Consider the following 113,210-nt stretch of genomic DNA (forward strand, 5'->3'; position numbering starts at 1 on the left):
CCGCAACCACACAGACGTACACCTTCCACGCCGACATCACAATCTTCGAAAAAGGGCTTGCCTCCCGGTCACGGCGCTAAACGCAACGGTGTTGACATGTGCGATCGAGCACGATCTTCGGCGCCGCAGGCTGGCGACGTGCGCCGCGGGGGCGGGCGACGTGCGTGTGCGAGGAAGGGGGCGCGCGGGTGCGGAGGATCAGTGCGCGGGATGGTCGTCCTCACCGGCGGTGGTGGGCAGGTCGCCGAGGACCCGGTTGATGACGTGGATCCGGGCGCGGGCCGCCCGGTAGTCGGCGCACACGGTGTCGGCCTCGTCGGCCAGCCGGACACCCGTGCCCCCGCCGGTGACCGTCAGCGTGCGGCCGGCCAGCGAGGTGACCTGACCGGCGACGGCCAGGTCGGCCAGGGACAGCGACCCCGCGACGAGGTGCTCCCGGAGCAGGCCGCGCAGCGTGTCCTTGTCGGACAGGAGCAGCCGGTCCAGGTTCGCCCCGGAGAACTTCGCCGCGAAGGCGTCGTCCGTCGGGGCCAGGATGGTGATCTCGGACCCGGCGTGCAGGTCGGCCAGCCCGGCCGCCCGGACCGCCGCCTCGAACGTGGTGAGCACCGGAATCCACTGCAGGGCCACGGCCGGAGGCTGGCTGGCCAGCGCCGCCGGGTTGCCGGGTTCGCTGCCCGACGGCAGCGCGTCGCACAACGGCCCGGTCACCGGGGACGCCGACGCGCCGGCCACGGCGCTTGGGCCGGCAGCCCCGCCGCCGTCGCCGCCGGAGCAGGCGGCGAGCGCCAGGGACAGGACAACCCCGGTGAGTACGGCCAGCCGGCGACCGGACCGCCGGAACCGGTACGAGCGGTCCGGCCGCCGGGCCGGTCCGGGCCGGCTGGCGGGGTGCCGGCCGGGCGAGGAGGTGACGAACGGGTCCACGGCGTACTCCTGAACGGTCGGAGTCGAACGGGCGGGTCGTGCCGGCGGGCCCGACGGGGCCCGCCGGCACGACGATCAGCGGGTCACCGGCTCGCGCACTGGCCGAGCGTCGGACCCGTCACCGAGTTGCCCAACTGCAGGTCGTCCGGCGCCGCGGCGTTCCCGCCGCAGCTCAGCGGACCGATCACGGTGTTCGCGGCGACCAGCGGCGCGTCACCCCGGTTGCCGGACACCTCGACCGCGCCGGTGATCTCCGCGTCGACGACCACGACCGGGCCGTAGGTCTGCCCGATCCGGACCGGACCGACCACCGTACTGTCGGTCAGCAGGACACCGGCCGCGCCGCTGGCGTCCACCGGGCCGGTGATCCGGGAGCCGGTGGCGATGAGCGTCGCGCCGGGCCGTACCCGGACCGGGCCGGTCACCGTGGCGTCCCGCAGGCAGGTGACCCCGGTGACCACGAGCGGGCCGGTGTGCCGGCCGGTCACCGTCGGGTACATCCGCTCGCCGCCCACCAACTCCTCGACGCCCTGCGCGTCGAGCAGGAGGGGGATCAGCCCACGCTCGGGCTGGTTCAGCGGTACGACGTACCCGTCGGCCACCTTGACCACCTTCCAGCCGTGCGAGGCGAGCCGCTGCGCGACCGTGGTCCCCTGGCCGGCGGGGCCGTCGGTGCGCTCGCCGTGGTACTGCTCCTCGGTGAGCTTGTACGCGCACGGCGGGTTGTCGAGGATCAGCTCCTCGCGCGGCGCGTCGAGCGGCGGCGGCGCCTCGCCCGGGTGCGGCGACGGGTACGCCGGGATCGGCCGGGAGCCCCGGAAGACGATCCGCCCGGTGTTCGACACCTGGAACGTGATCGACTCGGCGCGGGCCGTCCTGATCGACGGCAGGTTCGCCCGGTGGTAGTCGAGGAACTGGTTGAACGTCCACAGCGCCGAGTACGACTTGCGGCGCCGGTTGTTCGCCGTGTTGCCCTCGTCCGGCCGGGTCGCGCCGCCGGAGCTGCGCAGCTCCAGCAGTGAGTTGACGACGTTCTTGAGGCCCGCCGTGTTGCGCAGGATGGTCTCCTCGCTCAGACCCACGTTGCCGCCGCCGTTGCACCCGTACGGGCAGGCCCACCAGCCGGCCTCGGCGCCCTCGGCGTACATGTGGCCCTCGATCATCTGCTTCGACTCGTCGAAGATCGACTGGGCGACGTTCTGGTGCCGCGGCGGCAGCATCGGCAGGTCACCGGCGCTGGAGTTGCCGTACTCGTGCCCGTCGTAGCTGGCCACCGGGCGGTAGTCGCGCAGCATCCGCACGAAGGCGGCGTTCTCCGGCTGGCGGATCAGCGAGTAGTCCCGGTTGAGGTCCTGCCCGGTGGAGTTGCCGCGGGTGTTGGCCGCCCGGCCGTCGCCGTTGATGGTCGGGACGATCAGGACGGTGGTGTGCGACAGCAGGTCGATCGTGCGGGCGTCGGTGCCGAACGCCAGCTGCCGCGCCAGGATGAAACAGGCCTCGCGGTCGCCCGGCTCGTTGCCGTGCACGTTGCAGTTGATCAGCAGCGGCGAGGTCTTCGCGACCGCCTCCGGCGTGGCCGGCGGGGCGGGGTGGCCGATGACGAACATGTTGATCGGCCGGCCCAGCACCGTGCGGCCGATCTCGGTCACCCGGACCCGGTCGCTCAGCTCGTCGACCGCCGCCGTGTACGCGTACTCGTCGACGTCGCTCGTGTACTGCGCGCCGAGGGTGGTCTCCCACTGGGTACGCAGGTTCTGGCCCGGCACGGAGGGGTCGCCCCACGGATCGTTCGTCTTACCGGCGACCGGCTCCGAGTACGGCTGGGGGTCCGTTCCGAGTCGGGCGCGTACCCGCCACTGGAACCGGGCGCCCGGGTTGAAGCCGGCGTCGGCGAAGGTCGGCGACGAGTTGTTGACCTGGCGGTTCGGCCGCCAGACGCCGGTGATGACGGCCGGGCCGGTGGCCGTGCCGTCGTCGGCGACCGGGGTGCGCTCGATCTGGTAGTCGGTGGCACCCTCGACCGGCGTCCAGGCGAGGGTGGCGAAGCCGTCGCGCTGCTCGACCGTGAGGCCGCGCACCTGGTTCGGCTCGTCCTGGACCGCCTGCGCGGGCAACGGGCCGGTGACCACCGCGAGGCTCGCGGCGAGCAGGACGGATAGCAGGGCGGTCGTCCGTCTGTCCTTCATGGAAGCTCCCGGAAAGATGGGATGACTCGGTCCGGTCAGGACACGCCATCGCCGCCGTCCACGGAAGGCGGAGCAAGATTTATTGAGGAGGATCTGAGAAACGGGCGGTGTCAGGCCGGCCGCAGCCGGTAGCCGACTCCGCGTACGGTCTCCACCAGGCCGGCGTCGTCGAGCTTGCCCCGCAGGGCCGCCACGTGCACGTCCAGGGTGTGCCCGGAGCGCCAGGTGGTCTGCCAGACGTCCATCAGCAGCCGCTCCCGGGGCACGACCGTGCCCGGCTGCCGGGCCAGCGCCAGCAGCAGCTCGAACTCCTTGCGGGTCAGCACCACCTCCCGGCCGGCGAGCCAGACCCGCCGGGCGTTCAGGTCGACGCGCAGGTCACCGACCTCGAGCCTGGACTCCGCCCGGGCCGAGCGGGCCGCCCGGCGCATCACCGCCTCGATCCGGGCCTGCAGCTCCGCCATGGAGAACGGCTTGACGACGTAGTCGTCGGCGCCGGCCCGCAGCCCAGCCACCCGGTCCCGCTCCTCGGACCGGGCGGTCACCGCGATCACCGCCACGTCCTCGTCGCGCCGGCGGATCTGCCGGCACAGGTGCAGCCCGTCGCCGTCGGGCAGGTTGAGGTCGAGCAGGACGAGGTCGACCGGACCGGCCGCGATGGCCTCGGCCGCGTTCGTGGCCGTGATGACCTGGTAGCTGCGGCGGCGCAGGGCCGTGGCGAGGGCGGACGCGACGCGCAGGTCGTCCTCCACCAGCAGCACCCGCACCGCGTCTCCTCCGACCTCGCCGCGCCGACCGGCCGCCCACGCGCAGGCTCGCCCACCCACCCACGGGTCAAGGCGAGTCTGTCTCACCGATCCGGCCTTGACCAGCCGAGACGGAAGACCGTGACCGCTCGGACGCGCGCGCCTCGACCGTCCCGACGATTGCGGTCCGCCGGTGCTGCGGCTTGCGTTAAGAAGGGACCCTTCCTCTACCGGAGGCGTTAATAGGGGGCCCTTCCTTTTACCGGGGCGTCGGCTGTCGCGGTTGCGTAGGTGGCGGCGGTGCGGCTGGCGATCTGCGCCCAGCCGTACTGGTCGCGCACCATCGCCCGCGCGTTGCGGGCCAGGCGGCGGGCCCGCTCCCGGTCGGACAGCAGGACGTGTACGGCGTCGACCAGCCCATCCGGGTCCTGTGGACGGAAGGTCATGCCGGTGACGCCGGGCTCGACGATCTCGGCGAGCCCACCGGTCGCCGACACCGCCAGGGGCGCGCCGGCGGCGGCGCCTTCAAGAGCGACCATGCCGAACGGCTCGTAGATGCTCGGCACGGCGAAGCAGTCCGACGCCGCCATCACCGCGGGCAGGTCGGCGCCGCCGAGGAAGCCGGGCAGGCTCACCGCGCCGGCCAGACCCAGCCGGTCCACCTCCGCCTCCAGTTCGCCCCGGTACGGCCCGTCGCCGACGATGACCGCGCGCAGCCCGTGGTGCCGCTCCCGCAGCCGGGGCAGGCCGGCGAGGAGGTGCTGGACGCCCTTCTCGTAGACGAGCCGGCCGGCGAACGTGACCAGGGGACCGTCCCCGGCGAACCGGGCCCGGGCCCGGGCCACCGCGGCGGCCGGCGCCCGCCAGCGGCGCGCCTCCACACCGTTTGGCACCACGTCGACCCGCCCCTCCGGTACGCCGAACAGCCCGGTCACCTCGTCCCGCATGTAGCCGGAGCAGGTGATGACCCGGCTCGACTCGGCGGTGAGCCAGTGTTCGACGCCGTGGATGGTGCGGTTCATTTCGTTGGGGAGCCAGCCTTGGTGGCGGCCGGTCTCGGTGGCGTGGATGGTGGTGATCAGTGGGATGTCGAGGTGTTCGCGCAGGGTGATGGCGGTGTGGGCGACGAGCCAGTCGTGGGCGTGGATGACGTCGTAGGTGTTGGTTTCGGTGGCGCGTAGGGCGGCGCGGGTGAGGGTGTGGTTGAAGGCCATGGTCCAGGCGAGGAGGCTGTCGGTGGCCAGGGGGAAGCGGACGGGGTCTTCGGCGGCGCGGATGATGTGGACGCCGTCGGCGTACTCCTGAAGGGGTGCGCCGTCGGCGTGGCGGGTGACGACGGTGACGTGGTGGCCGGCGGCGGCGAGGGCGACGGACAGGGCGTGCACGTGGCGGCCGAGGCCGCCGACGAGCACCGGCGGGTACTCCCAGGACAGCATCAGGATGCGGCGGGTCCGCGGTGCGACCCCCGGTCCCGGCTGGGCCGGGACGTGGGGCCGTGAGGTGAGGGTGGGCCGGTGGGCCCGGTCCGTGGCGGTGGCGAGCTGGTCGCCGACCCGCAGGCTTGTCACATCGATCTCCGTCCGAGGGCAGGGTGGACCGCGCCGACGTCGATGGCGGCAGGACACGGGTGGGGTGCGGGGCGGTTGCGGAGCGGTTGCGGGGGCCCCGCACCAGCAAAGGGCATGTCGGCCCATCCCGCATCTCGAGGGGAACCACCGTGACGGATGACACCTGAACGTTCACCAACGGTCAGTAGGGTGGATACCGGTCATCAGCCGAACGGGTGGATTGGCGGCGGAAGCTGCGGGGCAATAGGCGCGTGCGCGCCGCCGGCCCCGCCGGACGGCCCGCTCAGGGTGTGGTGAGTGCGGCCGAAGGAGCGACATGCAGGTCTGGCCGGGTGAGCGGTACCCCCTGGGGGCGACCTACGACGGGATGGGCACCAACTTCGCGATCTTCTCCGAGGTGGCGGAGCGGGTCGAGCTGTGCCTGTTCGACGAGTGGGACGTCGGCACCGAGCGCCGCGTCGAGCTGCGCGAGGTCGACGCGTACGTGTGGCACGCGTACATCCCGGGCGTCGAGCCGGGCCAGCGGTACGGCTACCGCGTCCACGGCCCGTACGACCCGGCGAACGGGCTGCGCTGCAACCCGCACAAGCTGCTGATCGACCCGTACGCGAAGGCGATCGACGGGGACGTGCAGTGGGATCCGGCGGTCTACGACTACACCCACGGCGACCCGGAGACGATGAGCACCGCCGACTCGGCGCCGTTCATGCCGAAGTCGGTGGTGGTGAACCCGTACTTCGACTGGGGCAACGACGCCCCGCCGCGCACCCCGTACCACCACTCGGTGATCTACGAGGCGCACGTGCGCGGCCTGACCATGCGCCACCCGGACATCCCGGAGGAACTGCGCGGCACGTACGCGGGCATCGCCTCCCCGCCGATGATCGAGCACCTGCGCAAGCTCGGGGTGACCGCGATCGAGCTGATGCCGGTGCACCAGTTCGTGCACGACCACCGGCTGGCCGACCTGGGGCTACGCAACTACTGGGGCTACAACACCATCGGCTTCTTCGCCCCGCACCACGGCTACTCCGCGCTGGGCCGGCTCGGCCAGCAGGTGCAGGAGTTCCGGGGCATGGTGAAGGCGCTGCACGCCGCCGGCATCGAGGTCATCCTCGACGTGGTCTACAACCACACCGCCGAGGGCAACCACCTGGGCCCGACGCTGAGCTTCAAGGGCGTCGACAACCCCAGCTACTACCGGCTCTCCGAGGAGGACCGGCGCTACTACGTCGACTACACCGGCACCGGTAACAGCCTCAACGTGCGCAGCCCGCACTCGCTGCAACTGATCATGGATTCGTTGCGCTACTGGGTGACCGAGATGCACGTCGACGGCTTCCGGTTCGACCTGGCCGCCACCCTGGCCCGCGAGTTCTACGAGGTGGACCGGCTCTCTACCTTCTTCGAGGTGGTGCAGCAGGACCCGGTGGTCAGCCAGGTCAAGCTGATCGCCGAGCCGTGGGACGTCGGCCCCGGCGGCTACCAGGTGGGCAACTTCCCGCCGGTGTGGACGGAGTGGAACGGCAAGTACCGGGACACGGTCCGCGACTTCTGGCGCGGCGAGCCGGCCACCCTCGCCGAGTTCGCCTCCCGCATCTCCGGCTCGGCCGACCTCTACCAGGACGACGGGCGCCGCCCGTTCCACAGCATCAACTTCGTCACCTGCCACGACGGGTTCACGCTCAACGACCTGGTGTCGTACAACGACAAGCACAACGAGGCCAACGGCGAGGAGAACCGGGACGGCGAGAGCCACAACCGGTCGTGGAACTGCGGCGTCGAGGGCGACACCGACGACCACGGCATCCTCGGCCTGCGCGCCCGGCAGCGGCGCAACTTCCTCGCCACGCTGATGCTGTCGCAGGGCGTGCCGATGATCGGCCACGGCGACGAGCTGGGCCGCACCCAGCGCGGCAACAACAACGCGTACTGCCAGGACAGCGAGCTGGCCTGGATCGACTGGGACGGCGCGGACCTCGACCTGCTCGACTTCACCCGGCGGCTGGTCGAGTTCCGCCGCAAGCACCAGGTGTTCCGCCGCCGCCGGTTCTTCACCGGCCTGGCGGTGCGCTCCCGGCTGGTCGACGAGCCGCTGCCGGACCTCGCCTGGTACACCCCCGACGGGCGGGAGATGACCGGCGAGGACTGGGGCAACGACTTCGGCCGGTCGGTGGCGCTGTTCGTCAACGGCGAGGGCATCCGCGAGCGCGGCCAGTACGGCCAGCGCCACATAGACAGCTCGTTCCTGCTCTGCTTCAACGCCCACGACGCGCCGCTGGACTTCACCCTGCCGCCGGCCGAATTCGGCCAGCGGTGGGAGCTGGTGATCAGCACCGCGGACCCGGACCCGGAGAAGACGACAGTGGTCGAGGCCGGCGGAGCGCTCACCGTCCCCGACCGCTCGCTGGTGGTCCTGGAGAGGACGGTCTGAGCATGCCCGACACCCCTCGACCCGATCCGGTCCGGGCCCTCACCAAGGTGACGACGCCCCAGCCGACCCACCGGGTCGGGGCGACCTACCGGCTCCAGGTCCGGCCCGGCTTCGACCTGGACGCCGCCGCCGGGCTCGCCGGCTACCTGGCCGATCTCGGCGTCACCCACCTCTACAGCGCCCCGCTGCTCACCGCCAGCCCCGGCTCTCAGCACGGCTACGACGTGGTCGACCACCGCCACGTCAACCCGGAACTGGGTGGCGAACCCGCCCGGCAGCGCCTCATGCACGCGCTGCGCGCCGCCGGGCTGGGCCTGGTCGTGGACATCGTGCCCAACCACGCCGGGGTGGCCCGGCCGGCGGCCAACCCCGCCTGGTGGGACGTGCTGCGCCGGGGCCGCGAGTCCGCGTACGCCGGATGGTTCGACATCGACTGGCAGCGGGGCCGGCTGCTGCTGCCGGTGCTCGCCGACGACCCGGCCGCCCTCGACGACCTGAAGGTCTTCGACGGGGAGCTGCGGTATCACGAGCACCGCTTCCCGATCGCCGACGGCACCGGCGACGGCACCCCGCGCGAGGTGCACGACCGGCAGCACTACGAGCTGGTCAACTGGCGGCGCGGCGACGCCGAGCTGACGTACCGCCGCTTCTTCGCCGTCTCGGACCTGGCCGGCCTGCGGGTGGAGGACCCGGAGGTCTTCGCCGCCACCCACGACCTGGTGCTGCGGTGGGCGCGGGCCGGGGAGATCGACGGCATTCGCGTCGATCACCCGGACGGCCTGCGCGACCCCGCCGAGTACCTCGCAAGGTTGCGGGAGGCCGCCGGGCCCGTCTGGCTCATCGTGGAGAAGATCCTGGAGTACGGCGAGGAGCTGCCGGACTGGCCGGTCGACGGCACCACCGGCTACGAGGCCCTGAGCGCGGTCTCCGGTCTCTTCATCGACCCCGACGCCGAGGCCGACTTCACCGCCCTGGACACCCGGCTCGCCGGCCGGCACACCTCCTGGCAGGACCTGACCCACGACACCAAGCTGGAGGCGGCCACCCGGCTGCTGTCGGCCGAGCTGACCCGGCTCACCACGCTCGCCCCGGAAACGGCTCCGCACGCCGTCCGGGCGGCACTGGCCGAACTCGCCGCCGCCTACGCCGTATACCGCGGCTACCCGCCCGAGGGCGCCCGCCACCTGGCCGCCGCCCGCGCCGAGGCCGGCCGCCGCCGCCCCGACCTGGCCGGCGTGCTCGACGCGCTCACCCGCCGGCTGCGCGACCCGGACGACGAGCTGGCGAAGCGGTTCCCGCAGTTCACCGGCGCGGTCATGGCCAAGGGCGTCGAGGACACCGCCTTCTACCGGTGGAGCCGGTTCGTCGCGCTCAACGAGGTCGGCGGCAGCCCCGCCCACTTTGGCACCCCGCCCGCCGAGTTTCACCGCTTCGCCGCCGCCCGCCACGTGCGCTGGCCGGCGGCGATGACCACGATCTCCACCCACGACACGAAGCGCTCCGAGGACGTCCGCGCCCGCCTCGCGGTGCTCAGCGAGCTGCCGGAGCGCTGGGCGGTGCAGGTCGGCTCGTGGATGGCCCGGGTACCGCTGCCGGACCCGGAGTTCGCGCACCTGCTGTGGCAGACCGCCGTCGGCGCCTGGCCCGTCGAGCGCGAGCGCCTCCACGCGTACGCGGAGAAGGCGGCCCGGGAGGCGTCGACCGCGACCAGCTGGGCGGACCCGGACCCGGCCTTCGAGGCGGCGATGCACGACCTGGTCGACGCTCTCTACGACGACGCTGCCCTGCGCGCGGAGCTGGACGCCTTCGCTTCCTCGATCACCCATGCGGGCTGGTCGAACTCGCTCGGGCAGAAGCTGGTGCAGCTCGCCATGCCCGGTGTGCCGGACACCTACCAGGGCACCGAGCTGTGGGACAACTCCCTCGTCGACCCCGACAACCGGCGGCCGGTCGACTTCGCCGTACGCCGGGAGATGCTCGCCCGGCTCGACGCCGGCTGGCGGCCCCCGGTCGACGAGTCCGGCGCGGCGAAGCTGCTGGTGGTGTCGCGGACGCTGCGGCTGCGCCGGGACCGGCCGGAGCTGTTCACCGGCTACCGGCCGCTGCCGGCGCGCGGGCCCGCCGCCCGGCACGTCATCGCCTTCGACCGGGGCAGCGCGATCGCCGTCGCCACCCGGCTGCCGCTGCGGCTGGCCGCCTCCGGCGGCTGGCGGGATACCACGTTGCCGATTTCCGTTCACGCTGTTACGGACATGTTCACCGGACGGGTCTACAGTGGGTCTGAGCTGCTACTTCATGATCTGTTGAGCACCTATCCCGTCGCCCTCCTCGCTCCCACCGATTCCGTGGAGGCTGCCGCATGACCGTTTTCAGCGTGTGGGCGCCCGAGGCCGCCCGGGTGCGGCTGCGCCTGTTCGGCGGCGCCGACCACGAGATGCGGTCCGCCGCCGGCGGGTGGTGGCGGGTCGAGGTGCCCGGCGCCGGCCCCGGCACCGACTACGCCTTCCTGCTCGACGACGACGATTACGCCCTGCCCGACCCGCGCTCGGCGTGGCAGCCCGCCGGTGTGCACGGGCCCAGCCGGATCTACTCCCACTCCTCGTTCCCCTGGACCGACTCCGGCTGGACCGGCCGGCAGCTACCCGGCAGCGTCCTGTACGAGCTGCACGTCGGCACGTTCACCCCCGAGGGCACCTTCGACGCCGCCATCGGCAAGCTCGACCACCTGGTCGACCTGGGCGTCGACCTGATCGAGCTGCTGCCGGTCAACGCCTTCAACGGCGAACACAACTGGGGATACGACGGGGTCTGCTGGTTCGCGCCGCACGAGCCCTACGGCGGGCCGGACGGGCTGAAACGCTTCGTCGACGCCGCCCACGCGAAAGGGCTGGGGGTGATCCTCGACGTCGTCTACAACCATTTCGGGCCCTCCGGGGCCTACGCGCCGATGTTCGCGCCGTACCTCAGCGAGCAGTCGAACCCGTGGGGCCGCACCGTCAACCTGGACGGGCCGCACTCCGACGGCGTACGCCGCTACATCGTCGACTCGGTGCTGATGTGGCTGCGGGACTACCACGTCGACGGCCTGCGCCTGGACGCTGTGCACGCGATGCCCGACTCCCGGGCTGTGCACCTGCTGGAGGAGATCACCGTCGAGGTCGAGTCGCTGTCGACGCACCTGGGCCGGCCGCTGTCGCTGATCGCCGAGTCCGACCTCAACGACCCGCGGCTCATCACGCCCCGCGAGGCCGGCGGGTACGGCCTGCACGCCCAGTGGAACGACGACGCCCACCACGCCCTGCACACGCTGCTGACGGGGGAGCGGCAGGGCTACTACGGCGACTTCGGCTCGCTGGAGGCGCTGACCGACGTGCTGACCGGCGGGTTCTTCCACGCCGGCACCTGGTCGTCGTTCCGGCAGCGGCATCACGGGCGGCCGGTGGACCGGCAGCGGCTGCCTGGGCACCGGTTGGTGGCCTACCTGCAGAACCATGACCAGATCGGGAACCGGGCGGTGGGTGATCGTCTTACCGCTTCCCTGTCGCCTGGGCTGTTGCGGGTGGGGGCGGTGCTGCTGCTGACCGCGCCGTTCACGCCGATGCTGTTCATGGGGGAGGAGTGGGGGGCTTCCACGCCCTGGCAGTTCTTCACGTCGCATCCGGAGCCGGAGTTGGCTGCCGCTGTCGCCACCGGGCGGCGGCGGGAGTTCGCGTCGCACGGGTGGGCCACGGACGACGTGCCGGATCCGCAGGATCCGGAGACGTTCCTTCGGTCGCGGTTGGACTGGGCGGAGCTGGACAAGCCGGAGCACCGGGAGATGTTGGAGTTCTACCGGCGGCTGATCGCGCTGCGGAAGTCGCGGGGGGATCTGTCGGATCCGCGGCTGTCTTCCGTTGACGTGCGGCATGGGGATCAGTTCGTGGTGATGCGGCGGGGGGAGTGCCTGGTGGCGGCGAACCTGGCTGGTCGGGGGCAGGGGATCTCGTTGCCGGGGGTGGTGCGGCGGGTGCTGCTGGCGACCGGGGACGGGGTCACGGTGATGCGCGACCGGATCGAGCTACCAGCGGAGACAGCGGCGATTGTGGCGCTCTAAACCGTCCCTCCTAAGATTGCGAGCGCGGTCGTCGCGTGGTTCCCGAGTTGTCAGGGCAGTTGTGGCACCGCAGACAACGCCGCTTCACTTGACCATGCGGCCTCATCCTTCGCCGGCCCTACCGGCCACTGAATGGACGGTGAGTGACGGTGAGCTGGAACCGATAGCACTGACCGCTTTTACTGAGCCACAGCGGCTTGGGCGAAGTGACCCGTAAGACGTTGGTGCGGGATCACCGGAAGGCCCGGGTCGTATTCGCTGTAATGAGTAGGGCAAACCCACAGATACTCACCGGACGCTGCGTGCACACGGCGCAGGTCCCCGAAGGAGCGGGTAGGGTCCTCCTCAAGAAGGACGACACGGAGAACGCGCAGGCCTTGGCCTTGTGCCAAGGTCAAACCCTTGGTATCTTCCAGCTCCTTTTCTTCTTCAAAATCTAAGCCCACGCGCTCAGGTAGCTTGTCGACTAGCGTATTCATCAAAGCGAACTCTTGAGATGCTAGCTCTAGGTGTTCCTTCGTAAGGGCAACGCCAACCGCTCCGGTTGCGACTGGCACCACCAACCGCAACGTCTTGAATATCAGTCTCGCGTAAGGCCCCACCTCGATCAGCCACTTCTTGGGCTTGCGCACGTTGTACGCGGCCCGAGCCCAGGGATGCCAGGCGCCCGGATGCTCACACCATAGGACAATTCGGTAACCGTCCGAGGCGAGCCGAAGGCGTTCGGGTATAGTCCGGGCCTGCGGTGAAATGGTAAACAAGCGAGGGCAATCTGTTACCTCGGTGGCGACCGCCTTAATAAGCCGGCGCACAGATCCCGCCGTCTCCGAGGCGAGAATGGAAATATGTGAAACATCCTTCGATACACGGCTCATTTCCTGGTGCAGGCGCTCAAGCTCGGGCTGCAGTTGTGTCGGTGGCGTGGCGAACCCTGTTAATAGTTGCGAGACGCTATGATCGCTTTGACATGCTAAGCAATTTTGTACAGACCCTCCGCGTTCGCGAAATGATAGCAAGCCTTTTAACGGGAACTGGGCAGGGCAGGGCGTGTTGTCTTGCAGTGCTCCTGGACACGGAATGTAAAGCTGATAGCCTAGACCGGGCCAGCGCCGCCGTATAAGGTTCTCTATGCTATCTCGCAGGACATTGAAGAACATGTCAGGTGATGGAGCGCGGACCTGTAGGAGCAGTTTGGTTTCACCAGTAAGTTCCAAGATCGCCTCAGAGTCGTAACTCTGGATAGGGTGCCGAAGGAATACACCAGATCGCCAATACTTTCCAGTGGATGCGTCATGGTGTCGGACCGTAAGCCAGGCGATTAGCCCAGGCGCTGGCTCGCTCAGTTCGCACACCAAAGTAATCGCGCGACAATCGGACGCTACGGCGGTAGTCACTTCCCACGGCAGGACTGGACGCTCGTGAGGCACGAGCTGCGCGACCAGGCTACGGTTCTCGTCCGATTCCAGTCGGTACGAAACATCGAACTTCTCCATGAGCCGGAGGAAGTACGGGTAGTACACCTGGGAATATACGATCCCGTCGTCGCGGTCGACCCCCCAGATTTCACTGAGCCGATTATGGTCGAGAATCCCCTTAGCTTCTCGCGTAACCTTGTCTTCGAGGACGTACCCGATCGCCTTGGTTAGCCACTCCGGATTGAGGACGACGACGTCTCGCAGTCCCTCATCATCGCCATAGTAGATGATCTGGCCTAAGTCGTGCATGAACTCTGCAAGGGTGACCATTTCGGACTCACGAACGCCGTGGTCCGCGCATATCTGCACAAAGTCGCTGTACGGTATTTGTGGCCGTTCTGCGGCGCGTTCCAGGATGGCGTTACGCGCTTTTACCCAACGCGTGCTCAACCGCTGTCCCATCTGTGGCAGTCTCGCCGCCTCTGCAGAGATGGCACGTCTCAGGTCGTCAAGGCCGTCCTGTGTCCGGTTGCTGATTGCGTAGTGGCCGGCGAGCACCTCCGGAAATAGCCTGTTCAATGACGGGTAATCCAGCTCAGGACGTCGTTCATCGGCATGAGTGGCAACGATGATTATCCGGGCACCGGTACCAACCCTCAACCGAATCCGCCGCAGCCAACCCTCCACCTCGTTTTGTTCTTGTCCCTCACGTGGGTTCCAAACGAGTAGATAGAGTGCGCGCTGGCTGAAGAAGAATTGATGGGTAATGCGATAGACCTCCTGCCCACCGAAGTCCCACAACCGAACGGTCATTAGGAGATCTTCCGTCGGATGGGCCATCGCATGCGAATGGATCTCAATGCCATGAGTCGTGCTTCGGCCCTCCACGAAGGGCTCTTCCTGAAGAGCTGCTACCAGGGACGTCTTGCCGACGTTTCCCTCACCGACCAGAAGGACCTTGGCCTCATAATTTGGTATTGCATCTTCCAAGCTTGACAAGTACGTGCGGAGCGCGTCCAAGCCCCGGCCGATTATCTCCGGTAACGGATCGTTCAACGGGTTGTCGTTGAGGCGGATCGTGAAGGCGGGATTGAGCAGATTTACGAGGGTGGGACCGAGTTCCGCGAGTCTGTTTTTGCGAAGATCTAAAAGACTGAGATTTTTGAGGTCGCCTATTTCCCGCGGGAGCGCGGTCAATCTGTTGTAATTTAGGTGAAGCTCGGTAAGGGCATGAAGGGCGCCGATTGCTGGGGGGATACGTTCTAGGTGGTTTCCGGTAAGGAAGAGGAGTCGAAGCTTCGTCAGAAGCCGAATCTCGTATGGAAGTTCGGTTAGCCAGTTCCAGCGAGCACTTAGTAGTTCGAGGTTGGTAAGCTGCCCAATTTCGGGCGGCAATGTAGTTAGCTTGTTGCCTGTGATGTCGAGGCGCTTGAGGTTGCGCAGCTGAGTGAGCTCCATGGGGAGGCTTGTAAGGTCATTGTCGCTTAGATCGATTACCTCTAGGTGCTTGAGTTGAACGACGTCCGGGGGAAGGCTCGTGAGTCCGCGCTTGCGCAGGCTAAGGACACGCGACCGGCTCGCATACTCTAGAGTGGCTCCATCGATGATCCGATCCGCCATGTCTCCCGCTTTCGGAAGTAGGAATGTCTGGGGTTGCTGTGCTTCGGAGACGGTAGTGCCAAATTTTTGTTGCTGTAGGCCTCGACTGGTGTGATCGGCAAGGAACACCTGAACCGTATCGGGCAAGAGTTGCGTCGGACTATGCCAGTCTGCGGCTTCGCCGTTGCGCTCCATTGAGCGTAGTACCTGCAGGCCCGGCTGTGAGGACGGCACGCACTCGCAGCGGCAACGATCTGACCAAGCGGCAGTTTGCCTTCATTGGGCGATCTCGGACGGAACAACTTAAATGCCGCCGGATATGTGAGACATTGTTTGCCTTGTCGACTTATCGGGTATGTCGCTCGAAGTGGACAGATCTCCACTGCGGAGGGTCGAGCGGTGCCAGGCGAGCCCGGAGACTCAACCGAGGGCTTGGATTGGCCTGGGACACGTACAGGAAGCTTCCCGCTTGGAGGGCTGCCGCGTGTGTGGCCGGCGATGTACCGTCCGTGGTGTGGCCCGTCGGGTGACGTCGGCGGGCTGTTGCTGAGTCCACGATAGGGGAACGGCATGACTACCCCTACGGTTGGCGATCGCCTCTCAGGGATTCGCCGTGAGTCTAGGCTGACACAGGAGCAACTTGCCGAAAGAAGTGGTGTCAGTGTTGAGGTAATCCGAAAGCTCGAGCAGGGCAGCCGAGGGGCCGCCCGACTTGACACGCTGCACGCGCTCGCTCGTGCCTTGCTGGTGCCGACGTCCGCGCTACTAGGTGACGCGTCGCAGGCGGCTGCTCGCAGGGAGCCCGATCATCGGTCGCTGTCCCTAGCCGAGATTCGCCGTGCGCTCGCCCCGATTCGAGGGCTTAGCGGCGCTCGGTTGGTTGAGCCTACGGCCGAGCCGCCGGGCCTCAATACCGTGCGTGCCAACCTGAATGCCGCCGATCAGGTCTACAACTCTGGCGACTACGCGATTTCACTTCGGGTGGTTCCCCCACTTCTGATGAATGCTCAGGCGGCGGTTGACCTCGCCACCGACGACTGCAAGGGCGAGGCGTACGACGTCCTCGCACGTGCTCAGCACTTGGCGGGTGGCCTCCTCTTGCAGTTGAGGGCCGAAGACCTCGCTCAAACTGCGCTTTCGGAGGCCCTGGATGCGGCGCAGCGGTCGGGGGATCGGGTGGTCGCAGCGACGATCATTCGCACGTCGTGCTGGTTGCTGTTGCGGCAGGGCCGGATCGCTGAGGCGGCCGGACTGGCGGTGGCGACGGCTGACGAGTTTGAACCACGATTCTCGCGGGCGACCCCAGCCGAACTTGCCGCGTGGGGATGGCTGCTTCTTGGTGCCGCCGCCGCGCACGCCCGCGACAACCGGCCGGATGAAGCGGCCGATCTCATCGCTGCTGCCGCAGCGGCAGCCGTGCGGATCGGCGAGCGTGTGCCGGCGTCTGACCACCTGATGCTGGTAGGCGGCTTCGACGCAGCGAAGGTCCAGATGCAACGAGCAGAGTCGGCGGCCGTGGCAGGAGAAGCCGGGCGCGTGCTGGAACTGTCGGAGCACGTGCCGCCGGTCCCGACCATCAGCCGGTCGGCGTGGCGGCGACACCGCCTCGATGTGGCTTGGGCCTATGCGGACCTCCGGAAGTTCGGCAAGGCAACGTCGGTTCTTATGCAGCTGCGGGACACAGCGCCCAGTTGGCTGCGGCACCAGCGGTATGCAAAGGACATCGTGGATCGAATCGCGGCCGGCCGCCGTCGAGCAATGACCGATGAGCTGGCGGAGCTGGCGGATCTCATGGGCTGCTCTCGCTGAGTAGTACGACGCGTCCGAGTTGATCTGACCTGTCGCTCAGGTAGCACCTCGCGCACCTGTGCCATTACCGATCGTAACGGCAATCTCCGTCGTGGTGATCGGCACCTTCCGTCGGTGCCGTCACCAACAGGACCATGCGGCGGTGGCTGCCTTCGAAGTGCGTCACCGCCCCTGTCGATGGAGGTGGCATGCAGGGTCGGGACGACGAGTCGGTGAGCCGAGGCGAGCAGGTCGACGCGGCTGAGCGAGAAGCCGCCAAGCGACGTCTGCTGGAGCAGGCCGAGGCGGAGCGCGTACCCGTGGAGGACATCACCCGGGCGGTGCCGGACCGGCGGTGGCGCAGTGACCACCGATGACCTGCCGATCGGTCGCCGGGTGGCGCGCTGGCGGGTACGGCGGCGGATGACCCAGCAGATGCTCGCCGACCGGCTGGGTCGGTCGAAGAGCTGGGTGGACAAGGTGGAGCGGGGTGTCCGCGCGTTGGACCGGTACCCGGTCATCCAGGAGATCGCCGAGGTGCTGCGCGTCGACCCGATGGCGCTGCTCGGCCAGCACCGCCCGCCGGCACCGGCCACCCCGCAGGCGCTGGACGGTGTGGACGGGATCCGGGCCGCCCTCGCCCGCTACGACACCACGCCGCCGAAGCCGACCGGCGAGGTACGGCGGCACGTCGAGCACGCCTGGCTGACCTACCAGCACGGGCAGTACGCGCAGCTCGTGCGGGTGCTGCCGGGGCTGCTGGACGCCACCCGCGGCGGCGAGCCGGGGTCGTTGGTGGCGGCGTACCGGATCACCTCGTCGCTGCTGGTGAAGCTCGGCGAGGCCGACCTCGCCTGGCTGGCCGCCGACCGGGCGATGGGCGCGGCGGGCGGCGATCCGTTGCTGGCCGCGTCGGCGGCCGTGTCGGTCGGGGCGGCGCTGCGCGCGCTGGGCCGGCACCGGTTGGCCCTCGCCGCGACGCTCGCCGCCGCGAGCCGCCTCGCGCCGGGGCAGGCGCCGGCCGTGCACGGGACGCTGCTGCTCCAGGCCGCCCTGGCCGTTGCCGGCAGCGGCGACGCCTGCCGGGCCGGGGAGCTGACCGACCGGGCCGCCGGGATCGCCGCGCGGGTGCGGGCCGGGGACGACCCGCACCGGACCGGATTCGGTACGGCCGCCGTCGAGCTGGCCCGGGTGGTGGTGGCGGTCGAGTCGGGGGACGCCGGTGCGGCGGTGCACCGGCACGGGAAGCTGACGTTGGGGGAGGGGTGGCGGCGGCTGCCGGCCGAGCACCGGGCCGCGTACCTGGTGGACGTCGCGCGGGCGTACCTGGCGGTCGGTGACCTGCGTGGAGCGGCCCGCGCGCTGGTCGAGGCCGACACGATCGCGCCGGCCGAGGTCCGCTGCCGCCCCTTGACGCGTACGGTGATCGCCGCGCTCCCCCATGCCCACCCGGCCCCGGCCGGCGCAGCCCGCCTGGCCACCCTGGTCGGCCTCACCCGCTGACCCGCCCCCTCCTCGGCGATCATGGAGTTGTGGTGCCAGGAAAGTGACGAGACGAGCGGTTTTGTCAGGCACCACGGCTCCATGATCGACACGGGATGGGGCGGGCGGAGTGGGCAGGAGCAGTGCCGTCGGCAGCGGGATCCTGTGCCTATGGAATTGGGTGGCCAGCCGCTCAATAAAGCGTGCCGAACTGCGGCCATACGCGGACCCGCTCGGTGACTGTGTCGCGCCCGCCGAGAGCGTCGCGCACCTCGGCCCCGAACGCGGCCCGGCCCGCTGCTGAGGGCAGCCGGTCAGGCGACATGGCGGAGAAGACGCCACCCACCATGTCGTCGACACTGAGCGGTGGCAGGGGGGCGCCGCGATCGGGTGCCCGTCGGGAGGCTAGCGCAGCGTGACGTAGAGGTCGCCGCGCCCGCGGTCGGTCTGCCTGAGGTGCGGCACGCCCTGGCCGGCTACCCGGATCCTTGTGCCGGGGTGCACTCGGGGCGGCACCCGGATCCGGAACGTCGCGCCGTCGAGCCCGACGACCGGCAGGATGCCGCCCGCCGCGAGGTCGATGGACGAGCTGTCCAGGGTGCAGTGCAGGTCATCGCCGCGACGGGTGAACCGTTCGTGTGGCAGTTCGTTGATCTCGATGTACAGGTCGCCGCAGGTCCCTCCGTAGCGTCCAGCCTCGCCCTGTTGTGCCAGCCGGATCCGCATCCCGCCCTCGACACCGGCCGGGAACTTGATGGTCAGCGTCCGGCGGGTCCTCAGCCGCCCGTCGCCTGCGCAGTCGCGGCAGTCGAACAGCGCCGGCAATTCCCCGCCGCAGGTGTTGCACGTGACGGCAGTGTCGATCGTGATCGGCGCTGTTCGGCCGAACGCCGTCTCCTCCAGGGTCAGGTCGAACCGGAGGACCGCGTCCGGCCCGCGGCTCTGCCGCAGCGCGGTGGTGGCGCTCTGCTGAGCAGCGTCCCGCCGGTCCGGCGGAATCTGCTCACGGGTGGCGCGTTGCACCAGCGCGTGCACGCGTACCTCGCTGGCGTCGTCGGTGAGCGCCACCAGGCTGAGCCGCTGCAGGCAGTGCAGCGCGTCGCGGGCGTCGGCTGCGCTGACCTGCGGTCGCGTCTGCCGCCGGGACCGCCGCAACGTTGCCAGGAACGCGGTGCGGCGCGGCGACGATCCCCGGCCCTCGTCCAGGTACCGCAGCGCGGCCAGGGTCGTGAAGACGCTGGTCGGCACACCGTTGGGGTCCAGGTGGCTGGCCAGCTCCAGCAGCGGCCGGGCCAGCCCGGCCGGGGTCATCGCGTTGGCCAGCTCGATCGACAGCGACCAGGTCGCGGCGACTGTCGCGCGGTGGCCGTCGGGCAGTGCTTGCGGCTCCGGCACGAGGTCGGCCAACTGCCGTCGCCGGTCGGCGAACCGCTTGCGGTACTCGCCGCAGGTCAGCCCCCGGTCCAAAAGGTACGCGGAAGCCTGAGCGAGGGCCAGCGGCAGATAGCCCAGGTCGGCGGCGAGCCCTGCGACGTCTTCGGCGAGGTCGGCCCGGCCGGCCAGCTTGCCACGCAGGTACTTCTCGGCCTCGGCCGGCGTGAAGACGCCCACCTCGACCGGGATCCGGCCGGAGCCCAGCAGTGCCGCGTCCCGACGGCGGGTGGTGACGACCGTCCGACCGTTCGGCGTCGACGGTGGCCACAGCCCGGTGAGATCGCCTGGCTCGGTGAGGTCGTCCAGGACCACCAGCCAGCGTCGCTGGGTGGTGGCGAGCCAGGCGAGGAACCTCTCGGCGGCCCGTTGCGGGTCCTTGTCGTCGGTCCCGCTGAGGTGGTTGCCCACGGAGGCGTACGACGACAGGACGTTCGCCCGGGACGTGGCGGTCGTCCAGACGAGCAGGTCCACCGCACCGTCGGCAAGCTCCCGCCGGGCGAGATGGGCGGCCAGTTGGGTCTTGCCGACGCCGCCGAGACCCGACAGCACCTGGCACACGACAGCGGTGCTGCCTGGCGCGGTCGCGGCGTCCAGTGCGGCCACCGCGTCCCGCAGCTGGAAGTGGTCGGCTGCCGGTGGGATCGACCCCGACTGGTACGGCCAGTCGACCTGGTTACGGCCGCCGACCGTGACCGGACCGTAGAAGGCTCCGACCGGACCGTACGCGTCGCGTAGACGTAGGTCAGGCGGTTCGGTGGTGCCGGCAGCCGTCGCCTCTACCCGGCTGCCGGCGGTGCTGGGGGGAGCTGCGTCCGTTGGTCGAAAGTGACCGGTGCGTGGAAGGAGCCGACCGCCCCGTTGACCGTGTCCACGGTGATGTTCAGCTGTGCGGCGCGGGCGGGGTCGGCGAGCGTCAACAGCTCCCGAGCTGCCGCCAGGACCTGGGGGTCGGCGACGGCGCCGGTGTCGTACAGGTCCCGGCCGATGCGGGCCTGCCACACCCCAGGCTCTGTCTCGTCAGTCGTCAACTGCTCCAGGGCGGTGTTCCGCCCGGTGAACCGGCGCCTCAGCGACGCCTTCAGCAACTGGTAGCTGTCTTTGACCGCTTCGGTGGCGGTGCCGGACACCCCGGCGGTCGCGCCGGCCGCCAGCGCCGCCACGATCACATTGATCTCATCCACCGGCACCTCCATCGATCAGGTGGCTGAACGGGGTCGTGGCCAGGCTACGAAGAGCAATGCCGCCACTGTACGGTTCGCCCGCTACTCCGCACCGGCACCAGGCCGCGTACATGGGAACGTCGCGCAGGCGTAGCTGCAGATCGACGACCTCTCTACAGTGCGGGGCATGGCAGAGATCGGGACGGATTGGCGGATGGTCGATGGCGTTGCGACGGCCTGGTTCGACGCGCCCTCAATGACCGAGGCGGCTGCGCTGGCCGGGCGCGTCGTGGGGCTGCCGGCCGACATCGCGGTCGACCTGCGCGCAACAGGCGTGCGGGTACGCCTCGACTCGGACGAGCACGCCGAGGCGGTCTCGGCGGCCGCGCGGGATCTCGGGCTGGCCGCGAACCCTGCGGCGCTGCAGCACCTGAGCGTCGTGGTCGAATCCGCGAACCCGCCAGCGGTGGAGCGGTTCTGGCAGCGCGTGCTCGACTACGCGCCCGGGGCAGACGGCGGTTTGACGGACCCGTTGCGGCGCGACCCCGCGATCCGGATCCGGCAGTCGACCGAGCCACGGCCGTTGCGCAACCGCATCCACCTCGACGTGGTACGGCCGGCCGCGGCGGTCGAGCGGGCGAGCCCCGGTGAGGCGTCGGGACCGTACGGAGTCCGGCACGCCGACCCCGACGGCAACGAGGTCGACCTGGTGCCCGGCGCGGCGCTCGGCGAGAGCACCGGAACAGCCGACTGGCAGGCGGTGTTCAGCGCGATGGCGTGCTACCGCGTCACCTCGCCGGCGCAGCAGCGTGACCTGGCCGCCGCAGCAGCGGCGCTGGCCGTCGACGCGGGCTTCCCGCTGCTGGTCGACCTGCGCCCCGGGCTCGTGATCATCGACAGCGGAAAGGACCAGTGGGAGGACGACGCCCACGGCCTCGAACTCGACTTCACCGACCTCGCCGCAAACCTCCAGACCGCTGCCCGCGAACTTGGGGCCACCGCGGATCCGGGGCTGCCGCGCTTCGCGCAGCTCGTCCTCGACGCCGCCGACGTCGCCGCGGTCCGCGCGTTCTGGGTTGCCGCGCTCGGATACACCCAAGACCGGCGAGCCGGGGTCAGCGATATTCACGATCCGCGGCGGCTGAACCCGGTGCTGGTGTTCCAAAAGCTGGACGCTTCGGAGACGGAGCGGCGCCGGCAGCACAACCGTCTCCACGTCGAACTCGCTGTGCCGCCGGACCTCGCGCAGGCGCGCCTCGCCACGATCGTCGCAGCCGGTGGCCGGCTCCTCGACGAGTCGGAGGGCCGCTGGCGGGTCGCCGACCCCGAAGGCAACGAGATGGTGATCGTCAGTGGGGCATGAGACTGCGGGGTGATCCGCTGGCGCTACGGGCCGTTCGCTGCGTCCTGTCCGACCTTGAGGGCGAGCTTGCCGACATAGTGATCGTTGAGGGCGCGGTGCGCGTCCACGACCCGCTCCAACGGGAAGGTCCGGGCGACGTGGACTTCGAAGGTGCTCGCCTCGATGATCGCGTTCAGCCGGTCGGTGGCGGTGCGGCTCCGATCCCCGTCGTAGTGGGACAGTGTCGCCTTCGGTGGCGTCACCGGCACGGGCAGGACGCCGTTCGGCCAGGCGATCCGCCCCGAGCCCTTGATCGCGCCGAGAGAGCGTTCGGCGGTCTCGCCGCCCACGGTGACCAGAGCCCCGTCGAGCCCGTCCGGCGCGAATGCGGACGCCGCAGCGAGCACATCGTCTCGGCGACCGTCGACGGCGTGGTCAGCGCCCAGCCGGCGGGCGAGGGCGACGCCGTCGTCCCCGGAGGCCACGGCCAGCACCCGGATGCCGCTGTGCCGCGCCAGCTGCACGGCCATGTGCCCGATACCTCCGCTGGCTCCGAAGACCATGAGCGTCTGGCCGGGCCGCAGGTCCAGCAGGTCGAGGCCGCTCAGTGCGGTCAGGGCGTCCCACGCCAGCGGGCCGGCCTGTTCCGTCGGCATCCGGTCGGGCACGCGCGCCACGAACTCCGCCTCGACGACGCCGTACTCGGCGTAGAAGCCGCCACGCGGCACCGGCATCGACGCGGCGTAGACCCGGTCACCCACGTCGAACCGGGTGACGTTGCGGCCGACCGCGGCCACCCTGCCCGCCGCGTCCCAGCCGAGCACGTAGGGGAAGGTCGACGCGACGCCGAAGGCGCCGTCGTAGTGCCCCTCCCGCTCGACCGCGTCCCAGGACCCGACCCCGGCGAACTCCACCCGGATGAGGACGTCGTTGTCCCCGACCGCGGGGAGCGGTATCCGGCGTGGCGAGAGTTCGTCGACGCCGCCGAACCGGTCGAGGACGATCGCGTTCATCTGCGGCGCCACGAGCGCGCCGCTCGCTGTGCGCTCGGCTCTGCTGTCCATCCGCACCCCTCCATTACTTGAGTCAATCAAGGATCATCCGATCACAGATAGTTGAGCGAATCAAGTAACTGTTCTAGGGTGGGGACCGTGGCGGTGCCGAACAGACCAGTGACCACCTCGTCCGAGGCCGAGGCTGCCTTGTTCGACCTGGTCGATGTCTACGATCGCGCCTACGAGACGGCCGCGGCCGAGCTGTCGCTCAGCCCGGCGCAGGCATGTGTGCTGGGGCGACTCGATGAGCGACGCGGCATGGGCGCCCTGGCCGAGGAACTGGGCTGTGATGCCTCCAACATCACCCAGATCGTCGCGCGACTCGAAGCGCTCGGCCTCGTGACCCGCGAACCGGATCCCCGGGACCGCCGCGCACGACTGGTCGCGCGAACCCCTCTCGGCAGCGAGATCAACGAGCGGTTCGCAACGGCCTTCACCTTCGCCCGTACAGCGGTCGGACGACTCTCACCCGACGAACAGGACCAGTTGACGGCGTTGCTGCGCAAGGCACTGGGCTGATCCGCTGCTTGCGGCCTGCCCCGCCGGGTCGCTGCGATGTGTCACCTCACCGCGGCACGACGGCGATCACGTCGATCTCCACCAGCATGCCGGGCAGCGCCAGCGCGGGCACCGGGATCAAAGTCCACGCCGGCTTCCGGTCACCCCACACGCGACCGAACTCCTCCTTCACCACCCCGAACTTCTCCTCGTCGTGGTCGACGATGAGAAGGTTGAACTTCGCCACGTCCGACATCGCGGCGCCAGCGGCCGCGAGCACGGTCTGCGTGTTCGTCAGCGCTTGCCTGAGCTGCGTCCCGAAGTCCTCCGACAGGACGCCGTCCTCGGTCTCGCCGCCCTGCCCCGCCGGGAGGATCATCCGCCAGCCGGCCGGAAACACCGCCAGATGTGAGTACGCGTTCGGCCGAGGATCATAGAGACCCTTCGGGTTGATGAACGTAAGTTCGTCAACTTCCCCTGCGCGAACGTCGCCGGCCATGTCGCTCTCGCCCCTCTGCACCCGCTGTATGGACGCCACCTTCACGACCGACACTAGTTGTCGAGAATGCCGGATTCGTGACTTCCCGTCATTGCAGTCCCTGGTGGACGTCGCACGGCGGTTGCCGGGTGGCGCAGTGGGCTGGGACGATGGCTGTCGATGTGGCGCCCGGGAGTGGGCAGCGATGACCCGAGCCGAGGGCAACGGCGCGGGAACGGATCGTTCCTGATCGACCTGTAGCTGGAAGCGACGGCAGGCGGCTCGTCCGCTGCCCGCCCGGCCGCTCGGGCTGACCCGCGCGTCCAGCTGCGCGAGGTGCCGCCACCTGCATCGCAGCGGCGGTAGAGAGGAAGCCCGATGAGGCTTGCCCATCCCGATGACGTTCCATCGTCCCGCCGGCGGCGCGGAGCCGTCGCGGTCACCGTGCTCGCCGCCGCGACGTCGCTGGTCACCGTGGCGGGAATCCTGACCGCGCCGCCCCTGCTGGCCGCGACGCCCGACCTCACCGTCGACACCGCCACGCCGTACCAGACAATCGACGGGTTCGGCGCCGCGACCCCGATCTGGGGCAGCGACCACTGGACCACCGCCGAGACACAGACCCTCGTCGGCCTGGGCCCGGGGCAGCTCGGCCTGTCGATCGTACGGACCGGGCTGTCGCCGGAGTCCAGCGAGTGGAGTTACGCCGTCAACAGCCTGCGGACGGCGAAGTCCTACGGCTCCGACGTGAAGATCCTCGCCTCGCCCTGGACGGCGCCCGCCCACTTCAAGACCAACAACAGCCGGACCAACGGCGGCAAGCTCAAACCCGACTACTACGACGACTACGCCGCCCACCTCGACAGCTATGTGCAGTACATGAAGGGTCAGGGAATCACGGTCGACGTGACCTCGGTGCAGAACGAGCCGGACTGGCACCCCGACTACGACTCCATGGACTGGACGGGCACCGAGCTGCGCGACTTCGTCCGCGACCACGGGGACAAGGTCCGGGACACCCGGCTGATGGTGGCCGAATCGCTGCGGTTCAACCGCGCGTACACCGACTCCACGCTGCAGGACGCCGCCGCGCGCAACAACATCGGGTACGTCGGCGGCCACCTGTACGACACCGAGAACAGCGGCAACCTGTCGCCGTACCCGCTGGCCGCCCAGCACGGCAAGAACCAGTGGATGACCGAGTGGAACCTGCACGCGGCCGACGGCAGCGGTTCGGCAATCTGGGGCGACCCGAGCAACACGGCCGTCTGGAACGAGACCCTCGACGACATCATGCGCACCGTCCACAAGTCGATGGAGGCGAACTGGAGCGCCTACGTCTGGTGGTACGGCCGCCGCTTCTATTCCTTCATCGGTGACGGCGAGGCGCAGTACGGGACCACCAAGGGCGCCGTCCTCAAGCGCGGCCATGCGTTCTCGCAGTACGCCAAGCACGTCCGTCCCGGTGACCGGCGGGTCGCCGTCTCGAAGAGTACGCGGGCGTCCGGCCTGGAGGTCACCGCCTACCGGGGCCGGGGCAAGGTCGTGCTGGTGCTCCTCAACAGGTCGAACAACCCGGTCGACGACGCCGTCGTCCAGGTGCCGCACGGCATCTCCGCGGCCTCGTACACCGTCACCTCGCGGACGTTGAGTGCCCAGTCGCAGGCGGTGGCCGTCAGCGGGGGACAGGCGACCGTCGACGTGCCCGCCCGGAGCATCGCCACGATCACCCTGGATGAAGGATCCGCCTCGCCGACGGCCAGCCCGACCGCCAGCCCGACCCCGACGGCAAGCCCGACCCCGACGGCCAGCCCGACCCCGACCGGCAGTGCGCCCACGGGGACGTGCCGGGTGACCAATGCGGTCAACGCGTGGAACAACGGCCTGGTCGACAACATCACCATCACCAACACCGGCACGAGCGCCGTCAACGGCTGGACGCTGAGGTTCAACCTCGCCGCTGGGCAGACCATCACCTCCGGCTGGAGTGCCACGTACTCACCGACCAGCGGCCAGGTGACCGCCACGAACGTCAGCTACAACGCCGCCATCCCAGCGGGCGGCTCGATAACCATCGGCTTCCAGGCCAGCCACAGCGGCAACGCCGCGCCGCCGAGCGGCTTCACGCTCAACGGCGTCGCCTGTAGCTGAGCGGACCGTTCCGGCCGGGTCCGGCGCTCGTCGGCCCGGCCGGAACCCGGCTCCACGAGCGGCCGGCGGGCGCGGCAGGTGACCCTGGTCAGTCCTGACCCGCTGACGAGCCCACCCCTTTGCGGGGGTAGGCCAGCGGCGCCGGCTGGGGTAGGCCAGCGGCGCCGGCTGGGGTAGGCCAGCGGCGCCGGCCGGGGAGGAGATTCGCTGTCGAGCGATATGACTGTCAGGAATATTTATGCCTGTCAGTCATATCGCTCGCGAGGAGATATGGCGTCCGGGGCGACAGGCGACAGGCGACAGGCGACAGGCGAGAGGCGAGAGGCGACCGGCGGCCACGGCGGGGCAATGGCGGCTACGGCGGCCACGGCTGTGCGTCCGGGCTACGGCTTCCACTCGCGCCGGAGCAGGCCGTAGAGGACGAAGTCGGCGAAGCCGTCGCCGTCGTACTCGCGTTCCCGCTGGGTGCCCTCGTGCGTGAAGCCGCACGCCTCCGCGGTCCGCCGCATCGCCGTGTTGCTGGCCAGCGTCTCCAGCTCCAGGCGGCGCAGGTTGCGGTTGCGGAAGCCGTACCGGCAGAGCAGGTGGATGACCTCGGTGCCGTACCCCTGGCCGCGCGCCTCGGGGACCAGCGCGATGCCGAGGTGGCCGTACCCGTTGAAGGTGTTGATCCCCCACAGCACACCGCGGCCCAGGAACGTGCCGTCGGCCACGGTCTCGGCCAGCAGCATGACCATCGTCTCGCCGTCGGCCGGCTCGACGACCTGCTTCTCCAGCCAGGCCCGCAGCTGGCCGACGTGGCGCGGCACGAACGGCTCGCCGTCGGTGATCAGATGCAGCTCGGGATCGCTCTTCAGGCGGAACAGGTTCGGCGCGTCGTCGGGTGTGGGCGGGCGCAGTCGGACCCGTTCGGTGGCGAACACGGGCCCGACGCTAACAGCCGGCCACCGCGCTCATCGACCCGATAATCCAGGTGCGCGATATGACTGGGCCGAAGAGTTGTTCCGGTCGGTCGGCTTCCAGTCGCGCCGGAGCAGGCCGTAGAGCACCAGGTCGACGAAGCCGTCGCCGTCGTACTCGCGTTCCCGCTGGGTGACCTCGTGCGTGAAGCCGCACGCCTCCGCGGTCCGCCGCATCGCCAGGTTGCTGGCCAGCATCTCCAGTTCCAGCCGGCGCAGGTTGCGGTTGCGGAAGCCGTACCGGCAGAGCAGCTGGATCACCTCGGTGCCGTACCCCTGGCCGCGCGCCTCCGGAACCAGCCTGATGCCGAGGTGGCCGTACCCGTTGAAGGAATTGACCCCCCACAGCGTGCCCCGGCCCAGGAACGTGCCGTCGGCCACCGTCTCGGCCAGCAGCGTCACCGTGGTCTCGCCGTCGCTTGGCTCGGTGACCTGCTTCTCCAACTGGGCGCGAACCTGGCCGGCATGACCCGGCAGGAACGCCTCCTCGTCGGTGAGCAGGTGCAGCTCGGGATCGCTCTGCAGGCGGAACAGGCTCGGGGCGTCGTCGGGTGTGGGCGGGCGCAGCCTGACCCGTTCGGTGGCGAACACCGCACGACGCTAACAGCATGTCCAAGATCTGGGCGGAGTTCCGCCGCGACCCGCGTCGGAGGTGAGGCGACCGCCGTCGGCGGCACGGGTCAGGCCGCCGGCAGCGCGGGTCAGATGGTGACGACGACCTTGCCGGCCGGGTGCCCGTCCCGGAAGTGGCGGATCGCGTCCGCCGCCTCGGCGAGGGGGTAGGTGCGGTCGACCGCCGGGGTGAGCGCGCCGGACTCGATGAGATCCCGTAGCTCGTCCAGGTCCTCGGCCCGCTCCACGGCGCTCACCGAGCGCAGCCGCTGGCCGACGAACAGGGACAGCAGCGGCGCGCGCACCATCTGCCGGTCGTAGCCGCTGAGCACCGGCCCCTTCGTGTACGAGCCGCCGACCAGCGCCAGCGTCCCGCGCGGGGTGAGGGCGCGGCGCAGGAGGGCGAACGGCCGGTCACCGCCGGTGTCGATGACCACGTCGTACACCGGGCCGTCGCGGTCGACCTCCTCGCTTGTGTAGTCGAGGACGTCGTCGGCGCCGAGGGAGCGTACGAAATCGGCCCTGGCCGGGGCGCACACGGCGGTGACCGTCGCCCCGTACGCCTTGGCGATCTGCACGGTGTGGGACCCGACACCGCCGGACGCGCCGATGACCAGCACCCGGTGCCCCGGCCGCACCTCGCCGGTGTCGCGGACCGCCCGTAGCGCGGTCATCCCGGAGACCGGCACGGCGGCGGCCTGCGTGAACGACACGTTGGCCGGCTTGCGGGCCAGCCGCCGCTGCGGCGCGCTCGCGAACTCGGCGTACGAGCCGCGCAGGGAGGTGCCGAACACCTCGTCGCCCGGCTGGAACCGGGTCACCCGGGTGCCGACGGCGACCACGGTCCCGGCGACGTCCCGGCCGCGCACCGGCACCCGGGGCCGGCGCAGCCCGCTGGCCAGCCGGGCCAGGTAGGGGCGGCCGGTCATGAAGATCCAGACTCCGGGGTCGACCCCGGCCGCGTGGACCTGGACGAGAACGTCGCGGTCGCCGATGGACGGCCGGTCGATGTCGCGGAGCCGGAGCACGTCCGGCGGGCCGTAGGTGTCCTGGACGATGGCCTTCACGGTGTCGCCTCCTCGGGGTACTGGAACACGTCGTCGAGCCGTACGCCGAACACGCGGGCGATCCGGAACGCCATCTCCAGCGAGGGCGAGTAGCGGCCCTGCTCGATGGCGATGACGGTCTGCCGGGTCACGCCGATCCGCTCGGCCAGCTCGGCCTGGGTCATCTCGTCGTGCGCGAAGCGCAGCGCGCGGATGTTGTTCGTGACGCGGGTCGGTTTCACCACTGCGGGACGCCCTTGCGGTAGACGATCACCTTCGCCAGGGAGCCGACCACCGCCGACAGGACGAAGCACAGGTAGATGACGTTGGCAATCCAGAACCAGTCCCACTCGGCCAACGCCATCAGCAGCGCCGACACCGCGCCGATGACGACGAACGCCTGCCCGACGTGGTCGCCGAGCCGCCCGATCTCCCGGTCGCGCGCGTCCTTGACGCGGGACGCCCGCGGGTTCACCACGCCCATCGCGATCTCGGCCACGATGGCCGCGACGATGGCGCCACCGACCGTCCACAGCAGAACCCCGGCGTACGGGGTGGCGGCGAGCGGCCCGCCGTCGACCCGGCTGAGGATGACGGCGGCGTACACGGCGTACCCGACCGCAATGACCACCAGCATGATCCAGGCGCGTTTCTCCTCGTGCGTCATGAACCGCCTCCCGTGTAAAGAATCCTTGACACGGTCAGCGTAAGGCGTCTTTGACACCGTGTCTAGAAACTTTTACATCGAGCGGCGCAGGTCCACTGCCGAGACGACGCCGTTGATCGGGGGAGACGCTGCGGATCGAATGGCCGGGGCGTAGGCGCGCGTCGGTGGCGTACCGGTCGGCCAGCTCCTTCTCCGCCGCCCGGTCGCCGCCGTCGGCGGCGAGCAGCAGCGCCGCGATCTCGTCGGCCAGCGCGAGATCCGCGTACGCGAGGTCGTCGGTCATCGCGCCGAAGGTGTCCCACAGCAGCAGCTCGTCCTTCTGCCGGTGGGCGAGTTCCTGCAGGACGTAGTTGTAGACGAACCAGGCGCCACGGATCGGCAGCCCTTCGTCGACGCCGTAGACGTCGGGGTCGACCGTTCCGGCCCGGTACGCCGTCCAGACCCGGGCCGCCGAGTCGAAGAGCCCGGCCGTCGGGTCGATGTCGTAGCCGTCGAACTGCCACTCGCCGGCGGGGTCGAGTTCCGGGTCGGCCCAGACCCAGCGTTCGCCGTTCCAGTACTCCGCCAGCACGTGGTCGTGGTGCCAGCCCGGCGTGAAGTAGGAGGCGAAGCCGACCCGGCTGCGAGCGGGGACGCCGTGTTGGCGCAGCACCGCGACCGTGAACAGCGTGTGGTCCCGACAGCAGCCCGCGACGCGGTCGGCGGCCGGACGGGTCGCGGTGAGCGGCAGCGGGAAGCGGGCCTGGTCGGTGTCGAGGATGCGGTCCAGCCAACGGTTGTTCACCTCGTCCCGCCGGTCGGCGGGCAGCTCCACGCCACCCGCCCGGTAGTGGACGATCACGTTGCGGGCGGTCGCCGCCACGGCGGCCAGGTCGGCGGGTACGGCGTCGAGAAGCGCCGCGTGCCGGCGGGGATCGCTGTAGCGGGAATGCGTGCGGTAGTCGTCGAGGTCCATGAGTTCAGCCTCGACCCTGACACCTTGGCAGGGTCAAGGCGTGGCGGGTTCAGGCGACGAGCAGGCGAAGGCCCAGCTCGGCCGCGTCGAGGTCGACGAGGTCGCGGTTGCGCTGCGCCCACCGGCCGGAGGCGAGGTCGGCGCGGAGGTCGCGCACCGCCCGCCGCTCGGCGTCCGGCCCGACCCGGGTCCAGACCGACACCCCGCGACGTACGTTCTCGTCCAGGTAGGCCTCGGGCCGGCGCCAGTACGCCTCGAAGAAGCCGTCGACGCAGTCCCAGGGTACGGGCACCGGCTCCACGCGGGCGCCGATCGCGTCGGCCAGAACGGTGAGCGACGGCCGCCCGGCGAGGAGACCGGCGACCTCCGGCAGGTAGTCGCGGGTGAGCCAGAACCGGTCGAGCCAGGCGGCGTCGCTTGTGTCGTGCGTGAACACCACCACGCGGCGGGCGACGCGCCGCAGCTCGCGCAGGCCGGCGACCGGATCCGGCCAGTGGTGGACGGTGGCGAAGGCCATCGCGGCGTCGAAGGACCGGTCCGCGAAGGGCAGGCTCTGCGCGGCGGCGGCCACGCACGGCGCCGCCTCTGCGGGGCGCTGCGCACGCATGAGCGCCGACGGCTCCACCGCGAGGACGGCCCGGTCGGTGGGCTCGTACGAGCCGGTCCCGGCCCCGACGTTCAACACCGTCCGCGCGTCGCCGAGCGCGGCCCAGACCTGCGCGGCGATCCGCGGCTCGGTGCGCCGCGTCACGGTGTAGGTGGCGCCGATGGTGTCGTACAGCTGCGTGCCGGACATGTCGCTGCCTCCCTGGCTCGTCGACCGGGTCGGCCGCGCCCGGTGACCGATTATCGCCTTGTCGGCCCGGTGGCCCGTGTCTACTGTGGGCCGATGCTCTCGCGACTGCTGTCGGTGACCTTCGATGCGCGCGATCCGGCTCGCGCGGCGCGGTTCTGGGCCGGCCTGCTCGACCGGGAGATCGTCGAGGACTCCGGTGGCCTGCTCCTGCCCGGCGACGACACCCAGGTCGGCCTCCGTTTCGCCCCGACCCGCGAAGAGCTGGTGCGGCCGAACCGCATCCACCTGCACCTGACCAGTGCCGCCCCGGACGACCAGCAGCGTACGGTGGCGACGGCGCTGCGGCTCGGCGGCAGCCACCTCGACGTCGGGCAGCGCCCCGAGGAGGGGCACGTCGTCCTGGCCGACCTCGAGGGCTACGCGTTCTGCGTGATCGAGCCGGGCAACAACTTCCTCGCCGGGTGCGGCTTCCTCGGTGAGCTGGCCTGCGACGGCACCCGCGAGGTCGGTCTGTTCTGGAGCGCGGCGCTGGGTTGGCCGCTGGTGTGGGACCAGGACGAGGAGACCGCGGTCCAGTCGCCGTACGGCGGCACGAAGGTCGCGTGGGGCGGCCCGCCGGTGGCCCCAAAGACCGGGCGGAACCGACAGCGCTTCGACCTCGCCCCGGCCGGCGGCGACCAGCGGGCGGAGGTCGACCGGCTGGTCGCTCTCGGGGCCACCCGGCTCGGGGCCGGTGCGGACGGCACCGTCGAGCTGGCCGACCCGGACGGCAACGAGTTCTGCCTGCGGGCTAGCTGAGCAGGCCGGCTCGGGGTCAGCGGCGCGTCGCGAGGACCACGCCGGCCAGGCAGAGCGCGCCGCCGAGCAGTGCCAGCGGCGCCGGCACCTCGCCCAGCAGGGTCCAGGACAGCAGGACGGTCACCGGCGGCACCAGGTAGGTCGCGGCCGTGGTGCGCCCCGCCGTCCAGCGGGACAGGACGTAGCCCCAGGCGAGGAAGCCGACCGCGGTGGGGAACACGCCCAGGTACAGCATGCCGAGGGTGGCCTCCGCCGGCGCCGCGGCGAGCTCGTCGAGCAGCGTGGGGGCGAACGGCAGCAGCGCCGCGGTCCCGGCCAGCGCGCCGAGCCAGGTCATCGTCACGGCGTCCACCCGCGCCAGCAGGCGTTTCTGGAGCAGTACGCCGAACGCGTACAGCATCGCGGAGAGCACCGCCAGCGCGACGCCGAGCTTGTCGGCGTGCCCGGTGAAGCCGCTTGCCGCGATCAGGGCGACGCCCGCGAAGGCGATCGCCACCCCGACGCCGAGCCGGCGGGTGAGGCGTTCGCCCAGGACCAGCACCGCGGCCACCGCGACAAGGATCGGCGCGACCGCCACCAGCAGTGCCGCCGTGCCGGCGTCGACCAGCCGCTCGGCGGCGTTGAGCGCCACGTTGTACCCGCCGAACCAGGCCACGCCCCACAGTGCGATCAACCCGAGGGTCCCGCCACGCGGCATCGCGGTCCGGCGCGGCGCCCGGTCGCGCCGGAGCCCGGCGGTCAGGGCCACGAACGCGCCCAGCGCGGCGGACGCCGCCGCCATCCGGCCCAGCGCCATGGCACCGGGGGAGTAGTCGTGCCCGGCGAAGCGGATGCCGACGAACGCCGACGCCCACAGCAACACCGTCGTCCCGGCGGCGGCGAGGGTCGGCCAGGACCGGGCGTACGCCGCGGGGGCGCCGTCGCCGGCCGTGCCGGCGGGCCGGCTCCGGGCGGCGGTGGGCTGCGTGAGCGTCATGGGCCGATTCTGGTGCGCCCGACTGTTCAGCACCAGTGATTATTTCTTCACAACACTTCAGTACGGCTTTACAGTTGTCGGGTGCTCGACGTCCACCGCCTCCGTGTCTTCCGTTCCGTCGTGGCCTCCGGGTCCGTCCAAGCGGCCGCCGCCAACCTGGGCTACACCCCCTCCGCGGTGAGCCAGCACCTCAGCGCGCTGCAACGCGAGACCGGCCTCACCCTCCTCGCCCGGGCGGGCCGGGGCCTGCGGCCCACCGCCGCCGGGCACGCCCTCGCCGCCGAGGCGGACCGGGTGCTCGCCCGGCTCGGTGCGGCCGAGTCGCTGATCGCGGACCTGCGCACCGGCCGCACCGGCGCACTGTCCATCGCGTACTTCGCGTCGGTGGGCGCGGCGTGGATGCCGCACGTGGTGCGGTGCGTCCTCGCCGACCACCCCGGTGTCCGGCTCGACCTGGAGCTGCGTGAACACATCCCGGACAGCGCGGAGGAACGCGCCGACCTCCAGGTGGTCGTGGCGCGGCAGGGCTTCGATCCCGGCCCGGGGTTCACCGCCCACCACCTCCTCGACGACCCGTACGTGGCGGTGCTGCCCGCCGGTCACCGTCTCGCCGGCCGGGCCGAGACGGACCTGGCCGACCTCGCCGAGGAGCGCTGGGTCGACAACGACTTCGCCCGGGGCTGGTGCCGCGCCAACCTGATCGAGGCCTGCACCGCCGCCGGATTCAGCCCCGCCTTCCGGGTCGAGGCGCACGACTACCCGACCGCGCTCGCCTTCGTCGCGGCCGGCATCGGCCTTACGGTGCTCCCCGCGCTCGGCGCGGCCCACCTTCCTGACGGGGTGACCCGCGTCCGCGTGGTCCGCCCGACGCCGGTGCGGTCGATCCACGTCGTGGTGCACGACGCGGTCGAGCACACACCGGCGGTGCGGACGGCCCTCGCCGCACTGCGTGCGACCGCCGCCCGGTAGACGCATTCCTTTACCGGCGCACTGCCGGAATTGCAATTCCCGCGCGACGGAAAGTGCCCATTCCGAGTTGTCCTCGCGGTTTTGGGATTGCACCGAAAATGTGAACGGCTTTGTGTCGAACGTTATCGGTCGCCAAGCAGTCATTGTCAATTTCCTGGCATTCGATCATGTTGCGATCACTGCAATTCCGTCGATACGTTTCGGTCGCCCAATCGGGGCACGGAGAAAAAGGGGGCAACTCTTGAAACCAACCCTGCGCTGGTCGGCGACGGCCAGCCTCGCGCTCGCGCTGGTCGTGACCGGCCCGTCGGTCGCCGAGGCGAAACCGACGACCGACCGCACCGGCAACACCACCACCGTCGCCCGCACGACCGACGGCCGGGCGATCACCAACGAGAAGATCGCCAAGGAGGTCGCCGAGTTCTGGACGCCGCAGCGCATGGCGAGCGCCGTCGACCTGGACCTGCCCAGCGCGGGCGGCGCCACCGACGCGCGGCGCCCGGCGCCGGAGCCCAAGGGGCCGGCGGGCGCGGTCGCGCCGGTGGCACCGCGGGTCGCCAGCACCGACGACAAGAGCATCCAGCTCAACGAGTCGAAGACCGTGGGCAAGGTCTACTTCACCACCCCCAGCGGCGGCACCGCCTCCTGCTCGGCCAGCACGGTGGCCAGCGGTAAGCGGCGACTGGTCATGACCGCCGGCCACTGCGTGCACCAGGGTCGCGGCGGCCAGTGGTACCGCAACTGGCAGTTCGTGCCCCGGTACCGCAGCGGGGCGCGCCCGTTCGGCACGTTCGTGGCCTACCAGCTGACGGCCCGCACCGCGTGGGTCAACAACAGCAGCTTCGACGAGGACATGGCCATCGCCATCATGCACAACGGCGGAAGCTGGGGCCTGAAGGTCGTCGAGACGGTCGGCGGCAACGGCATGCGCTGGAACTGGGGCTACAACGTGCCCCTGGTCACGGCTCTCGGGTACCCGTCCAACCTCGGCGGCGGCGAGATCCAGTACTACTGCCAGAGCGGCAGCTGGCACGCCGGTGGCCAGCAGATCCGGATGTGGTGCAACATGACGTACGGATCCAGCGGCGGACCCTGGTTGCAGGAGTACAACGACCAGAACGGTCTGGGATACATCAACAGCGTCGTCAGCCACGGCGACAATCCCGGCAACGGCCAATTCGACGGCCCGTACTTCGACAACGACATCAAGAGCTTGTACGACTTCGCCGAGGGTCTCTCGCCGGCGTAAGTCAACCGCTTCGCCGAGAATCACTTCGCACCGCAGGAGCCCCGGCCGGTGTGCCGGGGCTCCTGCCTTTGCGCGTGCATTGGCCAGCGGTATTCCGGTCCGACATATTCACGCCGGCCGCGTTCAGGACCGCCGGGTCAGCACGATCGTCGGCTTCTTCCCGTCCGGGGCGGCGAACCAGTAGGTCAGGGTGTCGCCGTCGATGACGTAGTCGGCCGTCCCGCCGAGCGCGGTCCGGAACCCCTCCACGCCGGGCAGCGGACTCGTGCGGCCGCCGATCGTCATCGTGCCGTCGCCGGTCACGTTCGACACGGTGAAGCTTCGCCCGGTGTCCGTGTACGTCCCGGCGAACCGGGCCCGAGCCTGGCCGGTCACCCGGTTCACCCGGCAGGTGGCCTCGTACCCGGCGCTGAACCGGCCGTCCGCGGTGAACGTCACCACCCAGGGCCCGCGGCAGGACGGCATCGCGCCGTACTGCGTGGACAGCATCCGCATCACGTTCGAGACGTCGGTGACCCACTCGCCGACGAGGTTGCTCGCCGCGCACTCCTGCTCGACGGTGCGGTACTCGGCGAGCACCGCGACCTCACCGGCGGTCACCGCCCCGACGGCGGCAGCGCCCTCTCCGGCCGTGACCTGCGGTACGCCCTCCAGAACCGTCCCGTCCGGGCACGCGCAACCCCCCTCGACGAGGCAGAACAGCGCACTTCCCCCGGGGTTCAGCTCCACGGTGCCGGCGCCGGGCATGGCGACCGCACCCGCCGCCCCGCCCTCCACGGCGACCCGAAGCACCTCGCCGCCGGACGCGATGAGGCGCACCGGAAGGACGCCGAAGGCGGGCACCCGCATCCGGGCCTCCCGGGACTCCCCGGCCGGAACGGTCATCTGCGCGGCCCCGCGGGCGTCGGTGATCCCCGGCCCGCTGGACTCCCACACGTCGCCGAGTTGCGGCGAGCGGACCAGGGACGTGGCGACCCGGCGTACGGCGAGGGTCGGGGGCTGACCGAACAGTGTCTCGACCGCGGGCGCGCCGCGCCGGCCGAGCATGGGCAGGGCCGTACGCCAGGGGTCGGCGCCCGCCGCGGCGGCCACCGCGTACAGGCCGATGGCGTCGTAGCTGCGCCGGGTCAGCGCCTGCGCCGGCTGCAGCAGCCACGTGTCCCAGCGCCCGGCGCTCGACGGGGAGCCGCCGACGTAGGTTTCACCCGCCCACTCGGCCTGCCCCTCGATGATCCACAGTGGGGCAACGTCGAGGCGGCGCAGCGGCACGGCGTCGTACTGGAAGCAGTGCCACACCTCGTGCGCGACGGTGCTGGTGACCGAGGCGGCGTCCTGGCCGAACAGGCCTCGGGGCAGCAGCATGCGGCAGGCGCGTACCGTGTCGCCGGCGACCATCGGGACCAGCACCGCGTCGCCGCGGGTCCGCGTGTCCGGCACCACGCGGACCCGGATCGGCAGCCGCAGCCGGTGCCCGCTGCGCTCCTCGATACCGGCGACCACGCCGGCGATCACACCGGTCAGCTCCTCCTCGGAGGGCACCGAGGCGGGCGCGGCAGTCGTCGCGCCGGTCCGGGCGCGCGCCTGGCCCGGTTGCAGGACGATCTCCTCCTCCTCGTCGGCGGCCGGCTCGGTGATCGCCTCGATCGCCTCGGCGACCGGCGGATCCAGGGTGGGCAGGGCCTGCGCGACGCGGCGCAGCGCGAGACCGGCCAGGGCCGGGGACTCGGCGCCCGCCACCGTCCACGGCTGCACGTCGGGAAGCGGCTGCACCAGGCCGGCCACCATCCGCTGGGCCTGGGCGACCGGCAGCGCGCCGTTCTCGTCGAGCAGTTCACCGAGCGCGAGCAGCGCTGGATCCGCCCGTGCCGAGCGTTTCTCGCCGCCGGACCGTTCGGGTCCCTTGTCGGCGGTGCAGGCGGCGACCGCCGCCAGGAGGACGGTGAGCAGTACCGGGGCGAGCCGACCCCGGCGGTGACGTCGGGACAAGGAAACCTCCGCGCGCTGATCCTCGGGCCGCCGCCACGCACCCCGTCCCCGGCGACCGGCGTCCGTACCACCCGCCAAGCACGGGCGCGCCCGGCATGGTACGAACCCCCCCACCACCACCCGCGATCTTGCACTTTCTGCCCCGGCATAAGGGATGTTCGGCCCGAATCGAGGGCCAGAACTGCAAGATCGACGGGATTGGGGTGAGGGCGCCGATGAGTTTGGGGTTCCCATGACGTCTTTTTCGCAAAGGTCGATCTGCTTCTGGAGGTTCGGGTGTCGGTGTCTCGGGAGGCTCTGTGGGTGCTGGCGCACGCGGAGCGTGCGGCGCTCGCCGAGGACCTCGCCGCGCTGGAGACGGCGCAGTGGGCCCAGCGTTCGCTGTGCGGGCGGTGGACGGTGGAGGAGGTCGTCGCCCACCTGACGGCGGCGGCGAGCGTCGGGCGGCTGCGCTGGACGGCCAGCGTGCTCGGCGCCCGGTTCGACTTCGACCGGCACAACGACCGGCGTCTCGCCGAGCACCGGGGCGCGACCCCGGATGAGACGCTCGCACGGTTCCGGCGCGTGATCGACAGCACGACCTCGACGTTCGGCCCGACCGAGGCGTGGCTCGGCGAGGTGATCGTGCACGCCCAGGACATTCGCCGTCCCCTCGGAATCGGGCGTACGCCCCCGGTCGAGGCCGTCAGCCCCGTCGCCCGCTTCTACGCCGGCCGTGACTTCACCGTCGCCGGCCGCAGTGCCACCGCCGGCCTGCGGGTCGAGGCGACCGACGGTCCCTTCACCGCCGGCGACGGGCCCCTGGTGCGCGGCACGACCCTGGCGCTGACCATGGCGATGGCCGGCCGGAGCGCCTACTGCGACGACCTGACCGGTCCCGGGGTGTCGACGCTGCGGGAGCGTTGCGGGCCCGCCTGATCGCGCGCCGCCGTCCACATCTCGCGGGTGATCTCGTACTCGACCTCGCCCTGCTCCGATCCGGGCAGCGGGTCGTCCCACGCCGGGTGGAAGGTGCGGACGTACCGCATGCCGACCGACTCCATGACCCGGCGGGAACCGGTGTTCACGGCCATGGTCTGCGCGATCACCCGCCGCTGCCCGACGGTGTCGAAGGCGTGCCGCAGCAGGACCCGCGACGCCTCGCTGGCCAGGCCCCGCCGCCAGTAGCGGCGGACCATGCGGTAGCCCAGTTCGGCGACGCTCGGGTCGTCCGGCTGGTCGGGACCGTTCGCGGGCGGCAGCATCAGCAGCCCGACGAAGTCGCCGGTGTCCTCGGTGGCCGGCGGCGCCGAGCCCGGCGCCCCGCCGTCGGTGCCGAACGCCATCCAGAAGCCCAGGCCGTCCACCTTGTCGGCCAGGCCCATCCGCCGCGTGTGCGCCTCGGCGACCTCGGCCCGGGACCGCGCCCGACCGTAGAGGTAGCGCAGCACCTCCGGGTCGGAGTCGAGCCGGACCTCCAGTTCCAGGTGCCGGCCGGCGAGCGGCATCAGCAGCAGGCGTTCGGTACGCAGGACCGGCTGGGGCATGCGGTCACGATCGCACGCCGGTCGCGGCGCGGCGACGTGATTTCCGGTGGCCCGACGGCGCTCAGGACACCTTCGCCAGATGCGCAGCGACAGGTCACGTCCGGAACGGTCCGGGAATGGTCACGGGCGGAACGGGAAGGCCGCTGGAGCCCGCCGGACCGACCGAGGAGGACGCGCCGTGCCGGACACCACGCGCACCGGGTCGAACAACGCCCGTGACGGCTTCGCCGTCGTGGAGCTGTTCACCTCCCAGGGCTGCAACAGCTGCCCGCCCGCCGAGGACGTGCTGTCCGAGATCGACCGGGACGCCCGGGAGCGGGGCCAGCCGGTCTTCGCGCTCGGGTTCCACGTCGACTACTGGGACCATCTGGGCTGGGCCGACCCGTACGGGAACGAGGCGCACACGCTGCGCCAGGAGGCGTACGCCCGCGCCTTCCAGGCGCGCGGCCTCTACACGCCGCAGATGGTCGTCAACGGCACCGTCGAGTTCGTCGGCTCCGACCGGCGGTCGGCGACCGACGCCGTCAAGGCGGCCCTCACCGAGCCGGCCGCGACGCCGCTCGCGGTGACGGCGGAGCCGGCCGACGGGGGGCGCCGCGTGACGGTGGACTACCAGGCCGAGCAGCCGCCGGAGCGGGCGGTGCTGAACGTGGCGGTCGTGGAACGCGGCCTGGAGAACGACGTCCCGCGGGGGGAGAACGCCGGCCGCAGGCTGCGGCAGGACGCCGTGGTGCGCGCCTTCGCCTCGGCCGACCTGAACCTGATGCGCGGGCGCGTGGACCTCGCGGTGCCACCCGACCTCGAACCCCGGCGGGCCATGGTGGTGGGCTACGTCCAGGACGACGACGACAAGTCGATCGTCGGGGCCGCGGCTGTCGAGGTGCCGGCATGACCGCGAACCTGACCGTGCAGCTTCCGCCCATCACCGTCGACCGGTGGGTGAACTCGCCGCCGCTGACCCCCGACGACCTGCGCGGCCGGGTGGTCCTGATCGACATCTGGGAGTACACCTGCGTCAACTGGATCCGCACCGCGCCGTACGTCAAGGCGCTGCACCGCCAGTACGCCGACCTGGGCCTGACCGTCGTCGGCGTGCACGCGCCCGAGTTCGGGTTCGGCCGCCGCCCGGAGAACATCGACCGGGCGGTCCGCGACCACGGGCTCACCTACCCGATCGCGATCGACGACGACTTCACCTTCTGGCGGGCACTGCGCAACGACGCCTGGCCGGCGAAGTACCTCTTCGACGCGGACGGTCGGCTGGTCGACCGCTGGGTCGGCGAGGGCGCGTACGAGCGGGTGGAGTCGGAGATCCGGCGGCTGCTGGAGGTCCGGACACCGCGCACCAGGCTGCCGCCGGTCACCCCGGAGGCGAGCGAATTCTCCGTCACCGGGGAGCCGTCCTACTTCGGCGTCACCCCGGAGACGTACCTGGGCGCCGACCGCGGGGTGCCGGGCACCTTCAGCCTGGCCGGCGAGTGGACCAACGGCGGCGAGTACCTCGAGCTGGCCGGCGACGCCGGCGAGCTGGCCCTGCCGTTCAACGCCGGCGAGGTCAACCTGGTCGCCGACCCGGGCGCCGAACCGGTCGAGGTCCAGGTGCTCCTCGACGGCGAGCCGATCGGCGCCGAGCGCGGCGCCGATGTCGGGCCGGACTCCGTCGCGTACATCGACCGCGCCCGCATGGTCCGTCTCGTCGACGGCGCGTCCCGGGTCGACCACCTGCTGACCCTCGTCCCCCACCGGCCGGGCTTCCGCGCGTACGTCTTCACCTTCGGCCCTTAGGCCACGCCAGTCGAGCACGCGAACGGGGAGGGGAGCGATGACCGACACGACCGAGAAGGCGATCCTGGCCGGCGGCTGCTTCTGGGGGATGCAGGACCTCATCCGGAAGCGGCCGGGCGTCGTCAGCACCCGCGTCGGCTACACCGGCGGGGACGTGCCGAACGCGACGTACTACAACCACGGCTCGCACGCCGAGGCCATCGAGATCGCCTACGACCCCGACCGGCTGTCCTACCGGGACCTGCTCGAGTTCTTCTTCCAGGTGCACGACCCGACCACGAAGAACCGGCAGGGCAACGACGTGGGGGAGAGCTACCGGTCGGCCATCTTCTACGTCGACGACCAGCAGCGGAAGGTCGCCGAGGACACCATCGCCGACGTCGACGCCTCCGGTCTGTGGCCGGGGAAGGTGGTCACCGAGGTGAGCCCGGCCGGCCCGTTCTGGGAGGCCGAGCCGGAGCACCAGGACTACCTGGAACGCAACCCCGGCGGCTACACCTGCCACTTCGTCCGTCCCGACTGGAAGCTGCCCCGGCGCGGCGAGAACCCGTAGCCACGGGCCGGGCGCTCAGGACCGGTCCGCGGCGCGCAGCCGCGCGGCCAGCTCGCGCACGGCGGCGGCGAACCGCTCGTCGGACTCACCCGGCCAATGCCCGACGACGGGCGGCGGGACGGTGTGCCCCGCTGGCGGCAGCAGGTCCTCGGGGTCCCGCAGGCGGCGGTCCACCCGACCGCCCGGACCGGGGACCGTCGGTGGCTCGCCGGTCCGGTGCCCGGACAGGACCCAACCGCCCACGAAGTCGGTGTCCCGCCACAGGTTCACCCACCGCCAGCCGACCCGGTCGCCCACCGCGCGCAGCACGTCCCCGCCCAGGTACGCGGGGAACAGCCGGGCGTAGAGGCGGTTCAGCGGCGAGCCGTGCGTCAGCAGGGCCACCCGCCGGTTCACCTCGGGCGGCAGCCGCAGCACGGTCGTCGCCAGCAGCACCGAGCCGTGACTGTGCCCGGTCAGCACCACGCCGGCGTGACGCCCGGTGAGGTGGCCGATCCGGTCGGCCAGCTCCGGCACCGCGCGCTCGGCGTAGCTGGGCGGCGCGAAGGGGTGCGCCGCGCGGGGCCAGAACGTCCCCAGGTCCCAGAGCACGCCGACGTAGCGGCGGAATCCGGCCGTGCGGTACGCGAACAACCCGCCCACCACAAGCGCGACGACGACGGCCGCGGTGGCGTAGCTGCCGGCGGCCAGCCCGGCGAGCACGATCCCGGCCGGCAGGCCGAGGTGGCGTTCCGCGAACGGTACCGGCTCCACCCCCGCCGCCCCGAGCACCGCGGCGGCGAGCCCGACCGGGGCCAGGCACGCGTACGCGGCGGCCAGCGGGCCGAGCTGCTCGGTGAACCGCGCCCGGGTGATGATCCGCTCGACCCGCCGCAGCCGCCCGGCCGCGCGGGGCGGCGCCGCCGGGAAGTCCCGCGCCACCAAGCCCGCCGCCGCCCGCCGGCGACGCCGCATGGTGACCAGGGTGGACACGCCGCCGATGACCGTCGCGGCGGTCGTCGTGACGATGAAGCTGAGCACCGCCCACTGGTACGCCGGTGCCGGCGCCATCAGCTCGGCGGGACGCACCGGGAGGGGACCGGGCATGAGGACGTACGCCGTGAGGTAGACCGCCTCGGCGGAGAGCGCCGCCGCGAGGCCCGCCGCGACGGCCCCGACGACCGGCGCGCCCAGTCCGCGCCGCAGCACCGGCCGGCGGGCCCGGCCGGCGTGCCCCCACAGCACCAGCGTGCCCAGCCCGACCACCAGTGCCATCTCGGTGAGGAACAGCCCGGCGACGAGCCGGTCGTACCCGGGCAGCCCGGCCGACCGCGGCCACGGGGCCGGGTCCAGCGCGACGATCGCCAGCGTCACCACCGTCAGGCCGCCGGCGACCGCGCACAGCGCCCGGGCCAACCGGTCGGTGCGGCGGGACGCGCGGGTCAACCGGCCGGTGGCGCACAGCAGCGCCACACCCGCCGCGAGCACCGCCGCGGCGACACCGGACAGGGCGGCCGTCGCGACGGAGACGCCGGTGGCGCCACGCGCGACGAGCAGGGTCAGGTCCAGCACCGCCAGCCCGGCGGCGACGTGGACCGCCCGCAGCCGCCGTACCACCGGCATGCGGTCCCACCCGGTCAGGCTGTCGAGCCGGTCGCCCGCCGGGTCGGCCGGTCCCACCGACCGGTACGGGTGGCGGGTGCCGGCGCTCAGCGCCCGGACCAGCCCGATCGCGGCGACCGGGATGAGGGCCAGCACCGCCAGCCGTGGCCCGGGCGGGTGACCGCCCAGCCAGCCGCGGCCGGCGGCACAGCCGGTCGAACCCAGGCACCGCCAGGCGAACAGGTCCAGCGCGACGCCGGCGGCGGACAGCACGTACACCAGGGTGAGGTTGAGGGCGAGGAGCCGGCACAGCACCGGCACGCCCGACCCGCGACCGGGCGGGCGCATCCACACCGCCATGTTGCTCAACATGAACGGCAGCAGGAACACCAGCGACAGGGTCCGGCCGGCGGTCCCCGAGGGCAGGTCGCCCCACCGGTACGCCTCCGGCACCACCCCGCCCGGACCGGTCGCGTCCGGGTCCTCCGGACGGTAGAACCCGGCGCGGCGGTCCCCGGCGACCTGGTGGACCAGCGGGCGGCCCAGCACCCGCGACGGGCCGGCGCCGGCGACCCCGTGGACCCGCAGCTCCACGACGTCGCCGGACCGCCCGTCGTGATCAGGTGGTGAGGTCAAACCGGTCGAGGTTCATGACCTTGACCCACGCGGCGACGAAGTCCTGGACGAACTTCTCCTGCCCGTCGGCGGCGGCGTACACCTCCGCGATGCCGCGCAGCTGGGAGTTCGCGCCGAAGACCAGGTCGACGGCGGTGGCCGTCCACGTGACCTCGCCGGTGGCGCGATCCCGGCCCTCGTACACGTGCTCGGCCGACGGGGAGACCGTCCACTCCGTACCGATGTCGAGCAGGTTCCGGAAGAAGTCCGTCGTCAACGCCTCCGGCCGGTCGGTGAGCACGCCGTGCGGCGCCTGCCCCACGTTCGCGTTCAACGCCCGCATGCCGCCGACCAGGACGGTCATCTCGGGCGCGGTCAGCGTCAGCAGGTTGGCCCGGTCCAGCAGCAGGGTCTCCGGGGAGAGCTTCTGCCCGGCCCGCAGGTAGTTGCGGAACCCGTCGGCCCTCGGTTCGAGCACGGCGAACGACTCGACGTCGGTCTGCTCCTGCGCGGCGTCCGTACGTCCCGGCGCGAACGGCACCGTGACCTCGTGCCCGGCGTTGCGGGCCGCCTGCTCGACGGCGGCGCACCCGCCCAGCACGATCAGGTCGGCGAGGGAGATCCGCTTCCCGCCGGACTGGGCGCTGTTGAACTCCTGCTGGATCCGCTCCAGGGTGTCCAGCACCGTGGCGAGCTGGGCCGGCTCGTTGACCTCCCAGTTCCGCTGCGGCTCCAGGCGGATCCGGGCGCCGTTGGCCCCGCCGCGCATGTCGGTGCCGCGGAAGCTGGCCGCCGCCGCCCACGCGGTGCGGGCCAGCTGGGCGACGGAGAGCCCGGACGCGAGGAGCTGGCGCTTGAGGGCGGCCACGTCCTCGCCGGAGACCAGCTCGTGGTCGACCGCCGGGACCGCGTCCTGCCACAGCTGCGGCTCGGGGACCCACGGGCCGAGGTACCGGGTGACCGGGCCCATGTCGCGGTGCAGCAGCTTGTACCAGGCGCGGGCGAACGCGTCGGCGAACTGGTCCGGGTTCTCCAGGAACCGCCGCGAGATCGCCTCGTACGCCGGGTCGACACGCAACGCGATGTCCGTCGTCGCCATCATCGGCGCGTACCGGACCGACGGGTCGTGGGCGCCCGGCACGGCATCCGATCCGGCGCCGTTCTTCGGCCGCCACTGCTTCGCGCCGGCGGGGCTCTCGCAGACCTCCCACTCGAAGCCGAACAGCGTCTCGAAGTAGCTGTTGTCCCAGGCGATCGGGGTGGGGGTCCACGCACCCTCGAGGCCGCTGGTGATCGTGTCGGCGCCCTTGCCGGTGCCGTAACTGTTCTTCCAGCCCAGGCCCTGCTCCTCCAGTGACGCGCCCTCCGGCTCGGGGCCGAGGTACTCGTCGGCCCGCGCCGCGCCGTGGGTCTTGCCGAACGTGTGCCCACCGGCGATGAGCGCCACGGTCTCCTCGTCGTTCATCGCCATCCGGCGGAAGGTCTCCCGGATGTCGCGCGCGGAGGCCAGCGGGTCCGGCGTGCCGTTGGGCCCCTCCGGGTTGACGTAGATGAGGCCCATCTGCACCGCGCCGAGCGGGCCGCCGAGCTCCCGGTCGCCGCTGTAGCGCTCGTCACCGAGCCAGGTGTCCTCCGGGCCCCAGAAGATCTCCTCGGGCTCCCACACGTCCGCACGGCCGAAGCCGAAGCCGAACGTCTTGAACCCCATCGACTCCAGCGCGCAGTTGCCGGCGAAGACCAGCAGATCGGCCCAGGAGAGCTTCCGGCCGTACTTCTGCTTGACCGGCCAGAGCAGCCGGCGCGCCTTGTCGAGGTTCGCGTTGTCCGGCCAGCTGTTCAGCGGGGCGAAACGCTGGGCGCCGTCGCCGCCACCGCCGCGGCCGTCCTCGATGCGGTACGTGCCGGCGGAGTGCCAGGTCATCCGGATGAAGAGCGGCCCGTAGTGGCCGTAGTCGGCCGGCCACCAGTCCTGCGACGTCGTCATCACCTCGAAGACGTCCCGCTTCAGGGCCTCGACGTCGAGCTTCTTGAACTCCTCGGAGTAGTCGAAGGACCCGCCCATGGGGTTGGCCCGCGGCGAGTGCTGGTGGAGAACCTGGAGGTTCAGCTGGTTGGGCCACCAGTCCTGGTTGGTCCGCGGCCGCCGGGCCGGCTCCGGGCTCGGGGCGGGGATTGCCGGGTTCTCGCTCTCGCTGCCGTGCTCAGGCACGCCCTTCTCCTGTCATCTCGTACGGTTGACGGTCTGCTGCGGCGACACACTCAGGACAGACGCCCCAGTAGGTGACCTCGGCCTCGTCGATCGAGAAGCCCCGGTCGTCGGACGCGGTCAGGCAGGGCGACTCGCCGACGGCGCAGTCGACGTCGGCGATGGCGCCGCACGACCGGCACACGACGTGGTGGTGGTTGTCCCCGACCCGCGCCTCGTAGCGGGCCACCGAGCCGGCCGGCTCGATCCGCCGTACCAGGCCGGCGGCGGTGAGGGCCGCCAGCACGTCGTACACGGCCTGGTGGGACACCACCGGAAGCTCCCTGCGCACCGCACCGAAGATCGACGCGGTGTCGGCGTGCGGATGCGCGTGCACCGCTGCCAGCACCGCCAGCCGCGGCCGGGTGACCCGCAGCGCGCCACCCCGCAGCATGTGCTCGAACTCCGCCGTGGTCGCCACCCTGGGCAGTATGCGGCAGTTTCTTCTTGAATGCATCCAGACGTCCGGGGACGCGCCGAGAAGGGGCGGGTAACTCAGGACGGCGGCATGACGGCGTGGATCCGCTCGACGGTGCCGGCCTTGAGCCGTTCGGTCTCCACCACCTCCAGCCCGGCGGCCCGCACCAGCGGTAGCTGCCGGCGGGTGAAGTGCTCGCCCGCCAGGCGGATGGTGAGCCGCTCGAGCAGCCACTGCGCGGCGTGGACCGGCGGCCAGCTGCTGCCGATGTGGTCGAGCAGCAGCAGCCGGCCACCGGGGACCAGGACGCGGGCCATCTCGCCGACCGCCGCTGCCGGGTCGGGGATGCTGCACAACGACAGCGCGCACACCACGGTGTCGAACGAGCCGTCGGCGAACGGCAGGTGCTCGGCGTCGCCCTCCCGCAGGTCGACCTCGCGGCCGAGGTCGGCGGCGCGCCGCCGGGCGACGGCGAGCATCGCGGGGCTCAGGTCGATCCCGGTGACGGTCGCGTCGGCGGGGTAGTGGGGCAGGTCGCGGCCGGTGCCGACAGCCACCTCCAGGATCCGGCCGCGGGCCCGCTCGCCGAGCCACTCCCGGCCGCCGCCGAACTGGACCCGCTCGAGGAACGCGATCTGGCGGTCGTAGCTGGGGGCGGTCCTGTCCCACACCCGCTTCTGCTTGGCGGTAGGGCTCTCGGTCATGCCGACAGCCTGCCGTATCGGCGCAAACCAGCGGCGCCGGTCGCGCGTGCGGCTGACGGACCTGCCCGGCGCAGCCGGCAATCGGACCGAACCCGGTCACCTCGCGGGAATCGGGCTCACGCGCCCGGTTCTCCGCATACCGTCACGGTGGCGGAACACCGCCGGCCGTCGCCGTGGGCGGCCGCACGCCGACGCGAGGGGGCGACGCGTGGACGAGGCGGACCGGGCCCTGCTGCCCGAACTCGACGGACCGGAGCCCGTACCGGCCCTGCCCCGCGCCGTGGGGCTGCTCAGCCTCGCCGTCGGGGTCGCGGCGCTCGCCGCGCCCGAGCGCCTCGCCCGGCTGGCCGGCGTGGACGACTCGCCCGCCGCGCGCCTGGTGATCCCCGCCGTGGGCGCCCGCGAACTGGTGCACGCCGCCGGGCTGATCGGCGGGGGAGCACCCGCCGGCTGGGCGTGGAGCCGGATCGCCGGCGACACCCTCGACCTGACCCTGCTCGCCCGGGCGCACGCCGGGCGGTGCGACGAGCGGCGCCGCCGGCTCGCCGGGACCACCGCCGTCGTCGGCGTGATCACCGCCCTGGACCTGCTCGCCGTGCTGCGCGCCCGGCGCAGCCGCCGCGCCCGGGAACGCGCCATCCGCATGGAGATCGCAGTCACCGTGAACCGGTCGCCGGCCGAGGCGTACCGCTTCTGGCGGGACATGGAGAACCTGCCCCGGTTCATGACCCACCTCGAGTCGGTCCGCGCCGAGGACCTGCGCCGGTCGCACTGGGTCGCCCGCGCGCCGGCCGGCCGGCACGTCGAGTGGGACGCCGAGATCGTCGACGACCGCCCGAACCGCGCCATCGCCTGGCGGTCCCTGCCCGGCGCGCCGGTGCCCAACGCCGGCCGGGTCCGCTTCGTGCCGGCCCCCGGCGACCGCGGCACCGAGGTCCGGGTGCTGCTCCGGTACGCGCCGCCGGCCGGCGCCGTCGGCCGGGCGGTGGCGAAGCTCTTCGGGGAGGAACCCGAACAGCAGGTACGCGACGACCTGCGCCGGTTCAAGCAGGTGCTGGAGACCGGCGAGGTGGTCCGGTCCGAGGGCAGCCCGGACGGCATCTCCGTCCGGCAGCAGGTCATGCAACGCCCGGCCCAGCCGCTGGGCCGCCGCTGACCGGGGGACAGGGGAGTCCGATGAAGGCCACCGCGTGGATGGGCAGCGACACCGTCAAGGTCGTCAACGTGCCCGACCCGACCATCCTGAACGCCCGCGACGCGATCGTACGGGTCACCACCACCGCCATCTGCGGCTCCGACCTGCACCTCTACCACGGCTACATCCCGGCGATGCGCAAGGGCGACATCCTCGGGCACGAATTCATGGGCGAGGTCGTCGAGGTCGGCCCGCAGGTGCGCAACCTCAAGCCCGGCGACCGGGTGGTGGTGCCGTTCCCGATCGCCTGCGGGCACTGCACGTCCTGCCAGCGCGGGCTCTACTCGGTCTGCGAGAACTCCAACCCCAACGCCGGGGTCGCCGAGAAGGTCATGGGGCACTCGCCGGCCGGCATCTTCGGCTACTCCCATCTGCTCGGCGGGTACGCGGGCGGCCAGGCCGAGTACGTACGCGTGCCGTTCGCCGACGTCGGACCGGTCAAGGTGCCCGACGACGTGCCCGACGAGCAGGCGGTGATGCTCGCCGACGTCTTCCCGACCGGGTACATGGGCGCGGAGATGTGCGACATCAAGCCCGGCGACGTCGTCGCGGTGTGGGGCGCCGGCCCGGTCGGGCTGCTCGCCGCGGCCAGCGCCCGGCTGCTCGGCGCCGGCCGGGTCGTCGTGATCGACCGGTATCCGTACCGGCTGCGGCTGGCCGCCGAGCACGCCGGAGCGGACACGATCAACTACGCGGACACCGACGTGCTGGACGCGCTCAACGAGATGACGGCCGGCCGGGGACCGGACGCGTGCATCGACGCGGTCGGCCTGGAAGGACACCACGGCAACGCCGCGGTGTACGCGTACGACCGGGTCAAGCAGGCGGCGCGACTGGAGACCGAGCGGCCGTTCGCACTGCGCGAGGCGATCCTGGCCTGTCGCAGCGGCGGCGTCGTGTCGGTCATCGGCGCGTACGGCGGGTTCGTCGACAAGTTCCCGATGGGCGCGTTCATGAACCGTTCCCTGATCATGCGTACCGGGCAGTGTCACGTGCAGCGCTACACCCGCCCGCTGCTGAACCGCATCCAGCGGGGCGAGATCGACCCGAGCTTCATCGTCAGCCACCGGATGAAGCTGAAGGACGCCCCGAAGGGCTACCGGATCTTCCAGAAGAAGCAGGACGAGTGCACGAAGGTGGTGCTCACCGTCTGACCCCGGTCAGGGCAGCGGCCACTCGTGCACCGGCCGGTTGCTGTGCATCAGGTCCACGTAGTGGCGGACCACCTCGCGCAGCGCCGCCGGCCGGTCGAGATGGTCGGCGGACTCCAGCCGGTGCAGGGTCGCCACCTGCCAGCTCGCGCCGTTGCGGCCGGTCAGGCAGCGCTGCTCGATGATGCCGAGCAGCCGGTCCCGCTCGTCCGGGTCCACGCCCCACCGGTCCAGCCCGTGCTGGGCCAGCGGCAGCAGCCGCCGTAGCACCAGCTCGGTGACCGGCAGGTAGCCGAGGCCCGGCCAGAAGACCTGCGCGTCGATGCCGTGGCGGGCGCAGGCGGTGAAGTTCTCCTCGGCCGCGCTGAACGACATCTGCGACCACAGCGGCCGGTCGCTCTCGGCCAGCGCCCGGACCAGCCCGAAGTAGAAGGCGCCGTTGGCGATCGTGTCGACGACGGTGGGCCCGGCCGGCAGGACCCGGTTCTCCACCCGCAGGTGCGGCCGGCCCTTCAGCACGTCGTACACCGGGCGGTTCCAGCGGTAGATGGTGCCGTTGTGCAGGCGTAGCTCGGCGAGCTTCGGTACGTCACCGGCCGCGAGCGCCTCCGCCGGCTCCTCCGGGTCACAGACCGGCAGCAGCGCCGGAAAGTAGCGGACGTTCTCCTCGAACAGGTCGAACACGGTGGTGATCCAGCGTTCGCCGAACCACACCCGGGGGCGCACGCCCTGCGCTTTGATCTCCTCCGCGCGGGTGTCGGTCGCCTGCTCGAACAGCGGGATGCGGGTCTCCCGCCACAGCTCCCGGCCGAAGAACAGCGGCGCGTTCGCGCCGAGGGCCACCTGGATGCCGGCGACCGCCTGCGCCGCGTTCCAGTAGTCGGCGAACTGGTCGGGGCTGACCTGCAGGTGGAACTGGGTACTCGTGCAGGCCGCCTCCGGGGTGATGGTGTCGGCCGTGACGGCCAGCCGCTCCACGCCGTTGATGGCGATCCGCAGGTCCTCGCCCCGGGCCGCGAAGATCTGCTCGTTGAGCAGCTCGTAGCGCGGATTCGCCGACAGTGTGGCCGCGGTCAGGTGCTCCGGGCGCAGCGTCGGCAGGATACCGATCATGACCATGTGGGCGCCGACGGTCTGCGCCTTGGCCTCGGCGGCGTTGAGACTGGCGCGTACCTGCTCCTCGAACTCCGCGGTGCCGGTACCCGCCAGCCGCCGGGGCGCGACGTTGATCTCCACGTTGAACTGGCCCAGCTCGGTCTGGAAGCTCGGGTCGGCCACCGCCGCGAGCACGTCGGCGTTGCGCATCGCCGGCATCGACTCGTCGTCGACGAGATTCAGCTCGATCTCCAGGCCGGTCATCGGCCGGTCGACGTCGAACCGGGACTCCCGCAGCATCTCGGCGAAGACGTCGAGGCAGCGGCGCACCTTCTCCCGGTAGCGGGCCCGGTCCTCACGGCTGAAGGTCCGCGCGCCGACATCCTCGCCCATGGTCACCACCCTGTCACCGCTGGTCCCCCTAAAGTTCGCACGGCGTGCCGGGTGGGGGAAGACCCGTCGGTCCTCTTCTACCCAGCCGAGGTGCGGGTGATCCCCGCCGCGCGACACCCACGTCCGCGCCGGACGGCCGAGCGGGCACGGCTACCATGGCCGGGCGAAAGGGGTGGATCGTGTCGATGCGGGAACGGGTGACCCGGCTGTTCGTCGTGGCGGCGATCGCTGAGGCGATCTCCTGGGCGGCCCTGCTGGCCGGCATGGCGGTCAAGTACGGCCCGCCGGCCAACGAGCTGGGAGTGCAGATCTTCGGCCCGATCCACGGTGGGCTCTTCATCGCGTACGGCGTCCTGGTGCTGGCCGTGGCGCGGCTGCGCCGCTGGAGCCTGCTCGCGACCGGCGCGGCCCTGCTGTGCGCCGTGCCGCCGTTCGCCACCCTGGCGTTCGAGCGGTGGGCGCGCCGCCGCGGCCTGCTGACGGACGCCCCCGCGCCGGCCCGGGAGGCCACCCCGGTCGGCTGACCGCCCGCAGGCGGGATCACTCGGACAGGAACGCGGCCAGGGTCTCGGCGAGTTGCTCGGGCGCCTCCTCGGCCATGTGGTGCCCGGACTCGATCGGCGCGGCGCGTACGTCGTCGGCCCAGTCACGCCAGATCGCCGCCGGGTCGCCGTACAGGTCGACCATGTCGTCCCGGGTGGACCAGCAGAACAGCAGCGGACAGGCGATGCGCCGGCCGGCGGCCCGGTCGGCCTCGTCGGCCGCCCGGTCCGGCCCGAGCCCGGCGCGGTAGTCCTCGCACATCGCGTGCACCGTGGCCGGGTCGTGGATGGCCCGCCGGTAGTCGGCGTACGCCGACTCGCCCATCCCCTGCGGGGAGCCGCCGTACCAGGCGTCCGGGTCGGCGTTGATCACCCGCTCGGCGGGCTTGTCGAGCTGGCCGAGGAAGAACCAGTGCCACCAGCGGGCGGCGAACCGGGCGTCGGCGCGGGCCAGCGCCTCGCCGATCGGCACCCCGTCCAGGACGGCGAGCCGGTCGACCCGGTCGGGGTGGTCCAGGGCGGTACGCATCGCCACGTACGCGCCGCGGTCGTGGCCCACCACGGCCGCCCGCCGGTGGCCGAGCCGGTCGAGCAGCCCGACGAGGTCGGCGGCCATGGCCCGTTTCGAGTACGTGGTGTGGTCGGGGGTGCTCGGCGGCTTCGACGAGCCGCCGTAGCCGCGCAGGTCGGGGCAGATCACCGTGTGCCGGTCGGCGAGCAGCGGCGCGACCCGGTGCCAGGTGGCGTGGGTACGCGGGTGCCCGTGCAGCAGCACCACCGGTGGCCCGGACCCGCCGTGGCGTACCCGCAGCCGCACCGGGCCGACGTCGATCTCCTCAAGTGCGAATCCGTCGAACACGCCAGCCTGCGGTGCCCGTCCGGGCGCGGACCGAAACGTCGCGGCGCGCCGGCGGTTGATGCGGCGCGCCTGCGGTTAACAAGGGGCCCCGGTACAACGCCAGGCGTTAACAAGGGGCCCTTCCTTTCAGGTGAGGGCGGAGCAGGCGGCAAGGGTGGCGAGCAGTACGGCGCCGAGCGCGGCCTGGAGCAGCAGCGGCGGGCCGAGGTGCGACCAGAGCGTCGCCGTACGCGGGGTGAGCAGCTGCCCGGTGGTGAGGTTGACGATCCGCTCGATCTTCGGCGGCAGGTCGGCGTCGCGTTGCCGGCGCAGCGTGATCTGCACGTGGTCGGCCGGGTGCAGCGCGCTCTGCGGCAGGTGCCCGTGCAGTTCGACCTCGCAGAGCCGTCCTGCCGCGTCCCGCAGCCGGACCGGGGTGACCAGGTACTCCGGACCCTTCTTGAGGTCCTTGAACCGGCGGCGGGTGCCGCCGGAGCCCGCGGAGATCACCGCCCGGACGAGCGCCACCAGCAGCCCGGTCACGCTGGCCGCGACGAGCACCGCCACCAGCACCGGCTGGCCCACCCGCACCTCGCGCGGGTAACCGTCCAACAGCCGGACGATCCGGCCGGTGACGATATGGGCCGTCGGGTGCACGATCCGTGGGATTTGTAGGTCGCTGTCCATCTCCACCACCGAGAGTCCCGTTGCGTTCACTGATGGTATCGGCCCCATTGGTTGAACGGCGTGAATGAACGCTGGTCACGCGCTGGAACCGGGTCAGGTGACAAGCCGGGCGGCATGGGTAAGCGCAGGGCCGAGCTGGAAAGGGGTCGAGCATGCAGCTGTCCTTCCTGCGCCCGCTCTACGACCGCCCGGGCCCGTGGTGCTCGGTCTACCTGGACGCCTCCGCCGACACCGAGGACGCCCACCCGGCGCTGGACCTGCGCTGGCGCGCTCTGCGGGACCAACTTCAGCAGCAACGGGCCGATCTGGCGTCGATCGACGCGATCGAGCGGGTCGTGCGGGGGCACGACCCGATGTCGGGCGACTACGGCATCGCCGTGTTCGCCAGCCGCGGCCGCGTGGCGCTGTCGGAGTACCTGTCCGCCCCGCCGATGCGGGACCTGGCCGCGTTCGGGCCGCTGCCCCACGTCATGCCGCTGCTGGCGCAGCGCGGCGAGCAGGTCGCCTGGGTGCGGGTGATCGCCGACCGGGCCGGCGCGGACGCGATGGCGGTCAGCGCCGGCGGCGTTCCGCGCCGTGCCCACGTCACCGGACGGGAGGACTTCCAGTTGCGCCGGGTGCAGCCCGGCGGGTGGTCCCAGTCCCGGTACCAACGGGCGGCGATGGAGGCGTGGCACCACAACGCGGGCGACGTCGCCGCGGCCACCACCGAGCTGGCCGAGAAGGTGGGCGCCGACGTGGTGGTGGTGGCCGGCGACGTGCGGGCGACCGGGATGATCGCCGCGCAGATCCCGCAGCGCTGGCAGGACGTGCTGGTCCGCACCGACGCGGGTAAGCGTGCCGGCGGCGCGGACCAGACCCTGCTGGACGACCTGACCGTGCAGACCATCGCCGACGTGGCCGACCAGCGGATCAGCGCCACCCTGGACCGGTTCGGGATGCAGGAGGACGTCGGGGCCGGACTGGACGCGGTGGTCTCCGCGCTGCAACGCAACCAGGTCGAGAACATGATCATCGTCGACGACCCGTCGGCCACCGGCGAGCTGTGGATCGGGCCGGAGCCCACTGAGATCGCCACCGACCCCGGGCAGCTGTCCGCGATGTCGGTACGCGACCCGGAGAAGGTCCGCGCGGACGCCGCCCTGGTGCGGGCGCTGGTGGGGACCGACGCGGAGCTGACCGTACTGGGCCCGGACGAGGCGCCGGAGCTGACCGACGGGGTGGGCGCGGTGCTGCGCTACGTCGACGCCGCCACCCCCGGGCGGGGTTGAGCCCACGGTCGAACGCCCACCGGCCCCGGACCCGGGAGTGGCCGCGGGGGCCCGGGTCGACGGATGGACGTCCGCCGAGCCGGGCCCCCGCCTCGACGTCGCGTACCGCCCTGCGCGGCCGGCGTCGAAGGGGTGGATGACGCCTGCGGCCGGTACCGGCCCGCGACGGCGGTCCGCCAGAGATCTTCGGATTACTCCCGATGGGCGCGTGATGCCCCGTTTGAACCCCATCGGGGCGGGAAGCCGAGCCGCGTGGTGAGCGAACGAGGCAAGGTGGGGCCGGTGCACAAGGTGCGCGAGGGGCTGACGGCCGACGGCGCCGGGCTGGCCGGCGACCGGGTCGTGGCGGCCGGCAGCGCGGCCCGGATCCTGGTCGCGGCCACGGCGCGGGCCCTGCGCGGCGCCGACTGCGCCGACCTGGGCCACCCCGGCCCGCTGTCGCGCTTCACCGGCGCGCCCGAACCGGTGCGACGCGCGGCGGCGACCCGGGCCGCCGGCCGGGTCGCGCTGACCGCCGGCCAGACCGCCGAGGTCGACGCCGACCGGGTCGCGCGCTGGTTCGCCGACCAGTACCCGCGCCGCCGCTACCCGGGGGCGCTGCTCGGCTCCCCGCACGGCGCGGCGGCCCACCTGGCGGTGCTGCTCGGCGTGCCCTGGCTGCCCGCCGGCTTCGAGTTGAGCGTGCACTGGCCGCAGGGCGCGGTGGACCGGCCGCAGGCCGCGCTCGACCACGGGGCCGCGCTGGCCGCGCGGCTGCTCGCCGGAAATCCCGACCTGCACGTACGGCAGGTGCACTGCCCGGCCAGCCGCGGCGTGCTGGCCGGCGCGACGGTCGCGCTGTCCGCCCGCTGGCGGCGGCTGCCCGCCGCGTACCTCCGGTTCCTGGCCGACCGCCTGGAACCCGGCGCTCCGGTGCTGGTGCTCGGCGACGCCCGCACCTGGCCGGTGCTGGACTCCGCCCCCGGGCACAGCTTCCAGGTCGGCTGCCCGGGCAGCGGGCTGGACCCGGTGGACTTCCACCCGGACAGCCACGCGCTGCGCCAGGTGCTCCGCTCGGCCGGCGGCGACGGCGTGCGGTGGAGCCCGCCGGAGGTGACCGAGCCGCCCCGCGCGGCCGAGCACGGCATCGAGCCCGGTTTCGACCAGGCGCTGCAGGAATGGGCGGGCGTGCGACGGCACCCGCTGCACCGGGTGCTCGCGCCCGAACCGGCGGCGCTGAGCGCGGCGACGGCCGACCTGTACCGGCACTGGCTGCGCGCGGCCGGCAAGACCGGCAACCGCCTGGTCGTCGAGTGCGGCCGGCTGCTCGACCCGTGGCAGGTGGTGCGGGCCGGCATGGTGCCCTACTGGTGCGAGAACGCGACCCGGCGCAGCGTGGAGGGGGTGGAGTGGTGGCTCGCCGGGAGCGAGCCGTTCAGCTCGGTGGACGTGTTGCCGGAGCCACCCGGGCTGCGCTCGCCGGCCCTGGCCGGGCTTCCGCAGTGGCTGGCCGTGGCCGGCTTCGGTCGCCGCCGGCGGGCCCTGGACCGGTCGGCGGCCCGGGGGTACCCGGTCACCTCGGTGCCCACCCGCCGGGCCACTGAGGTGCTGCGGGCGCAGCCGTACGACCTGCCCACACCGCCGCCGATGACCGTGCCGGCGGCTCTGGAAGCGCTCCGCGACAGCGGCTCCCACCAGGGATTACTGGTCTGCTGAGACCGGCACACCGAAACATCCTCGCGAACCCGGGGTCCCGTGATTGAGTACCTACGGAGCGGGAACACCGCTGGCTGCGACGGCCTGATCACGCCGTGCAGCGCGGCGCCGTCGCCCGCTGGCGTCCCAGTCACGTAACCACTTCCGGCCCGGTGCGTGGTGCCACCACGCGCACGACCGGTTTCCCAAATCCGGGCGGGGGACCTTCCTGAGGGAGGCGCGGATGTTCGGACAGACCACCACAAGTACACCGCCACCCACCGAACGGGGCCTCGAGGACCTCGACGCGGCGGCCCTGGCGTACGCGGCACGGATCGAGGGGCTGCCACCCGAGCGGTGCCAGGAGGCACGCGACGACCTGGTCCGCTTCGCGCTGCCGTTCGCCGGGCGGCTGGCCCGCCGGTACCGGGGACGCGGCGAGCCGCTGGAGGACCTGGAGCAGGTCGCCCGGCTCGGCCTGGTCAACGCGGTCGACCGGTACGACCCGGAGCGCGGGTCGTTCACCGCGTACGCGGCGATCACCATCGTCGGCGAGATCAAACGGCACTTCCGGGACCGCACCTGGGGCGTGCACGTGCCCCGCCGGCTGCGTGACCTCATCCTCGAGGTCGGCCAGGCCACGGCGGCGCTGACCAGCGAGCTGTCCCGGGCGCCGACGGTGGCCGAGCTGGCCGCGCGGCTGGAGACGCCGGAGGAGGAGATCCTGGCGGCGCTGGAGTCGGCCGCCGGTTACAGCCCGGCGTCGCTGAACGCGCCGGTCGGCGGGGAGAGCTCGGCGGAGTTCGGTGACCTGGTGGGCGAGTCCGACAACGCCCTGGAGTCGGTGGACGACCGGGTGACCGTCAGCGGCCTGCTGCACCGGCTGCCCTGGCGGGAGCGGCGGATCCTCGCCATGCGCTTCTACGGCAACCAGACCCAGGCCGAGATCGCGGCCCGCTTCGGCATCTCCCAGATGCACGTCTCCCGCCTGCTGTCGCGGGCGCTGACCTGGCTGCGGCAGGCGATGCTCGCCGACGCCCCGCCGCCCTGGCAGAACGGCGCCGCCGAGTCCGACACCACAAAGGCCAAGATCTCGGTGAAGCAGAACGGTGACCGGGTGGTCGTCGAGGTCGGCGGCGACGTCGACCGGGACGGCGCCGACCAGCTGCGCAGGGCGATGCTGGAGGCGGTCACCGGGCAGCCGTCCGAGGTCGTCGTCGACCTGGTCGGTGCGGGCGGCTTCGACGCCGGCGGGATCGCCGCGCTGGTGGCCGGCCGCGAGGCGGCGGCGCGCACCGGCGTGCCGCTGCGGTTGACCCGGGTGCAGCCCGCCGTCCGCCGCTCCCTGACCGCCGCCGGCCTGACGTAAGGAAGGGCCCCTTCTTAACGCCTCCGGTAGTGGAAGGGCCCCCTGTTAACGCGTCCGCGCCGCCGACCCCGATGCTGGGGGGGGCGGCGCTGACGCGTACGGGATCGATCAGTTCTCGGGGGTGTCGCCGTGGCCGCGTGGGTGACGCCAGCGGTCGTTCTCCTGCGGCGCGCGCTGGGCGCCCAGGATGGTCTCCTCGGGCTCGTCGGTCTCCTCGAAGCTGGGCCGGCGCACCTCGTCCGGCTCCGGCACCTCCACCGGCCGCGCCCCCGACTGGGGAGCCGGCTCGTACGCGACCGCCTCGCGTGCGCCGGTCGCGCCGTGCTCGCTCGGCGACTCGGGCAGGTGCCGCTCGTGGCGAAGCTCGTCCCGGAAGTCCTGCGGCGGCTTGACGGTGCGTTGCGGCAGGTCCCGGCCGAGGTCGGAGACGAGCGGACCGTACTTGGCGTCGAAGGCGGGCCGCTCGGAGCGGATCCGGGGCATCCGGTCGAAGTTGCGCAGCGGCGGCGGGCAGGTGGTCGCCCATTCGAGGGAGTTGCCGAAGCCCCAGGGGTCGTCGACGGTGACCTGCGCGCCGATCCGCCAGGACTTCCAGGCGTTCCAGATGAAGAACAGGGTGGACGCGCCGAGCACGAAGGCGAAGATGCTGGAGATGGTGTTCAGAGTGGTGAACCCGTCGGTGGGCAGGTAGTCGGCGTAGCGGCGGGGCATGCCCTCGGTGCCCAGCCAGTGGTGCACCAGGAAGGTGCCGTGGAAGCCGATGAACATGGTCCAGAAGTGCGCCTTGCCGAGTCGCTCGTCGAGCAGCCGCCCGGTCATCTTCGGCCACCAGAAGTAGAAGCCGCCGAACAGCGCGAACACCACGGTGCCGAAGACGACGTAGTGGAAGTGCGCGACGACGAAGTAGGTGTCGGTGACGTGAAAGTCCACCGGTGGGCTGGCCAGCAGCACCCCGGTCAGCCCGCCGAGCAGGAAGGTCACCAGGAAGCCGATGGCGAACAGCATCGGCGTCTCGAAGGTGAGCTGCCCCTTCCACATCGTGCCGATCCAGTTGAAGAACTTCACCCCGGTCGGTACGGCGATCAGGTAGCTGAGGATGCTGAAGAACGGCAGCAGCACCTGGCCGGTGCCGTACATGTGGTGTGCCCAGACGGTCATCGACAGAATGGTGATCGCGATGGTGGCGAGGACCAGACCGGTGTAGCCGAAGATCGGCTTGCGGGCGAAGACCGGGATGATCTCGGTGATGATCCCGAAGAACGGCAGCGCGATGATGTAGACCTCGGGGTGCCCGAAGAACCAGAACAGGTGCTGCCAGAGCATCGGCCCGTTGTTGGTCGGGGTGTAGATCTGGGCGTTGAGCAGCCGGTCCGCCGCCAGCGCCAGCAGCGCGGCGGCCAGCAGCGGGAAGACCAGGATCACCAGCACGCTTGTGAAGAGCATGTTCCAGGTGAAGATCGGCATCCGGAACATCGTCATGCCGGGCGCGCGCAGGGTCAGGATCGTGGCGATCAGGTTGACCGCGCCGAGGATGGTGCCCAGACCGGAGATCACCAGGCCGATGATCCACATGTTGGCCCCGGCGCCGGGGGAGTGCTCGGCGCTGCTCAGCGGGGTGTACGCGAACCAGCCGAAGTCGGCCGAGCCGCCGGGGGTGAGGAAGCCGCCGATGACCATCAGCCCGCCGAACAGGTAGAGCCAGTAGGCCAGCGCGTTCAGCCGGGGGAACGACACGTCCGGCGCGCCGATCTGGATCGGCACGATGTAGTTGGCGAAGCCGAAGGCCGCGGGGGTGGCGAACAGCAGCAGCATCACCGCGCCGTGCGAGGTGAACAGCTGGTTGTACTGCTCGGAGGAGAGGAACTGCAGCCCGGGCCGGGCCAGCTCGGCCCGGATGAGCATCGCCTGCAGGCCGGCGACCAGGAAGAACCCGAACGAGGTGAGCAGGTAGAGCAGGCCGATCTGCTTGTGGTCGGTGGTGGCCAGGAACCGCACCAGCTTGCCGCCGGGCAGCGCGGACCGCCGCGGCCCCGGGTACCCACCGAAGCGGGCCGGTGCCAGGATCGCCGGACCCCGGTCGCGTGGTTCCGTGGTGACCCGCTTGGGCATGGACTATCACCCCGCCTGACGACAGATGGAACGGGCGTGGCTACCCGTCCCTCCGACCATGTAACCAGGCGACGGCGACTATTCAGGCTAGAGCGGTAATTTCGGTCAATTGGCGGGCACGGCGGCCCAGACGACCTTCCCCTCGCCGGCCGGCACGCACCCCCACCGCTGCGCCACCTCGCGGACCAGCAGCAGCCCCCGGCCGCCCTCGTCCCGCAGGTCCGGACGGACCGCCCGGGCCCGGGCCCGGCTGCCGTCCTCCACCGCCACGTGCAGGTACGGCCGGCGCAGGGTCAGCGTCACGTTCATCGGGGTACGCGCGTGCCGGACCACGTTGCCGACAAGTTCGCTCAGCACCAGCGACGCCGGTCCCGCCGCCTCCGGCACGTTCCACCGCGCACACGCGTCGCCCACCAGGTCCCGGGCCCGCCGGCAGGCCTCCGCCACCGGCTCCAGCCGGGCCCGCAGCCGCGGCGCGGCAGCCCTCCGGGCGGCCTGGGTCGCCTCGGCGCAGTCCCGCCGCACCGGCAGCACCCGGGCGGCGCTCGACCGGGCCAGCCACGCCGCCGCCTCCGGCGGCGGGGCGCACAGGACCACCGGCACGGCCGGCCAGTCCGCGGCGCGGCGGGCCGTGGCAGCGAAGATCGACAGGGCCAGCTGGTCCCGGACGGTGACCTCGGCCAGGTCGACCACGAGCGCGTCGGGCTGCGCGGACAGGCAGCGGTCGAGCACCCGCCGCACCGCGCGCATGGTGCCGAGGTCGAGGTCCCCGTACAACCGCACCACCGTCACCGGGGCCCAGTCGCGTACCTCGCAGGTGATCCGGCTCGGCATCAGCGGCCCTCACCTCTCGTCGTCGGGAAACTGCCAACTACCCGGCCCTGAGCAGGGCGAAACCGGACCGCGACGGGCGTCACGGGCGGGCGCGGCCGGCGGTCAGCACCCCCAGGGCGACCATCCCGGCGCCGAACGCGAGGTGCAGCCAGTCGTCGCCGCCGTTGGTCGGCAGGAAGTTCGCCGCGCTGTCGTGCGCCACGGCCAAGCCGAACAACCAGAGCACCAGATAGATCGCCCCGCCACCGATCAGGTACGCGCGGGCCGCGGTGGCCCGGCGCGCCGCGACCAGGCCCACCACGCCGAACAGCAGGTGCAGCAGGTTGTGCAGGACGGAGACCGTGAAGGCGCCGAACAGCCGGGCCCCGGACTGGTGGCCGGCGCTCCGCAGGTCGGCGAAGTCGCTGGTGACCCCCGGTACGAAGCCCAACAGGCCCACGATCAGGAACAGCACGGCGACCGCGAAGGCGGCTCGGCGTACCGGCGGCTGCCCGTCCGCCGGATCGCGTCGTGCGCGCGCGTGGGCGGGCGGGACGGTCACGCTGCGCCGTACCCGCGCCGTCCGGCACGAAACGTGACCCGGCCGCCCCCGCCGGGACGGCCGGGCACCGTGCTCAGGCGGCCTGCAGGCGGGGCGCGGCGGCGAGCTGGCCGACCCGCTCGTACAACGCCACGTACCGCTCGGCCATCACGGCCGGGGTGAACCGGGTGGCCGCGGTACGCCGGCACTCACCCTCGTCGAGGAGGCTCGCGGCCAGCAGCAGCTCACCCAGCTCCTCCTCGTCGCTTGTGAGCAGCCCGGTCCGGCCATGCTCGACCAGCTCCGGCAGGCACCCCCGGGCGGTCGACACGACCGGCGTGCCGAGCGCGAGGGACTCGACCACGGCCGTACCGCCGGGCTCCTCCCAGCGCAGCGGGAAGAGCGTGGCCCGGGCGCCGGCGACCAGGTCGTCGCGTTCCCGACCGGCGACCGTGCCGACCCACCGGACCAGGTCGCCGTCGACGTGCGGCGCGACCTGCTCGAGGAAGAACCGCGCGTCGGGGTTCTGCCGGGCCTCCTCGCCGGCGGCCGCGAGGTCCTCCGGCCGGTGGTACGGCCCGACCGGCCCCGCCAGGACCAGCGGTACGCCCACCCGCTGCGCCACCCGGGCACCCAGGTCCTGCCCCTTGCCCGGGTTGATCCGGCCCAGCACGACCGCGTAGTCGCCCTTGGCGGCGCGGCGGCGCCGGTGGGCGTCCACGGCGAGCGGGGTGGACAGGTGCACGTGCCCGACGGAGTGCGCCCGCAGCGCCCCGGGCGCGCGGGCCAGCTGCGAGGCGGAGACGCCGTTGACCCGGACCCGGTGGCCGCCGTCGAGGTTGCCGTACAGCTCCGGGTGCTTGGCGAGGTCCCAGTGCAGGGTGTGCAGCACCGGCGGCGCGTCCGGGCCCATCGCGGTGAGGGTGGCCAGCCCGACCGCCTCCACGTGGTCGTGCACCAGGTCGATGTCGTCCCGGGAGTGCAGCTGCCGCACCACCCCGTTGAGGTGCGCCTGGGAGATCCCGCAGACCTGGTTGTACGGCCGTTGCAATGCGGCGAACTGCCCGTCCGGGAAGACCGAGATCTTCTCGTCGACCGGGAGCGTGCTGCTGTCGACCGAGGCGAGGATCACCTTCACGCCGAGCCGGCGCAGCTCCGGCACCAGGGTCGCGATCACGTTCTCGATGCCGCCGTAACCGGGCGGCGGCACCGACAGCCACGGCCCGGCGTTCATCAGGACGGTGAGGCTCATCGCGCGCCGCCCCTTCCGCCGCTCACGCCGCGGCCACCCGGCGGCGGGGCACCCGGTGCCGCAGCTCGGCCAGGGGCGGACGCTCCTGGATGGCGATGTCGGTGACGACGATCTCGCGTTCCAGGTTGGGCAGCGTGTCCGAGCCGCCGCGGCGGAACTGGGTGAGCAGGGGGACGGGGAACTCACCCGGGGCCGCCCAGCCGCGGCGCTGCAGGCGGGACCACGCGGTGAGCATGATCTGCGCCGACATCCGGCCCAGCGCCGCGGTGTCCTGGTGCCGGTGCTTGCGCTCGCCGAGGTCCACCTGGGCCAGCGCGTCCAGGCCGACCAGGTCGAGCAGGTCGATGAGCAGGGCGGTCTCGACCCCGTAGCCGGAGACGAAGGGCACCTGCTCCAGCACCTCGCGGCGGCCCGCGTACTCGCCGGCCAGGGGCTGGACGAAGCCGGCCAGCTCCGGCCAGAACAGGTTCAGCAGCGGGCGGGCCATCAGCTCGGTCACCCGGCCGCCCCCGTCCGCCTCGACGCTTGTCGCGCCGACCAGCGGGCGGTGGTAGAAGCCCTTGACGAAGTCGACCGACGGGTCGGTGAGCAGCGGGCCGATCAGCCCGGTCACGAAGTGCGGGCGGAACTCCCGCAGGTCGGCGTCGACGAACGCGACCACGTCCCCGTCGGCCGCGGCCAGTCCGGCCCAGAGCGCGTCGCCCTTGCCGGTCAGTTGCGGCAGGCCGCGGGTCATGACGTCCTGGCTGACGACCTCGGCGCCGGCCGCGCGGGCGACCTGGGCGGTCCGGTCGGTGGACCGGGAGTCCACCACGATCAGCTCGTCCACCAGCGGTACCCGGTCCATGAGGTGCTCGCGGATCGTCGACACGATCGCGCCGACGGTGGCCTCCTCGTTGTGGGCGGGCAGCACGACGCTGACCCGGCTTCCCCCCTTGGCGCGCAGCAGGCGCCGTACCGGCCAGTCGGCCGCCGACGTCGTCCGGTAGGTGGCCCACGCCTCCACCACCGGCGAGACCGTCGATTCCGTATTCCGCACAGGCACCCCCTGATCGTGGCGGAAAAACCCAGACCCGGTTTTCCCACTACCCAGCTCGCGCTAACCGGATCATCCCTGACACTTTGATCACGAAGGTGACACCGGGGCGTTCCCCGCCGGTGAACGTTTGATTGCGCCCACCCGGGGGGAGTGCTCACGCCGGAGGCGAAAGCACTGCGGGAAGGCGGTCGGGATGCGCAGGTGCCGGGTGGGGCTGATCGGAGCCGGCGGGGTGGCGCAGCGCCACGCCCGGGTGCTGAGCGGCTTCGACGACGTCGAACTTGTCGGGGTGACCGACGTGGTGCCGGAGGCGGCGCGGGCGCTGGCCGACACGTACCGGACGGTGGCCTGTCCGGGGGTCGAGGAGGTGCTGGCGGCGGGACCGGACGCGGTGTACGTGTGCGTCCCGCCGTTCGCCCACGGACCCGCCGAGGAGGCGGTGGTCGCGGCGGGGCTGCCGCTGTTCGTGGAGAAGCCGGTGGCGGTGGACCTCGCCACGGCGGAACGGATCGCCGCGCTCGTCGCCGAGCGGGGGCTGCTGACCGCCGTCGGACACCACTGGCGGTACCTGCCGATCGTCGAGCAGGCCCGCGACCTGCTCGACGGCCGCCCGGTGCGGATGGTCGCCGGAAGCTGGCTGGACAAGGTGCCGCCGGTGGCGTGGTGGTCGCGGCGGGACCGCTCCGGCGGGCCGGTCGTCGAGCAGGCCGCCCACGTGCTGGACCTGATCCGCGTCCTGGTCGGCGAGGCCACCGAGGTGACCGCGTACGGCGACGGGAGCCCACCGCCGGTCGACGGCGCCGACATCGACTCGGTGACCACCGCGGCGCTGCGGTTCGCCGGCGGTGCCGTCGGGACGCTCAGCGCCGCCTGCGTCCTCGGCTGGAAGCACCGGGCCGGGCTGGAGATCCTGGCCGACGGGATGGCGCTGTCGTTGACCGAGGAGGGGATGACGGTCTGCGACGCGGACGGCGAGCGGTCCTACCCGGCCGACCCGGACGCCGCCCGGGTCGCGGTGGACCGGGCGTTCGTCGACGCGGTCCGCGGGATCGGCGACGACGTGCGGGTCCCGTACGCCGAGGCACTCGGCACCCACCGGCTGGCCCTCGCGCTCGCCGACTCCGCCCGCACCGGCCGGAGCGTGCGCCCGGCCGACCGCGGCGCCCCGTCGACCGTGGGGGTGACCGTCGATGCGTGACCGGATCGTGGCGGTCACCGGGCCCGGCCGGGTGGAGCTGATCGAGCAGGACGCCGCACCGCTGACCGAGGGCACGTTCCGGGTCGAGACGCTCTACAGCGGCGTCTCGGCCGGCACCGAACTGAGCTTCGTCAAGGGCACCAACCCGTACCTCAACGTCGCCTGGAACGCGGATCTCGGCCTGTTCCAGCCGGGGGCGGCGAGCACCCCGTACCCGGTCACCCGGCTCGGCTACATGCAGGTCGGCCGGGTGGTGGAGAGCGCCACCCCGGCCGTCGCCGTGGGCACGGTCGGCGCCATGACGTACGGCCACCGCACCGGCTACCTCGCCGACCCGCTGACGGAGCGGTTCGTGCCGCTGCCCGACGACCTGGACCCGGTGCTCGGCGTGTACGCGGCGCACATGGGCCCGATCTGCGCCAACGGCGTCCTGCACGCCGCCGCGGACCTGTACGGCGCGGACGTCCGGTCGCTCGGTGACGGGGTGCGCGGCCGCCGGGTGGCGGTCGTCGGCAGCGGTGTGGTGGCGCTGCTGACGGCGCTGTTCGCCCAGCGGCACGGCGCCGCGTCGGTGGTGGTGCTCGACCCCACGCCGCAGCGCCGGGCGGTCGCCGAGGCGCTGGGCCTGCAGACCCTCGACCCGGAGGCTGACGACCCGGCGGTGGTGCTCAAGACCCGGTGGGCGCACGCGCCGGGGGACCGGGGCGCCGACGTGGTGTTCCAGTGCCGGGGGCAGGCCTGGGCGATGCACCTGGCGCTGCGCCTGCTGCGGCCCCAGGGCACGGTGATCGACCTCGCCTTTTACCAGGCCGGCGCGGACGCCGTCCGGTTCGGCGAGGAGTTCCACCACAACGGGCTGTCGGTGCGCTGCGCGCAGATCGGCCGGGTGCCCCGCGGGCTCGCCCCGACCTGGGACCGGGAGCGGCTGAGCGCCGAGACGATCGACCTGCTCCACGCGTACGGCGAGCTGATCCGCAAGCACCTGATCACCGCACTGGTCCCGCTGGACGACGCCCCGGACCTGCTGACCGACCTGGCCACCCGCCGCCGCCAGGAACTCCAGGTCGTCCTGACCTGCTGACCCGTCCGCGGCGGCCCGCCGGGAGGTGGCGCGCGCGGGCGGGTGGGACGTTCAAGATCGGTCCGGTCGCGTACCGTTGCGGCTCATGGGTGTGTCGCAACGGTTGAAGACCAGGTTCCGGCGGTTTCTTCAGCGCCCGGGCACGACGGTGGACCTCGCGCCGTTGGAGAAGCTGCTGCCCGCCGTCGAGGCGCGCGAGGAGGAGCTGCGGGCGCTCGACGACGCCGAGCTGACCGAGGCCGCCGGCCGGGCCGAGGGCTACGAGGAGATCTGCGCGATCGGGCGCGAGGCCGCCCGCCGTGGCCTCGACCAGCGGCCGTACGACGTGCAGCTGCTCGGCGCGATGGCCCTGCTGTCCGGCAAGGTCGCCGAGATGGCCACCGGCGAGGGCAAGACCCTGACCGCGACGATCGCCGCGTACGGGCACGTCCGGGTCGGTAACGGTCCGGTGCACGTGCTCACCGTCAACGACTACCTGGCCCGCCGGGACGCCCGGTGGATGGAGCCCGTCTACAAGCTGCTCGGCCTGTCCGTGGGCTGGGTCAACGAGGCGTCCACCCCGCAGGAGCGGCGCGACGCGTACGCCTGTGACGTCACCTACGTGTCGGTCAGCGAGGCCGGCTTCGACTACCTGCGCGACCAGCTCGTCACCGACGTCGCCGACCGGGTGCAGCCGGCGCTGCGCACCGCGATCGTCGACGAGGCCGACTCGATCCTCATCGACGAGGCCCGGGTGCCGATGGTCCTGGCCGGCGCGGTCCCCGGCGAGCAGGACCCGGTGCACACCGCCGCCGCGCTGGTCCGCGGCCTGCGCAAGGGCAAGCACTACACGGTCGCCGAGGACGGCCGCAGCGTCGCGTTCACCGCCGCCGGCCTCGCCGCCGTCGAGGCCAAGCTCGGCATCGACCTGTACGACGAGGAGAACGTCGCCCAGCTCTCCGCGGTGAACGTGGCGCTGCACGCGCACGCCCTGCTGCACCGCGACGTGGACTACATCGTCCGGGACGGCACGGTCGAGCTGATCGACGAGATGCGCGGCCGGGTGGCGCAGCGCCGCCGCTGGCCGGACGGCCTCCAAGCGGCGGTCGAGGCCAAGGAGGGCCTGGACGCGACCGCCGAGGGCGAGGTGCTCGGCACGATCGCCGTCCAGGCGTACATCGGTCTCTACCCGACCGTCTGCGGCATGACGGCCACCGCGGTGCTGGTCGGCGACCAGCTGCGCGAGTTCTTCGGTCTCGAGGTGGCGGTGATCCCGCCGAACACGCCGTGCATCCGCGAGGACGAGCCGGACCGCATCTACGCCACCCGGGCGGAGAAGGAGGAGGCGCTTGTCGACGAGATCAAGCGCAACCACGAGCGCGGCCGGCCGGTGCTGGTCGGCACCCTGGACGTCAAGGAGTCCGAGGGGCTGGCCGCGGCGCTCAACGCCGCCGGGGTGCCGAGCGTCGTGCTCAACGCGAAGAACGACGACGAGGAGGCGGCGATCATCGCCGAGGCCGGCGCGTACGGCGCGGTGACCGTCTCCACCCAGATGGCCGGCCGGGGTGTCGACATCCGCCTCGGCGGCAGCGACCAGGCCGACCGTGACCGGGTGGCCGAGCTGGGCGGCCTGTACCTGATCGGCAGCGGCCGGCACGACAGTCGCCGCGTCGACGACCAGCTGCGCGGGCGGGCCGGCCGGCAGGGCGACCCGGGTGGCTCGGTCTTCTTCGTCAGCCTGGAGGACGACCTGGTCGTCCGGCACGCCGGGGACACCGTGCCGGCGTCGCCCCGGATGAACGCCGACGGCCTCGTCACCGACCCGCAGGTGGACTACGCCGTGGAGCACGCCCAGCGGGTCGCCGAGGGCGTCAATCACGAGATCCACCGCAACACCTGGCGCTACAGCGTGGTGATCGAGCAGCAGCGCAAGGCGCTCGCGGAGCGCCGGGAGCGGCTGCTGACCAGCGACGTGGCCGCCCTGATGCTGCTGGACAAGGTGCCCGACAAGGCGGGCGAGATGGACGAGGACCTGCTGGCCCGGGTCGCCCGGTCGATCGCGCTGTTCCACCTCGACCGGCTGTGGGCCGAGCACCTCGCCGAGCTGTCCGAGGTGCGCGAGGGCGTGCACCTGCGGGCGCTGGGCCGGCTGGACCCGCTCGACGAGTTCCACCGGGCCGCGGTGCCCGCGTTCAACGACCTGGTGCCGGAGATCGAGCGGCGCACCATCGAGACCTTCACCGAGACCGAGTTCGACGAGACCTGGGAGCCGGACGAGGCCAAGCTGATCCGGCCGAGCGCCACCTGGACGTACCTGGTCCACGACAACCCGTTCGGGTCGGAGCTCGACCGGCTCATCGCCTCGGTGGGCCGCCGGCTCAGCTCCGGCTCCCGCTGACACCGCCGTGCGCCCCTTCCGGTAGCCTTCGGCACCGGAAGGGGCCCCTTTTTGTGCCGTTTCGACCCCTCTTCACGGGGTAGTAGCCCGGGTCCGGAGAGTCGGGAGAGATCAGGAACATGGAACAGGGGACGGGCCCGGTGGGGCGCACGGTGAAGGCGGAACACCGGTGAACCTGGAGATGCGGGAGCCGGTCGCGGAGACGCTTGGCGTCCTGGAGACCGCCGCGTTGCTGCGGGAGCTGACCGCCGGGCTGATCGGCGTGACGGACTTCGACGAGGCGCTGGCCGCGCTCGTCCGGATCGCCCGCGACGCGGTGGCCGGCGTGCGCTGGTGCGGGTTCACCTCGCTGCGGGCGGGGGAGCCGGCCGGCGTGGCGGCCTCCGACGACCGGTTCGCCGGCCTCGACGACCTGCGGCACGGCCCGGACTCGCCGGCCATGGAGGCGATCCGGCGGCGGGAGATGGTGGTCGCCGAGCAGCTGGACCGCGAGGCGCGCTGGCCGGAGTGGACGCCGCGGGCCCGCGAACTCGGCGTCCGTGGCGTGATCTCCGCGCCGGTCGACATCGACGAGCAGGTGATCGGGGCGCTCAACCTCTACGCCGGCGCCGGTGACGTCCTCACCCCCGGGCACCAGCTCACCGCGATGCTGGTCGCCGAGCACGCCGGGCTGCTGCTCGCCGCCGTACGGGACCGGGCCCGGTCGGCCGCGGAGGCCGGCCAGGTCGACGCGGCGCTGCTCGACGGCGTCGTCGGGCAGGCGGTGGGCGTCATCATGACCCAGCGCGGCTGCCGCCCCGAGGAGGCGCTGGAGGTGCTGCGCAGCGCCGCGACCTCGCTCGCCATCCCGCTGCGTGAGGTGGCCGAGCGGCTGGTCAGCACGGTGGCCCGACCCCGCGACAGCTGACCTGCGCCGTTTCGCCCCGGATGCACCCGGGTAGCACCCAGGACTGGTGACCGGACGCGACCTGGGGGAGAAGCGATGCAGAGCCGGCTGCGGGTGCAGGGGCATCCCATCCAACCGATGCTTGTGACGTTCCCGTTCGGGCTCTTCGTGAGCGCGACGGTGTTCGACCTGACCGACGTGGTTGGAGGGCCCGCGTTCCTCGGGGAGGTGGGGTACTGGACCGCCGTGGCGGCGCTTGTCGCCGCCGCGCTCGCCGCCGTCGCCGGAATGGTCGACCTCTGGGACGTACCGGCGGGCGGGACACGTCAGACGGCGGTCACGTTCAACCTCGTCAACGCGGGGATGGCCGGTCTGTTCCTGGTCGGCTGCCTGATCCGCGCCGACGCGCCGCAGCAGGGCGCCACGGTGGTGCTGCTCCTGATCGAAGTGGTGGCGCTCGGCGTCGGTGGGTACGGCGTGGCCCTGGGCGCCCGGCTGATGCGTCAGTTCGACCCCGCGGCCCGCGCCGAGCCCACGAGTCTCGACGCCCTCGGCGGCGTGGCCGGCTCCACGGTGGAGATCGCCCGCCCGCGCCCGTGACGGGTCCGGGCCACGGAACTCCGTTGCTCCACGCCGGGGCCGTCGGACACCCTGACCACGTGGGGACGGACCGGCGATTCGACGAGCTGATCGCGGAGGGCGCGGCGGCGCCGGTGGACGGCTGGGGTTTCGACTGGCTCAGCGGCCGGGCCACCGAGGAGCGCCCACCCTGGGGCTACGCCCGCCTCGTCGCGGACCGGATGGCGCGCGTCGCGGCGGCGCTGGACGTCGACACCGGCGGGGGCGAGGTCCTCGCCGAGGTGCCCACCGGCCCCCGTCTGCTCGTCGCCACCGAGGGCTGGCCGCCGAACGTGCCGGTCGCCGCCCGCAATCTGCGCCGGGTCGGCGCCACGGTGGTGGCGGTGACGCCGGACGCCGGCCTGCCGTTCCGCGACGCCGCGTTCGACCTGGTGGTCAGCCGGCATCCGGTCCGGACCGACTGGGCGGAGACCGCCCGGGTGCTGCGCCCGGGCGGGACGTTCCTGTCCCAGCAGATCGGCCCCGGCACCGTACGCGAGCTGAGCGAGGCGATCCTCGGCCCGCTGCCGCCGCCGGCCACGCGCCACCCTGGGCAGGCGGTGGCCGGGGCCACGGCCGCCGGCCTGCGGGTCGTGCAGCTGCGAAAGGCGACCCTGCGGACCGTCTTCCACGACATCGGCGCGGTGGTCTGGTTCCTGCGCAAGGTGGTCTGGACCGTGCCGGGCTTCACCGTCGACGGGCACCGGCCCGCGCTGGCGCGACTGCACCGGCGGATCGAGGCCGAGGGCCCGTTCGTCGCCCACGCCCGCCGCTTCCTCATCGAGGCGACGAAGCCGGCGTGAGCCCCCTCAGTGGGCGTCCCGGTGGTGGGCCGCCAGGACGTCCGCGCCGAAGTCGCTGGCTGGCCGGCGGAGCACCGTGTGCGCGTGGTTGGCGTCGTCGGTGGTGTTGTCGTACTCGATCAGCAGGTCGTCGCCCTGCACCCGGTAGTAGTGGCGCTGCCCCGGGCGGGTCGGACCGGCCCACGCGAAGTGCAGCGGCGACCCGGCGAGCCGGCGGGCCTCCCGGATCGCCAGCTCCGGTGGGAGCCGGTCCAGGTAGAGGGCGACCAGCTGGTCCAGCAGGGACCGGCCGGTGGGTCCGAGCCGGTCGGCCGGCACGCCGAGCGGTTCCACCGGCGCGTCGACGCGGGGTCGGGTCGCGCTGACGATGTCGGCGGGCGCCTCGTCGGCCACGATCGCCGCCGCCCGGCCGGCGGGGCCGATCGCATCGAGCAGGGCCCGGCCGAGGTCCTCCTCGGGCCCGAGCGGACGGGAGACCGGGTGGCCGGCCCACCGGACGGCGGCGGGGTTCGCGCCGAAGAAGACCGGAGCGGGGGAGACCTGGTCGGCGACCACCGTCATGCTCACCGACAGGTGGTGCCCCTCGACCCGCCACGCCCACGCGTCGTCGCGGGCCGGGTCGCCGAACACCGCCACCCAGTAGTCCGCGCTGTGCCGGCCCCGGCGCCATCCCTCGGCCCGGTCGAGCACCTCCTCGAGCGCGATGATCGCCATCGCCTGCGCGTACGCCGGCGGGCTCAGCGCGCTCGCCAGGAGCCGGTGCGCGGCCTTGCGGGCCGCGCGGTCCAGGTCGGCGAGACAGACGCCGGGTCGGGGCCGCGGACGGTACTCGAGCCAGTGCCGCGCCTCGAGGTCGTCGAACCGGTGCGCCGCCCGGGCATGGCCGGGCTCGTCGAGCGCGGCGAGCAGCCCCGTGGCGGCGGCGCGCATCTGCTCGGGCAGCGGATCCTCCACCGACCCTGTATACCGGGCGCAGCCGGCTCGTGCCGGCCGACCGCCCGGCATCGCCCGCCCCGATCGGACGACGGGCGGCCGGGCGACCCTTGCGGCAGATGTTTTGTACGGAAACCTTCCCGATCGCGGCGGGCGTGAAGCGGCGCGTCGCGGGGGTTGTCGTTGTCACGCGCCCGATACGTTCAGTGTCCACATGGGAGCGTATCCAGCCGCCTGACCTCCACGTGAATCACGCTCGTCAACCACGCTCCGTACGCGACCCGGGCGAATGTGAACCGGGCGGGCACCCCCCGTATCGGGTCATCTCGGCGGCTCTGCTGTAATCATCAGGCCTCGTACGCAGAGCGAGCATTTGGCTCCGATGTGTTCGTCAATTGTCACATTCATGCAACGCAGTCGCCCCTTGACCCTCGCACGGGCGCCGGGAAGCATCGATGAAGCGGCGTCCCGGGCCGTGGGGAGATACCCGGACCAGCCAAGGAGGACCATGTCGGTCAGCCCCGCTTCGTCGCGCGCCGGATGGCATACGTCCCAGCCCGCTGTTCCCGGTCGACCCCCGGGCGGCCAGCGCCGTCCCGCGAACACCGCCGCTACCGTGTTGACGGTGACCCTCTCGATTCCGCTTGCCAACGAGGAGGCGCTCACGCCGCCGGCGCGCCGCCTGCTGGAGGCCGCCCGCGAGCTGCTGGAGCGCGGTGAGGGCACCATCACCACAAGCGGCAACGGCGCGGTGGAGCGGCGCGCGGAGCCGGTCCCGGCCGGCCGTGCGCCGGCCCGGCCGATCGCCCCGACCCTCCCCACCCTGCACATCCTCGCCTCCTCCCGGTCCGTGCTGCGCGACGGCGAGCCGCTGCCGCTGACCCGCCTGGAGTTCGACCTCCTGCTGCACCTGGTGGCCCACCCCCGGCGGGTCTTCACGCGGCTGCAACTGCTCAACGCGGTGTGGGGCTACGAGCACGCCGGCGTGCGCACGGTGGACGTGCACGTCCGCCGGCTGCGCGGCAAGGTCGGTGTGGACGTCCCACTGGTCACCACCGTCTACGGGGTCGGCTACCGGCTGGCCGACGACGCCCGGGTCACCATCGACCGCAGCGGCTGACCGGCCGCGCGGGTCAGCCGGCGGCCGCCCGGCCGGACCGGGCACCATGGTCGGCGTGCGCGTCCGTCCGATCTCGCCCGAACTGCTCGTCGCCGAGCTGGCCGACCGGCTCGCCGGCACGGCGGCCGGGAACCGGCTGCGGGTGGCCGTGGACGGCCCACCCGCAGCCGGCCCCGACGCCCTGGCCGGCGCGCTGGTCGATCCCCTGCGTGCCCGGGGGCGACCGGCGCTGCACGTCCGCGCGGCGGACTTCCTCCGCCCGGCCTCGGTCCGGCTCGAACACGGCCGCACCAACCCGGACGCCTACTACGAGGGCTGGGTGGACGAGGCCGGACTGCGCCGGGAGGTGCTCGACCCCGCCGGGCCGGGCGGCACGGGGCAGATCCTCCCGTCGCTCTGGGACGCCGCCGCCGACCGGGCCAGCCGCGCCGCGTACGTGCGGCTGCCGGACCGCGGGGTGCTGCTGGTCAGCGGGGCGCTGCTGCTCGGCGGCGCGCTGCCGTTCGACCTCACCGTCCACCTGATGCTCACCCCGGCCGCGCTGCGCCGCCGGACCGGCGCCGACGAGCGCTGGACGCTGCCGGCGTTCGCGCGCTACGCGGCCGAGGTCGATCCGGCGTCCTTTGCCGACGTGGTGGTGCGGGCGGACGACCCGCGCCACCCCGCGCTTGTCGAGGCCGCCTGACGGCGGGCGGAAATCGCCGGTTTGATCCGCGGGAGGGCGGGGTATTCGCCCGGCTCACAGAGCACGGGTGATCGCCCGCGCAGCGACGACAAGCGCCGGGGCCACGGCCCCGGTGGACCGTGAGGCCCTCAGAAAGGCAGGCAGCGATGCTCGTCCACGACCCGGTCGGCACGGCCCGATCTCAGGCGGAGGTCGACCAGATCCGCCAGTCCCTGCAGGCCCGCTACGACGAGCTCTCCGCGGAGTACGAGCAGGCCGTGCTGCAGAGCCAGGTGTTGCGTCTGGTGGAGGTGGGGGACACCGCCGGCGACGACCAGGCCGACAGCGGCACCAAGACCGCGGAGCGGGACACCGCGCAGTCCCTGCTGCGGACGATCCTCGACCGCCGGGCCCAGTACGAGCACGCGCTGACCCGGCTGGACGAGGGCACCTACGGGTTCTGCGAGGGGTGCTCGGCGCCCATCCCGGTGGAGCGGCTGGAGATCTTCCCCTCGGCGACGACCTGCGTGACCTGCAAGCAGACCCGGGAACGCCGGGCGGCCTGACCACGAGCGGTTGCCGGTCGGTCCGGAGCGCGGTGGACTCCACCCATGGGTGACATCAAGGTGGGCACCGCGTCCTGGACCGACCGTACGCTGCTCGACTCGGGGTGGTACCCGCAGACCGCGGACACGCCGGAGAAACGCCTGGCGTACTACGCGCGGCAGTTCCCCCTCGTCGAGGTGGACGCCACGTACTACTCGCCGCCGGCCGAGCGCACCGCCCGGCTCTGGGCCGAGCGCACCCCGGCCGGCTTCACCTTCAACATCAAGGCGTTCAGCCTGCTCACCGGCCACCCGACGAAGGTGAGCTCGCTCTACAAGGACCTGCGGCCACAGACCGACAAGCGCAACGTCTACCCGGACGCCCTCACCCCGCAGGCGTACGAGGAGGTCTGGACCCGGTTTCTCAGCGCGCTGGACCCGCTGGTCGAGGCGGGCAAGCTCGGCGCCCTGCTGTTCCAGTTCCCGCCGTGGTTCACCATCAAGCGGGACAACAAGCAGTACCTGCGGGAGGTGGCGTCGCGCTGCGCGCCGCTGCGGCCGGTGTTCGAGTTCCGGCACGCCTCCTGGTTCGACGGTGCCAACGCCGACGAGACGCTCGCGTTCCTGCGCCAGCACCGGCTCCCGTTCGTCTGCGTGGACATGCCACAGGGACACCGCTCGTCGGTGCCCCCGGTGCTGGCCGCCACGGCGGATCTCGCGGTGGTGCGCTTCCACGGACACAGCGACAAGTGGACCAGCACCGACATCCACGAGAAGTTCGGCTACCGCTACTCCGACCGGGAGCTCAAGGACTGGGCCCCGAAGCTGCGCGAGTTGGCCGGCGAGACCGGGCAGACCCACGTGCTGATGAACAACTGCTACCGGGACTACGCGCAGACCAACGCCGCCACCCTCGCCCGGCTCCTCGACGCCTGATTCATCCCTACCGGGTGAGCCCGCCTCACCCCGCCCGGAGCGAGCATGGGAGACGCCTCGTGGTCGTCGGCCTGGGCGACCGCGGATCCGACACGGAGGTGGCTTCATGACCACACGGGTGGTACCGGACCGGCGACGTGGGGCCGTACTGCACGTCGTCGGTGCGACCGGCGACACCCGGCGTCCGCCGCGGTCCGGCCGGTCCAGCCCGGTGCGGCAGTGGCGGGGCCCGGCGGGGCCGCCACGGCGGGACGACGACCGACGGTGGGATACCGACACACGGGGGTGGAGAGATGGCTGAGCAGCTGCAATCCGCGATCGAGTCCTCGATGCAGAAGACCAACGAGATGCTGCGGGACATCGAGCAGGCCTACGGCTGGCCGAAGGCGCAGCGCAACCAGTCGTACTGCGCGCTGCGTACTGTGCTGCACCTGCTGCGCGACCGGATGCCGGTGCAGGAGAGCGTGCAGTTCGCCGCGCAGTTGCCGGTGGTGGTGCGGGGCATCTACTTCGACGGCTGGAAGCCGATGGACGTGCCGGTCAAGCTGAACCGGGACGACTTCCTCCTCGAGGTGCGGCAGCGCTTCCCGTACGACGTCGAGGGCGGCCCGGAGCGGGTCGTGCAGGTGGTGCTGGACACCCTGCGCCGGCACGTCACCCAGGGCGAGTGGCAGGACGTCAAGGGCACCATGCCCAAGGACATGGCCCGGATGATCCCGTGACCGCCACCGCGACGACGGCTCGCTCCACCCGGTGGGGCGGGCCGCCTCGCGGGTTCAGGCGCCGGTAGCCTCCGCCGCCGTCGGAGCGCGGGTCACCCGGTGGCCGGCCCGGGCCGCCAGGCGGGCGAACGTGACCGCGTCGACCACGGCCGCTCCGCCGGGGTCGTTGTTGAAGAAGACGTACGCCGGCTGCCGGTCGCCGAAGGCGTCGGCCAGCCGGCGCACCCACGCCGCGAGGGCAGCGCGCCCGTACCGGGGCCACGGCCGGGCCCGCCCCTCGTGCAGCCGCAGGTAACCGAAGTCGGTGGTGCGCCACAGCGGGGTCACCGGCCGGCTGAGCCGGTCGGCCCACACCAGCGCCGCCCGCCGCCGTTCCAGCACCGTACGCGTGGCGGCGGTCCACCAGGACGGGTGCCGTGGCTCGACGGCGACCCGCACGTCCCCGGGGAACAGCCGCAGCGTGGCGTCCAGCGCGTCCGGGTCGGCGGGCAGGGTCGGCGGGAGCTGGAGCAGCACCGGCCCGAGGCGGTCGCCGAGCGCGGCGGCCCGGCCGAGGAACCGGGCGACCGGCTCGGCGGGGTCGCGCAGCCGCTTGACGTGGGTCAGGTAGCGGCTCATCTTCACCGCCACACAGAAGTCGTCCGGCGTCCGTGCCCGCCAGGCGGCGAAGGTGTCCCGCTCGGGCAGCCGGTAGAAGGCGTTGTTCACCTCGACGGTGGCGAAGCGCGCGGCGTAGTGCTCCAGCCAGAGCCGCTGCGGCAGCCCGGCGGGGTAGAGGCGGCCCCGCCAGTCCCGGTACTGCCAGCCCGACGTCCCGAGCAGGATCATCGCGGCCCCTACCAGAGGTCGAAGCGGAACACCTCGAACGCGGCCCCGTAACGGACGCCGAGCCGGGTGCCGGTGGGGCGGCTCAGCCCTTCCAGGAACTCCTCGGCGTCGAAACTGCCGTCGCCGAGCCCGGTCAGGTACGCCGCGTGGGCCTCGAGCGACGCGACGCCCCGCGCGAAGGTGTCGGTGACGTCGACGCCGTGCGCGGCCAGCGGCGAGGCGGCGGCCCACACCTGCCGGACGCCGTTCCACGGCTGCACCCCGTCGGTCAGCTGCTCGGGGAAGACCCACCGGTTCCCGGCGTCCCGGACCGCGTCCAGCACCGCCCGCCCGGTGGCGATGTGGTCGGCCTGGTTCAGCGCGTACGCGCCGTCCCAGGTGTCGCGGAAGTTGTTGGTGAGGACGATCTCCGGGCGGTGCCGGCGGATCACCTTCGTCAGCTCCCGGCGCAGTGGCACCCCGTACTCGAGGATGCCGTCGGGCCGGCCGAGGAACTCGACGGTGTCCACGCCGACCAGGGCGGCGGACTGCCGTTGCTCCTCCTCGCGAACCACCCGGGCCCGTTCGGGCGGCATCCCGTCGATGCCGGCCTCGCCGCTGGTGACCAGGCAGTAGACGATCCGCTTGCCCTGGTCGGTCCAGCGCGCCACCGCCGCGGCGGCGCCGAACTCCAGGTCGTCGGGGTGGGCCACGATGGCCAGCGCCCGCTCCCACTGCTCGTCGAGCGGCTCCAGCGCCGGCACGCCGGTCGGGTCGGTCATCAACACCTCCGTCGGTCGCGTTCCGCCCATCCTGTCACCGGGAGCGGTGGCGCGCCGAACGCGGGGCTGACCGACGAACCGCCCGTGTCGGACAGTTCGGACGTCTACCGTGTGGTGTTAGAGAAGATCGGGCGTGGGGTACCACCCGCTGCACGACGGACCCCGGCGTACGGCGGGGCGGCACATCCGAGGGAGCACCCATGGCACTCAACGACGACGACATGACGACCACCGGCGGTGGCGGCCTCGAGGGCCCGGCCGACGGCGGTGCGACCCCCGGCCAGCAGGACGGTGGCGCCGACGGTGCCGCCGACCGCGGCGTCGAGCGGGGGGCCGACCAGGGTGCCGACACGGGCGCCGAGGGCCCGGCCGACGGCGGCGCGACGCCCGGCCAGCACGACGGCGGCGCCGACGGCAGCGCCTGAGCAGTACGCCATGACGCACATCGACCCGCCGGGCGGCCACGGCCGCCCGGCGGTTCCGTCCACCGCCGCCCTGGCCCGCTGCGTCTCGGTCGAGCCGGCGAAGTTCGCCGCCGCCCACTGGGGACGCACGCCGCTGCTGTCCCGCGCCGACGAGCTGCCCAACCCGAACGGCTTCACCGACCTGCTCAGCCCCGCCGACGCCGACGAACTGCTCAGCCGGCGCGGCCTGCGTACCCCGTTCCTGCGGGTGGCCAAGGACGGCGCGCTGGTGCCCGCGGCGCGGTACACCGGCGGTGGCGGCGCGGGCGCCGAGATCGGCGACCAGGTCCTCGACGAGAAGGTCCTCGACCTGTACGCCGGTGGCGCCACCCTGGTGCTGCAGGGCCTGCACCGCACCTGGCCGGCGCTTGTCGACTTCACCCGCGACCTCGGCTCGGCGGTGGGGCAGCCGCTGCAGGTCAACGCCTACCTGACGCCCGCCGGCAGTCAGGGCTTCGCCACCCACTACGACACCCACGACGTGTTCGTCCTGCAGGTCGACGGCCGCAAGCACTGGCGGATCCACCCGCCGGTGCTGCCCGACCCGCTGGAGAAGCAGCCGTGGGGTGGCCGGGCCGACGAGGTGTCCGCCACCGCGGCGGGCGCACCGGCGCTGGACGTGGTGCTCGCCCCCGGCGACGCGCTCTACCTGCCGCGCGGCTGGCTGCACAGCGCTCAGGCGCAGGAGTCCAGCTCGTTGCACCTGACCGTGGGTGTCCGGGCGCTGACCCGGTACGCGCTGGTCGAGGAACTGCTCGCCCTCGCCGCCGAGGACCAGCGGCTGCGGGCCACCCTGCCGTTCGGGGTCGACGTGGTTGACCCGGACGCGATCGAGCCGGAGCTGACCGAGACGGTCGAGGCGCTGCGGGACTGGCTGCTGCGCGCCGAGCCGGCGGCGGTGGCCGCCCGGCTGCGCGGACGGGCGTGGCCCGCCGCCCGACCCGCCCCGATCCGGCCCCTGGCCCAGGCCGCCGCACTCGCGGCGCTCGGCCCGGACGACCGGGTCGGCCCCCGTGCCGGCCTGCGCTGGCAGCTCAGCCCGGCGGGGGAGAAGGTGGCGCTGCGGATCTTCGACCGCACGGTCACCTTCCCCGGCACCTGTGAGCCGGCGCTGCGGGCCCTGCTGTCCGGTGAGGTCACCCGGGTCGGTGACCTGCCCGGCCTGGACGACGACGCCGACCGGGTCACGCTGGCCCGCCGCCTGCTGCGCGAGGCGGTGCTCGTGCCCGCCGGCTCAGCGGGGAACGGTAAGCAGTAGGACGGTGGTGGCCAGGCCGGCCACCACGACGATCGCGGCGGGGCGGGGACCGAGGACCGCGTGCCGGCGGTCGGCCACGAGCTTCGCGGGCACCAGGCCGACCAGGGGCCCGAGCAGGGTCACCACCAGGGCCAGCACCGGCATGCCGACCGCCAGGTCCCCGCCGTACCGGTCGCCCGCCGTCCGGGCCGCGGTGCCCAGGGCGTACGCGACCGCGGCGCCGACGACGCCGCAGAGCACCAGCAGCGGGTTCACCGAACCCGGCAGTTCCCCGGGCTGGCCGGTGCGGGCGAGCAGGTCCCGCACCGCCGCCAGCATCGGCAGCGGGTCCCCGGTGGCACCCCCGACCGGGCCGGGCGGCCCGCCCGCCCGCCGTCCCGCCGACCCGAGCCGGCCCCGCAGCTCCTGCCACAGCAGCCGGACCTCCGCGTCGACCCGCTCCTGCAGCTCCCGCGCCGCCGCCAGCTCCCGCTCGGCGCGGCGCACCTGGTCCCCGGCGTCGGCCACCGCCCGGCGCGCGGCCGAGCACTGCTGGTCGTACCAGGTGTGCGCCTCGGCGCGCTGGGCGGACACGCGCTCGGTCAGGTCGGCCAGTCGTCGCACCTGCGCCGCGTACGACTCGCTCGTCACCGGTTCGTTCACCGCTCCGGTCCGTAGGGGATGATCGTCTGCCCGGTGCGGTGCACCGCCCGGTCGAAGAAGAGGCCCCGCCACGGGCGGGGGTACCAGTCCGGCCCGCCGGTGCCCGGGTACAGCGACGAGCCCAGCTCCCCGCCGTGCGTGTCCAGTGCCACCCAGGCGCCGATCTGGTCGGTGCGCGCCGCCGGCCCGCCCAGGTCGGCGCGCATCCGGGCGACGCCCCGCCACCAGGCCAGCACGTGCGTGCGTCGCTCCGGCCCGTCGTGCAGGACGCGGCGCAGCTGCTCCAGCCCGGTGCGCCCGCCGACCCGGGTGGTGAGGGCACCGGCCGCCGCGTCGACCGCGAACAGCAGCAGGTAGTGCGGGCTCCCGCTGCCGGGGGCGCCCAGCCCGGCGGCGGTCTCGGCCATCAGTTCGGTCACGCTCTCCTCGTCGTACCAGGCGGCGTCGTCGGCGAGATCCTCGTAGAGGGCCCGGGCGGCGGGGTCGGCGTCCGGGTCCAGGCAGGCGATGGAGAACCGGGCGGTGCCCGGGCGATGCTGCCGGGCGAGCGACCGCGCGGCGGCGTCGAGCACGGCGCACGCCTCGTCCACCCGGGTGCCCAGCACGGCGAGGTTGCGCCCGGGCGCCCGGGGCAGCCGCAGCGCCGCCGAGCGGGCCTGCACGTCGATGATCTCGCCGAGCAGCGCCACCGGCGCCCGCAACGTCCCCGTCTCCGGCGCGGCGAGCGCCCGGAAGTCCGGTGCGTCGGCCAGCCGGGGGATCGCGTCGCCGTCGAACAGCCGCGCCGGGGCGGCGTCCGGCGGGCGCATCCGCCACAGCCGGTGCTGCAGCTCGCTCCACGTCTCCCAGTCGCCGGCCGACGGGATCCGGGCGATCTCGTTCCCCTCGGTCAGCCCCGACTCGGCGTTGACGACGGCGTGGTGGCGGGGCAGCGACTGGGCGGCGTCGTTGCGCTCGGCGAGGATCCGCAGCGCCTTCGGCAGGGCGATCCGCAGGGTGAACTGGGCGACCAGGGCGGGCCGCCCCCACAGCGCCTCGATGCCGCGGACGTCCTGGGAGGCGAGCACCAGATGGATGCCCTGTGAGCGGCCCCGCCGGGCCAGGTCCTCGAGCAGGTCGGCGGCCTCCCGGGCGACCGCGTCCCGGCCGGCGAGCAGCATCTGGAACTCGTCGACCACCGCGACGATCCGCGGCCAGTGCCCGGTCGGGTCGACCGTACGCAACTCGGCGAGCTTGGTGACCTCGTGCTTCTTCGCCGCGTCGGCGCGCCGGCGCAGCTCCTCGGCGAGGAAGCGCAGCAACGCGAGCCCGAACTCGCGATCGGTGTTGACGTTGATCCCGACCAGCCGCATGTGCGGCAGCCAGCTCGGGTCGCGGCGGCCCTGCGCGAACCGCGCGAACGACACGCCCTCCTTGAAGTCCAGCAGGTAGAACTCCAGCTCGGCCGGCGAGTAGCGGGCGGCGAGCGCGCCGATCCAGGCGAAGATCAGGTTGGTCTTGCCGGTGCCGGACGGGCCGCCGATCAGGGCGTGCGGCGGGTAGTCGCCGAGCGTGAGCAGCACCGGCCGCCCGTGCGGGCCCTCGCCGATCGGCGCGGTCAGCCCGGTGGACGAGTCCTCCCGCCACATCCGGTCCGGCGGTGGCAGCAGGTCGTTGAACGGTGTCGGCGCCGGGCCGGCGTTGACCCGGGCGGCCAGCTCGCGGCACGTCTCGGTGACGAGTGCCGCCGGGGGCGGCGGGTCCAGGTCGACCGGCGGTGCCCCGACCAGGTGGGCGCGGCCCGGCTCGACGCGGAGGCGGGTGACCGTCGGATGCTCCGGCAGCTCCAGGCCGCGTACCACCAGGTGCACCCCGCACGCCGCGCCGGTCCGCACGACCCGGTCGAGTTGGCCGCGCTCGTGCCGGGACGGCTCCTCGCCGCCGAGCAGCACCGCCACCCGCCACGGTTCCGGCCGGCGCCCGGTGGCGGCGGCCAGCTCGCGCAGCGACGCGTGCTCGCCGGCGAGGACCGTGGAGTTGATCCGGCGGATCTGCTCCACCAGGTCGTCGAGCAGCCGGCCCAGCCCGCCCGGGCCGACGAACGTGAGCAGCCCGGCGGTGCCCAGCGGCGCGAAGCCGGCCAGCCCGCCGCCCAGGTGCTCCGGGTCGTACCCGGTCAACCGGACCGCGCCCGGGTCGGCGCGGCCCAGCGCGCGCAGCAGCAGCGCCGACACCACCGCCTCGCCCGCCGGCCGGTCGGCCCCGACCAGCTCGACGTGCCCGGCGTCGAGCAGCGGCACCAGCGCGGGCACCGCGTCGGCGCCCGGCACGGCGAGCGTCCCGACGCGCAGCGCGCCCGGCGGCTCCCCCCGGCCGGCGGGCGTGGGACGCCACCCCGGCCACCCCGCCGACGCGGCACCGGGCGATTCCCGCCGTGCCGCGTCGGCGGCCCGCTGGGCCAGCTCGGCGATCCGGGCGGCGTGCCGCTTGTCGATCTCGGCGAGCCGCCGGTCCCGTTCCGCACCGACCCGGTCGGGTACCGCCGCGGCGGCCCGCCGGACCCGGTCCAGCCGGTCCCGCTCGGCGGCCAGCTCGGTGCGGGCCGCGCCGACCCGGGTCCGGGTGGCGCCGAGCGCCTCGCCGAGCGTCCGCCGGACCTGGGCCGCGAGGCGTGCCCGCCGGTCAGCCATCGGCGTCCCGCCGGTACGGCGTCCGCCACGCGGGGCTGCCCGCCGCGGTGGCTCCGGGGGTGTCCCGGCGCGCCTCGGTCGGGCCGCCCGAGGCGGCGGGGCGATCGTCCCCGGGGCGCGCGCCACGGCGTACCTCGGCCGAGTGGCGCGAAGCGGCGGCCACCCGGGCCCGGGCGGCGTCGGCCTCCCGCCGGGCCGCCGCCGTACGGCGCTCCCACTCGGCGTCGGCGGCCCGGTTCCGCTCCGCGGCGGCGCGCCGCCGCTCCTCGGCCTCGGCCTGCGCCGCCCGGCCGTCGGCGGCCCGGCGCTCCCGCTCGTCGGCGGTCGGCAGCTCCCGACCGAGCCGGTCGAGCAGGACGCCGGCCAGTACGCCGGCGGTGACGGCCGGGTCGGCGGCGTGCGGCTGCTCGGCGTCGCCGCGGCGCGGCGGCGGCATCCGGCAGACCCGGGACAGCAGCGTCTCCAGCACCGGTGCGGGCAGGCCCGGCAGCAGGTCGCGGACGCGGCCGGCCAGGTCGCGGCGCAGCCGGGGCAGATCCTCGGCCCGGGGCGGGTGCCCGAGCAGCTCGCCGGCCAGCTCGCGCAGCAGGGGCGGCGCCACCGCCGCCAGCCCCAGCCCGACGTCGGCGTGCGCGCGGCCCAGCTCGGCGCGCAGTCGGTCCCGATCGCCGGAGCGGACCTCCCGCACGACGCGGCGCAGCAGCTCGCCGGAGTCGGCGACCGCCCCGTCCGGGCGCGGCGGCGTCGTCCCACCGCCGGTCAGCTCGGCGACCCGCACCGCCCACCAGCGGGGCGCGGGGGCGTCGGCGGGCGGCTCCGGGGCGCCGCTCACGGCGGGAGCGGTGCGGGGCGCGTCGTGCGCCGGCCGGCGCTGGTCCGGAGCGGTACGCGGGGCGGGCGCCCCGTCGGCGGCCAGCCCGATCGCGGCCAGGTACGCCGACAGCTGCTCCTGGGCCACGCGCAGCGCGTACCCGGCGGTTTCGGCGTGCTCGACGGCGCTGGACAGCTCCGGGACCCCCATCGGGTCGGCGGACTCCTGGCGCACCCAGCGCAGCCGCTCGGCGGCCAGCCCGAAGCGCTCCAGCGCCACGGCGAGCTGGCCCAGCGGCAGGTCATCGGCGGCGGCGCGCACCTGCGCGCCGAGATCCTCGACGATGGACACGACGGCGCTCAGAGGGTCGCGACGTACAGCTGAGCCTGTTCGACCGCGAGGAGGGTCGCGGCGAGGCACTCCTCCAGCTCCTGGCTGGCCTGCGTCAACGAGGCCTGTGCCGCCTCCACGGTCTCGTGCCCGCTGCCCTCCAGAGCGCCGGCGAGGATCTGCTGCGCCTCGGCCAGTTTCTCACCGGCCGCCTGCACGGCGCTCTGGCCGTCGCCGATCTGTTGGAGCGCGACATCGATGGCTGCCTTGAGCTCGGCGACGCTCGCCACGGCGGAACCTCCTGGGGGCGGGGGAGGTCTCCATTAGAGCCTATCGGCAGCGGGGAGAGAACATCCGCCCTGTCAGTATTCTGCCCTACTGACCGGTTGCCGCCCGGAAGCGCCGGGAGTCCGATTAATGGGACTCCCGGCGCTGGGCCTCCCGGCCGGTCAACCACCGCGGGCCGTACACCTCGGCGCCCCGCCGCGTCACGCGTTCCCGCAGCTCACGGTCGGCGGTGACGACCAGCCGGCGGCGGTGCCCGGCACCGGCGACCAGGTCGACGATCGCGTCGTCGCCGGACCGCTCGGCCGCCACCACCCGGATCCCCGGCACCGGACCCACGCCACGGGCGGCCCCCTCGACCACAAGCACCACCTCCACGGGCGGCGGCAGCTCCGGCGGAACCCCGGAATCCGCCAGCGGCGCGAGGGCGTCCCGCAGCCGGGCCGTCGCGCCGGCCCGGTCCCGCCACCACCCGTCCGGCCGGGACCCGACCACGTTGGCGGCGTCCACGATGAGCAGCGGTGTCGCGTCCATGCCGCCAGCCTCCCACCCGGGGCACCCCGCCCCGCGGACCCCGCGCGTGGCGCGGCGGCGGCGTTTGTCCGGGCGACCGCCGGGTAGCCCCTGGCGACCGTGCCGCGCCGAGCAGCGGAGGACAGACATGATGGGACCCGGCGACTTCGGCTCCGACCCCTGGGACGAGTTCCTGGCCCGGTACTTCGGTCGGGGCGAGGGCGGGCGCCGGCCCGCGCACCGGGTCGACATCACCCGGCTGATGACCGCCGACGCCCGGGAGATGCTCGCCGACGCGGCCCGCCGGGCGGCCCAGAAGCACAGCAACGACCTGGACACCGACCACCTGCTCTGGGCGGCCCTGCAACGCGAGCCGCTGCGCGACCTGGTCCGGCGGGCCGGCGCCGACCCGGACACCCTGCTCAACGCGCTTGGCGGGCGCGGCGACGGCGCCCCGCGCGGCGAGGTGCCGCCGAACCTCTCGCTCACCCCCGCGGCGAAGCGGGCGCTGCTCGACGCCCACCAGCTCTCCCGGGCCATGGGCGCGAACTACATCGGCCCCGAGCACATCCTGATGGCGTTGCCGCTGAACCCGGAGTCGCCGGCCGGCCGGATGCTCGCCGCCGGCCGCATCCAACCGGAGTCGCTGCAGGCGGCCAGCGCCGAGCGGGGGCCGATGGCCGGCCCCAAGCCCGACCGCGGCACCCCCACCCTCGACCAGTACGGGCAGGACCTGACGGACCTGGCCCGCAACGACCAGATCGACCCGGTGATCGGCCGGGCCGACGAGATCGAGCAGGCGGTGGAGATCCTGTCCCGCCGGACCAAGAACAACCCGGTCCTGATCGGCGAGGCCGGCGTCGGCAAGACCGCGATCGTGGAGGGCCTCGCGGAACGGATCTGCGACGGCGACGTGCCGCAGACCCTGCTCGGCAAGCGCGTGATCCAGCTCGACCTGGCCGGCCTGGTCGCCGGCACCCGCTACCGGGGCGACTTCGAGGAACGCCTGAAGAAGGTCATCGACGAGATCCGCTCCCACCGCGAGGAGCTGATCGTCTTCCTCGACGAGATCCACACCCTGGTCGGCGCGGGCGGCGCCGGCAGCGAGGGCGGCATGGACGCGTCGAACATGCTCAAGCCGGCGCTGGCCCGTGGCGAACTGCGGGTGATCGGCGCGACCACCCTGGACGAGTTCCGCAAGAGCATCGAGAAGGACGCCGCGCTGGCCCGCCGCTTCCAGCCGGTCTTCGTGCCCGAGCCGGGCGTCGAGGACACCGTGGCCATCCTGCGCGGTCTGCGCGACCGCTACGAGGCCCACCACCAGGTCCGCTTCACCGACGAGGCCATCGTCGCCGCCGCCGAGCTGTCCGACCGGTACATCACCGACCGCTACCTGCCGGACAAGGCCATCGACCTCATCGACCAGGCCGGCGCCCGGGTGCGGCTGCGCACCCGCACCCCCGCCGCCGACGTGCGCGAGCTGGAGCAGCAGCTCGACGAGGTACGCCGGGACAAGGAGCAGGCCGTCGCCGACGAGCAGTACGAGAAGGCGTCCACCCTGCGCGACCGGATCGCCGAGTTGGAGGCGCAGATCCGGCGCGCCAGCGGCGACGACGGGTCCACCGGCAACGTGCCGGAGGTCGGGCCGCAGGAGATCGCCGAGGTGGTGTCCCGGGCCACCGGCATCCCCGTCCAGCAGCTCACCGAGGAGGAGCGGGACCGGCTGCTACGGCTGGAGGGGCACCTGCACGAGAAGGTCATCGGGCAGGACGACGCGGTCAGCGCGGTCGCCGAGGCGGTGCGCCGCTCCCGTACCGGCCTGGCCGACCCGCAGCGGCCGATGGGCAGCTTCCTGTTCCTGGGCCCCACCGGCGTCGGCAAGACCGAGCTGGCCCGGGCCCTGGCCGAGGCGCTGTTCGGCGAGGCCGACCGGATGGTGCGCGTCGACATGAGCGAGTTCCAGGAACGGCACACCGTCAGCCGGCTGGTCGGCGCCCCGCCCGGCTACGTCGGGTACGAGGAGGCGGGGCAGCTCACCGAGGCGGTCCGGCGGCGCCCGTACGCGGTGGTGCTGCTCGACGAGATCGAGAAGGCGCACCCGGATGTGTTCAACATCCTGCTCCAGGTGCTCGACGACGGCCGGCTCACCGACAGCCAGGGCCGCACGGTGAACTTCAAGAACACCGTACTGATCATGACGAGCAACCTCGGCTCGGAGCTGATCACCGGCACCCAGCGCGCGGTGGGCTTCGGCGCCGGCGAGCCGGGCGGCGCGCGGGAGTCCGACGAGCTGCGCGAACGCCTGATGCGCCGGCTCCAGGAGAACTTCCGCCCGGAGTTCCTCAACCGCATCGACGAGGTCATCATCTTCCGCCGGCTCGAGGCCGAGCAGCTGCGCCAGATCACCGGGCTGATGCTCGAGGAGACCCGCCGGCGGCTGCACGCCCAGCACATCGACGTGGACTTCACCACCGCCGGCGTCGACTGGCTCGCCGAGCACGGCTACCAGCCGGAGTTCGGCGCCCGCCCGCTGCGCCGGGTGATCCAGCGGGAGGTGGACAACCACCTGTCGCGGATGCTGCTCGAGTCGGCGGTGTCGCCCGGCCAGAAGGTCACCGTGGACGCCCGCAATGGGCAGCTCACCTTCGACGTCACCGAGGGCGAGCGCGGCTACTCGGCCGCCGCGACCACGCACCCCCGGTGACCGGGGAGGCCGCGATGACCGAACCCGAGGAGACCCAGGAGAACGCCGAACGGACCGATCCGATCGTGGCGCCGCCGACGGCGAACCCCGCGCGGGTGCAGGTGCCGCCGGAAGGCCTGGGCCAGCAGAGCGACGAGCCGGACCCGGCGGCGGCCGACCGTCGCCGGCGAGAGGAGGGCTGATGGTACGCGAGCAGCGGCTCGACCCGGAGGTGGAGGAGCTGTGGGACAGCTTCCACGAGCGGGTGAACGTGCCGTCCGAGAAGCTGCGGCAGTGGCTGCTCACCCGGGGCTCCGGCGAGGAGTCCTTCGGACCGGACCCCGACCTCGGCCTGCCCGAGCCCGGCCGGCACGTCCTGCGCGTGCTCACCAAGCGCAAGGTCGACCTGACCCGCGACGACATCGAGACGATGCGGGACACGATCGGCGAGATCGAGAACCTCCTCGACGCGAAACCACCACGCGGAAACGCCGACGACGAGTGGCGGCACGCCCTTCTGGACCTGGGCCACGACGTGCTCGTGGAGCGCTGACCCAGCGGCACGGCGGCGCCCGGCGACCCGGGCGCCGCCGCGGCGTGCTCAGCCCTGGTCGGACTCCAGGCTGGCGATGGTCAGGCCGGCCGCGTCGACGGCCGCCTCCCGGTCGGCCCGGGTCTGCTCCTCCCGGGTGAGCAGGTTGGCGTACTCGGTGACGTCGGCCGGACCGGGCACGTCCGGCAGGCGCCGCAGGAACGCCTCCACGTCCCGGACGGCGGCGGTGTGCGCGGCGGCGGCCTGCCGCAGGAGCTCGCGGTCGTCGGCGGCGGGGTACAGATCGGTCATGCCCGCCTGATACCCGGCGTCACGCCGTTCGCACCCCGTGGACCGGTCCGGCCGCGCTCGGGCCGCCCCGCGCCCCGAAACCCGGGTTGCGCAACAGCCAGGCCAGGTACGCCGGGTGCGCCGCCAACGAGTCGGCGTACGCGGCCAGCGCGGTCTCCAGCACCCGGTCGGCGACCCGGGCGGCGGGCGCGTCGGGGTGCCAGCCGAGCATCAGCCGCCACCGCAGCGGTATCCCGGCCAGCCGCCGGGTCACCAGGCCGGCGATCGGACGGAAGGTGGCCTGGCACAGCGCGATCGCCTCGCCCGCGTCCACCAGGTCCAGGCAGCCGCGCACGTCCGCCTCGTACACCTTGCGCGGGGTGAAGCCGGCGCGGGCGCAGGCGGCCGCGAAGCAGTCCCCGAAGCAGCCGTCGCCCGGCGCCGCCACCCACTGCTCGTGCCGCAGGTCCGCCAGCCGGACCTCGTCCCGGTCGGCCAGGGGATGGGCCTCCGGCAGCAGCACGTGCACCGGGTCGATCGACACCTCCCGCCAGCACAGCCCGAACTCGCCCGACGGGCTGGCGTCACCGCAGACGCCGCTGAGCGCGAAGTCCAGCCGGCCGCCGGCGACGAGCTGGGCCAGCTCGTCCGCCGACCAGGACGCGTACGTGGTGATCTGCGCGTGCGGCTGCTCGGCGGCGAGCCGGTGCACCATCCGGCCGAGGATGGGGCTGTTCACCCCGCCGAACCGGTAGCGGCGCGGGGCGTCCCCGGCGCCGGCCAGCCGGGCCGCCTCGTCCTGCAGGCCCTTCATCGCGGGCAGCAGCACGCGGGCCCGGGCGAGCACCAGCTCGCCCAGCGCGGTGGGGCGGGCGCCCCGCCGGTCGCGCTCGAACAGCGGGCCACCGAGGGTGCGTTCGATGCGCTGGAGCTGGGCGGTCAGCGCCGGCTGGGCCAGGCCCAGTGTCGAGGCCGCCTTGGTCACGCTGCCCGTCTCGGCGATCGCGCAGACCACCCGGAGGTGGCGGAGCTCCAGGTTCATAGACCGACGGTAGGGCCGGGCGGCGGCCGGGGGAAGGGTTCGGACGGATCAACGATTGACGATGTGTGCAGGACCACTCAGGCAGGCGGTCGTTCGGTCAGATCGGACAGCCGCGTCGGCCGGCCGGCCACCGCGTCGCGCAGCTTGTCGACCACGCCCACGGCCGGTTCGACGATCTTGTTCCAGGGCGGCGTGGCCGGGGTGCCCGGGTGCGGCCGGGTCGGCGCCGCCTCCTCGGCGATCTCCAGGCGGTTGCCCAGCCGGATCAGCTCCTCGGCGGTGGCCACCTCCCGCAGGTCCCGTACCAGCTCGCCGACCGCCGCCACGTGCCGCCGGACGCGCTGCGCGACGTCCGGCAGCCGGTCAGGGGTCAACTCCGTCAGGGCGGCAAGCAGCTCCCGGTCCGCGTCGAGCGCCCGGTCGACCCGGCCGGCGTCCTCCGGACGGGCGGCCCGCACCGCCGGCAGCAGGTACTGCTCCTCGGCGGACAGGTGCCGCGACAGCGCCGCGGTGAGCACCTCCAGGCCGCCCTCCGGCCGCGGGTCCGCGCCGGTCAACCGGTCGACCAGCCCGCACAGCTCGCGGTGCTCCGCGTCGACGATGTCGGCGATGCTGCGCCCACCCGGCCGGTAGTGCTCGTCCTCGCCGGTGGGCGGCAGCGGGGGCAGGGGAACGGTCACGGCGCGCTCCTGACGGTACGGCCGGCGGTGCCCGGGCGGGCGTCCGGCGGTGTCGCGAGCGGCGGTACCCGAACCCGCTCGCGACGAAACCGCGCCCCGACCGGCCGGGGGGAGCCGACGGATCACCCGGCTGGTATGAAGGGGCAATGACGAGCGCCTCCGCCCACCGCGCGCCCACCGACGAGGTCGTCGACCTCTGCCGGGACCTGCTGCGCATCGACACCACCAACACCGGCGACAACGACACGAGCGCCGGTGAGCGCCGCGCCGCCGAGTACGTGGCGGAGAAGCTCGCCGAGGTCGGCGTCGAGTCGGCGATCCGCGAGTCGGCCCCCGGCCGGGCCAACGTGGTCGCCCGCATCCCCGGCACCGACCCCGCCCGGCCCGCCCTGCTCGTGCACGGCCACCTCGACGTCGTGCCCGCCGACGCCGACGAGTGGTCGGTGCATCCCTTCTCCGGTGAGCTGCGCGACGGCTACCTCTGGGGCCGGGGCGCCATCGACATGAAGGACTTCGACGCGATGGTGCTCGCCGTGGTGCGGCACTGGCAGCGCACCGGCGTCCGACCGCCCCGGGACATCGTCCTCGCGTACACCGCCGACGAGGAGGCCGGCAGCGACTACGGCGCGCACTTCCTCGTGTCGCGCCACCCGGACCTCTTCGAGGGCTGCACCGAGGCCATCGGCGAGGTCGGCGGATTCTCGTACACCGTCGACGACACCCGGCGGCTCTACCTCATCGAGACCGCCCAGAAGGGCATCGACTGGCTGCGCCTGCACGCCAAGGGGCGCCCCGGGCACGGCTCGATGATCCACGACGACAACGCCGTCACCGCCCTCGCCGAGGCGGTCGCCCGGGTCGGCCGGCACCGCTTCCCGATCGTCATGACCGACACCGTGCGGGCGTTCCTGGAGCAGGTGTCGGACGTGCTCGGCATCGGGCTGGACCCGGACGACCCGGAGACCGCGATCGCGAAGCTCGGCCCGATCGCCAACATCGTCGGCGCGACCGTTCGCAACACCGCCAACCCGACCCGCCTCGCCGCCGGGTACAAGGACAACGTGATCCCGGGGCGGGCCACCGCCACCATCGACTGCCGCAGCCTGCCCGGGCAGTCGGAGCTGCTGGAGCAGCAGGTGCGCGAGCTGGTCGGCCCGGACATCGCCATCGAGTACGTGCAGCGCCAGCCGGCCCTCGAGACCACCTTCGACGGTGACCTCGTCGAGGCGATGTCCGCCGCGCTGCGCGCCGAGGACCCGGGCGCCCGCCCGGTGCCGTACATGCTCTCCGGCGGCACCGACGCGAAGGCGTTCTCCCAGCTCGGCATCCGCTGTTTCGGCTTCGCGCCGCTGCGACTGCCCGCCGACCTGAACTTCTCCGCGCTGTTCCACGGCATCGACGAGCGGGTTCCGGTGGACGGACTACAGTTCGGCGTGCGGGTTCTCGACCGTTTCCTCCGTACCTGCTGAGCCGCGTCCGATTTCCGGCGCGGCACCTCCCGAACACCGAAGGGACGCCTCACATGACCGACCAGCACGGTGAGCTGGACGCCGCCCTCGAACGCGTGATCGAGGCGGCCCGCCACCACCTGGCCGCCGTACGCGCCGCGCAGGGCCGCATCGACGACGACGACGTCTGGCAGGCGTACGTGGCGTTGAACAACGCGTCGTACGCCTACGACGAGCAACTGATGGACGCCTTCGGCGAGGTCACCCCCTGGGACGTGCAGGCGATCGACCCGGACGAGGCCGACCGGCGCTTCGGTGGGCTCGACGAGGTGGAGGCCACCGACCCGCACCCACGGGTGATCTCGGTGCGGCAGCGCCGCGACTACCGGGTGCCCAGCATCGCGGCGCTCATCCGCGCCGCCGAGGCGGCCCGTCGCGAGGGCACCCCCGCGGAGGACGAGCCGGCGCCCGTCGAGGGGGTCGGCGAGGCGGTGCTGGAGCTGCTGCAGAGCGGCGACGGCTCGCTCGCCGCGTTGGACGTCCCGGAGCTGGAACCGCTCGACGGCGTCGTGATGGTCAGCGAGGTCGGCACCCCGGTCGACCTGGAGTCGTTCGACGACGACGACCCGGTCGGGCCGTTCCAGCCCGCTCCCGACGACCGGCTGGTCGGCCGCCTCGACGAGCACCCGTTCCTCGAACTCGACGACGAGGAGCACGACCACGCCCACTAGGGCCGTCACCCGCGCACCCGTGCGCAGCAGGCTTCCCGGGGCCGGCCAGGCCGGTCGGCTCCCGGGGACGCCGGACCTAGTACGACAGGCCGGGCTGGGGCTGGTTGACCCGGCGGCGACGCAACATCACCTGCCGCGTCCCGTCCCGGAACAACCGGACCCGGGCCAACTCCCACCCGGAGAACTCCGCCTGGATCGCCAGCTGCGCCGCGGCGGTCAACCGGTCGACATTCGGTGGCAACCGCAGCGGCGCGTATTCGTAGTCCATGTGCCCTATGCTGCCCAGCCCGGCGGCCCCGGCGCCACCCCCGCGGTGGTGAGTCGCGCCGCTGCCCGCGTACCGCCGGATCGGTGCCGCCCGCGCGGCGCCGGCCCAGGTCGGACGGGACGTCAGAAGTCGCGCTCCGGGTAGCCGACCGGGACGGCGGAGACGTCGTCGAGCGCCGTGGTGATCTCCTCCGGCAGCGTCATCCGCTCCACCTGGAGCGCACCGAGCAGCTGCCCCACCGTCCGCGCCCCCAGGATCGGCGCGACGACGCCCGGCCGGTCGCGGACCCAGGCCAGCGCCACCTCCAGCGGGGAGACACCGAGACCGCCCGCGGCGGTGGCGACCGCCTCGACGATGGCCGAGCAGCGCGGCTCCAGGTAGGTGGCGACGAACCGCTCGAAGTGCGGCGAGGCCGCCCGGGAGTCGGCCGGACGGCCGTGCCGGTACTTGCCGGTGAGCACCCCCCGGCCCAGCGGCGACCAGGGCAGCACCCCGAGCCCCAGGGCCTCGCAGGCCGGCAGCACCTCCCGCTCGATGCCGCGCTCCAGCAGCGAGTACTCCACCTGGGCGGCCACCACCGGAGCCCGGCCCGGCCAGGCCGTCTGCCAGGCGGCCGCCCGGGCCGTCTGCCAGCCGGAGAAGTTCGACACCCCGACGTAGCGGACCCGCCCGCTGGCCACCGCGTGGTCCAACGCCGCCAGGGTCTCCTCCAGCGGCGTGTCCGGGTCGTAGCCGTGCACCTGGAACAGGTCGACGTGGTCGGTGCCGAGCCGGCGCAGTGAGGCGTCCAGCGTGCGCAGCAGGTGCCCCCGGGAGCCGTCGCGGCGCCGGCCGCTGCCCGGGCGCAGTCCCGCCTTCGTGGCGATCAGCAACTCCTCGCGCGGGACGAGCGTGCCCAGCAGTGACCCGATGACCGACTCGGCGTCGCCGTCACCGTAGACGTCGGCGGTGTCGATCAGGTTGCCGCCCGCGTCCAGGTAACTCTTCAGCTGGGCCGCCGCGTCGTCGGCGTCGGTGTCCCGGCCCCAGGTCATGGTGCCGAGCGCGAGCCGCGAAACCGCCAGCCCGCTTCGGCCGAGCGGTCGCTGTTGCATGGCTGAACCTTATTTCCAACGGGGGCCGCACCGATATCCTCGCTGCCGCCAAGTCTGCCGGCCAGCCCGCCGATCCGCTCGCCCGGGTCGTCGCCGTCGCGCTCCCGCCGGTTTTGCGTGAGCCGGTGATCGGGTGCGGCCACGGCATTGCGTAACCTGATGCGACCTGTGCTGCGAATGGGGGAGGACCTAGTGCGACTCGGGCTCAGCCTCGGATACCAGACGGCGTGGAGCACGCCGGCCGACCACCTGGCCCTCGCCCAGGAGGCCGACCGGCTCGGCTACTCGGTGGTGTGGGCCGCGGAGGCCTACGGCTCCGACTCGCCGAGCATGCTCGCCTGGATGGCTGGCCAGACCGAACGGATCGACCTCGGCAGCGCCGTGATGCAGATCCCCGGGCGTACGCCGGCGATGACCGCGATGACCGCCGCGACCATCGACGCGCTCTCCGGCGGCCGGTTCCGGCTCGGCCTCGGCGTGTCCGGGCCGCAGGTCTCCGAGGGCTGGCACGGCGTGCGGTTCGGCAAGCCCCTCGCCCGGACCCGCGAGTTCGTCGACATCGTGAAGCTGGCGATCGGCCGCAAGGAGGTCAGCTACGACGGCGAGTTCTACACGCTGCCGCTGCCCGACGGGCCGGGCAAGGCGCTGCGCCTCGGCTTCCATCCCCCACGCGAGCACATCCCGATCTACCTCGCCGCCGTCGGCCCGAAGAACCTGGAACTCGCCGGCGAGATCGCCGACGGCTGGCTGGCGGTCTTCTACGCCCCCGAGTTCGCCGAGGAGCAACTCGCCAGCGTCCGCGCCGGCCGGGCCAGGGCCGGCAAGGAACTCGCCGGCTTCGACGTGGTGCCGTCGGTGCCGGTCGTCGTCGGTGACGACATCGCCTCCTGCGCCGAACTGGTCCGCTGGTACGCGGCCCTCTACGTGGGCGGCATGGGCAGCCGGCAGCAGAACTTCTACAACCAGCTCGCCACTCGCATGGGGTACGGCGACGCGGCCCGCGAGGTGCAGGACCTCTACCTCGCCAAGCGGCAGCGCGACGCCGCCGCGGCCGTGCCGATGGAGTTCATCGACCGCACGTCGCTGCTGGGCCCCAAGGAGCGCATCGCCGAGCGGATGCGGGAGTACGCCGCCGCCGGCGTCACCACCCTGTCGGTGACCCTGTTCGCCGCCGACCGGGACAGCGGCGTGCAGACCCTGCGTACCGTCGCCGAGGCGCTCGACCTTGCGGGAGTCGGGGAGTGACCTGGGTCGAAGCCATCGTCCTGGGCATCGTGCAGGGGCTCACCGAGTTCCTGCCGATCAGCTCCTCCGGGCACCTGCGGATCACCTCGGCGATCTTCTTCGAACGCGACGCCGGGGCGTCCTTCACCGCCGTCACGCAGCTCGGCACCGAGGCGGCGGTGCTGCTCTACTTCGCCAAGGACATCTGGCGGATCACCCGTACCTGGATCGTCGGCATCTGGGACCGCTCGGTACGCGGCAGCCTCGACTACCGGATGGGCTGGTACGTCATCGTCGGCTCGCTCCCGATCGGCGTGTTCGGGTTCCTGTTCAAGGACCAGATCCGGGAGACCGCCCGTAACCTGTGGCTGGTCGCCACCACCCTGATCGTGTTCGCGTTCGTCCTGGCGTTCGCCGAGTACTGGGGCCGGCAGACCCGCACCCTGGAGAACTTCCGGATGCGCGACGGCGTCGTCATGGGCTTCGCCCAGGCGATGGCGCTGATCCCCGGGGTGTCCCGGTCCGGCGGTACGCTCACCGCCGGCCTGCTGCTCAACCTGACCCGGGAGACGGCGGCCCGGTACTCGTTCCTGCTGGCCATCCCGGCCGTGGTCATGTCCGGCATCTTCAGCATCGGTGACGTCTTCGCGCCGGCCGCGCCGGGCACGTCGGTTCCGAGCGGCGCCCAGATGATCGTGGCCACGATCATCGCGTTCGGGGTCGGGTACGCCGCCATCGCCTGGCTGCTGCGCTTCGTCGCCCACCACACCCTGTACGTCTTCGTGCTGTACCGGGTGGCCCTCGGCACGCTTGTGCTCGCCCTGCTGATGACCGGCACGATCAGCGCCACCTGAGGAACGCCGGCAGTGGCTCCTCGGGGCGCCGGGAAGCCATGATCAGATGATGCCGGGCCGGTCTGTTCGGCTGTTGGAGACCGGCACAGCATCATCTGATCAGCGAGCCGTCCGCCGCCGATCGGCCGCGAGCCGACCCGACGCCTACGCTGGTCACCGTGGCGACCCTTCTGCTTCTGCGACACGGCCGGACGACCGCGAACGCGGACGGAGGGCTGGCCGGGCGGCAGCCGGTCGAGTTGGACGAGACCGGCCGTGCCCAGGCCGCCGCGGTCGGCGACCGGCTGAAGCCGGTTCCCCTGGCGGCGGTGGTGACCAGTCCGCTGATCCGCTGCCGGCAGACGCTGGACCTGGCGCTGCCGGAGGCCGCCGCGGCGGTCGAGGAGGGGCTGATCGAGTGCGGGTACGGCAGCTGGGAGGGACAGCCGCTGAAGAAGCTGGCGAAGGAGCCGCTCTGGCCGGTCGTGCAGCAGCATCCCAGCGCCGCCGTCTTCCCGGGCGGGGAGGCGATGGCGGCCATGGCGGCGCGAGCGGTCGCCGCGGTGCGTACCTGGGACGCCCGGGTGACCGCCGAGCACGGTCCGGAGGCGGTGTGGCTGGCCTGCACCCACGGCGACGTGATCAAGGCGATCGTGGCGGACGCGCTCGGCGTACACCTGGATCTCTTTCAGCGCATCGTCGCGGACCCGGCGTCGATCACGGCGATCCGTTACACGCCGCTGCGGCCGTTCCTGATGCGGCTCAACGACACCGGCGGCGACCTGGCGGCGCTGGTCCCGCCGCCGCCGAAGCGGCGCCGGCGGGCCGGCCGCGCGGCCGACTCGGACGCGGCGGTCGGCGGCGGCGCGGGATCGGCGGTCCGGTGACGCCGAGCGGGTGCGGCGGCGGCCGGTGCGTGCGGTGTGCCGGGAGCGGCGATTCGGGTCGGTGGGGTGCGCGCTGCGTGGGTACGCCGGATAGGGTCGAGGCATGACCCACCAGGTGCACGCGTTCGAGCCGCCGGAGCGGTTCGTCGCCGGGACCGTCGGGCCGCCGGGGGATCGCACGTTCTTCCTCCAGGCGCGCGGCGGCGGCCGGCTGGTCAGCGTCGCGCTGGAGAAGGTCCAGGTCTCGCTGCTGGCGGAGAAGCTCGAGGAGCTGCTCGCCGAGGCGCAGCGCCGGTTCGGGGTGAAGGTGCCCGAGCCGAGCGTGTCCGTCGGCGACAACGACCCGCTGGACACGCCTGTCGACGAGGAGTTCCGGGTCGGCACGCTGGGGCTGGCCTTCGACGTCGACACCGAGACGGTCGTGATCGAGGCGATCGCCGTCGGTGAGACGGAGGCCGAGGTCGAGCTGGGCGAGCCGGACGACGAGGAGCCCGACGAGGAGCCGGACGACGACCTGGACCGGCTCCGGGTGCGGCTGACGCCGGAGGCGACCCGGGAGTTCATCGAGCGGGCCCGGCGGGTGGTCAACGCCGGCCGTCCGCCGTGCCCGCTGTGCGGCCAGCCACTGGACCCGGCCGGTCACCTCTGCCCGCGCCACAACGGCTATCACCGGTGACCTCGTCCGACCTGCAACCCCGCCAGGACGGCGACGCGGCGCTCCGGCTGCTCCGGGACGGCACGCTGGACCTGGAGGGGCGGCTGGTCGACGCCTCCAACACCACCCTGCGGGGCGTGCTGACCCTGGACGGGGTGACCGCCCGGTGTGTCTACAAGCCGGTCCGGGGGGAGCGACCCCTGTGGGACTTCCCGGACGGCACGCTCGCCGGGCGGGAGGTCGCCGCGTACCTGGTGTCCCGGGCCACCGGGTGGGACCTGGTGCCGCCGACGGTGCTGCGTGACGGGCCGTTCGGTCCGGGTTCCTGCCAGCTCTGGATCGACGAGCCGGCCGGGTCGGAGCCGCTGATCGGGTTCGTGCCGGCCTCGGCGCTGCCACCCCGGTGGTTTCCGGTCGCGGCGGCCCGGGACGACGACGGCACCCCGTACGCGCTCGCCCACGCCGACGACCCGCGGCTGGCCCGGCTCGCCGTGCTCGACGCGGTCATCAACAACGCCGACCGCAAGGGCGGGCACGTGCTGGTCGGCCCGGACGACCGGATCTACGGCGTGGACCACGGCGTGAGCTTCCACGTGGAGGAGAAGCTGCGCACGGTCCTGTGGGGCTGGGCGGGCCGGGAGCTGCCGCCGGACGCGGTGGAGATGCTCGACGCGCTCACCGGGCGGCTCGCCGGCGACCTCGGCGAGGAGCTGGCCGACCACCTGACGCTCGGTGAGATCGGCGAGCTGGCGGCCCGGGTCGAGCGGCTGCGCGGCGGTGGGCGGTTCCCGCTGCCCCCGCAGGAGTGGCCGGCGGTGCCCTGGCCGCCCATGTGAGCGTTGTCGCGTTGATCACCCGTGGCGTGGCCCGGAGGCGTCCGCCGGCTGGTTAGGCTGGCGGTCATGGAGTCTTGGGCGGGGCATGAGGTGCCGCGGCTGCCGGGTCGGGGCCGGCCGCTGGTGTTGTTCGACTCGGCGCGGCAGGGCAGGGCCCCCAGCACGCCGGCCGGCAGGGGCACGATGTACGTCTGCGGCATCACGCCGTACGACGCCACGCACCTCGGGCACGCCGCCACGATGATCACGTTCGACCTGTTGCAGCGGGTGTGGCGGGACGCCGGGCTGGACGTGACGTACGTGCAGAACGTCACGGACATCGACGATCCGCTGCTGGAGCGCGCGGCCCGCGACGGCGAGGACTGGAAGGTCCTGGCGATGCGGGAGACCGCCCTGTTCCGGGAGGACATGGAGGTGCTGCGGATCATCCCGCCGGCGCACTACGTCGGTGCGGTGGAGTCGATCCCGGACATCGCCGAGAAGGTCCTCGTGCTGTTGAAGGACGGCGCCGCGTACCGGCTGGACGACGGCACGGGCGACGTCTACTTCGACATCTCCGCCGCGCCGCGCTTCGGCTACGAGTCGAACCTCAGCCGGGAGCAGATGCTGGAGATCTTCCCGGAGCGCGGCGGTGACCCGGGCCGCGCCGGCAAGCGTGACCCGCTCGACCCGTTGCTGTGGCGGGGTGCCCGCGAGGACGAGCCGTCCTGGCCCGGCGGGGACCTGGGCCCGGGCCGTCCCGGCTGGCACATCGAGTGTGCGGTGATCGCGCTGAACCTGCTCGGCGACCGCGTCGACGTGCAGGGCGGCGGCAACGACCTGCTCTACCCGCACCACGAGTGCTCCGCGGCGCACGCCGAGCGGCTGACCGGGCAGGCGCCGTTCGCCGGCCACTACGTCCACGCCGGCATGATCGGCCTGGACGGCGAGAAGATGTCGAAGTCCCGGGGGAACCTGGTCTTCGTGTCCCGGCTGCGGGCCGACCGGGTGGACCCGATGGCGGTCCGGCTGGCCCTGATGAGCGGGCACTACCGCGACGACCGTTCGTGGACCGACGACCTGTTGACGGGCGCGCAGGAGCGGCTGGGCCGCTGGCGGCTGGCCGCCGCCGCCCCGGCCGGGCCGTCGGGCGAGGCGTTGCTGGCGGGGGTACGCGAGCGCCTCGCCGACGACCTCGACTCCCCGGGCGCCCTGGCGGTGGTCGACGCCTGGGTCGAGCGCGCCCTCGCCGGCGTCGCCGACGACCCGGCCGCCCCGAAGCTCTTCGCCGACACGGTCGACGCGCTTCTCGGCATCCGCCTCTGATCCCTGGCCCGGCCCGCGACGCGGCGCCGCCGCCCCGGCTCAGCCGGGGCGGCGGGCCCGCACCTGCCGGCGCGCCACGTTCCAGAGCCGCCGGCCCAGCCGGCTCTTCTTGATCCACTGCGTGCGGCTCACCAGCTTCGACCGCACGGTGGGGGCCTTCGGCGGTGCGGTGACCCGGCGGTAGGTGGCCGACGTGGCGGGTCGGACGGTGGCCGGTTCGAGCTCATGGGAGGCCATCGCCAGGCAGGCGAAGTGCTGCAGGGTGCGCTCGTCGGCCTGGGTGGCCTGGTCGCGAGCCGCTCTGGTCAGCGCCCGCACCACCTCGTCGCGCCGGATGAGCTGGGTGATCGGGCCGTGCGCCGTGTCGACCAGCTCGGCGATCGCCTCGATGCCGTCGCCCTGCCACACCTTGGCGGCGGTCGACTCGCGCGAGTAGGCGGTGGCGAACGGAACGCCGGACCACTCGGGCACCAGCCGCTCGATCAACCCGGTGTGCACCAGGCGGTCGTACTTCTGCTGCGGAGTCAGCGCGAAGGTGGCGGTGACGAAACCGGGGGTGAGGAACGGGGTGACCATGCCGACCGTGTAGGCGGAGCTGTACCAGCGGCGTACCCGCTCGACGAGGTAGAGGTAGTCGGCCAGGTGCAGGTCGTGCACCCCGATGCCCTTCGCGTGATCGAGGATCCCGGTGATCCGGGCGCGCTCGGCGTCGAGGACGCCCTCGCCGAACGCGCGGGCCGGGATCGCGCTGAGCAGGTTCGCGGCGGCCGACTCCTCGGGAGTGCGGTCCTGGCCGGCCGGGGGATACCAGTAGCCGACGGCGAGCTCACCGCCGGCACCGCTGAACGTCGCCGGGCTGATCGCGTCCGGCAGCCACTCCGCAACGGCCTGGCGCGGCAGGTACGTGGACGGGTACTGGAAGTCGAAGCGGTGCTGCATCCGCCGGACGCGTTCCTGGACGCCGATCTTGACCACCTGCGCCGGGACGCTCTTCAGCCGAAGGTCGTGACTCGGTGCGAGCCCGCGCTTGTCCCGCAGCAGCCGCAGGAGCTCCGTGGCGACGTCGGCCTCGGCCTGGATGTCGCGGTTGGTGAAGAACCGGGGCAGCCGGCCGGCGGCGACGAGTGACGCCGCGATCAGGCGGGAGTCCTTGCCGCCGGAGAGCCCCAGGTCGACCTCGGCGTCGTACAGATCGTGGAAGCTGCTCGTGGTGTGGGTGATCGCCTCGGCCGCCAGATCAAGCGCCTCGGCCGTCCGTCCCTGGGCGTCGAAACCGGCCATGACCACGTCGTCCACGCCGTACCGCACCTCGGCGTTGATCGACCAGCCCCCGCCGTCGCGGCGCTGCCCCGTCAGCCGCTCCCCGGCCCGCAGCAGCCGCGCGCCGTGCACCGGAGACAGCTCGGCGCCGAAGTGGCTGCAGACGGTGTACGACCGCCAGCCGTCGAGGTCGGGCTCGGCCCGGCCGTGCAGGAAAGCGGCCACCAGGCTCGGCCGGCTGGACAACACGGTGAGCCCGTCGGCCGCGCCGGTGAAGAGTCGGCACATGCCGAGCCAGTCCTGCTGCACGGCGAAGCGGCGGTCCGCGTCGAGCGCGAGGAGGCCGAACGGGGGAACCACGGTCCGCTGGATGTCCTCGCCGGCGAGCAGCCGGCGGGCCAGCGCGGCGGGACCACCGGCCGGGTCCACCCCGACGGGGATCCCGAGCGACACGGCCGTGACCGGACCGTCCGTGGCGACCGTGGGCCAGCGGTAGGGGGCCTGGTCGGCGACGTGCAGCACGGTCACGCCCCAGTCGTCGCCGCCGACCTCGTGCCGTACGTAGCTCTTCGGCGCGACGGTGGCCAGCGCCGCCTCGACCCGGTCTCGCGCGGCAAGCCGCGCCTCCGGCGAAATCAACCGCTCACCGAACCACGCGAGGACCACGTACATTCCGCCGCCTGCCTAACATGAACTGTTCACGGACTTCTCGTCCGGGCAAGCTAGCAGAAGGGACCGGGCCGGCGATGCCCCGGACGCCGTCCACTTGGGCGGACTCCCCGCGCGGATCGGCGACGGGAGGCAGCCCCTCAGCCGAGGACCAGCCCCGGGTCGGGGTCCTGCTCCGGCGCCGGGGCGGGGATCCGGTACTCCTCGGTGAGGGTGGTCATCGGGCCGGGCCAGGTGGCCTGGGCCACCTCGATCGGCTTGCGGTGCCCGTCGTACGCGACGTGCAGCAGGTGCAGCACCGGCGTGTCGGGGCGGATCTGGAGGATCTCCGCCTCCTCCCGGCTGGGCTGCCGGGCGCTGATCGTGTCGGTCGCGGTGACGTACCGCCGGCCGGTGGCCTCCTCGGCCTCCTGGTAGAGCGGGCGGCCGAACGCCTCGGCGCGCTCCAGCGAGGTGCCGGCGGTGTCGGCGGGCAGGAACCAGGAGGCGCCCACCTCGACCGGGGAGTCCTCGGTGCGCACCAGGTGTCGGCGGCAGAGCAGCTCGGTGCCGTCGGGGACGCCGAACGCGTCGGCGACCTCGGGCGGGGCGGGGGCACGCCCGACCGAGACGAGCTGTTGCCGGTACCGGGCGGCCAGGTCGGTGTGGTACCCGCGGAAGCCGCCGTACCGCCCCCGGGAGAGGCGGTTGAGGCGGCGCCGGGTGCCGCGGACGTACGTCCCGGAACCGGGTTTGGTGATCAGGATGCCCTCGACCCGCAGCTGGTCGACGGCGCGCTGCACGGTCTGCTTGGCGACGCCGAACATCTCGGCGATGGCCGGGATGGACGGCAGCCGCTCGCCCGGCCCCCAGTCGCCGCGGCGCACCTGGGCCTTGAGCTGCGCGGCGATCTGCCGGTGCGGGAACTCGGCCGCGCCCGGGTTGATCTGCATGCCCGCCTCCTCGATCACAGCTAGGTTCCTAGGATGCCCTAGCGGATGTGACCGTCCGCGCGTGACACGCGCAGCGGCGTGAAACGAAACGGGCCCCGGAAGAAGCCGGGGCCCGATCAGCGAACGAACATCACCAGGAGCCGGCGGTCGGGCCGGCGGAGCCGCCCCGGCGGCGCAGGTACTTCTCGAACTCCTGGGCGATCTCGTCCCCGGTCAGCGGGGTGATGCCCGCGTCGCCGACCCGCTCCTCGAGCTCCCGGACGTACTCGCCCAGCTCGGCGTCCTGCTCGGCGGCGCTGCGCACCCGCTGCTCCCACTCGGCCGCCTCCTCGGCGAGGTCGGCCATCGGCACCGGCAGGTCGAGCACCTCCTCGACGCGGTGCAGCAGGGCCAGGGTCGCCTTGGGGCAGGGCGGGTTGTTGGCGTAGTGCGGCACGTGCACCCAGAACGACACCGCGTCCACCTCGGCCCGGGTGCAGGCGTCGTGCAGCACCCCGACGATGCCGGTGGGGCCGTCGTAACGGGTGGGAGTGAGCTGGTAGCGCTGCGCGGCGTCCTTGTCCGACGCGCTGCCGCTGATCGGCAGCGGCCGCGTGTACGGAACGTCGGCCAGCAGCGCGCCGAGCAGCACGACCCGCTCGACCTCGAGGCTGTGGCAGATCTCAAGCACCTGCTCGCAGAAGGTCCGCCACCGCATGCTCGGCTCGATGCCGCGGATCAGCACCACGTCCCGCTCGGTGCCGGCCGGGCTGGCGACCATGAAGCGGGTGGTCGGCCATTCCACCCTGCGCGTCTCCCCGTCGGACATGGTGATCGTGGGGCGACTGACCTGGAAGTCGTAGAAGTCCTCCGGGTCCAGCTCCGTGATCGGCCGGGCCTGCCACACCTGCTCCAGGTGCTCGACGGCGGCGGTCGACGCGTCGGCGGCGTCGTTCCAGCCCTCGAATGCGGCGATCGCCACGGGGGACCGCAGCACCGGCAGTCCGTCGAACTCGGTCACGCCGCCACCTCGCTCCGCTCGTCGGGGACGGCGCCGGGGCGGTCCCCGACCGGCCGCCCGCGGTGCACCGCGGTGTCGCTGTAGTCCCTCACGTCTGCCAGCCTACGTGCCGGGGCGGGACGCGGCCCGCCGGCCGCGCCGGTCACGCCCCGGGCCGGCCGGCCATACCACGTGAACCGGACAGGGTGATCCGGGTGACAGAATGTGGGACCCGCCAGCCGGTGTCGACCGAGGCGCGAGCGACCGCACTAACCTGAAGCCGTGGAGATCTCTGTGCTCGACGCGCTGGCGGACCGGATCCTCATCGCCGACGGGGCGATGGGGACGATGCTCCAGGCGGCCGACCTGACCCTCGACGACTTCGACGGTCTCGACGGCTGCAACGAGATCCTCAACGTGACCCGTCCGGACGTCGTCCGCGGGGTGCACGAGGCCTACCTGGCGGCGGGCGCGGACTGCGTGGAGACCAACACGTTCGGCGCGAACCTGCCCAACCTCGCCGAGTACGGCATCGAAGGGCGCATCCGTGAGCTGTCCGAGGCGGGCGCCCGGCTGGCCCGTGCGGCCGCCGACGCGTACGCGACGCCGGAGCAGCCGCGTTTCGTCCTCGGCTCGATCGGGCCCGGCACCAAGCTGCCCACCCTGGGCCACGCCTCGTACGCCTCGCTGCGGGACGCGTACCGGGAGAACGCCGCCGGCCTGATCGCCGGCGGTTCGGACGCGCTGATCATCGAGACCTGCCAGGACCTGCTCCAGGTCAAGGCCGCGGTTACCGGGTCGAAGCGGGCGATGGCCGAGCTGGGCCGGCGGGTGCCGATCATCTGCCACGTGGCCGTCGAGACCACCGGCACCATGCTGCTCGGCAGCGAGATCGGCGCCGCGCTGACCGCGATCGAGCCGCTCGGCGTCGACCTGATCGGGCTGAACTGCTCGACCGGCCCGGCCGAGATGGGCGAGCACCTGCGCTACCTGGCCCAGCACTCGCGGATCCCGCTGTCGGTCATGCCGAACGCCGGACTGCCGGTGCTGACCTCCGAGGGGGCGTACTTCCCGCTGACCCCTGCCGAGATGGCCGACGCGCTGGACCAGTTCGTCACCGACTACGGCGTCTCGCTCGTCGGCGGCTGCTGCGGCAGCACCCCGGAGCACATCCGGATGCTTGTGGAGCGGCTGCGCGGCCGGCGACCGGTGGCGCGGGAGCCGCGCCCGGAGCCGGGGGTCTCGTCGATCTACCATCACGTGCCGTTCGCCCAGGACGCGAGCGTCCTGATGGTGGGGGAGCGGACCAACGCCAACGGCTCGAAGGCGTTCCGTGAGGCGATGCTCGCCGGGGACTGGCAGGCCTGCGTGGAGATCGCCCGCAGCCAGGCCCGCGACGGCTCGCACCTGCTGGACCTCTGCGTGGACTACGTGGGCCGCGACGGCACCCGGGACATGCGCGAGCTGGCCGCGCGGTTCGCCACCGCCTCCACGCTGCCGATCATGCTGGACTCGACCGAGCCGGCGGTGATCGAGGCGGGCCTGGAGATGCTGGGCGGCCGGTGCGTGGTCAACTCGGTCAACTTCGAGGACGGTGACGGCCCCGACTCCCGCTACGCCCGGGTGATGCCGGTGGTCAGGGAGCACGGCGCCGCGGTGGTGGCGCTGCTCATCGACGAGGAGGGCCAGGCCCGCACCCGGGACTGGAAGGTACGCGTCGCGAGCCGGCTGATCGACGACCTGACCGGCCGCTGGGGGCTGTCCCGGTCGGACATCCTCATCGACGCGCTGACCTTCCCGATCGCCACCGGCCAGGAGGAGACCCGCCGCGACGGCATCGAGACGATCGAGGCGATCCGTGAGATCGCCGCCCGGTACCCGGGGGTCAACTTCACCCTGGGCATCTCCAACGTGTCGTTCGGCCTCAACCCGGCGGCCCGGCAGGTGCTCAACTCGGTGTTCCTGCACGAGTGCGTGCAGGCCGGGCTGACCTCGGCGATCGTGCACGCCAGCAAGATCCTGCCGATGGCGAAGATCCCGGAGGAGCAGCGGGAGGTCGCGCTCGACCTGATCTACGACCGGCGCCGGGACGGCTACGACCCGGTGCAGCGGTTCATCGAGGTGTTCGAGGGCGTCGACGCGGCCTCGGCGCGGGCCAGCCGGGCCGAGGAACTGGCGGCGCTACCGCTGAACGAGCGGCTCAAGCGGCGGATCATCGACGGCGAGCGCAACGGCCTGGAGGCCGACCTGGACGCGGCGATGGCCGCCGGAACGCCGCCGCTGGCGATCATCAACGACATCCTGCTGGACGGCATGAAGGTGGTCGGCGAGCTGTTCGGCTCCGGCCAGATGCAGCTGCCGTTCGTGCTCCAGTCCGCCGAGGTGATGAAGACCGCGGTGGCGTACCTGGAACCGCACATGGAGAAGGCCGACGACGGCGGCAAGGGCCGCATCGTGCTTGCCACGGTCAAGGGCGACGTGCACGACATCGGCAAGAACCTGGTCGACATCATCCTGTCCAACAACGGCTACGAGGTGGTCAACATCGGCATCAAGCAGCCGATCAACGCCATCCTGGAGGCCGCCGAGCAGCACCGCGCCGACGCGATCGGCATGTCCGGGCTGCTGGTGAAGAGCACGGTCATCATGAAGGAGAACCTGGCCGAGATGGCCTCGCGCGGCGTCGCGGAGCGCTGGCCGGTCCTGCTCGGCGGCGCGGCGCTGACCCGGGCGTACGTTGAGGACGACCTGCGGTCGATGTTCCCCGGGCAGGTGCACTACGCGCGCGACGCCTTCGAAGGTCTGTCCCTGATGGACCGGGTGATGACCGCGAAGCGCGGTGGGGCGCCGGTCGTCGACGCGGAGCGGGAGGCCGCGCTGGCCGCCCGCCGGGCGCGCCGGGAGCGGCAGCGCGCCGTCGTCACCGAGTCGCTGCCGGAGCTGCACGACGCGTCGGTGCGCTCCGACGTGGCCACCGACGTGGACGTGCCCGCCCCGCCGTTCTTCGGCACCCGGGTGGTCAAGGGCGTGCCGCTGGCGGACTACGCGGCGCTGCTCGACGAGCGGGCCACGTTCCTCGGGCAGTGGGGGCTGCGCGGCGCCCGGGGCGGCAAGGGCCCGACGTACGAGGAGCTGGTGGAGACGGAGGGCCGGCCGCGGCTGCGCTACTGGCTGGACCGGCTGATCGCCGACCAGGTGCTGGAGGCGGCCGTCGTGTACGGGTACTTCCCGGCGTACTCGGAGGGCAACGACCTGGTCGTGCTCGACGAGAACGGGCACGCCGAGCGGGCGCGGTTCTCGTTCCCACGGCAGCGCCAGGAGCGGCGCCTGTGCCTGGCCGACTTCTTCCGCCCCCGTGGCGAGGAACTGGACGTCGTGGCGTTGCAGTTGGTCACCGTGGGCCAGCCGATCAGCGAGTACACCGCGAAGCTGTTCGCCCGCAACGAGTACCGGGACTATCTCGAAGTGCACGGCCTGTCGGTGCAGCTCACCGAGGCGCTCGCCGAGTACTGGCACCGGCGGGTCCGCGCCGAGCTGACCCTGCCCGGCGGCCGTACGGTGGCCGACGACGACCCGGCCGACCTGGCGGGGCTGCTGCGCACCGACTACCGGGGCTGCCGGTACGCGTTCGGCTACCCGGCCTGCCCTGATCTGGAGGACCGGGCGAAGATCGTGGAGCTGCTGGGGGCGGAGCGGATCGGCGTGCAGCTGTCGGAGGAGTTCCAGCTGGTCCCGGAGCAGGCCACCGACGCGATCGTCGTGCACCACCCGGAGGCGAGCTACTTCAACGCCAAATAGGCGCAGCGGGCGGGGAACGCGGTCTGACCTGCATCACCGTAGATCAACCTCCGAAGCTTGGGCACCTGGTGGGCACATCAGCCCTTGAGGTACGCCTCGATCTCGTCGAGCGTCATGCCCTGCTCGGGCGTCTCCAGGGCGCTGGTGTGCGTGTCGGCTAGCCAGTACATCCCGTAGTCGGTCGCCCGCGGGTCGCGCCGCCGCGACTTGACCAGTGTGAGCCCTTGCCGCTGGGCCATCCGACGGAGCCGGTTCTCCCGGACCTTCTCGGCATCGGCCGCCCGACCCGCCTCTCGCCGGCGCTCGTTGATGATCTCTGTGGCTAGCTCGCGTTTCTGCGCGTCTGCCTCGCGGCTCGCCTCGCGGCGTAGCTCGTTGAACGCTTCCCTATCCATGCTGGGAAGTGTACCGGAAGTGATGCCAGAGTCAATGCCGGAAGCTATGCGCTACGGCGGAAAGCGTCGTCGATCGCCTGCCGGGTCTTGTCGTCGTCGTCCGGCCAGAGGTGCGCGTACACCCGCAACGTCATCGCCGGGTCAGCGTGGCCCAACCGTTCCGCTACCGCCTTCGGGTTGTGGCCGGCACCGATCAGGACGCTCGCGTAGAAGTGCCGGAGATCGTGGAACGTGACCTCGGGCAGCCGGGCAGCATCCCGTGCCGGCGCCCACACCTCCTTGTTAAACCGGGTACGGGACAGCGGCCGGCCGTCCCCGTCCCGGAAGATCCACTGAGTGCCGGTCGCCTTGTACTCCGCCAGGTGCCCGGCGAGCGCGTCGACCACCACCCGCCCCACCGGGACCACCCGGTAGCTCGACCGGTTCTTGAGCGGGCACTCCTCGACGACGCCGCCCGTCCCCGGCTGGACCTGCCGCTCAACGGTGACCGCGCGGCGCAGAAAGTCGACGTCGGCCACCTGCAACCCGAACGCCTCGCCCTGGCGCAGCCCGACCCCGGCGCCGACCACGACCAGCGCCCGATACCGGGCCGGCATCGCCGCGGCGAGCGCGTCGACCTGCTCGACCGAGAGCGGAGTGATCTGCTGGCGCGGTAGCTCGGGAAGCTTGATCCGGTCGGCCGGGTCGTACGGGATTAACCGGTCCCGCACCGCGGCGGAGAGGATCGCCCGCACGGTCGCCCACACGGGCCGTACCGAGCTGGGGGAGAGCTTCAACCCGGTCACGAAGGCCTGTAGCTCGCTGGCCCGGATCTGCGCCAGCGGCCGGGAGCCGAGCACCGGGTAGGCGTGTCGCGTGAGCTGCGAGCGGGTACGCGCCGCGGTGTTGGGCCGGTGCGGCTGCATCGCCCGCCACTGCTCGGCGTACGCCTCGAACGTGACCTTCCCGGCCTTCGGGTCCACGTACTGCCCGGTGTGAAGCTTGTGCTCGACCTCGGCGCGGTAGCGGTCAGCGTCGAGCTTCCGCGTGAATCCGCGCTTGCGTTGCCGGCCGGCCTCGTCCCGCCACCGCACCACGTACGGTGTCTTCCGTCGCGACGGGTCCCGCTCAACCGTCGCCACGACCGGACTCCACGGCCGCCCGCGCCGCGCGCTCCGCCTCGACGACGCCTGTCCAGTACGTGTCGGAGTCGATCTCGCCCGACCGCAGTCGGTCCCCGTTCTTCCGGTGGTACTGAATCCTGGCGCTCTCCGCCGCGACGTCGGCGGCCGACCACTGCGCGCCGTCCCGCTCTTCCGGCGGTACCTCGCTGAAGTACGGCCGCGGATCCTGCCCGGCGGCCGGCTCCTTCCCGCGGACCCACTCGCGGACGTCTCGTAGCGGCATCCCGACGTTGGGCACCATCGCGTAGAAGCGTTCCTCACCCGAGCTCGCGACGGGCGGGATCAGAAGGTGAACAGGCGCTACGTCGAGCACGTACGCGAGCGCCAACATCTCCTCGACGGAGACGCCGGCCCGCCGGCCGTTCTCCAGCTTGGTCACGATCATCCGCTCCCACGGCACGCCCACCTTCGCCATCTCGTCGGCCAGCCTCTGGGCCGACCAGCCGCGCGCCTTCCGCAGCTGCTTGACGCGCTCAACAAGGGTCTCGTGGGGCCGGAGCACTACTGGTGACTGGTCCATGACGGACCACTTTACGGACCTTCTTGACTCTTGACAACGCTTCGTGAATGATCCCAACAAGTCCAAGGTTTGGTCCGTGGAGGTACCAGAAATGAGCCAGAGCAGACCGCTCGCGACGTCGGCGGAAGTCGCCGACTACCTCGGCGTGCCCGTCGCCACCCTCGATCAGTGGTCGTACCGGGGAACCGGGCCGCGGTTCTCGAAGGTCGGACGGCACCGCCGCTACCGGTGGGCGGACGTGGAGAAGTGGCTCGATAACCAGGCCAGCAGCAAGGCGGCTGCCTGATCATGCCGCAGACGACGAACGCCCGCCCCGTGGCTGGTAACTCCGGGGCGGGCGCCAAGACGGCCGGCGAGCACGTCCCCGACAGCGTAACCGACCTCGCCGACATCACCCCGGCAGACGTGCTGAGTCTGACCACTCCGCCCGCCTGGCTGTACCGCCGCGGCGGCGACCCGGTAACCGCCCGCCGACGTGCCGCCGCCCGCCTCGGCGACCTGCTCGACGCTTCCCGCCTCCGGGAAGCGGAGCCGTACGCCGCCGGCGGCATGACCCTCGGCGTTCCGGAACGCGAGGCCGCCGCCGACGCTCCGCTGGTGTGTGCCGCATGAGCGAGGTTTACGGGGCAGGCCGCATAAAGCGGCGTCGGGCGAGCCGGCACGAGATGGAAGCCCGCTTCGAAGCGGTCTACGAGATCGTCCGGGAGAACCAGCCGACCGGCATCAGGTTCACCTACTACACGGCCACGACCCGGGGGATCGTCGAGAAGACGCAGTCCGGCTACGAGAAGATCCAACGCGCGGTGCTGCACCTACGCCGGACCGGCCGGATCCCGTGGTCATGGATCGTCGACACCAACCGGTGGATGCGCAAGCCGACCACCTACGGCTCCATCGACGAGCTGCTCGACACCGCCGCCGCCTCCTATCGGCGCGACCTCTGGCGCACGTCAAAGGTCGCGGTGGAGGTCTGGTGTGAGTCCGAGTCCATCGCCGGCGTGCTCTACCCGGTCACCTCCAAGTGGGACGTCCCGCTCTACCCGATCAAGGGACAGACGTCCGACTCGTTCGCCTACGGCGCCGGAGAGCAGTACCGGCGCGACCCGCGCTCGGTGGTCGTCTACTACGTCGGCGACCACGACCCGCACGGCTACGAGATCGAGTCCAACCTCAAGGCCAAGCTGATCGAGTTCTCCGGCCGCTCGATCGCCTGGTGCCGCCTGGCCGTGGACGCCGACGACGTGGCCCGGCTGAGCCTGCCTGGTACGGAGCCGAAGAAGCCCAGCTACCGGGACGCGCTGACCGGCGAGCGGGTGCCGTGGCGCGGTCCGTCCGTCGAGATCGAGGCGGTGCCGCCGCCGACCTTGCGGCAGTGGCTCGACGCCACGATCGAGCAGCACGTCGACCCGGAGGCCCTGCGGTTGACCCGGATCGCCGAGGAGTCCGAGCGGGAGATCCTGCTCGCCATGAAGGGGCACACCGCGTGACCGACATCCGTGACTGTCCCGTGTGCGGGGTGGGGCTCGACCCGGACGGCTCCTGCTGGAACTGCCCACCGGCCCCGGCGCCGATCCATTCCGGCCCCGTTCCTGCCATTGCTGCCAGCACTCCGAGTCCTGGCACGAACGGCCGGAATGAGGCCGCGGTGGCCGGAACGGCCGGACGGGAAGTGTTCGTCACCCTCGCCAGCGCCTACCGGCCCCGCCCCGTCCGGTGGCTCTGGCCCGACCGCGTACCCGCCGGGTCGCTGACCCTGCTCGCCGGCCGCGAGGGCATCGGCAAGAGCCTCATCACGGTCAACCTGGCCGCGCACCTCACCCGCGGCACGCTGCCCGGCTCCCGCCACGGCACCCCCTCGAAGGTGCTGTTCGCCACCGCCGAGGACGCGTGGGAGTTCACCATGACGCCCCGGCTGATCGCCGCCGCCGCCGACCTCAACGCGATCGGCCGGGTGCAGGCCACCGAGGACGGCATCGTGACCGGGCTGACGCTGCCGCTCGACGTGCAGGGGCTCAAGGCGTACATCACCCGCCATGACGTCGCCCTGCTGGTGCTCGATCCGCTCACCAGCGTCATCGACGGCCGGCTCGACCACCACCGCGACCGGGAGGTCCGGCTCGCCCTCGAACCTCTCGCCAAGCTGGCCGAGGACACCGGCTGTGCCGTCATCGGCCTTGTGCACCTCGGCAAAGCGCAGGGCACCGACCCGGTGAACCTGATCCTCGGTAGCCGCGCGTTCTCCGCCGTCGCCCGGCTCGCCCTGGTGGCCGCCCGCGACCCGGACGCCGAGGACGGCTCGTGCGTCCTGTCGGTGGAGAAGAGCAACCTTGGTCGGCTCGACGTGCCCGCCCTGACGTACCGGGTCGACGGCGTCCAGGTCGACACCGACGAGGGACCGGCCGGCACCGGGCACCTGACGTGGACCGGCACGAGTGACCGCAACGTGCGGGACATCCTCGCCGGCCCGGTGGACGAGGAGCGCGGCGAGACCGACGCCGCGGTCAAGTGGCTACGCGGCTACCTCGCCGACAACGGCGGGCAGGCCGCCGCTAAGGACGTGGTGGCCGCCGCCCGGAAGTACGACTTCGCCGAGCGCACGATCCGCCGCGCCCGCTCGCGGGCCGGCATCGTCAGCGACCGGCAGGGTTTCGGCGGTGGCGCCGTGTGGGTGCTGCCCGAGGACATCAGGAGCGACACATGACTGACGACACGTACGTGATCGTTGGCGACGACGGGCAGCCGCTCGGCGTGACCAACATGACCATGATCACCGACGAGGGCACGAAGCTGGCGTTCGCGTTCGCCGCCCACTGCGACGACGCGGCCGCCCTCGACCGCATCCAGACCGACACCCTCACCCGCGTCGGACCCGACACCTTCGGCTACGTCTGCGCCAACGCTCTACGCACCCTCGCCGAGCACATCCTCAGCCCATCGTTCGACGTCGCCCAGGCGCACGGCACCGACCTCCGGGCCGGCATGCGCGCCATCGCCCAGGGCGAGCAGCCATGACCGGGGGCACACCACAAAGGGGGTGGGCAGGGTGACCCGCCCCCGCCCCGCCGGTGCGGGCAACCCGTACGGCTGGCCCCACCAGCAGGCACGAGCCCGAGCCCTACGCAACCTCAAGCCCGGCTCGCCCTGCCCGTTCTGCGGTGAACCGATGTACCGAGACATGCTGCTCGACTACGACCACCACCCACCCCTAGCCCTCACCGGTGGTGTCGGTGGTGAGCGTCGCCTCTCCCATCGAGCGTGCAACCGTCGTGCTGGACAAGCCCTTGCACAGCAACGCATCCGCGCTCGCAAGCAGCAGACCGAACCACGGTCGAGAGTGAGCCGGCAGTGGTGACCCAGGGCGAGGGAAGGGGGGCGTACCGGACACGGCCGGCAAGATCACCTGACCCAGCTCAGTTCCGTCAGGCGTCTCCGACCGGACGACCTGAAACCATCGAGACGAACGGAGATCAACTGTGAGCGCTCCAGCCGCACCGAGGGGGCTAGGTACCGCCGGCCGCCGGCTATGGAAGGCGGTTGTCGAGGAGTTCGACCTCACCGAGCAGGAGTTGGCCCTTCTGCGGCAGGCGGCGCGTACCGCTGACCTCTGCGACCGGCTGCAGGCGGTCGTCGACGAGGAGGGGCCGATGGTTGCGGCGAAGGATGACGGCACGCGGGCGCATCCGGCGCTGGTGGAGCTGCGGCAGCAGCGGATCACGCTCGCGCGGCTGCTGGTGGCGCTGCGGGTGCCGATCGGTGAGGACGAGGAGCCGGCGCGTACGCAGCGGCGGGGTATCCGGGGTGTGTATCGGGGTGCGGCGTGAGGCGCCGGAAGGACACGAGCGCGCGGGAGCCGTTCCCGGCCGCTCTGCTCGACGAGGATTTGCCGTCGACTGATCCGCGGGTGCGTGCGGCGTTGGATGCGGCCGGATGGTCGGTGCTGGCCTACTTGCGGGCGAAGGTGCAGCGGAAGCGGGCGCGGTTGGGATGGCGCGGTGACCAGCCGCCGGCCGACCCGGAGGGGGACCGATGATCGTGATTACGTGGACGGATCCGGAGTCGGGTCGTCGGGAGATGCGTACCTTCGCCGCTGCTGAGGGCACGGCGAGGCTGCGCCGCCGACTCAAGCGGCGGCGGATCCCGTTCTCTACGGGATGGGTGCGGGACGCGACGGTGGTGGGGACGGTGCGGCCGACGTCGCTTTCCTGGACGCCGGATCCGCGGGTGTGGGAGTCGTTCCGCCGGCCGAAGGACGGCGATGCGGCGTAACCCGGATTCCGTGGAACCCGTACATCCTGCGAGCGCCCTACGTGCTGGGGGTCGCGGGATGCCCATGATCACGTGCTTGACCCCCGCCCCTACCCGTTGAGAGGGACCGAGATGACCGCAGAGCAGGAGCGAGACGAAGTGATGGGCGCCGCAGTGGCGTTCCTGGCAGCGATGGCGCGCGACGACGAAGCCGGCGGCGAGGCGGTGCTGGCGACGGTCAACCTTGTGGTGCTGGCTGTCTTCTTCGCCGGGATGATCGACCAGATCGGGCCGGTGGCGTTCGGTGGCCGCGAGCGGTATCTGGAGATCCTGGCGGCGTGGCAGCCGGGGCAACGTCTCGGCGATGTCGTCGAGTGACTTATGATCGATCTGCCACCGGGCCGCGCCCGGGGCCGGCGCCGCGGGCCGCGAAAGCCTCCCGCCCCGTCGACCAGTACCGGCGCGAGCATCCGACCAGGGCCGCCCGTTCGGGCCTCCCTCGGAGCAACGGCGATCCATTCACCGTGCCTTTCCGAGGGAGTAGCAATGGCACGAGCAATCAGCATCATCAGGGCCGAGCTGGACGAGGCGCGGGCGAAGCGGTCCCGCATCGAGGCGGACATGGCCGAGCTGGACAAGACGATCGGTGAGAGCACCCCGACCGCCGGTCAGTCGGAGCGGTGGGAGCGGCTGTCCGCCGGCCAGCAGAAGGCACGCGCCGACGTCGACCGCCTGGACGACGAGATGCGCGACGCGGTGTCGGCGCTGGCCGCCGGCGGCAGCGTGATCGGCGGTGACGGCGCCCGCCAAGACGGCGGGGACAGCGCCCGGACCGGGGTGAAGCGCGACAAGGCGCTGCGGTTCATCGAGGCCGCCGAGCGCTCCGGCGAACTGCCCACCCACAGCGCGGACAAGGTGGACCGGCTGCTCCGTACCGGCACCACCGACGAGCGTTCCAACGCCGCCCGGTGGGCGGAGGCCGCCGGGGACCCCGACTACCTGCGGGCGTTCGGGAAGCTGCTCGCCGACCCCGCCCGCGGGCACCTGACGTGGGACGCCCGCGAGTCGGAGGCGTACCGGCGGGCGCGGGCGCTCGGCGACGAGATGCGGGCGGCGATGTCGACGGGGAACAACGCCGGCCAGGAGCTGATCCCACTCAGCCTCGATCCGAGTATCCTGCTCACGAACGACGGCAGTATCAACCCGATCCGCCGCAACTCGCGGGTGGTGCAGACGGCCACGAATCAGCACCGGGTGGTGACGTCCGCCGGCGCAACGGCCGAGTGGAAGACCGAAGCGGCAGAAGCGGCGGACGGGTCGCCGGCGCTGGCCGAGGTGGACATTCCGCTGTTCCTCGCCGACTGCAACGTGATCTACAGCTACGAGCTGGCGTGGTCGACCCGGGACCTGGTCGCCGAGCTGCAGCCGGTCGTCATGGACGCCGTCGACCAGCTCGAGGCCACCGCGTTCACGACCGGCAACGGCACCAGCGCCCCGCAGGGTCTGATCACGGGACTCGCCGGCACCTCTT

At 72.6% G+C, this 113,210-nt stretch carries 102 protein-coding genes and 4 pseudogenes (1 of these 106 running past the window's edge); 56 read left to right on the top strand and 50 right to left on the bottom strand.

Going from position 1 to position 113,210, the window contains the following annotated elements:
• Positions 1–198: 198 nt before the first annotated feature.
• The 4 genes from ABTW87_RS19050 to ABTW87_RS19065 form a co-directional block, all read right to left on the bottom strand.
• Entirely contained in the window at positions 199–927 is a 729-nt protein-coding gene (locus ABTW87_RS19050) for a fasciclin domain-containing protein (RefSeq protein WP_350652154.1), read from the bottom strand.
• A gap of 83 nt (positions 928–1,010) precedes the next feature.
• Positions 1,011–3,113 (bottom strand): M14 family zinc carboxypeptidase, encoded by a 2,103-nt coding sequence (locus ABTW87_RS19055; protein WP_350652155.1) that lies wholly within the window; start codon positions 3,111–3,113, stop codon positions 1,011–1,013.
• A gap of 110 nt (positions 3,114–3,223) precedes the next feature.
• A complete protein-coding gene (locus tag ABTW87_RS19060) occupies positions 3,224–3,880 on the bottom strand; it encodes a response regulator transcription factor (protein WP_350652156.1) in 657 nt (218 codons plus the stop codon).
• A 218-nt stretch (positions 3,881–4,098) separates the two neighbouring features.
• Positions 4,099–5,427, bottom strand: coding sequence for a glycosyltransferase family 4 protein (locus ABTW87_RS19065; RefSeq protein ID WP_350652157.1), 1,329 nt, complete (start codon positions 5,425–5,427; stop codon positions 4,099–4,101).
• Positions 5,428–5,743: 316 nt separating this feature from the next.
• Between ABTW87_RS19065 and glgX the strand changes: the two genes are divergently transcribed.
• From glgX to treZ, 3 genes are read left to right on the top strand one after another with little or no spacing between them, the layout of a single operon-like run.
• Positions 5,744–7,861: a glycogen debranching protein GlgX gene (gene glgX / locus ABTW87_RS19070; RefSeq protein ID WP_350652158.1), complete on the top strand. Its 2,118-nt coding sequence runs from the start codon at positions 5,744–5,746 to the stop codon at positions 7,859–7,861.
• A gap of 2 nt (positions 7,862–7,863) precedes the next feature.
• Positions 7,864–10,224, top strand: a complete 2,361-nt coding sequence (gene treY, locus ABTW87_RS19075) for a malto-oligosyltrehalose synthase (RefSeq protein WP_350652159.1) — start codon at positions 7,864–7,866, stop codon at positions 10,222–10,224.
• A complete protein-coding gene (treZ, locus tag ABTW87_RS19080; RefSeq protein ID WP_350652160.1) occupies positions 10,221–11,954 on the top strand; it encodes a malto-oligosyltrehalose trehalohydrolase in 1,734 nt (577 codons plus the stop codon). The genes treY and treZ overlap by 4 nt, the downstream gene beginning before the upstream one ends.
• Positions 11,955–12,133: 179 nt before the next feature.
• Here the strand turns inward: treZ and ABTW87_RS19085 are convergent, their stop codons facing one another.
• Positions 12,134–15,163, bottom strand: coding sequence for a COR domain-containing protein (locus tag ABTW87_RS19085; RefSeq protein ID WP_350652161.1), 3,030 nt, complete (start codon positions 15,161–15,163; stop codon positions 12,134–12,136).
• A gap of 375 nt (positions 15,164–15,538) precedes the next feature.
• On the opposite strand from ABTW87_RS19085, the pseudogene ABTW87_RS19090 reads away from it, so the two are divergent.
• From ABTW87_RS19090 to ABTW87_RS19105, 4 genes and pseudogenes are all read left to right on the top strand, one after another.
• A pseudogene (locus tag ABTW87_RS19090) lies at positions 15,539–15,715 on the top strand (helix-turn-helix domain-containing protein); the annotation flags it as partial.
• 168 nt (positions 15,716–15,883) lie between these two features.
• Entirely contained in the window at positions 15,884–16,777 is an 894-nt protein-coding gene (locus ABTW87_RS19095; protein WP_350652257.1) for a hypothetical protein, read from the top strand.
• A 188-nt stretch (positions 16,778–16,965) separates the two neighbouring features.
• Positions 16,966–17,133 carry a hypothetical protein gene (locus ABTW87_RS19100; protein ID WP_350652162.1) on the top strand — a complete coding sequence of 56 codons (168 nt, stop codon included), beginning with the start codon at positions 16,966–16,968 and terminating at the stop codon, positions 17,131–17,133.
• The gene (locus ABTW87_RS19105; protein WP_350652163.1) at positions 17,120–18,259 is read left to right on the top strand and encodes a helix-turn-helix domain-containing protein; all 1,140 of its coding nucleotides are present in this window, start codon (positions 17,120–17,122) and stop codon (positions 18,257–18,259) included. Before ABTW87_RS19100 ends, ABTW87_RS19105 begins: the two co-directional genes overlap by 14 nt.
• Before the next feature lie 384 nt (positions 18,260–18,643).
• Here the strand turns inward: ABTW87_RS19105 and ABTW87_RS19110 are convergent, their stop codons facing one another.
• The gene (locus ABTW87_RS19110; protein ID WP_350652164.1) at positions 18,644–20,275 is read right to left on the bottom strand and encodes a DnaJ C-terminal domain-containing protein; all 1,632 of its coding nucleotides are present in this window, start codon (positions 20,273–20,275) and stop codon (positions 18,644–18,646) included.
• 173 nt (positions 20,276–20,448) lie between these two features.
• Positions 20,449–20,853, bottom strand: a complete 405-nt coding sequence (locus ABTW87_RS19115; protein WP_350652165.1) for a Het-E N-terminal domain-containing protein — start codon at positions 20,851–20,853, stop codon at positions 20,449–20,451.
• 166 nt (positions 20,854–21,019) lie between these two features.
• On the opposite strand from ABTW87_RS19115, the gene ABTW87_RS19120 reads away from it, so the two are divergent.
• The gene (locus ABTW87_RS19120; protein WP_350652166.1) at positions 21,020–22,195 is read left to right on the top strand and encodes a VOC family protein; all 1,176 of its coding nucleotides are present in this window, start codon (positions 21,020–21,022) and stop codon (positions 22,193–22,195) included.
• 23 nt (positions 22,196–22,218) lie between these two features.
• Here ABTW87_RS19120 and ABTW87_RS19125 read toward each other — a convergent pair whose 3' ends face one another.
• Complete coding sequence (locus ABTW87_RS19125) at positions 22,219–23,238, bottom strand: quinone oxidoreductase family protein (RefSeq protein ID WP_350652167.1); 1,020 nt, start codon at positions 23,236–23,238, stop codon at positions 22,219–22,221.
• A gap of 87 nt (positions 23,239–23,325) precedes the next feature.
• On the opposite strand from ABTW87_RS19125, the gene ABTW87_RS19130 reads away from it, so the two are divergent.
• Entirely contained in the window at positions 23,326–23,748 is a 423-nt protein-coding gene (locus ABTW87_RS19130) for a MarR family winged helix-turn-helix transcriptional regulator (RefSeq protein ID WP_350652168.1), read from the top strand.
• A 46-nt stretch (positions 23,749–23,794) separates the two neighbouring features.
• Here ABTW87_RS19130 and ABTW87_RS19135 read toward each other — a convergent pair whose 3' ends face one another.
• Entirely contained in the window at positions 23,795–24,226 is a 432-nt protein-coding gene (locus ABTW87_RS19135; RefSeq protein ID WP_350652169.1) for a RidA family protein, read from the bottom strand.
• Positions 24,227–24,583: 357 nt separating this feature from the next.
• On the opposite strand from ABTW87_RS19135, the gene ABTW87_RS19140 reads away from it, so the two are divergent.
• Entirely contained in the window at positions 24,584–26,356 is a 1,773-nt protein-coding gene (locus ABTW87_RS19140; RefSeq protein WP_350652170.1) for a cellulose binding domain-containing protein, read from the top strand.
• Positions 26,357–26,739: 383 nt separating this feature from the next.
• Here the strand turns inward: ABTW87_RS19140 and ABTW87_RS19145 are convergent, their stop codons facing one another.
• From ABTW87_RS19145 to ABTW87_RS19175, 7 genes and pseudogenes are all read right to left on the bottom strand, one after another.
• A complete protein-coding gene (locus tag ABTW87_RS19145; protein WP_350652171.1) occupies positions 26,740–27,279 on the bottom strand; it encodes a GNAT family N-acetyltransferase in 540 nt (179 codons plus the stop codon).
• A 30-nt stretch (positions 27,280–27,309) separates the two neighbouring features.
• Positions 27,310–27,906 carry a GNAT family N-acetyltransferase gene (locus tag ABTW87_RS19150; RefSeq protein ID WP_350652172.1) on the bottom strand — a complete coding sequence of 199 codons (597 nt, stop codon included), beginning with the start codon at positions 27,904–27,906 and terminating at the stop codon, positions 27,310–27,312.
• Between the two features lie 110 nt (positions 27,907–28,016).
• Positions 28,017–28,994, bottom strand: a complete 978-nt coding sequence (locus ABTW87_RS19155; RefSeq protein ID WP_350652173.1) for an NAD(P)-dependent alcohol dehydrogenase — start codon at positions 28,992–28,994, stop codon at positions 28,017–28,019.
• The gene (locus ABTW87_RS19160) at positions 28,991–29,218 is read right to left on the bottom strand and encodes a helix-turn-helix transcriptional regulator (protein ID WP_502891613.1); all 228 of its coding nucleotides are present in this window, start codon (positions 29,216–29,218) and stop codon (positions 28,991–28,993) included. Before ABTW87_RS19160 ends, ABTW87_RS19155 begins: the two co-directional genes overlap by 4 nt.
• On the bottom strand, positions 29,212–29,640 hold the full coding sequence (locus tag ABTW87_RS19165) for a hypothetical protein (RefSeq protein WP_350652174.1): 429 nt from the start codon (positions 29,638–29,640) through the stop codon (positions 29,212–29,214). Before ABTW87_RS19165 ends, ABTW87_RS19160 begins: the two co-directional genes overlap by 7 nt.
• A 34-nt stretch (positions 29,641–29,674) precedes the next feature.
• Complete coding sequence (locus tag ABTW87_RS19170) at positions 29,675–30,595, bottom strand: transglutaminase-like domain-containing protein (protein ID WP_350652175.1); 921 nt, start codon at positions 30,593–30,595, stop codon at positions 29,675–29,677.
• A gap of 49 nt (positions 30,596–30,644) precedes the next feature.
• Positions 30,645–31,385, bottom strand: a pseudogene (locus tag ABTW87_RS19175) (class I SAM-dependent methyltransferase); the annotation flags it as partial.
• A gap of 99 nt (positions 31,386–31,484) precedes the next feature.
• Between ABTW87_RS19175 and ABTW87_RS19180 the strand changes: the two are divergent.
• Entirely contained in the window at positions 31,485–32,189 is a 705-nt protein-coding gene (locus ABTW87_RS19180) for a VOC family protein (RefSeq protein WP_350652176.1), read from the top strand.
• A 16-nt stretch (positions 32,190–32,205) separates the two neighbouring features.
• Here ABTW87_RS19180 and ABTW87_RS19185 read toward each other — a convergent pair whose 3' ends face one another.
• Positions 32,206–33,165: a DMT family transporter gene (locus tag ABTW87_RS19185; RefSeq protein ID WP_350652177.1), complete on the bottom strand. Its 960-nt coding sequence runs from the start codon at positions 33,163–33,165 to the stop codon at positions 32,206–32,208.
• A gap of 81 nt (positions 33,166–33,246) precedes the next feature.
• Here ABTW87_RS19185 and ABTW87_RS19190 point away from each other — a divergent pair, with 81 nt between their 5' ends.
• Complete coding sequence (locus tag ABTW87_RS19190) at positions 33,247–34,134, top strand: LysR family transcriptional regulator (RefSeq protein ID WP_350652178.1); 888 nt, start codon at positions 33,247–33,249, stop codon at positions 34,132–34,134.
• A gap of 241 nt (positions 34,135–34,375) precedes the next feature.
• Positions 34,376–35,383, top strand: a complete 1,008-nt coding sequence (locus ABTW87_RS19195; RefSeq protein ID WP_350652179.1) for a trypsin-like serine peptidase — start codon at positions 34,376–34,378, stop codon at positions 35,381–35,383.
• 123 nt (positions 35,384–35,506) lie between these two features.
• Here ABTW87_RS19195 and ABTW87_RS19200 read toward each other — a convergent pair whose 3' ends face one another.
• The gene (locus ABTW87_RS19200; RefSeq protein WP_350652180.1) at positions 35,507–37,369 is read right to left on the bottom strand and encodes an META domain-containing protein; all 1,863 of its coding nucleotides are present in this window, start codon (positions 37,367–37,369) and stop codon (positions 35,507–35,509) included.
• Positions 37,370–37,651: 282 nt separating this feature from the next.
• On the opposite strand from ABTW87_RS19200, the gene ABTW87_RS19205 reads away from it, so the two are divergent.
• Positions 37,652–38,287 (top strand): maleylpyruvate isomerase family mycothiol-dependent enzyme, encoded by a 636-nt coding sequence (locus ABTW87_RS19205; protein WP_350652181.1) that lies wholly within the window; start codon positions 37,652–37,654, stop codon positions 38,285–38,287.
• Here ABTW87_RS19205 and ABTW87_RS19210 read toward each other — a convergent pair.
• Positions 38,224–38,895, bottom strand: a complete 672-nt coding sequence (locus tag ABTW87_RS19210) for a GNAT family N-acetyltransferase (RefSeq protein WP_350652182.1) — start codon at positions 38,893–38,895, stop codon at positions 38,224–38,226. The two genes, ABTW87_RS19205 and ABTW87_RS19210, sit on opposite strands and share 64 nt — an antisense overlap.
• A gap of 178 nt (positions 38,896–39,073) precedes the next feature.
• On the opposite strand from ABTW87_RS19210, the gene ABTW87_RS19215 reads away from it, so the two are divergent.
• From ABTW87_RS19215 to msrA, 3 genes are read left to right on the top strand one after another with little or no spacing between them, the layout of a single operon-like run.
• Positions 39,074–39,787, top strand: a complete 714-nt coding sequence (locus ABTW87_RS19215; protein WP_350652183.1) for a DUF1223 domain-containing protein — start codon at positions 39,074–39,076, stop codon at positions 39,785–39,787.
• Positions 39,784–40,680 carry a redoxin family protein gene (locus ABTW87_RS19220; protein ID WP_350652184.1) on the top strand — a complete coding sequence of 299 codons (897 nt, stop codon included), beginning with the start codon at positions 39,784–39,786 and terminating at the stop codon, positions 40,678–40,680. The genes ABTW87_RS19215 and ABTW87_RS19220 overlap by 4 nt, the downstream gene beginning before the upstream one ends.
• Before the next feature lie 37 nt (positions 40,681–40,717).
• Positions 40,718–41,233 (top strand): peptide-methionine (S)-S-oxide reductase MsrA, encoded by a 516-nt coding sequence (gene msrA, locus ABTW87_RS19225; protein WP_350652185.1) that lies wholly within the window; start codon positions 40,718–40,720, stop codon positions 41,231–41,233.
• 15 nt (positions 41,234–41,248) lie between these two features.
• Here msrA and ABTW87_RS19230 read toward each other — a convergent pair whose 3' ends face one another.
• The 4 genes from ABTW87_RS19230 to ABTW87_RS19245 all read right to left on the bottom strand — a co-directional run bounded on the left by ABTW87_RS19230 (position 41,249) and on the right by ABTW87_RS19245 (position 46,796).
• Positions 41,249–43,450 carry a hypothetical protein gene (locus ABTW87_RS19230; protein ID WP_350652186.1) on the bottom strand — a complete coding sequence of 734 codons (2,202 nt, stop codon included), beginning with the start codon at positions 43,448–43,450 and terminating at the stop codon, positions 41,249–41,251.
• Positions 43,434–45,638: a catalase/peroxidase HPI gene (katG, locus tag ABTW87_RS19235; protein ID WP_350652187.1), complete on the bottom strand. Its 2,205-nt coding sequence runs from the start codon at positions 45,636–45,638 to the stop codon at positions 43,434–43,436. Before katG ends, ABTW87_RS19230 begins: the two co-directional genes overlap by 17 nt.
• Entirely contained in the window at positions 45,631–46,068 is a 438-nt protein-coding gene (locus ABTW87_RS19240) for a Fur family transcriptional regulator (RefSeq protein ID WP_350652259.1), read from the bottom strand. Before ABTW87_RS19240 ends, katG begins: the two co-directional genes overlap by 8 nt.
• 101 nt (positions 46,069–46,169) lie before the next feature.
• Complete coding sequence (locus ABTW87_RS19245) at positions 46,170–46,796, bottom strand: class I SAM-dependent methyltransferase (protein WP_350652188.1); 627 nt, start codon at positions 46,794–46,796, stop codon at positions 46,170–46,172.
• Positions 46,797–47,004: 208 nt separating this feature from the next.
• Between ABTW87_RS19245 and ABTW87_RS19250 the strand changes: the two genes are divergently transcribed.
• Together ABTW87_RS19250 and ABTW87_RS19255 are read left to right on the top strand one after the other, a co-directional pair.
• The gene (locus tag ABTW87_RS19250) at positions 47,005–47,952 is read left to right on the top strand and encodes an SRPBCC family protein (RefSeq protein ID WP_350652189.1); all 948 of its coding nucleotides are present in this window, start codon (positions 47,005–47,007) and stop codon (positions 47,950–47,952) included.
• A gap of 20 nt (positions 47,953–47,972) precedes the next feature.
• The gene (locus ABTW87_RS19255; protein WP_350652190.1) at positions 47,973–49,145 is read left to right on the top strand and encodes a zinc-dependent alcohol dehydrogenase; all 1,173 of its coding nucleotides are present in this window, start codon (positions 47,973–47,975) and stop codon (positions 49,143–49,145) included.
• A gap of 6 nt (positions 49,146–49,151) precedes the next feature.
• On the opposite strand, the gene ABTW87_RS19260 is transcribed toward ABTW87_RS19255, so the two are convergent.
• Positions 49,152–50,630 carry a glutamate-cysteine ligase family protein gene (locus ABTW87_RS19260; RefSeq protein WP_350652191.1) on the bottom strand — a complete coding sequence of 493 codons (1,479 nt, stop codon included), beginning with the start codon at positions 50,628–50,630 and terminating at the stop codon, positions 49,152–49,154.
• A 185-nt stretch (positions 50,631–50,815) separates the two neighbouring features.
• Between ABTW87_RS19260 and ABTW87_RS19265 the strand changes: the two genes are divergently transcribed.
• Positions 50,816–51,154 (top strand): DUF3817 domain-containing protein, encoded by a 339-nt coding sequence (locus ABTW87_RS19265; RefSeq protein ID WP_350652260.1) that lies wholly within the window; start codon positions 50,816–50,818, stop codon positions 51,152–51,154.
• Positions 51,155–51,170: 16 nt separating this feature from the next.
• On the opposite strand, the gene ABTW87_RS19270 is transcribed toward ABTW87_RS19265, so the two are convergent.
• Together ABTW87_RS19270 and ABTW87_RS19275 are read right to left on the bottom strand one after the other, a co-directional pair.
• Positions 51,171–52,031 (bottom strand): alpha/beta fold hydrolase, encoded by an 861-nt coding sequence (locus ABTW87_RS19270; RefSeq protein ID WP_350652192.1) that lies wholly within the window; start codon positions 52,029–52,031, stop codon positions 51,171–51,173.
• 126 nt (positions 52,032–52,157) lie between these two features.
• Positions 52,158–52,706 carry a hypothetical protein gene (locus ABTW87_RS19275; protein WP_350652261.1) on the bottom strand — a complete coding sequence of 183 codons (549 nt, stop codon included), beginning with the start codon at positions 52,704–52,706 and terminating at the stop codon, positions 52,158–52,160.
• 143 nt (positions 52,707–52,849) lie between these two features.
• Here ABTW87_RS19275 and ABTW87_RS19280 point away from each other — a divergent pair, with 143 nt between their 5' ends.
• The 3 genes from ABTW87_RS19280 (at position 52,850) to ABTW87_RS19290 (ending at position 57,011) form a co-directional block, all read left to right on the top strand.
• On the top strand, positions 52,850–53,968 hold the full coding sequence (locus ABTW87_RS19280) for a baeRF2 domain-containing protein (RefSeq protein WP_350652193.1): 1,119 nt from the start codon (positions 52,850–52,852) through the stop codon (positions 53,966–53,968).
• A gap of 291 nt (positions 53,969–54,259) precedes the next feature.
• Entirely contained in the window at positions 54,260–55,663 is a 1,404-nt protein-coding gene (locus ABTW87_RS19285) for a hypothetical protein (RefSeq protein WP_350652262.1), read from the top strand.
• Between the two features lie 223 nt (positions 55,664–55,886).
• Positions 55,887–57,011: a SigB/SigF/SigG family RNA polymerase sigma factor gene (locus tag ABTW87_RS19290; protein ID WP_350652194.1), complete on the top strand. Its 1,125-nt coding sequence runs from the start codon at positions 55,887–55,889 to the stop codon at positions 57,009–57,011.
• Between the two features lie 108 nt (positions 57,012–57,119).
• Here the strand turns inward: ABTW87_RS19290 and ctaD are convergent, their stop codons facing one another.
• The 5 genes from ctaD to ABTW87_RS19315 all read right to left on the bottom strand — a co-directional run bounded on the left by ctaD (position 57,120) and on the right by ABTW87_RS19315 (position 62,732).
• Positions 57,120–59,120, bottom strand: coding sequence for an aa3-type cytochrome oxidase subunit I (gene ctaD / locus ABTW87_RS19295; protein ID WP_350652195.1), 2,001 nt, complete (start codon positions 59,118–59,120; stop codon positions 57,120–57,122).
• Positions 59,121–59,225: 105 nt separating this feature from the next.
• A complete protein-coding gene (locus ABTW87_RS19300) occupies positions 59,226–59,954 on the bottom strand; it encodes an ATP-binding protein (protein WP_350652196.1) in 729 nt (242 codons plus the stop codon).
• 79 nt (positions 59,955–60,033) lie between these two features.
• Complete coding sequence (locus tag ABTW87_RS19305) at positions 60,034–60,495, bottom strand: DUF4383 domain-containing protein (RefSeq protein WP_350652197.1); 462 nt, start codon at positions 60,493–60,495, stop codon at positions 60,034–60,036.
• A 73-nt stretch (positions 60,496–60,568) separates the two neighbouring features.
• Complete coding sequence (locus ABTW87_RS19310) at positions 60,569–61,726, bottom strand: glycosyltransferase (protein WP_350652198.1); 1,158 nt, start codon at positions 61,724–61,726, stop codon at positions 60,569–60,571.
• A 22-nt stretch (positions 61,727–61,748) separates the two neighbouring features.
• Complete coding sequence (locus tag ABTW87_RS19315; protein WP_350652263.1) at positions 61,749–62,732, bottom strand: glucosyl-3-phosphoglycerate synthase; 984 nt, start codon at positions 62,730–62,732, stop codon at positions 61,749–61,751.
• 226 nt (positions 62,733–62,958) lie between these two features.
• Between ABTW87_RS19315 and ABTW87_RS19320 the strand changes: the two genes are divergently transcribed.
• From ABTW87_RS19320 to ABTW87_RS19345, 6 genes are all read left to right on the top strand, one after another.
• The gene (locus tag ABTW87_RS19320; protein ID WP_350652199.1) at positions 62,959–63,963 is read left to right on the top strand and encodes a Gfo/Idh/MocA family protein; all 1,005 of its coding nucleotides are present in this window, start codon (positions 62,959–62,961) and stop codon (positions 63,961–63,963) included.
• Positions 63,956–65,044: a zinc-dependent alcohol dehydrogenase gene (locus tag ABTW87_RS19325; protein WP_350652200.1), complete on the top strand. Its 1,089-nt coding sequence runs from the start codon at positions 63,956–63,958 to the stop codon at positions 65,042–65,044. Before ABTW87_RS19320 ends, ABTW87_RS19325 begins: the two co-directional genes overlap by 8 nt.
• An 85-nt stretch (positions 65,045–65,129) precedes the next feature.
• Entirely contained in the window at positions 65,130–67,421 is a 2,292-nt protein-coding gene (secA2, locus tag ABTW87_RS19330) for an accessory Sec system translocase SecA2 (protein ID WP_350652201.1), read from the top strand.
• A gap of 169 nt (positions 67,422–67,590) precedes the next feature.
• Positions 67,591–68,328, top strand: a complete 738-nt coding sequence (locus tag ABTW87_RS19335) for a GAF and ANTAR domain-containing protein (protein WP_350652202.1) — start codon at positions 67,591–67,593, stop codon at positions 68,326–68,328.
• Between the two features lie 75 nt (positions 68,329–68,403).
• Positions 68,404–68,907 carry a DUF2231 domain-containing protein gene (locus ABTW87_RS19340; RefSeq protein WP_350652203.1) on the top strand — a complete coding sequence of 168 codons (504 nt, stop codon included), beginning with the start codon at positions 68,404–68,406 and terminating at the stop codon, positions 68,905–68,907.
• Positions 68,908–68,966: 59 nt separating this feature from the next.
• Positions 68,967–69,728 (top strand): methyltransferase domain-containing protein, encoded by a 762-nt coding sequence (locus ABTW87_RS19345; protein ID WP_350652204.1) that lies wholly within the window; start codon positions 68,967–68,969, stop codon positions 69,726–69,728.
• Between the two features lie 6 nt (positions 69,729–69,734).
• Here the strand turns inward: ABTW87_RS19345 and ABTW87_RS19350 are convergent, their stop codons facing one another.
• On the bottom strand, positions 69,735–70,682 hold the full coding sequence (locus tag ABTW87_RS19350) for a DUF3500 domain-containing protein (RefSeq protein ID WP_350652205.1): 948 nt from the start codon (positions 70,680–70,682) through the stop codon (positions 69,735–69,737).
• A 487-nt stretch (positions 70,683–71,169) separates the two neighbouring features.
• Between ABTW87_RS19350 and ABTW87_RS19355 the strand changes: the two genes are divergently transcribed.
• From ABTW87_RS19355 to ABTW87_RS19375, 5 genes are all read left to right on the top strand, one after another.
• Positions 71,170–71,781, top strand: coding sequence for a winged helix-turn-helix domain-containing protein (locus ABTW87_RS19355; protein WP_350652206.1), 612 nt, complete (start codon positions 71,170–71,172; stop codon positions 71,779–71,781).
• A 55-nt stretch (positions 71,782–71,836) separates the two neighbouring features.
• The gene (locus ABTW87_RS19360; RefSeq protein WP_350652207.1) at positions 71,837–72,466 is read left to right on the top strand and encodes a nucleoside/nucleotide kinase family protein; all 630 of its coding nucleotides are present in this window, start codon (positions 71,837–71,839) and stop codon (positions 72,464–72,466) included.
• Positions 72,467–72,612: 146 nt separating this feature from the next.
• On the top strand, positions 72,613–73,011 hold the full coding sequence (locus tag ABTW87_RS19365; RefSeq protein ID WP_350652208.1) for a TraR/DksA family transcriptional regulator: 399 nt from the start codon (positions 72,613–72,615) through the stop codon (positions 73,009–73,011).
• Between the two features lie 45 nt (positions 73,012–73,056).
• A complete protein-coding gene (locus ABTW87_RS19370; protein WP_350652209.1) occupies positions 73,057–73,926 on the top strand; it encodes a DUF72 domain-containing protein in 870 nt (289 codons plus the stop codon).
• A 293-nt stretch (positions 73,927–74,219) separates the two neighbouring features.
• Positions 74,220–74,648 (top strand): DUF2267 domain-containing protein, encoded by a 429-nt coding sequence (locus ABTW87_RS19375; protein ID WP_350652210.1) that lies wholly within the window; start codon positions 74,220–74,222, stop codon positions 74,646–74,648.
• A 54-nt stretch (positions 74,649–74,702) separates the two neighbouring features.
• Here ABTW87_RS19375 and ABTW87_RS19380 read toward each other — a convergent pair whose 3' ends face one another.
• Positions 74,703–75,476, bottom strand: a complete 774-nt coding sequence (locus tag ABTW87_RS19380) for a DUF72 domain-containing protein (protein ID WP_350652211.1) — start codon at positions 75,474–75,476, stop codon at positions 74,703–74,705.
• 8 nt (positions 75,477–75,484) lie between these two features.
• Positions 75,485–76,237 (bottom strand): PIG-L deacetylase family protein, encoded by a 753-nt coding sequence (locus ABTW87_RS19385; protein WP_350652212.1) that lies wholly within the window; start codon positions 76,235–76,237, stop codon positions 75,485–75,487.
• Positions 76,238–76,437: 200 nt separating this feature from the next.
• On the opposite strand from ABTW87_RS19385, the pseudogene ABTW87_RS19390 reads away from it, so the two are divergent.
• Together ABTW87_RS19390 and ABTW87_RS19395 are read left to right on the top strand one after the other, a co-directional pair.
• Positions 76,438–76,659, top strand: a pseudogene (locus ABTW87_RS19390) (hypothetical protein); the annotation flags it as partial.
• Between the two features lie 13 nt (positions 76,660–76,672).
• Positions 76,673–77,959 carry a cupin domain-containing protein gene (locus ABTW87_RS19395; protein WP_350652213.1) on the top strand — a complete coding sequence of 429 codons (1,287 nt, stop codon included), beginning with the start codon at positions 76,673–76,675 and terminating at the stop codon, positions 77,957–77,959.
• Here ABTW87_RS19395 and ABTW87_RS19400 read toward each other — a convergent pair.
• The 5 genes and pseudogenes from ABTW87_RS19400 to ABTW87_RS19420 all read right to left on the bottom strand — a co-directional run bounded on the left by ABTW87_RS19400 (position 77,936) and on the right by ABTW87_RS19420 (position 83,230).
• Positions 77,936–78,601 carry a hypothetical protein gene (locus tag ABTW87_RS19400; RefSeq protein ID WP_350652214.1) on the bottom strand — a complete coding sequence of 222 codons (666 nt, stop codon included), beginning with the start codon at positions 78,599–78,601 and terminating at the stop codon, positions 77,936–77,938. The genes ABTW87_RS19395 and ABTW87_RS19400 overlap by 24 nt on opposite strands.
• A complete protein-coding gene (locus ABTW87_RS19405) occupies positions 78,598–81,270 on the bottom strand; it encodes an FtsK/SpoIIIE domain-containing protein (protein ID WP_350652215.1) in 2,673 nt (890 codons plus the stop codon). Before ABTW87_RS19405 ends, ABTW87_RS19400 begins: the two co-directional genes overlap by 4 nt.
• 52 nt (positions 81,271–81,322) lie before the next feature.
• Positions 81,323–82,432: pseudogene (locus ABTW87_RS19410) on the bottom strand (hypothetical protein); the annotation flags it as partial.
• A gap of 8 nt (positions 82,433–82,440) precedes the next feature.
• Positions 82,441–82,701, bottom strand: coding sequence for a hypothetical protein (locus tag ABTW87_RS19415; protein WP_350652217.1), 261 nt, complete (start codon positions 82,699–82,701; stop codon positions 82,441–82,443).
• Between the two features lie 124 nt (positions 82,702–82,825).
• A complete protein-coding gene (locus ABTW87_RS19420; RefSeq protein WP_350652218.1) occupies positions 82,826–83,230 on the bottom strand; it encodes a hypothetical protein in 405 nt (134 codons plus the stop codon).
• A 127-nt stretch (positions 83,231–83,357) separates the two neighbouring features.
• Between ABTW87_RS19420 and ABTW87_RS19425 the strand changes: the two genes are divergently transcribed.
• Genes ABTW87_RS19425 through ABTW87_RS19435 form a run of 3 tightly spaced genes read left to right on the top strand, consistent with a single transcriptional unit; the run spans position 83,358 to position 86,445 of the window.
• On the top strand, positions 83,358–85,913 hold the full coding sequence (locus ABTW87_RS19425; protein ID WP_350652219.1) for an ATP-dependent Clp protease ATP-binding subunit: 2,556 nt from the start codon (positions 83,358–83,360) through the stop codon (positions 85,911–85,913).
• A 14-nt stretch (positions 85,914–85,927) separates the two neighbouring features.
• On the top strand, positions 85,928–86,095 hold the full coding sequence (locus ABTW87_RS19430; RefSeq protein WP_350652220.1) for a hypothetical protein: 168 nt from the start codon (positions 85,928–85,930) through the stop codon (positions 86,093–86,095).
• Positions 86,095–86,445: a DUF3140 domain-containing protein gene (locus ABTW87_RS19435; protein WP_350652221.1), complete on the top strand. Its 351-nt coding sequence runs from the start codon at positions 86,095–86,097 to the stop codon at positions 86,443–86,445. The genes ABTW87_RS19430 and ABTW87_RS19435 overlap by 1 nt, the downstream gene beginning before the upstream one ends.
• Positions 86,446–86,493: 48 nt before the next feature.
• Here the strand turns inward: ABTW87_RS19435 and ABTW87_RS19440 are convergent, their stop codons facing one another.
• The 3 genes from ABTW87_RS19440 to ABTW87_RS19450 form a co-directional block, all read right to left on the bottom strand.
• Complete coding sequence (locus ABTW87_RS19440) at positions 86,494–86,736, bottom strand: hypothetical protein (protein ID WP_350652222.1); 243 nt, start codon at positions 86,734–86,736, stop codon at positions 86,494–86,496.
• A 19-nt stretch (positions 86,737–86,755) separates the two neighbouring features.
• Positions 86,756–87,757: a LysR family transcriptional regulator gene (locus ABTW87_RS19445; RefSeq protein ID WP_350652223.1), complete on the bottom strand. Its 1,002-nt coding sequence runs from the start codon at positions 87,755–87,757 to the stop codon at positions 86,756–86,758.
• Between the two features lie 77 nt (positions 87,758–87,834).
• On the bottom strand, positions 87,835–88,437 hold the full coding sequence (locus tag ABTW87_RS19450; protein ID WP_350652224.1) for a hemerythrin domain-containing protein: 603 nt from the start codon (positions 88,435–88,437) through the stop codon (positions 87,835–87,837).
• 146 nt (positions 88,438–88,583) lie between these two features.
• Between ABTW87_RS19450 and ABTW87_RS19455 the strand changes: the two genes are divergently transcribed.
• Together ABTW87_RS19455 and ABTW87_RS19460 are read left to right on the top strand one after the other, a co-directional pair.
• Positions 88,584–89,906: a M20/M25/M40 family metallo-hydrolase gene (locus ABTW87_RS19455; RefSeq protein WP_350652225.1), complete on the top strand. Its 1,323-nt coding sequence runs from the start codon at positions 88,584–88,586 to the stop codon at positions 89,904–89,906.
• 53 nt (positions 89,907–89,959) lie between these two features.
• The gene (locus ABTW87_RS19460) at positions 89,960–90,616 is read left to right on the top strand and encodes a hypothetical protein (RefSeq protein WP_350652226.1); all 657 of its coding nucleotides are present in this window, start codon (positions 89,960–89,962) and stop codon (positions 90,614–90,616) included.
• 76 nt (positions 90,617–90,692) lie between these two features.
• On the opposite strand, the gene ABTW87_RS19465 is transcribed toward ABTW87_RS19460, so the two are convergent.
• Both ABTW87_RS19465 and ABTW87_RS19470 read right to left on the bottom strand, forming a co-directional pair.
• Positions 90,693–90,884 (bottom strand): DUF5703 family protein, encoded by a 192-nt coding sequence (locus ABTW87_RS19465; protein WP_039906151.1) that lies wholly within the window; start codon positions 90,882–90,884, stop codon positions 90,693–90,695.
• A gap of 122 nt (positions 90,885–91,006) precedes the next feature.
• A complete protein-coding gene (locus tag ABTW87_RS19470) occupies positions 91,007–91,978 on the bottom strand; it encodes an aldo/keto reductase (protein ID WP_350652227.1) in 972 nt (323 codons plus the stop codon).
• Between the two features lie 192 nt (positions 91,979–92,170).
• Here ABTW87_RS19470 and ABTW87_RS19475 point away from each other — a divergent pair, with 192 nt between their 5' ends.
• The 6 genes from ABTW87_RS19475 (at position 92,171) to mshC (ending at position 97,718) form a co-directional block, all read left to right on the top strand.
• Complete coding sequence (locus tag ABTW87_RS19475) at positions 92,171–93,223, top strand: LLM class F420-dependent oxidoreductase (protein WP_350652228.1); 1,053 nt, start codon at positions 92,171–92,173, stop codon at positions 93,221–93,223.
• Complete coding sequence (locus ABTW87_RS19480) at positions 93,220–94,056, top strand: undecaprenyl-diphosphate phosphatase (protein WP_350652229.1); 837 nt, start codon at positions 93,220–93,222, stop codon at positions 94,054–94,056. The genes ABTW87_RS19475 and ABTW87_RS19480 overlap by 4 nt, the downstream gene beginning before the upstream one ends.
• Before the next feature lie 149 nt (positions 94,057–94,205).
• The gene (locus ABTW87_RS19485) at positions 94,206–94,922 is read left to right on the top strand and encodes an MSMEG_4193 family putative phosphomutase (RefSeq protein WP_350652264.1); all 717 of its coding nucleotides are present in this window, start codon (positions 94,206–94,208) and stop codon (positions 94,920–94,922) included.
• 103 nt (positions 94,923–95,025) lie between these two features.
• Positions 95,026–95,598: a DUF3090 domain-containing protein gene (locus ABTW87_RS19490; RefSeq protein ID WP_350652230.1), complete on the top strand. Its 573-nt coding sequence runs from the start codon at positions 95,026–95,028 to the stop codon at positions 95,596–95,598.
• On the top strand, positions 95,595–96,413 hold the full coding sequence (locus ABTW87_RS19495; RefSeq protein ID WP_350652231.1) for an SCO1664 family protein: 819 nt from the start codon (positions 95,595–95,597) through the stop codon (positions 96,411–96,413). The genes ABTW87_RS19490 and ABTW87_RS19495 overlap by 4 nt, the downstream gene beginning before the upstream one ends.
• Positions 96,414–96,479: 66 nt before the next feature.
• Complete coding sequence (gene mshC, locus ABTW87_RS19500; RefSeq protein WP_350652232.1) at positions 96,480–97,718, top strand: cysteine--1-D-myo-inosityl 2-amino-2-deoxy-alpha-D-glucopyranoside ligase; 1,239 nt, start codon at positions 96,480–96,482, stop codon at positions 97,716–97,718.
• A gap of 39 nt (positions 97,719–97,757) precedes the next feature.
• On the opposite strand, the gene ABTW87_RS19505 is transcribed toward mshC, so the two are convergent.
• From ABTW87_RS19505 to ABTW87_RS19515, 3 genes are all read right to left on the bottom strand, one after another.
• Complete coding sequence (locus tag ABTW87_RS19505; RefSeq protein WP_350652233.1) at positions 97,758–99,650, bottom strand: hypothetical protein; 1,893 nt, start codon at positions 99,648–99,650, stop codon at positions 97,758–97,760.
• A gap of 137 nt (positions 99,651–99,787) precedes the next feature.
• Complete coding sequence (locus ABTW87_RS19510; RefSeq protein WP_350652234.1) at positions 99,788–100,579, bottom strand: GntR family transcriptional regulator; 792 nt, start codon at positions 100,577–100,579, stop codon at positions 99,788–99,790.
• 130 nt (positions 100,580–100,709) lie between these two features.
• Positions 100,710–101,579 carry a PAC2 family protein gene (locus tag ABTW87_RS19515; RefSeq protein WP_350652235.1) on the bottom strand — a complete coding sequence of 290 codons (870 nt, stop codon included), beginning with the start codon at positions 101,577–101,579 and terminating at the stop codon, positions 100,710–100,712.
• A 261-nt stretch (positions 101,580–101,840) separates the two neighbouring features.
• Between ABTW87_RS19515 and metH the strand changes: the two genes are divergently transcribed.
• Positions 101,841–105,356: a methionine synthase gene (metH, locus tag ABTW87_RS19520; RefSeq protein ID WP_350652236.1), complete on the top strand. Its 3,516-nt coding sequence runs from the start codon at positions 101,841–101,843 to the stop codon at positions 105,354–105,356.
• A 77-nt stretch (positions 105,357–105,433) separates the two neighbouring features.
• Here the strand turns inward: metH and ABTW87_RS19525 are convergent, their stop codons facing one another.
• The 3 genes from ABTW87_RS19525 to ABTW87_RS19535 are packed head-to-tail and all read right to left on the bottom strand — an operon-like array spanning position 105,434 to position 107,434.
• Positions 105,434–105,751 (bottom strand): hypothetical protein, encoded by a 318-nt coding sequence (locus ABTW87_RS19525; RefSeq protein ID WP_350652237.1) that lies wholly within the window; start codon positions 105,749–105,751, stop codon positions 105,434–105,436.
• Positions 105,752–105,795: 44 nt separating this feature from the next.
• Entirely contained in the window at positions 105,796–106,872 is a 1,077-nt protein-coding gene (locus ABTW87_RS19530) for a tyrosine-type recombinase/integrase (RefSeq protein WP_350652238.1), read from the bottom strand.
• On the bottom strand, positions 106,859–107,434 hold the full coding sequence (locus tag ABTW87_RS19535) for a helix-turn-helix transcriptional regulator (protein WP_350652239.1): 576 nt from the start codon (positions 107,432–107,434) through the stop codon (positions 106,859–106,861). Before ABTW87_RS19535 ends, ABTW87_RS19530 begins: the two co-directional genes overlap by 14 nt.
• A 91-nt stretch (positions 107,435–107,525) precedes the next feature.
• Between ABTW87_RS19535 and ABTW87_RS19540 the strand changes: the two genes are divergently transcribed.
• The 8 genes from ABTW87_RS19540 to ABTW87_RS19575 all read left to right on the top strand — a co-directional run.
• Entirely contained in the window at positions 107,526–107,720 is a 195-nt protein-coding gene (locus ABTW87_RS19540; protein ID WP_350652240.1) for a helix-turn-helix transcriptional regulator, read from the top strand.
• 2 nt (positions 107,721–107,722) lie between these two features.
• Positions 107,723–108,046 carry a hypothetical protein gene (locus ABTW87_RS19545; RefSeq protein ID WP_350652241.1) on the top strand — a complete coding sequence of 108 codons (324 nt, stop codon included), beginning with the start codon at positions 107,723–107,725 and terminating at the stop codon, positions 108,044–108,046.
• A gap of 53 nt (positions 108,047–108,099) precedes the next feature.
• Positions 108,100–108,921, top strand: a complete 822-nt coding sequence (locus ABTW87_RS19550; RefSeq protein ID WP_350652242.1) for a hypothetical protein — start codon at positions 108,100–108,102, stop codon at positions 108,919–108,921.
• A gap of 158 nt (positions 108,922–109,079) precedes the next feature.
• On the top strand, positions 109,080–110,135 hold the full coding sequence (locus ABTW87_RS19555) for an AAA family ATPase (RefSeq protein ID WP_350652243.1): 1,056 nt from the start codon (positions 109,080–109,082) through the stop codon (positions 110,133–110,135).
• The gene (locus ABTW87_RS19560) at positions 110,132–110,446 is read left to right on the top strand and encodes a hypothetical protein (protein ID WP_350652244.1); all 315 of its coding nucleotides are present in this window, start codon (positions 110,132–110,134) and stop codon (positions 110,444–110,446) included. Before ABTW87_RS19555 ends, ABTW87_RS19560 begins: the two co-directional genes overlap by 4 nt.
• Positions 110,447–110,907: 461 nt before the next feature.
• Positions 110,908–111,255, top strand: a complete 348-nt coding sequence (locus ABTW87_RS19565; RefSeq protein WP_350652245.1) for a hypothetical protein — start codon at positions 110,908–110,910, stop codon at positions 111,253–111,255.
• A gap of 556 nt (positions 111,256–111,811) precedes the next feature.
• On the top strand, positions 111,812–112,057 hold the full coding sequence (locus ABTW87_RS19570; protein WP_350652246.1) for a hypothetical protein: 246 nt from the start codon (positions 111,812–111,814) through the stop codon (positions 112,055–112,057).
• Positions 112,058–112,225: 168 nt separating this feature from the next.
• Positions 112,226–113,210, top strand: the 5' portion of a protein-coding gene (locus tag ABTW87_RS19575) for a phage major capsid protein (protein WP_350652247.1). It continues 461 nt past the right edge of the window; the window shows 985 of its 1,446 coding nt (coding positions 1–985); it begins with the start codon at positions 112,226–112,228; its stop codon lies off the right edge, out of view.

The sequence above is a fragment of the Micromonospora sp. NPDC126480 genome (assembly GCF_040302465.1).
In the GTDB taxonomy this organism is placed as follows: Bacteria; Actinomycetota; Actinomycetes; order Mycobacteriales; family Micromonosporaceae; genus Micromonospora.

Excerpts from the sequence above, each read along its gene's own strand:
- ABTW87_RS19380 (WP_350652211.1), bottom strand. The coding sequence starts at position 75,476 with ATGATCCTGCTCGGGACGTCGGGCTGGCAGTACCGGGACTGGCGGGGC.
- ABTW87_RS19240 (WP_350652259.1), bottom strand. The coding sequence starts at position 46,068 with ATGCTGCGGGGTGGCGCGCTGCGGGTCACCCGGCCGCGGCTGGCGGTG.
- ABTW87_RS19445 (WP_350652223.1), bottom strand. The coding sequence starts at position 87,757 with ATGAACCTGGAGCTCCGCCACCTCCGGGTGGTCTGCGCGATCGCCGAG.
- ABTW87_RS19465 (WP_039906151.1), bottom strand. The coding sequence starts at position 90,884 with ATGGACTACGAATACGCGCCGCTGCGGTTGCCACCGAATGTCGACCGG.
- ABTW87_RS19280 (WP_350652193.1), top strand. The coding sequence starts at position 52,850 with ATGCAGCTGTCCTTCCTGCGCCCGCTCTACGACCGCCCGGGCCCGTGG.
- ABTW87_RS19125 (WP_350652167.1), bottom strand. The coding sequence starts at position 23,238 with ATGGACAGCAGAGCCGAGCGCACAGCGAGCGGCGCGCTCGTGGCGCCG.
- ABTW87_RS19560 (WP_350652244.1), top strand. The coding sequence starts at position 110,132 with ATGACTGACGACACGTACGTGATCGTTGGCGACGACGGGCAGCCGCTC.
- treZ (WP_350652160.1), top strand. The coding sequence starts at position 10,221 with ATGACCGTTTTCAGCGTGTGGGCGCCCGAGGCCGCCCGGGTGCGGCTG.
- ABTW87_RS19365 (WP_350652208.1), top strand. The coding sequence starts at position 72,613 with ATGCTCGTCCACGACCCGGTCGGCACGGCCCGATCTCAGGCGGAGGTC.
- ABTW87_RS19375 (WP_350652210.1), top strand. The coding sequence starts at position 74,220 with ATGGCTGAGCAGCTGCAATCCGCGATCGAGTCCTCGATGCAGAAGACC.
- ABTW87_RS19355 (WP_350652206.1), top strand. The coding sequence starts at position 71,170 with ATGTCGGTCAGCCCCGCTTCGTCGCGCGCCGGATGGCATACGTCCCAG.
- ABTW87_RS19545 (WP_350652241.1), top strand. The coding sequence starts at position 107,723 with ATGCCGCAGACGACGAACGCCCGCCCCGTGGCTGGTAACTCCGGGGCG.
- ABTW87_RS19435 (WP_350652221.1), top strand. The coding sequence starts at position 86,095 with ATGGTACGCGAGCAGCGGCTCGACCCGGAGGTGGAGGAGCTGTGGGAC.
- ABTW87_RS19260 (WP_350652191.1), bottom strand. The coding sequence starts at position 50,630 with ATGGGCGAGGATGTCGGCGCGCGGACCTTCAGCCGTGAGGACCGGGCC.
- treY (WP_350652159.1), top strand. The coding sequence starts at position 7,864 with ATGCCCGACACCCCTCGACCCGATCCGGTCCGGGCCCTCACCAAGGTG.
- ABTW87_RS19535 (WP_350652239.1), bottom strand. The coding sequence starts at position 107,434 with ATGGACCAGTCACCAGTAGTGCTCCGGCCCCACGAGACCCTTGTTGAG.
- ABTW87_RS19385 (WP_350652212.1), bottom strand. The coding sequence starts at position 76,237 with ATGACCGACCCGACCGGCGTGCCGGCGCTGGAGCCGCTCGACGAGCAG.
- ABTW87_RS19220 (WP_350652184.1), top strand. The coding sequence starts at position 39,784 with ATGACCGCGAACCTGACCGTGCAGCTTCCGCCCATCACCGTCGACCGG.
- msrA (WP_350652185.1), top strand. The coding sequence starts at position 40,718 with ATGACCGACACGACCGAGAAGGCGATCCTGGCCGGCGGCTGCTTCTGG.
- ABTW87_RS19180 (WP_350652176.1), top strand. The coding sequence starts at position 31,485 with ATGCTCTCGCGACTGCTGTCGGTGACCTTCGATGCGCGCGATCCGGCT.
- ABTW87_RS19540 (WP_350652240.1), top strand. The coding sequence starts at position 107,526 with ATGAGCCAGAGCAGACCGCTCGCGACGTCGGCGGAAGTCGCCGACTAC.
- glgX (WP_350652158.1), top strand. The coding sequence starts at position 5,744 with ATGCAGGTCTGGCCGGGTGAGCGGTACCCCCTGGGGGCGACCTACGAC.
- ABTW87_RS19325 (WP_350652200.1), top strand. The coding sequence starts at position 63,956 with ATGCGTGACCGGATCGTGGCGGTCACCGGGCCCGGCCGGGTGGAGCTG.
- ABTW87_RS19455 (WP_350652225.1), top strand. The coding sequence starts at position 88,584 with ATGACGAGCGCCTCCGCCCACCGCGCGCCCACCGACGAGGTCGTCGAC.
- ABTW87_RS19510 (WP_350652234.1), bottom strand. The coding sequence starts at position 100,579 with ATGCAGATCAACCCGGGCGCGGCCGAGTTCCCGCACCGGCAGATCGCC.
- ABTW87_RS19290 (WP_350652194.1), top strand. The coding sequence starts at position 55,887 with ATGTTCGGACAGACCACCACAAGTACACCGCCACCCACCGAACGGGGC.
- ABTW87_RS19085 (WP_350652161.1), bottom strand. The coding sequence starts at position 15,163 with ATGGAGCGCAACGGCGAAGCCGCAGACTGGCATAGTCCGACGCAACTC.
- ABTW87_RS19440 (WP_350652222.1), bottom strand. The coding sequence starts at position 86,736 with ATGACCGATCTGTACCCCGCCGCCGACGACCGCGAGCTCCTGCGGCAG.
- ABTW87_RS19185 (WP_350652177.1), bottom strand. The coding sequence starts at position 33,165 with ATGACGCTCACGCAGCCCACCGCCGCCCGGAGCCGGCCCGCCGGCACG.
- ABTW87_RS19210 (WP_350652182.1), bottom strand. The coding sequence starts at position 38,895 with ATGCCCCAGCCGGTCCTGCGTACCGAACGCCTGCTGCTGATGCCGCTC.
- ABTW87_RS19255 (WP_350652190.1), top strand. The coding sequence starts at position 47,973 with ATGAAGGCCACCGCGTGGATGGGCAGCGACACCGTCAAGGTCGTCAAC.
- ABTW87_RS19425 (WP_350652219.1), top strand. The coding sequence starts at position 83,358 with ATGATGGGACCCGGCGACTTCGGCTCCGACCCCTGGGACGAGTTCCTG.
- ABTW87_RS19100 (WP_350652162.1), top strand. The coding sequence starts at position 16,966 with ATGCAGGGTCGGGACGACGAGTCGGTGAGCCGAGGCGAGCAGGTCGAC.
- ABTW87_RS19470 (WP_350652227.1), bottom strand. The coding sequence starts at position 91,978 with ATGCAACAGCGACCGCTCGGCCGAAGCGGGCTGGCGGTTTCGCGGCTC.
- ABTW87_RS19420 (WP_350652218.1), bottom strand. The coding sequence starts at position 83,230 with ATGGACGCGACACCGCTGCTCATCGTGGACGCCGCCAACGTGGTCGGG.
- ABTW87_RS19120 (WP_350652166.1), top strand. The coding sequence starts at position 21,020 with ATGGCAGAGATCGGGACGGATTGGCGGATGGTCGATGGCGTTGCGACG.
- ABTW87_RS19140 (WP_350652170.1), top strand. The coding sequence starts at position 24,584 with ATGAGGCTTGCCCATCCCGATGACGTTCCATCGTCCCGCCGGCGGCGC.
- ABTW87_RS19310 (WP_350652198.1), bottom strand. The coding sequence starts at position 61,726 with ATGAGCCTCACCGTCCTGATGAACGCCGGGCCGTGGCTGTCGGTGCCG.
- ABTW87_RS19460 (WP_350652226.1), top strand. The coding sequence starts at position 89,960 with ATGACCGACCAGCACGGTGAGCTGGACGCCGCCCTCGAACGCGTGATC.
- ABTW87_RS19405 (WP_350652215.1), bottom strand. The coding sequence starts at position 81,270 with ATGGCTGACCGGCGGGCACGCCTCGCGGCCCAGGTCCGGCGGACGCTC.
- ABTW87_RS19430 (WP_350652220.1), top strand. The coding sequence starts at position 85,928 with ATGACCGAACCCGAGGAGACCCAGGAGAACGCCGAACGGACCGATCCG.
- ABTW87_RS19165 (WP_350652174.1), bottom strand. The coding sequence starts at position 29,640 with ATGACGCACGAGGAGAAACGCGCCTGGATCATGCTGGTGGTCATTGCG.
- ABTW87_RS19170 (WP_350652175.1), bottom strand. The coding sequence starts at position 30,595 with ATGGACCTCGACGACTACCGCACGCATTCCCGCTACAGCGATCCCCGC.
- ABTW87_RS19505 (WP_350652233.1), bottom strand. The coding sequence starts at position 99,650 with ATGTACGTGGTCCTCGCGTGGTTCGGTGAGCGGTTGATTTCGCCGGAG.
- ABTW87_RS19490 (WP_350652230.1), top strand. The coding sequence starts at position 95,026 with ATGACCCACCAGGTGCACGCGTTCGAGCCGCCGGAGCGGTTCGTCGCC.
- ABTW87_RS19135 (WP_350652169.1), bottom strand. The coding sequence starts at position 24,226 with ATGGCCGGCGACGTTCGCGCAGGGGAAGTTGACGAACTTACGTTCATC.
- ABTW87_RS19570 (WP_350652246.1), top strand. The coding sequence starts at position 111,812 with ATGACCGCAGAGCAGGAGCGAGACGAAGTGATGGGCGCCGCAGTGGCG.
- ABTW87_RS19340 (WP_350652203.1), top strand. The coding sequence starts at position 68,404 with ATGCAGAGCCGGCTGCGGGTGCAGGGGCATCCCATCCAACCGATGCTT.
- ABTW87_RS19300 (WP_350652196.1), bottom strand. The coding sequence starts at position 59,954 with ATGCCGAGCCGGATCACCTGCGAGGTACGCGACTGGGCCCCGGTGACG.
- ctaD (WP_350652195.1), bottom strand. The coding sequence starts at position 59,120 with ATGCCCAAGCGGGTCACCACGGAACCACGCGACCGGGGTCCGGCGATC.
- ABTW87_RS19525 (WP_350652237.1), bottom strand. The coding sequence starts at position 105,751 with ATGGATAGGGAAGCGTTCAACGAGCTACGCCGCGAGGCGAGCCGCGAG.
- ABTW87_RS19550 (WP_350652242.1), top strand. The coding sequence starts at position 108,100 with ATGGAAGCCCGCTTCGAAGCGGTCTACGAGATCGTCCGGGAGAACCAG.
- ABTW87_RS19320 (WP_350652199.1), top strand. The coding sequence starts at position 62,959 with ATGCGCAGGTGCCGGGTGGGGCTGATCGGAGCCGGCGGGGTGGCGCAG.
- ABTW87_RS19395 (WP_350652213.1), top strand. The coding sequence starts at position 76,673 with ATGACGCACATCGACCCGCCGGGCGGCCACGGCCGCCCGGCGGTTCCG.
- ABTW87_RS19370 (WP_350652209.1), top strand. The coding sequence starts at position 73,057 with ATGGGTGACATCAAGGTGGGCACCGCGTCCTGGACCGACCGTACGCTG.
- ABTW87_RS19055 (WP_350652155.1), bottom strand. The coding sequence starts at position 3,113 with ATGAAGGACAGACGGACGACCGCCCTGCTATCCGTCCTGCTCGCCGCG.
- mshC (WP_350652232.1), top strand. The coding sequence starts at position 96,480 with ATGGAGTCTTGGGCGGGGCATGAGGTGCCGCGGCTGCCGGGTCGGGGC.
- secA2 (WP_350652201.1), top strand. The coding sequence starts at position 65,130 with ATGGGTGTGTCGCAACGGTTGAAGACCAGGTTCCGGCGGTTTCTTCAG.
- ABTW87_RS19245 (WP_350652188.1), bottom strand. The coding sequence starts at position 46,796 with ATGACCGAGAGCCCTACCGCCAAGCAGAAGCGGGTGTGGGACAGGACC.
- ABTW87_RS19265 (WP_350652260.1), top strand. The coding sequence starts at position 50,816 with ATGCGGGAACGGGTGACCCGGCTGTTCGTCGTGGCGGCGATCGCTGAG.